This is a genomic window from Luteibacter jiangsuensis, from assembly GCF_011742555.1.
Classification (GTDB): domain Bacteria; phylum Pseudomonadota; class Gammaproteobacteria; order Xanthomonadales; family Rhodanobacteraceae; genus Luteibacter; species Luteibacter jiangsuensis.
This window is the reverse complement of sequence record NZ_JAAQQR010000006.1, coordinates 168016-281509: the sequence shown is the minus strand read 5'-3', so window position 1 is coordinate 281509 and position 113494 is coordinate 168016. Positions and strand designations below refer to the sequence as shown.

The 113494-nt window shown below is 66.1% G+C and carries 105 protein-coding genes, 5 tRNA genes, 1 other RNA gene and 1 pseudogene (1 of these 112 cut by a window edge); 80 read left to right on the top strand and 32 right to left on the bottom strand.

The genetic code is table 11. The annotated features are described in order from the left end of the window. Positions 1-118 precede the first annotated feature (118 nt). The 3 genes from HBF26_RS14735 to HBF26_RS14725 form a co-directional block, all read right to left on the bottom strand. The gene (locus tag HBF26_RS14735) at positions 119-400 is read right to left on the bottom strand and encodes a transglycosylase SLT domain-containing protein (protein WP_167128024.1); all 282 of its coding nucleotides are present in this window, start codon (positions 398-400) and stop codon (positions 119-121) included. A gap of 319 nt (positions 401-719) precedes the next feature. After that, a complete protein-coding gene (locus HBF26_RS14730) occupies positions 720-878 on the bottom strand; it encodes a hypothetical protein (RefSeq protein WP_167128021.1) in 159 nt (52 codons plus the stop codon). A gap of 22 nt (positions 879-900) precedes the next feature. After that, positions 901-2283, bottom strand: a complete 1383-nt coding sequence (locus HBF26_RS14725; protein WP_167128018.1) for an MFS transporter — start codon at positions 2281-2283, stop codon at positions 901-903. Positions 2284-2375: 92 nt separating this feature from the next. On the opposite strand from HBF26_RS14725, the gene soxR reads away from it, so the two are divergent. The 10 genes from soxR (at position 2376) to fabV (ending at position 13245) form a co-directional block, all read left to right on the top strand. Further along, a complete protein-coding gene (soxR, locus tag HBF26_RS14720) occupies positions 2376-2810 on the top strand; it encodes a redox-sensitive transcriptional activator SoxR (protein ID WP_167128015.1) in 435 nt (144 codons plus the stop codon). Between the two features lie 176 nt (positions 2811-2986). Further along, positions 2987-4279: a trigger factor gene (gene tig / locus HBF26_RS14715; protein ID WP_167128012.1), complete on the top strand. Its 1293-nt coding sequence runs from the start codon at positions 2987-2989 to the stop codon at positions 4277-4279. A 54-nt stretch (positions 4280-4333) separates the two neighbouring features. After that, on the top strand, positions 4334-4960 hold the full coding sequence (gene clpP / locus HBF26_RS14710; RefSeq protein WP_414675145.1) for an ATP-dependent Clp endopeptidase proteolytic subunit ClpP: 627 nt from the start codon (positions 4334-4336) through the stop codon (positions 4958-4960). A 103-nt stretch (positions 4961-5063) separates the two neighbouring features. Next, a complete protein-coding gene (clpX, locus tag HBF26_RS14705) occupies positions 5064-6359 on the top strand; it encodes an ATP-dependent Clp protease ATP-binding subunit ClpX (RefSeq protein WP_167023281.1) in 1296 nt (431 codons plus the stop codon). Between the two features lie 169 nt (positions 6360-6528). Beyond that, positions 6529-9036, top strand: a complete 2508-nt coding sequence (lon, locus tag HBF26_RS14700; protein WP_167128009.1) for an endopeptidase La — start codon at positions 6529-6531, stop codon at positions 9034-9036. Positions 9037-9371: 335 nt separating this feature from the next. Next, entirely contained in the window at positions 9372-9644 is a 273-nt protein-coding gene (gene hbs, locus HBF26_RS14695) for a non-specific DNA-binding protein Hbs (RefSeq protein WP_072321387.1), read from the top strand. Positions 9645-9660: 16 nt separating this feature from the next. Beyond that, positions 9661-9735 (top strand) — tRNA-Val (locus tag HBF26_RS14690). Between the two features lie 9 nt (positions 9736-9744). Then, a tRNA-Asp gene (locus HBF26_RS14685) sits at positions 9745-9821 on the top strand. Between the two features lie 85 nt (positions 9822-9906). After that, a complete protein-coding gene (locus tag HBF26_RS14680) occupies positions 9907-11817 on the top strand; it encodes a SurA N-terminal domain-containing protein (RefSeq protein ID WP_167128006.1) in 1911 nt (636 codons plus the stop codon). Positions 11818-12039: 222 nt separating this feature from the next. Next, a complete protein-coding gene (fabV, locus tag HBF26_RS14675) occupies positions 12040-13245 on the top strand; it encodes an enoyl-ACP reductase FabV (RefSeq protein WP_167128003.1) in 1206 nt (401 codons plus the stop codon). A 54-nt stretch (positions 13246-13299) separates the two neighbouring features. Here fabV and HBF26_RS14670 read toward each other — a convergent pair whose 3' ends face one another. After that, a complete protein-coding gene (locus tag HBF26_RS14670; RefSeq protein ID WP_167127999.1) occupies positions 13300-14568 on the bottom strand; it encodes a transglycosylase SLT domain-containing protein in 1269 nt (422 codons plus the stop codon). Next, on the bottom strand, positions 14565-15332 hold the full coding sequence (gene gloB / locus HBF26_RS14665; protein ID WP_167127996.1) for a hydroxyacylglutathione hydrolase: 768 nt from the start codon (positions 15330-15332) through the stop codon (positions 14565-14567). The genes HBF26_RS14670 and gloB overlap by 4 nt, the downstream gene beginning before the upstream one ends. A gap of 163 nt (positions 15333-15495) precedes the next feature. Here gloB and HBF26_RS14660 point away from each other — a divergent pair, with 163 nt between their 5' ends. From HBF26_RS14660 to dnaQ, 3 genes are read left to right on the top strand one after another with little or no spacing between them, the layout of a single operon-like run. Next, positions 15496-16188 (top strand): methyltransferase domain-containing protein, encoded by a 693-nt coding sequence (locus tag HBF26_RS14660; RefSeq protein WP_167127993.1) that lies wholly within the window; start codon positions 15496-15498, stop codon positions 16186-16188. A gap of 8 nt (positions 16189-16196) precedes the next feature. Further along, positions 16197-16652 carry a ribonuclease HI gene (gene rnhA, locus HBF26_RS14655; protein WP_167127990.1) on the top strand — a complete coding sequence of 152 codons (456 nt, stop codon included), beginning with the start codon at positions 16197-16199 and terminating at the stop codon, positions 16650-16652. Next, positions 16649-17371 (top strand): DNA polymerase III subunit epsilon, encoded by a 723-nt coding sequence (gene dnaQ, locus HBF26_RS14650; RefSeq protein ID WP_167127987.1) that lies wholly within the window; start codon positions 16649-16651, stop codon positions 17369-17371. Before rnhA ends, dnaQ begins: the two co-directional genes overlap by 4 nt. Positions 17372-17390: 19 nt before the next feature. On the opposite strand, the gene HBF26_RS14645 is transcribed toward dnaQ, so the two are convergent. After that, positions 17391-18095 carry a PP2C family protein-serine/threonine phosphatase gene (locus HBF26_RS14645; protein WP_167127984.1) on the bottom strand — a complete coding sequence of 235 codons (705 nt, stop codon included), beginning with the start codon at positions 18093-18095 and terminating at the stop codon, positions 17391-17393. A 146-nt stretch (positions 18096-18241) separates the two neighbouring features. On the opposite strand from HBF26_RS14645, the gene HBF26_RS14640 reads away from it, so the two are divergent. Continuing rightward, positions 18242-18331 (top strand) — tRNA-Ser (locus HBF26_RS14640). A 65-nt stretch (positions 18332-18396) separates the two neighbouring features. On the opposite strand, the gene HBF26_RS14635 is transcribed toward HBF26_RS14640, so the two are convergent. Together HBF26_RS14635 and HBF26_RS14630 are read right to left on the bottom strand one after the other, a co-directional pair. Further along, the gene (locus HBF26_RS14635; RefSeq protein ID WP_167127981.1) at positions 18397-18873 is read right to left on the bottom strand and encodes a GNAT family N-acetyltransferase; all 477 of its coding nucleotides are present in this window, start codon (positions 18871-18873) and stop codon (positions 18397-18399) included. A gap of 25 nt (positions 18874-18898) precedes the next feature. Continuing rightward, positions 18899-19378, bottom strand: a complete 480-nt coding sequence (locus tag HBF26_RS14630; protein WP_167127978.1) for a cupin domain-containing protein — start codon at positions 19376-19378, stop codon at positions 18899-18901. An 800-nt stretch (positions 19379-20178) separates the two neighbouring features. On the opposite strand from HBF26_RS14630, the gene HBF26_RS14625 reads away from it, so the two are divergent. Beyond that, positions 20179-20472 carry a hypothetical protein gene (locus HBF26_RS14625; RefSeq protein ID WP_167127975.1) on the top strand — a complete coding sequence of 98 codons (294 nt, stop codon included), beginning with the start codon at positions 20179-20181 and terminating at the stop codon, positions 20470-20472. 3 nt (positions 20473-20475) lie between these two features. Here HBF26_RS14625 and HBF26_RS14620 read toward each other — a convergent pair whose 3' ends face one another. Together HBF26_RS14620 and HBF26_RS14615 are read right to left on the bottom strand one after the other, a co-directional pair. Continuing rightward, entirely contained in the window at positions 20476-20757 is a 282-nt protein-coding gene (locus HBF26_RS14620; protein WP_167127972.1) for a hypothetical protein, read from the bottom strand. Between the two features lie 165 nt (positions 20758-20922). After that, on the bottom strand, positions 20923-21165 hold the full coding sequence (locus HBF26_RS14615; protein WP_167127969.1) for a hypothetical protein: 243 nt from the start codon (positions 21163-21165) through the stop codon (positions 20923-20925). A 184-nt stretch (positions 21166-21349) separates the two neighbouring features. On the opposite strand from HBF26_RS14615, the gene HBF26_RS14610 reads away from it, so the two are divergent. The 4 genes from HBF26_RS14610 to HBF26_RS14595 are packed head-to-tail and all read left to right on the top strand — an operon-like array spanning position 21350 to position 24249. After that, positions 21350-21511, top strand: coding sequence for a hypothetical protein (locus HBF26_RS14610; protein ID WP_167127966.1), 162 nt, complete (start codon positions 21350-21352; stop codon positions 21509-21511). A gap of 43 nt (positions 21512-21554) precedes the next feature. Beyond that, positions 21555-22463, top strand: a complete 909-nt coding sequence (locus tag HBF26_RS14605; protein WP_167127963.1) for a YihY/virulence factor BrkB family protein — start codon at positions 21555-21557, stop codon at positions 22461-22463. Positions 22464-22511: 48 nt separating this feature from the next. Further along, entirely contained in the window at positions 22512-23798 is a 1287-nt protein-coding gene (locus HBF26_RS14600; protein WP_167127960.1) for an Nramp family divalent metal transporter, read from the top strand. Between the two features lie 46 nt (positions 23799-23844). Beyond that, the gene (locus HBF26_RS14595; protein WP_167023331.1) at positions 23845-24249 is read left to right on the top strand and encodes a DUF6165 family protein; all 405 of its coding nucleotides are present in this window, start codon (positions 23845-23847) and stop codon (positions 24247-24249) included. Positions 24250-24368: 119 nt separating this feature from the next. Here HBF26_RS14595 and HBF26_RS14590 read toward each other — a convergent pair whose 3' ends face one another. Beyond that, on the bottom strand, positions 24369-25370 hold the full coding sequence (locus tag HBF26_RS14590; RefSeq protein WP_338039683.1) for a glycosyltransferase family 9 protein: 1002 nt from the start codon (positions 25368-25370) through the stop codon (positions 24369-24371). A gap of 121 nt (positions 25371-25491) precedes the next feature. On the opposite strand from HBF26_RS14590, the gene HBF26_RS14585 reads away from it, so the two are divergent. From HBF26_RS14585 to HBF26_RS14550, 8 genes are all read left to right on the top strand, one after another. Continuing rightward, positions 25492-26220, top strand: a complete 729-nt coding sequence (locus tag HBF26_RS14585; protein WP_167127955.1) for a 3-deoxy-D-manno-octulosonic acid kinase — start codon at positions 25492-25494, stop codon at positions 26218-26220. After that, positions 26217-26975, top strand: coding sequence for an MBL fold metallo-hydrolase (locus tag HBF26_RS14580; protein WP_167127952.1), 759 nt, complete (start codon positions 26217-26219; stop codon positions 26973-26975). The genes HBF26_RS14585 and HBF26_RS14580 overlap by 4 nt, the downstream gene beginning before the upstream one ends. Before the next feature lie 181 nt (positions 26976-27156). Further along, a tRNA-Ser gene (locus tag HBF26_RS14575) sits at positions 27157-27247 on the top strand. A 212-nt stretch (positions 27248-27459) separates the two neighbouring features. Continuing rightward, an RNA gene (ffs, locus tag HBF26_RS14570) (signal recognition particle sRNA small type) lies at positions 27460-27556 on the top strand. A 76-nt stretch (positions 27557-27632) separates the two neighbouring features. Beyond that, on the top strand, positions 27633-29336 hold the full coding sequence (gene dnaX, locus HBF26_RS14565) for a DNA polymerase III subunit gamma/tau (protein ID WP_167127949.1): 1704 nt from the start codon (positions 27633-27635) through the stop codon (positions 29334-29336). After that, a complete protein-coding gene (locus HBF26_RS14560) occupies positions 29333-29656 on the top strand; it encodes a YbaB/EbfC family nucleoid-associated protein (RefSeq protein ID WP_167127946.1) in 324 nt (107 codons plus the stop codon). Before dnaX ends, HBF26_RS14560 begins: the two co-directional genes overlap by 4 nt. 19 nt (positions 29657-29675) lie before the next feature. Continuing rightward, positions 29676-30278 (top strand): recombination mediator RecR, encoded by a 603-nt coding sequence (gene recR, locus HBF26_RS14555; RefSeq protein WP_167127942.1) that lies wholly within the window; start codon positions 29676-29678, stop codon positions 30276-30278. A 16-nt stretch (positions 30279-30294) separates the two neighbouring features. Next, a complete protein-coding gene (locus tag HBF26_RS14550; RefSeq protein WP_167127940.1) occupies positions 30295-30639 on the top strand; it encodes a histidine triad nucleotide-binding protein in 345 nt (114 codons plus the stop codon). A gap of 66 nt (positions 30640-30705) precedes the next feature. Here the strand turns inward: HBF26_RS14550 and HBF26_RS14545 are convergent, their stop codons facing one another. Genes HBF26_RS14545 through HBF26_RS14530 form a run of 4 tightly spaced genes read right to left on the bottom strand, consistent with a single transcriptional unit; the run spans position 30706 to position 35232 of the window. After that, positions 30706-31308 (bottom strand): Slp family lipoprotein, encoded by a 603-nt coding sequence (locus HBF26_RS14545; protein ID WP_167127937.1) that lies wholly within the window; start codon positions 31306-31308, stop codon positions 30706-30708. A gap of 41 nt (positions 31309-31349) precedes the next feature. Next, positions 31350-33341 (bottom strand): transglutaminase TgpA family protein, encoded by a 1992-nt coding sequence (locus HBF26_RS14540; RefSeq protein WP_338039682.1) that lies wholly within the window; start codon positions 33339-33341, stop codon positions 31350-31352. Next, entirely contained in the window at positions 33338-34294 is a 957-nt protein-coding gene (locus HBF26_RS14535; RefSeq protein ID WP_167127934.1) for a DUF58 domain-containing protein, read from the bottom strand. The genes HBF26_RS14540 and HBF26_RS14535 overlap by 4 nt, the downstream gene beginning before the upstream one ends. Beyond that, positions 34294-35232 carry an AAA family ATPase gene (locus tag HBF26_RS14530; protein ID WP_167127931.1) on the bottom strand — a complete coding sequence of 313 codons (939 nt, stop codon included), beginning with the start codon at positions 35230-35232 and terminating at the stop codon, positions 34294-34296. The genes HBF26_RS14535 and HBF26_RS14530 overlap by 1 nt, the downstream gene beginning before the upstream one ends. A gap of 5 nt (positions 35233-35237) precedes the next feature. Here HBF26_RS14530 and HBF26_RS14525 point away from each other — a divergent pair, with 5 nt between their 5' ends. Next, positions 35238-36863: an ArnT family glycosyltransferase gene (locus HBF26_RS14525; RefSeq protein ID WP_167127928.1), complete on the top strand. Its 1626-nt coding sequence runs from the start codon at positions 35238-35240 to the stop codon at positions 36861-36863. Here HBF26_RS14525 and HBF26_RS14520 read toward each other — a convergent pair. Together HBF26_RS14520 and HBF26_RS14515 are read right to left on the bottom strand one after the other, a co-directional pair. Further along, positions 36860-37444 (bottom strand): Maf family nucleotide pyrophosphatase, encoded by a 585-nt coding sequence (locus HBF26_RS14520; protein ID WP_167127925.1) that lies wholly within the window; start codon positions 37442-37444, stop codon positions 36860-36862. The genes HBF26_RS14525 and HBF26_RS14520 overlap by 4 nt on opposite strands. 10 nt (positions 37445-37454) lie before the next feature. Next, the gene (locus HBF26_RS14515; protein ID WP_338039681.1) at positions 37455-37901 is read right to left on the bottom strand and encodes a hypothetical protein; all 447 of its coding nucleotides are present in this window, start codon (positions 37899-37901) and stop codon (positions 37455-37457) included. A gap of 157 nt (positions 37902-38058) precedes the next feature. Between HBF26_RS14515 and HBF26_RS14510 the strand changes: the two genes are divergently transcribed. The 29 genes from HBF26_RS14510 (at position 38059) to HBF26_RS14370 (ending at position 65755) form a co-directional block, all read left to right on the top strand. Then, positions 38059-38574, top strand: a complete 516-nt coding sequence (locus tag HBF26_RS14510) for a YceD family protein (RefSeq protein WP_167023373.1) — start codon at positions 38059-38061, stop codon at positions 38572-38574. Positions 38575-38592: 18 nt separating this feature from the next. Continuing rightward, the gene (rpmF, locus tag HBF26_RS14505) at positions 38593-38787 is read left to right on the top strand and encodes a 50S ribosomal protein L32 (RefSeq protein ID WP_090054210.1); all 195 of its coding nucleotides are present in this window, start codon (positions 38593-38595) and stop codon (positions 38785-38787) included. A 133-nt stretch (positions 38788-38920) separates the two neighbouring features. Continuing rightward, positions 38921-39889, top strand: coding sequence for a beta-ketoacyl-ACP synthase III (locus HBF26_RS14500; protein ID WP_167128065.1), 969 nt, complete (start codon positions 38921-38923; stop codon positions 39887-39889). A gap of 255 nt (positions 39890-40144) precedes the next feature. Continuing rightward, positions 40145-41089 carry an ACP S-malonyltransferase gene (fabD, locus tag HBF26_RS14495; RefSeq protein WP_167127922.1) on the top strand — a complete coding sequence of 315 codons (945 nt, stop codon included), beginning with the start codon at positions 40145-40147 and terminating at the stop codon, positions 41087-41089. A gap of 21 nt (positions 41090-41110) precedes the next feature. Beyond that, a complete protein-coding gene (fabG, locus tag HBF26_RS14490) occupies positions 41111-41854 on the top strand; it encodes a 3-oxoacyl-ACP reductase FabG (RefSeq protein ID WP_167127919.1) in 744 nt (247 codons plus the stop codon). Between the two features lie 176 nt (positions 41855-42030). Further along, complete coding sequence (gene acpP, locus HBF26_RS14485) at positions 42031-42270, top strand: acyl carrier protein (protein WP_167023382.1); 240 nt, start codon at positions 42031-42033, stop codon at positions 42268-42270. 149 nt (positions 42271-42419) lie between these two features. After that, the gene (gene fabF / locus HBF26_RS14480) at positions 42420-43709 is read left to right on the top strand and encodes a beta-ketoacyl-ACP synthase II (RefSeq protein ID WP_167127916.1); all 1290 of its coding nucleotides are present in this window, start codon (positions 42420-42422) and stop codon (positions 43707-43709) included. Between the two features lie 23 nt (positions 43710-43732). Continuing rightward, a complete protein-coding gene (locus HBF26_RS14475; protein ID WP_425483001.1) occupies positions 43733-45079 on the top strand; it encodes an aminodeoxychorismate synthase component I in 1347 nt (448 codons plus the stop codon). Then, positions 45076-45912, top strand: a complete 837-nt coding sequence (pabC, locus tag HBF26_RS14470; RefSeq protein ID WP_167127913.1) for an aminodeoxychorismate lyase — start codon at positions 45076-45078, stop codon at positions 45910-45912. The genes HBF26_RS14475 and pabC overlap by 4 nt, the downstream gene beginning before the upstream one ends. Next, positions 45909-46937 carry an endolytic transglycosylase MltG gene (gene mltG / locus HBF26_RS14465; RefSeq protein WP_167127910.1) on the top strand — a complete coding sequence of 343 codons (1029 nt, stop codon included), beginning with the start codon at positions 45909-45911 and terminating at the stop codon, positions 46935-46937. The genes pabC and mltG overlap by 4 nt, the downstream gene beginning before the upstream one ends. Further along, positions 46928-47578 carry a dTMP kinase gene (tmk, locus tag HBF26_RS14460; protein ID WP_167127907.1) on the top strand — a complete coding sequence of 217 codons (651 nt, stop codon included), beginning with the start codon at positions 46928-46930 and terminating at the stop codon, positions 47576-47578. Before mltG ends, tmk begins: the two co-directional genes overlap by 10 nt. Continuing rightward, positions 47575-48510 carry a DNA polymerase III subunit delta' gene (holB, locus tag HBF26_RS14455; RefSeq protein WP_167127904.1) on the top strand — a complete coding sequence of 312 codons (936 nt, stop codon included), beginning with the start codon at positions 47575-47577 and terminating at the stop codon, positions 48508-48510. The genes tmk and holB overlap by 4 nt, the downstream gene beginning before the upstream one ends. A 94-nt stretch (positions 48511-48604) precedes the next feature. Beyond that, a complete protein-coding gene (locus HBF26_RS14450) occupies positions 48605-49567 on the top strand; it encodes a PIG-L deacetylase family protein (RefSeq protein WP_240151360.1) in 963 nt (320 codons plus the stop codon). A 36-nt stretch (positions 49568-49603) separates the two neighbouring features. Then, entirely contained in the window at positions 49604-49963 is a 360-nt protein-coding gene (locus HBF26_RS14445; RefSeq protein ID WP_167127901.1) for a PilZ domain-containing protein, read from the top strand. A 277-nt stretch (positions 49964-50240) separates the two neighbouring features. Next, positions 50241-50597, top strand: a complete 357-nt coding sequence (locus tag HBF26_RS14440) for an NADH-quinone oxidoreductase subunit A (RefSeq protein WP_167127898.1) — start codon at positions 50241-50243, stop codon at positions 50595-50597. Next, positions 50588-51142: a NuoB/complex I 20 kDa subunit family protein gene (locus HBF26_RS14435; protein WP_167127895.1), complete on the top strand. Its 555-nt coding sequence runs from the start codon at positions 50588-50590 to the stop codon at positions 51140-51142. Before HBF26_RS14440 ends, HBF26_RS14435 begins: the two co-directional genes overlap by 10 nt. Positions 51143-51157: 15 nt before the next feature. Continuing rightward, positions 51158-51886: an NADH-quinone oxidoreductase subunit C gene (locus tag HBF26_RS14430; protein ID WP_167127891.1), complete on the top strand. Its 729-nt coding sequence runs from the start codon at positions 51158-51160 to the stop codon at positions 51884-51886. Between the two features lie 27 nt (positions 51887-51913). Continuing rightward, on the top strand, positions 51914-53143 hold the full coding sequence (locus HBF26_RS14425; RefSeq protein ID WP_193569916.1) for an NADH-quinone oxidoreductase subunit D: 1230 nt from the start codon (positions 51914-51916) through the stop codon (positions 53141-53143). A gap of 21 nt (positions 53144-53164) precedes the next feature. Continuing rightward, positions 53165-53692, top strand: coding sequence for an NADH-quinone oxidoreductase subunit NuoE (nuoE, locus tag HBF26_RS14420; RefSeq protein WP_167127888.1), 528 nt, complete (start codon positions 53165-53167; stop codon positions 53690-53692). A gap of 10 nt (positions 53693-53702) precedes the next feature. Further along, entirely contained in the window at positions 53703-55046 is a 1344-nt protein-coding gene (gene nuoF / locus HBF26_RS14415) for an NADH-quinone oxidoreductase subunit NuoF (RefSeq protein ID WP_167127885.1), read from the top strand. After that, positions 55043-57358, top strand: a complete 2316-nt coding sequence (nuoG, locus tag HBF26_RS14410; protein WP_167127882.1) for an NADH-quinone oxidoreductase subunit NuoG — start codon at positions 55043-55045, stop codon at positions 57356-57358. The genes nuoF and nuoG overlap by 4 nt, the downstream gene beginning before the upstream one ends. A 2-nt stretch (positions 57359-57360) precedes the next feature. Beyond that, on the top strand, positions 57361-58383 hold the full coding sequence (gene nuoH, locus HBF26_RS14405; protein WP_167127879.1) for an NADH-quinone oxidoreductase subunit NuoH: 1023 nt from the start codon (positions 57361-57363) through the stop codon (positions 58381-58383). Positions 58384-58389: 6 nt separating this feature from the next. Continuing rightward, on the top strand, positions 58390-58881 hold the full coding sequence (nuoI, locus tag HBF26_RS14400; RefSeq protein WP_167023426.1) for an NADH-quinone oxidoreductase subunit NuoI: 492 nt from the start codon (positions 58390-58392) through the stop codon (positions 58879-58881). A gap of 19 nt (positions 58882-58900) precedes the next feature. Then, positions 58901-59554 (top strand): NADH-quinone oxidoreductase subunit J, encoded by a 654-nt coding sequence (locus HBF26_RS14395; RefSeq protein ID WP_167127876.1) that lies wholly within the window; start codon positions 58901-58903, stop codon positions 59552-59554. Next, positions 59551-59856 carry an NADH-quinone oxidoreductase subunit NuoK gene (nuoK, locus tag HBF26_RS14390; RefSeq protein ID WP_036112219.1) on the top strand — a complete coding sequence of 102 codons (306 nt, stop codon included), beginning with the start codon at positions 59551-59553 and terminating at the stop codon, positions 59854-59856. The genes HBF26_RS14395 and nuoK overlap by 4 nt, the downstream gene beginning before the upstream one ends. A gap of 4 nt (positions 59857-59860) precedes the next feature. Further along, positions 59861-61933 carry an NADH-quinone oxidoreductase subunit L gene (gene nuoL / locus HBF26_RS14385; RefSeq protein WP_167127873.1) on the top strand — a complete coding sequence of 691 codons (2073 nt, stop codon included), beginning with the start codon at positions 59861-59863 and terminating at the stop codon, positions 61931-61933. 14 nt (positions 61934-61947) lie between these two features. Next, positions 61948-63459 carry an NADH-quinone oxidoreductase subunit M gene (locus HBF26_RS14380; protein WP_167127870.1) on the top strand — a complete coding sequence of 504 codons (1512 nt, stop codon included), beginning with the start codon at positions 61948-61950 and terminating at the stop codon, positions 63457-63459. A 13-nt stretch (positions 63460-63472) separates the two neighbouring features. After that, entirely contained in the window at positions 63473-64933 is a 1461-nt protein-coding gene (nuoN, locus tag HBF26_RS14375; protein ID WP_167127867.1) for an NADH-quinone oxidoreductase subunit NuoN, read from the top strand. 745 nt (positions 64934-65678) lie between these two features. Next, positions 65679-65755, top strand: a tRNA-Met gene (locus HBF26_RS14370). A gap of 724 nt (positions 65756-66479) precedes the next feature. Here the strand turns inward: HBF26_RS14370 and HBF26_RS14365 are convergent. Continuing rightward, complete coding sequence (locus HBF26_RS14365; RefSeq protein ID WP_167127864.1) at positions 66480-66701, bottom strand: hypothetical protein; 222 nt, start codon at positions 66699-66701, stop codon at positions 66480-66482. Between HBF26_RS14365 and HBF26_RS14360 the strand changes: the two genes are divergently transcribed. Continuing rightward, complete coding sequence (locus tag HBF26_RS14360; protein WP_167127861.1) at positions 66700-67344, top strand: hypothetical protein; 645 nt, start codon at positions 66700-66702, stop codon at positions 67342-67344. The genes HBF26_RS14365 and HBF26_RS14360 overlap by 2 nt on opposite strands. A 6-nt stretch (positions 67345-67350) precedes the next feature. Next, positions 67351-67701, top strand: coding sequence for a hypothetical protein (locus HBF26_RS14355; protein WP_167127858.1), 351 nt, complete (start codon positions 67351-67353; stop codon positions 67699-67701). Positions 67702-68172: 471 nt separating this feature from the next. On the opposite strand, the gene HBF26_RS14350 is transcribed toward HBF26_RS14355, so the two are convergent. Further along, entirely contained in the window at positions 68173-68610 is a 438-nt protein-coding gene (locus HBF26_RS14350; protein WP_167127855.1) for a hypothetical protein, read from the bottom strand. 1145 nt (positions 68611-69755) lie between these two features. Between HBF26_RS14350 and HBF26_RS14345 the strand changes: the two genes are divergently transcribed. Both HBF26_RS14345 and HBF26_RS14340 read left to right on the top strand, forming a co-directional pair. Then, complete coding sequence (locus HBF26_RS14345) at positions 69756-70016, top strand: hypothetical protein (protein ID WP_167127852.1); 261 nt, start codon at positions 69756-69758, stop codon at positions 70014-70016. A gap of 111 nt (positions 70017-70127) precedes the next feature. Beyond that, entirely contained in the window at positions 70128-70589 is a 462-nt protein-coding gene (locus tag HBF26_RS14340; RefSeq protein ID WP_167127849.1) for a YccF domain-containing protein, read from the top strand. 82 nt (positions 70590-70671) lie between these two features. On the opposite strand, the gene HBF26_RS14335 is transcribed toward HBF26_RS14340, so the two are convergent. Next, positions 70672-72594 carry a glycoside hydrolase family 76 protein gene (locus HBF26_RS14335; RefSeq protein WP_338039680.1) on the bottom strand — a complete coding sequence of 641 codons (1923 nt, stop codon included), beginning with the start codon at positions 72592-72594 and terminating at the stop codon, positions 70672-70674. Between the two features lie 264 nt (positions 72595-72858). On the opposite strand from HBF26_RS14335, the gene HBF26_RS14330 reads away from it, so the two are divergent. The 3 genes from HBF26_RS14330 (at position 72859) to HBF26_RS14320 (ending at position 77267) form a co-directional block, all read left to right on the top strand. Next, positions 72859-73734, top strand: coding sequence for an AraC family transcriptional regulator (locus HBF26_RS14330; RefSeq protein ID WP_167127846.1), 876 nt, complete (start codon positions 72859-72861; stop codon positions 73732-73734). Between the two features lie 364 nt (positions 73735-74098). Beyond that, on the top strand, positions 74099-76591 hold the full coding sequence (locus HBF26_RS14325) for a protease pro-enzyme activation domain-containing protein (RefSeq protein WP_167127843.1): 2493 nt from the start codon (positions 74099-74101) through the stop codon (positions 76589-76591). Between the two features lie 100 nt (positions 76592-76691). Continuing rightward, positions 76692-77267 (top strand): 2'-5' RNA ligase family protein, encoded by a 576-nt coding sequence (locus tag HBF26_RS14320; RefSeq protein ID WP_167127841.1) that lies wholly within the window; start codon positions 76692-76694, stop codon positions 77265-77267. Here the strand turns inward: HBF26_RS14320 and HBF26_RS14315 are convergent. Next, positions 77212-77850, bottom strand: a complete 639-nt coding sequence (locus HBF26_RS14315) for a GIY-YIG nuclease family protein (RefSeq protein WP_167127838.1) — start codon at positions 77848-77850, stop codon at positions 77212-77214. The two genes, HBF26_RS14320 and HBF26_RS14315, sit on opposite strands and share 56 nt — an antisense overlap. 362 nt (positions 77851-78212) lie before the next feature. Here HBF26_RS14315 and HBF26_RS14310 point away from each other — a divergent pair, with 362 nt between their 5' ends. The 13 genes and pseudogenes from HBF26_RS14310 to gyrA all read left to right on the top strand — a co-directional run bounded on the left by HBF26_RS14310 (position 78213) and on the right by gyrA (position 96337). Further along, positions 78213-78728, top strand: coding sequence for a ribosome maturation factor RimP (locus HBF26_RS14310; RefSeq protein ID WP_167023636.1), 516 nt, complete (start codon positions 78213-78215; stop codon positions 78726-78728). A 42-nt stretch (positions 78729-78770) separates the two neighbouring features. Next, positions 78771-80285 carry a transcription termination factor NusA gene (gene nusA, locus HBF26_RS14305; RefSeq protein ID WP_167127835.1) on the top strand — a complete coding sequence of 505 codons (1515 nt, stop codon included), beginning with the start codon at positions 78771-78773 and terminating at the stop codon, positions 80283-80285. A 133-nt stretch (positions 80286-80418) separates the two neighbouring features. Further along, entirely contained in the window at positions 80419-83283 is a 2865-nt protein-coding gene (infB, locus tag HBF26_RS14300; RefSeq protein WP_167127832.1) for a translation initiation factor IF-2, read from the top strand. A gap of 132 nt (positions 83284-83415) precedes the next feature. Then, complete coding sequence (gene rbfA, locus HBF26_RS14295; protein WP_167127828.1) at positions 83416-83781, top strand: 30S ribosome-binding factor RbfA; 366 nt, start codon at positions 83416-83418, stop codon at positions 83779-83781. 153 nt (positions 83782-83934) lie between these two features. Then, a pseudogene (gene truB, locus HBF26_RS14290) lies at positions 83935-84714 on the top strand (tRNA pseudouridine(55) synthase TruB); the annotation flags it as partial. 482 nt (positions 84715-85196) lie between these two features. Further along, a complete protein-coding gene (rpsO, locus tag HBF26_RS14285) occupies positions 85197-85466 on the top strand; it encodes a 30S ribosomal protein S15 (RefSeq protein WP_167127825.1) in 270 nt (89 codons plus the stop codon). A gap of 30 nt (positions 85467-85496) precedes the next feature. Continuing rightward, the gene (gene pnp, locus HBF26_RS14280; protein ID WP_167127822.1) at positions 85497-87602 is read left to right on the top strand and encodes a polyribonucleotide nucleotidyltransferase; all 2106 of its coding nucleotides are present in this window, start codon (positions 85497-85499) and stop codon (positions 87600-87602) included. Between the two features lie 240 nt (positions 87603-87842). Then, positions 87843-90203 (top strand): glycoside hydrolase family 3 N-terminal domain-containing protein, encoded by a 2361-nt coding sequence (locus HBF26_RS14275; RefSeq protein WP_193569906.1) that lies wholly within the window; start codon positions 87843-87845, stop codon positions 90201-90203. Between the two features lie 19 nt (positions 90204-90222). Further along, positions 90223-91020: a poly(R)-hydroxyalkanoic acid synthase subunit PhaE gene (locus tag HBF26_RS14270; protein WP_167127819.1), complete on the top strand. Its 798-nt coding sequence runs from the start codon at positions 90223-90225 to the stop codon at positions 91018-91020. Continuing rightward, positions 91017-92084, top strand: a complete 1068-nt coding sequence (locus HBF26_RS14265; protein WP_167127816.1) for a class III poly(R)-hydroxyalkanoic acid synthase subunit PhaC — start codon at positions 91017-91019, stop codon at positions 92082-92084. The genes HBF26_RS14270 and HBF26_RS14265 overlap by 4 nt, the downstream gene beginning before the upstream one ends. A gap of 60 nt (positions 92085-92144) precedes the next feature. After that, a complete protein-coding gene (gene mtnA / locus HBF26_RS14260) occupies positions 92145-93158 on the top strand; it encodes an S-methyl-5-thioribose-1-phosphate isomerase (protein ID WP_167127813.1) in 1014 nt (337 codons plus the stop codon). Beyond that, positions 93155-93568 (top strand): GtrA family protein, encoded by a 414-nt coding sequence (locus tag HBF26_RS14255; protein WP_338039678.1) that lies wholly within the window; start codon positions 93155-93157, stop codon positions 93566-93568. Before mtnA ends, HBF26_RS14255 begins: the two co-directional genes overlap by 4 nt. A gap of 138 nt (positions 93569-93706) precedes the next feature. Further along, entirely contained in the window at positions 93707-96337 is a 2631-nt protein-coding gene (gyrA, locus tag HBF26_RS14250) for a DNA gyrase subunit A (RefSeq protein WP_167127809.1), read from the top strand. A gap of 147 nt (positions 96338-96484) precedes the next feature. On the opposite strand, the gene HBF26_RS14245 is transcribed toward gyrA, so the two are convergent. Further along, positions 96485-96967 (bottom strand): peroxiredoxin, encoded by a 483-nt coding sequence (locus tag HBF26_RS14245; RefSeq protein ID WP_167127806.1) that lies wholly within the window; start codon positions 96965-96967, stop codon positions 96485-96487. 207 nt (positions 96968-97174) lie between these two features. Here HBF26_RS14245 and HBF26_RS14240 point away from each other — a divergent pair, with 207 nt between their 5' ends. Next, complete coding sequence (locus tag HBF26_RS14240; RefSeq protein ID WP_167127803.1) at positions 97175-97624, top strand: Hsp20/alpha crystallin family protein; 450 nt, start codon at positions 97175-97177, stop codon at positions 97622-97624. A gap of 88 nt (positions 97625-97712) precedes the next feature. Further along, positions 97713-98618, top strand: a complete 906-nt coding sequence (locus HBF26_RS14235; protein WP_167127800.1) for a DnaJ C-terminal domain-containing protein — start codon at positions 97713-97715, stop codon at positions 98616-98618. 252 nt (positions 98619-98870) lie between these two features. Here HBF26_RS14235 and pilH read toward each other — a convergent pair whose 3' ends face one another. The 10 genes from pilH to purB all read right to left on the bottom strand — a co-directional run bounded on the left by pilH (position 98871) and on the right by purB (position 111059). Continuing rightward, positions 98871-99236 carry a twitching motility response regulator PilH gene (pilH, locus tag HBF26_RS14230; RefSeq protein WP_167127797.1) on the bottom strand — a complete coding sequence of 122 codons (366 nt, stop codon included), beginning with the start codon at positions 99234-99236 and terminating at the stop codon, positions 98871-98873. A 163-nt stretch (positions 99237-99399) separates the two neighbouring features. Then, positions 99400-100392, bottom strand: coding sequence for a YhdH/YhfP family quinone oxidoreductase (locus HBF26_RS14225; protein WP_167127794.1), 993 nt, complete (start codon positions 100390-100392; stop codon positions 99400-99402). 22 nt (positions 100393-100414) lie between these two features. Then, a complete protein-coding gene (locus HBF26_RS14220) occupies positions 100415-101017 on the bottom strand; it encodes an LOG family protein (protein WP_167127791.1) in 603 nt (200 codons plus the stop codon). A 196-nt stretch (positions 101018-101213) separates the two neighbouring features. Further along, positions 101214-102641 carry a dihydrolipoyl dehydrogenase gene (lpdA, locus tag HBF26_RS14215; RefSeq protein ID WP_167127788.1) on the bottom strand — a complete coding sequence of 476 codons (1428 nt, stop codon included), beginning with the start codon at positions 102639-102641 and terminating at the stop codon, positions 101214-101216. A gap of 108 nt (positions 102642-102749) precedes the next feature. Further along, on the bottom strand, positions 102750-103958 hold the full coding sequence (gene odhB, locus HBF26_RS14210; protein WP_167127785.1) for a 2-oxoglutarate dehydrogenase complex dihydrolipoyllysine-residue succinyltransferase: 1209 nt from the start codon (positions 103956-103958) through the stop codon (positions 102750-102752). Between the two features lie 7 nt (positions 103959-103965). Next, the gene (locus HBF26_RS14205; protein ID WP_167127782.1) at positions 103966-106815 is read right to left on the bottom strand and encodes a 2-oxoglutarate dehydrogenase E1 component; all 2850 of its coding nucleotides are present in this window, start codon (positions 106813-106815) and stop codon (positions 103966-103968) included. Between the two features lie 132 nt (positions 106816-106947). After that, positions 106948-107424 (bottom strand): DUF7931 domain-containing protein, encoded by a 477-nt coding sequence (locus tag HBF26_RS14200; RefSeq protein ID WP_167127779.1) that lies wholly within the window; start codon positions 107422-107424, stop codon positions 106948-106950. Between the two features lie 14 nt (positions 107425-107438). Next, positions 107439-108641: a cupin domain-containing protein gene (locus HBF26_RS14195; RefSeq protein WP_167127777.1), complete on the bottom strand. Its 1203-nt coding sequence runs from the start codon at positions 108639-108641 to the stop codon at positions 107439-107441. Between the two features lie 9 nt (positions 108642-108650). Beyond that, on the bottom strand, positions 108651-109643 hold the full coding sequence (locus tag HBF26_RS14190) for a hypothetical protein (protein WP_167127774.1): 993 nt from the start codon (positions 109641-109643) through the stop codon (positions 108651-108653). A 48-nt stretch (positions 109644-109691) separates the two neighbouring features. After that, positions 109692-111059: an adenylosuccinate lyase gene (gene purB, locus HBF26_RS14185; protein WP_167127771.1), complete on the bottom strand. Its 1368-nt coding sequence runs from the start codon at positions 111057-111059 to the stop codon at positions 109692-109694. A gap of 234 nt (positions 111060-111293) precedes the next feature. On the opposite strand from purB, the gene HBF26_RS14180 reads away from it, so the two are divergent. Beyond that, positions 111294-113494, top strand: the 5' portion of a protein-coding gene (locus tag HBF26_RS14180; RefSeq protein WP_167127768.1) for a dermonecrotic toxin domain-containing protein. It continues 412 nt past the right edge of the window; the window shows 2201 of its 2613 coding nt (coding positions 1-2201); its start codon is at positions 111294-111296; the stop codon falls past the right edge of the window.

Below are 113494 nucleotides of genomic sequence, written 5' to 3'. Positions count from 1 at the left end.
GTGGCCGCATCCCGCCGTCGCAATTCGCTGCTCACCACCGCGCACAACAGGACAACAACGCAGTAATCTTCAACCCCGGACTTTCACAGTGATCATTGGTACGGCTGGTGGGGGCAGGTCAATTCAACTTTTCGTGGCGCTCCTTCCACGACGCGGGCATGTACTGGAATAGTCCGCGAGCGTTTGATGCGGGATTCTGGAGTTTGTCCCCAAACGAACTTTCCTTGTATGCGATTGTGGCGATGAGCGCTATCGTTTCTTCCGGTGCACCCCGCGAGAAGCCATAGTCCACGATTTGACTGATGATGCTTTCCTGCGCGGCGCTGACACGCATCTGCAGGCTGTAGCGATGCCCGCCAGGGGATACGTATTTGTAAGCTCCCCGCTCGTATGCGCTCATCCGGACGGTTAAATTTGACCCCATGCCTGGAACGGGACCTGGGAGCCGGCTTCCCTGATGAGGAATATTGACGCCTTGAAACGGGTCGCGTGGTCTATTCGCGGTGACGACAACGGGTGGGAGTGTTACGGGTGGATTGGGTGCTCCACCGCCGCTGTTGTTTCCTAACTTTGGTCTGACCATACCTGTGCAGCTCCTAAGGTCCGGATGCGTCCGGAGCGGATCGCGCGATGCGTCGATCTCGTTTGACCTTAGTTACGCTGAAAGCTCGGTACTGCCGGTGCCGGCCAACAATCTGTGTGGCGATTCAGCTCTCTCGTTACAAAACGCTGAGCAGCTTGCAGAACCCAAGTGCTGCGAGGAATACGCCGCCCGTGGCCACAAATGGATACCAGCGTCCTTCCGCGCTGATCTTCATCGTCTCCGCCATCAGCGCATTGATGTTGCTACGGATTTTCTCTCGCTCATCGTTGGTCACGATTCCATTCCTTTGCAGCATTTCAAGGCGCCGCCCGGGCCTCGGTCCGACGAGCGACCACAGTACCCAAAACAGCAAGCGTCACGGTAATCGCAAAGTTAGCCGCAAACGCCGCGGTGTGCGAAAGATCCAGCAACGCAGCGAACAGTGAACCGCCGATGGCTAGCGTGGTGGCCACCATCAGCGCTTCGCAGAGTTGCAGCGCCGAACTGTTCGCGCCCTGTTCGTGCTCGGCGGACATCGACAGCGCCAACACGGCCAGCGTGCCGTAGAGCATGCCCATGCCGAGGCCCGTCAGCAGCCATCCCGCGACGGAAGCGGATACGGGCATCCATGCGAAGGTGCTCAACGATGCCACTACAACGCCGACCACCATCATGGCCGTGCCGCGACGGATCAGGGTCTGCCGCGACACTTTCGCGTAGTGACCCTGGTACCACGAGCCGGAAAACCAGCCGATGGCGCCGACGCTGATCCCGATGCCGGACCACATCGGCGAAAGGCCGTGTTCCCGCGCGAAGGCCAGAGGAAGGAAGGCTTCGGTGCCGAAGAATGCGGATGCGGCTACCCCGCGCAGCGCGATCACCGCGGGCAGGCCTCGGGCAGCGCGAAGTGTACCGGCGGGAAGAAGGCGCCGGCCGCACGTGAGCAGCAGCACCAGCGCGGGGGCGAGCATGGCGGCGGCAAGCCAGCCGTGTTCCTGGCCGGCGACGAAAAGAAGACAAACGCCCAGCGCCGCCCCGACGGCACGCGCCATCCTGCGTCGGGTGTCGATGCCTGCCTTCCCGGTCGGCTTGCCGAGCGAGCGCAAGGCGCCGCGCAGCGCCGCCGCGGCCGGGATCGCCAGCACCGGCATGCCAAGGAACACCCAGCGCCAGCCGACGTGCTCGACGATCGCGCCGCTCAGGGCTGGCCCGATCAGGGCCGGAACGACCCAGCCCGCCGAGAAGGCGGCGAATACCTTGGGCCTCAGGACATCCGGATAGAGCCGTCCGACGATCACATAGAGGGCCGGCGACAGGCAGCCTGCGCCGAGGCCCTGGACGAGACGGCCGACCAGCAGGGTGGGCATGTCGTGCGCGAAGCCGGCGATCAGCAGCCCGGCGACGAACCCGGTAAGGCCCGTCCACATGGCCGGTGCCGGGCCGTTCCGGTCGCTCCAGTGTCCGGAAAGGGTCATGCCGATCACGCTGGTGGCAAGCACGCCGCCGAAGGCCAGCGCGTAAGCCTTCAGGCCGTCGAGATCCCGGGCGACCGTCGGCATGGCCGTGGTGACGGCCAGCGCCTCGAAGGCGATCAGCGAAATGAGCGCCACCATGCCCACGGTGGCGGCGCGATAGGGTGGGGCGAGGATGCCCCGGGGCTCGGAGGCAAGGAGGGCTGCGTCGGACGTTCCCACGTTCATCGGGTTTCCTTGGGGGAGGGGGAGTCTCGCACGGTTGCATGGGGGAACTGCGCCGTGCAGGATGCAACCTCAACCATTGTTGAGGTCAAGCGATGCGGGAACTGAGCGTCGGCGAGGCGGCAAGACGATCGGGTGTCTCGGTGTCCGCCCTCCATTTCTATGAGCGCAAGGGCCTGATCAGGAGCCTGCGGACGGCGGGGAACCAGCGTCGCTATGCCGCCGACGTGCTGCGCCGGATCGCCGTGATCCGGGTTGCCCAGCGTGTGGGCGTGCCGCTGGAGGCGGTCCGGCAGGCCTTCGGGACACTTCCCGACGAAAGGACGCCCACCCGGGACGAATGGGCCGCGATGTCGGCCCGCTGGCACGACGAGTTGGACCGCCGCATCGCCCAACTGGTCAAGCTGAGGGATAGCCTCACCGACTGCATCGGCTGCGGCTGCCTTTCGCTGACGGCCTGCGCCCTGGCCAATCCCGGCGATCGGCTGGCCGGGGAAGGGGAGGGTCCGAGGCGTTGGGAGACCCCGTGAGGCAGGTTGCGGCGGCGTCGGGGCAAAACGTAGAATGGGCAGTCATTTGCGGGGTTTTTCGCCGTCGGGGGAAGGTCGTGGCGCCGGCCCGGCGTTCGCGGTGAATCCCATTGTTTCGGTTACGGCGGACGGATGTCCGCCATCGCGCCACGTCCGTGGTGGTTTCAGGAGAGGTCATGCAGGTTTCGGTTGAGAATGTCGGCAAGCTCGGGCGCAAGCTCACGGTGAAGTTCCCGGCAGAGCGTCTCGAGACGCAGGTCAGCGAGCGCATCGCGGAAATGGGCCGTACGGTTCGCCTGAAGGGCTTCCGTCCCGGCAAGGTGCCGACCAACGTGATCAAGCAGCGCTTCGGCGCCCAGGTCCGTGGCGAAGCCCTCTCCGACCTCATCGGCAGCACGCTGCGCGAGGCGTTCCAGCAAGAGAAGCTCCAGCCCATCGCCAACCCGTCGGTCGACACCACGGGCAATGCCGAGAACGGCGAAATCGCCTACACCGCCACCTTCGAGGTGATGCCGGAATTCCCGGCCATCGACGTCTCGACCATCGAGATCGCCCGTCCGAAGGCCGAGGTGAAGGACGCCGACATCGACAAGATGATCGAGACCCTGCGCACGCAGCGCCGCAGCTTCGACGAAGTCACCCGCGCCTCGAAGGAAGGCGACTTCGTGATGTTCGAATACGCCGCCGAAGCGGGCGACTACCGCTTCCCGGCCGAGGGCCTGGAGCGCGCCGGCAGCGTGCTGGGCTCGGGCACCCTGTTCAAGGCCCTCGACGAGGCCCTGACCGGCCGCAGCGCGGGCGAAGACCTGGTTCAGGACGTCGCCTTCCCGGAAGACTTCCGCAACCCCGACCTGGCCGGCAAGACCGCCAAGGTCACCTTCAAGATCGTGAAGGTGCAGGAGCCCAACCTGCCCGCGGTGGATGCCGACTTCGTGAAGATGTTCGGCGTGGCCGACGGCGATATCGACACCTTCCGCAAGGAAGTGCGCGCCAACCTCGAGCGCGAGCTGAAGGCCACCCTCATGGCCCGCCTGAAGTCGGAAGTGGCCGAGAAGCTGGCCGGCGCCCACCCGGACCTCGACGTGCCCGACCTGATGGCCAACGCCGAAGCCCGCAGCCTCGCCGCCGGCAACCTGCCGCGCGGCCAGGAGCCGAGCCCGGAAATGATCGCCGAGGCCCTGCCGTTCGCCCGCAAGCGCGTCATCGCCGCTCTCCTCATGGGCGAGATTGCCCGGAAGAACGAACTGCGCCTCGATCGCAAGCGCCTGAGCGACATGCTGGCCGCCATCGCCTCCACCTACGAGGAGCCGGAGAAGGTCATTGAACTGTACAACGGCGACCCCCAACTGATGTCGGGACTGCAGAACCGCGTCATGGAAGACCAGGTGGCCGAGTGGGTGGCGGACAACGCCAAGACCACCGACCAGGACCTGAGCTTCGACGAGGTGATGCGGCCGATCGGCGCCTGAGGGCGCTGATCGAAGCACTTACCGGGCCCCACACGAAGGAGAGACCGCATGTCCATGGCTCCGATCCAGAACCTCAACCTGGTGCCCATCGTCGTCGAGCAGACCTCGCGCGGCGAGCGTTCGTACGACATCTATTCGCGCCTCCTCAAGGAGCGCGTGATCTTCGCCGTCGGCCCCGTCGACGACTACATGGCCAACGTCATCGTGGCCCAGCTGCTGTTCCTTGAGTCGGAAAACCCGGACAAGGACATCAGCCTGTACATCAACAGCCCCGGTGGCTCCGTCACCGCGGGTATGGCGATCTACGACACGATGCAGTTCGTGAAGCCGGATGTCAGCACCATGTGCATCGGCCAGGCCGCCTCCATGGGCGCCCTGCTGCTGGCCGCCGGTGCGGCAGGCAAGCGTTACTCCCTGCCGCATTCCCGCATCATGATCCACCAGCCGTGGGCCGGCGGCATTTCCGGCCAGGCGACCGACATCGAGATCCACGCCCGTGAGATTCTCACGATGCGCGAGCGCCTGAACGCGATCCTCGCCCGCCACAGCGGCAAGACGGTGGAAGAGATCGCCCGCGATACCGAGCGCGACCGCTTCATGAGCGGGGCGGAAGCCCAGGCTTACGGGCTGATCGACTCGGTGCTCGACAAGCGTACGGTCGATACCGTCCGTTCAGCTTGATTGTACTTTTCGCTTGTGAAAACCGGCACTTCGCCCCTCCTTCCGGGGGCGGAGCGCTGTGCTATTCTCAAAGCGCACCTGGATTCTCAGTAGGGCCCAAAGCATGAGCGACGAGCGGCAGAGCCGTTCCAATGACGGCGGCAAGATTCTTTACTGCTCTTTCTGCGGCAAGAGCCAGCACGAGGTTCGCAAGCTGATCGCTGGCCCCAGCGTGTTCATCTGCGACGAATGCGTCGAGCTGTGCAACGACATCATCCGCGAGGAACTGGAAGAGAAGGCGGCCTCCGGCCGTACCCATCTCCCGAAGCCGCGCGAGATCATGGAAGCGCTCGACCAGTACGTGGTCGGCCAGACGCGCGCCAAGAAGGCGCTCTCGGTTGCCGTGTACAACCATTACAAGCGCATGGAATCGCGCCAGAAGAACGACGACGTCGAACTCGGCAAGTCGAACATCCTCCTGATCGGTCCGACCGGTTCGGGCAAGACGCTGCTGGCCGAAACGCTGGCGCGCCTGCTGAACGTGCCGTTTACGATCGCCGACGCCACCACGCTCACCGAAGCGGGCTACGTGGGCGAGGATGTCGAGAACATCATCCAGAAGCTCCTGCAGAAGTGCGACTACGACGTCGAAAAGGCGCAGAGCGGCATCGTCTACATCGATGAAATCGACAAGATCTCGCGCAAGAGCGAGAACCCGTCGATCACCCGCGACGTCTCCGGCGAAGGCGTGCAGCAGGCCCTGCTGAAGCTCATCGAAGGCACGCTTGCCTCGGTGCCGCCGCAGGGCGGCCGCAAGCATCCGCAGCAGGAGTTCCTGCAGGTCGACACGCGGAACATCCTCTTCATCTGCGGCGGCGCGTTCGCCGGGCTGGAGAAGGTGATCCAGCAGCGTTCGGAGACCACCGGCATCGGCTTCGGCGCCGAGGTCCGTTCGAAGGAGCGCACCGAGAACGTCGGCAAGATGCTCTCCGAAGTGGAACCGGCGGATCTCGTCCGTTTCGGTCTCATTCCGGAGTTCGTCGGCCGCCTGCCGGTCGTGGCCACGCTCGACGAGCTCGACGAAGCTGCCCTGGTGCAGATTCTCACCGAGCCGAAGAACGCCGTCACGAAGCAGTTCCGCAAGCTGTTCGACATGGAAGGCGCCGAGCTGGAGTTCCGGCCCGAGGCCCTGTCCGCCATCGCCCGTCGCGCGCTCAAGCGCAAGACCGGCGCACGCGGCCTGCGCACCATCCTCGAGCAGGTTCTGCTGGACACCATGTTCGAGCTGCCGTCGCTGGAGCACGTCAGCAAGGTGGTGGTGGACGACGCCGTCATCGACGGCCAAGCCGAGCCCTACCTCATCTATCGCGGCAACCTGCAGCAGCAGCGGATCGCGGGCGAGGGCGGCGACGCGGCCTGATCGTAAGTTCGCGGCAATACCGGCGGCCCCGGCGTCCCACGACGCCGGGGCCGTTTTTCTTTGCGTGACGCGGTCTTGATGGATCGTTCGCGCACCACCACTTGACGTGTATGGCGGCTCCGGCGCAGTGTCGAGCTGCGCCCACACATCTGAGGGAAACCCCAATCACATGGCGAAGATTCGCAGACAAACCACGAGTGGAGCCGAGCTGGACCTTCTGCCGGTCCTGCCCTTGCGCGACGTCGTCGTTTACCCGCACATGGTCATCCCGCTCTTCGTCGGGCGCGACAAATCCATGCGCGCGCTGGAACGGGCGATGGAAGGCGAACGGCAGATCCTGCTCGTGGCGCAGAAGAGCCCCGATATCGACGATCCGGCCATCGGCGACCTGCATTCCGTAGGCACCCTGGCGGGCGTGCTGCAGCTGCTGAAGCTTCCTGACGGCACCGTGAAGGTGCTGGTCGAGGGGCAGTCGCGCGTGCAGATCGACGCCTTCGAAGACGATGCCGGCATGATGAGCGGGCGCGCCCGCATCATCGAGCCCGTCTACAGCAACAACGAACGCGAGCTCGACGTCGTGTCGCGCTCGCTGGTGTCGCTGTTCGAGCAACTGGTAAAGCAGAGCCGCAAGCTGCCGCCGGAAATCCTTGCCACCCTCTCGGGCATCGACGACCCGTCGCGCCTGGCGGATTCCATCGCCGCGCACCTGTCCGTGCGCATGGCCGACAAGCAGCGCGTGCTCGAAACGGCCGATGTCGGCCAGCGCCTGGAGCTGCTCATCGGCCTCGTCGACGGCGAGATGGACCTCCAGCAGGTCGAGAAGCGCATCCGCGGCCGCGTGAAGTCGCAGATGGAAAAGAGCCAGCGCGAGTACTACCTCAACGAGCAGATGAAGGCCATCCAGAAGGAACTGGGTGAGGGCGAGGAGGGCGCGAACGAGATCGAGGAACTCCAGAAGAAGATCGATGGCGCCGGCATGCCGCCCGCCGTGCTCGCGAAGGCGCGCCAGGAATTCAACAAGCTGAAGCAGATGTCGCCGATGTCCGCGGAAGCCACCGTCGTGCGCAACTACCTGGACTGGGTGGTGGGCGTGCCGTGGAAGAAGCGCAGCAAGGTGCGCAAGGACCTCGCGCTGGCGCAGGAAACCCTCGACGCCGACCACTTCGGCCTCGAGAAGGTGAAGGAGCGCATCCTCGAATACCTCGCCGTGCAGCAGCGCGTGAATACGATGAAGGGCCCCATTCTGTGCCTCGTCGGTCCGCCCGGCGTGGGCAAGACCTCGCTCGGCCAGTCGATCGCGAAGGCGACGAACCGCAAGTTCGTGCGCATGAGCCTCGGCGGGGTGCGCGACGAAGCCGAGATTCGCGGCCACCGTCGCACGTACATCGGCTCGATGCCGGGCCGCATCGTGCAGAACCTCAACAAGGTCGGCACGAAGAATCCGCTGTTCGTCCTCGACGAGATCGACAAGATGTCGATGGACTTCCGTGGCGACCCGTCGTCGGCGCTGCTCGAAGTGCTCGATCCGGAGCAGAACAACGCATTCAACGACCACTACCTCGAGGTCGATCTCGATCTGTCGGAAGTGATGTGGATCGCCACCGCGAACTCGCTCAACATTCCGGGCCCGCTGCTCGACCGCATGGAAGTGATCCGCATCCCGGGTTACACCGAAGACGAGAAGCTCAACATCGCGCAGAAGTACCTCCTGCCCAAGCAGCTGAAGGCGAATGGCCTGAAGGCGGATGAACTGGAGGTGGGCGAGGACGCCTTGCGCGACATCGTGCGCTACTACACGCGCGAGTCCGGTGTGCGCAACCTCGAACGCGAGATCTCGAAGATCTGCCGCAAGGTGGTGAAGGAGCTGGCGCTCGGCACGGTGCCCGAAAAGGCCAAGGCCAAATCCGCCAAGGCCACGAAGGCCCCCAAGGGCAAGGTCGCGGCTCCGGGGCGCGTGCGCGTGGACGGCGAGAACCTCGACCATTACCTGGGCGTGCGCCGCTTCGACTTCGGTCGGGCGGAACAGCAGAACGAGGTGGGTCTGGTTACGGGCCTTGCCTGGACGCAGGTGGGCGGCGACCTCCTCAGCATCGAGGCCTCTGTGGTCCCCGGCAAGGGCCGCCTGGTCCACACGGGCCAGTTGGGCGACGTCATGAAGGAATCGATCCAGGCGGCGCTCAGCGTCGTCCGGGCGAGGGCGGCGGCGCTGGGTATCGAGCCGGACTTCCACGAGAAGCTCGACATCCACATCCACGTGCCCGAGGGTGCCACGCCGAAGGACGGTCCCAGCGCGGGTATCGCGATGTGCACGGCGCTCGTCTCGGCGCTTACCAAGGTGCCGGTGCGCTCCGAGGTCGCGATGACGGGCGAGATCACGCTGCGTGGCCGCGTGCTGCCGATCGGCGGACTCAAGGAGAAGCTGCTCGCGGCGCACCGCGGTGGCATCACCACGGTGATCATCCCCGATGAAAACAAGAAGGACCTGGTGGACATCCCGGATAACATCACCGACTCGCTCGATATCCATCCGGTGAAGTGGATCGACGAGGTGCTCGACCTCGCCCTCGAACGGCCCCTGGGCCTCAAGAAGACGGACGAGAGCGGCAACGCGGTGGAAGTGCCGCGTGCGCAGGGCAAGCGGGGCAAGGGAAAATCGTCGCCGTCGCTCACGCATTGATCCCTTCCATCGTTCCATGACGCGAACAAGGGCGCACTCCGGTGCGCCCTTTTCGTTTTCGTCGTCCTGTCATCGACACTTCGCGATAATCGTTTTTTGCCTTGCGCGCAACCCTCCCTGGACGATGCACATGTGCTGAAAGCCTTGGTATTGCTTGTATTGCGATGGTGGGGGGGCGCTGGTATAAAGGCCACACCGCCATCGCCGCGCCGCAACGGCGCCCTGGATCGCGGGGTTGCCGTATTCGTTGCCGAAAGGCAGCAATCGCAGCCTGACGTCTTCTCGTGAAGGATCGCCGTCCGGCGATTCGAATTACCTTTGAAGGGAGTTACGTAATGAATAAATCCGAGCTTATCGACGCCATCGCCGAAAAGGCCGAACTGTCGAAGGCCGATGCCGGCCGCGCGCTGCAGGGCCTCATCGAAGCCGTCAAGGACGCCCTGAAGAAGGGTGACGATGTCGCCGTCGTGGGCTTCGGCACCTTCAAGGTGCGCAGCCGCGCTGCCCGTACCGGCCGCAACCCGCGCACGAACGAAGAGATCAAGATCCCGGCCTCGAAGGTCCCGGCCTTCACGGCTGGCAAGGCGCTCAAGGATCACGTAAACTAAACGGTCTTACCGTCGAGGGTGCTTAGCTCAGCGGTAGAGCGTCGCCTTTACACGGCGCTGGTCGGGGGTTCGATCCCCTCAGCACCCACCAGACGGAAGTGGAGTGGTAGTTCAGTCGGTTAGAATGCTGGCCTGTCACGCCGGAGGTCGCGGGTTCGAGTCCCGTCCACTCCGCCATTGGTCCGCAAAGGCGCCCGCGTGGCGCCTTTGTTTTATCTACCGCCGGCAAGGGTTTGCCGGCGCAACCTTCGCGAGTCGCATCATGCTGCAAGCCCTGCGTAACAAGATCCATGGCTGGCCCGCCGCCATCGTCCTCGGCGTCTCGGTTTTCGCCGTCGCGTTCTTCGGCATCGAGTCGTACTTCGTCTCGCACGTGGACACGTACGTCGCGAAAGTCGGCGAGCACGAGATCTCGCAGCAGGATTGGCAGCAGCGCCTCAACGAACTGCGTCAGCAGGCCGCGCAGGACCCGAACTCGCCGTTCACGGCGGCCGACCTCGAGAAACCGGAGCTCAAGCAGCGCGTGCTTGACGGCATGATCAGCCAGGCCCTGTTGCAGCAGGCCAACACCGACCTCGGCCTCACCGTGTCCGACGCCAGCGTTCGTGCGGCGATCGGCAGCGATCCGGGCTTCCAGGTCAACGGCCAGTTCAGTCCCGAAACGTATCGCGCCGTGCTCGCCATGCAGGGCATGAGCCCGGGCATGTACGAAGCGCGCGTCCGCAGCTCGTTGGCCACGCAGCTCATTCCGCAGGCCATTTCGAGCACCACCCTCGTCAGCGACGCCGACGTCGACGGCTTCTTCCGCCTGCGCATGCAGCAGCGCGACCTGCGTTTCGTCGAGCTGCCGCGCCCTTCGCTCACCGACGCCAACGTGCCGGATGCCGAGATCGAGGCGTTCTACAAGTCGCACATCGCCGACTACACCACGCCGGAACAGGTGTCGGTGCAGTACCTCGAAGTGAAGCAGGCCGACCTCAAGGTGGGCGAACCCACCGACGAGCAGCTCCACGCGTACTACGACAAGTTCAAGCAGCGTTACGCCCAGCCGGAGCAGCGCGAGGCGTCGCACATCCTCGTGAACGTGCCCAAGAACGCCACGCCCGAGCAGCAGAAGGCCGCGCTGGAGAAAGCGAAGAAGATCGCCGCGGAAGCCACGCCGGAGAACTTCGCCAAGCTTGCTGCAGAGAACTCCGATGACCTGGGTTCCAAGCGGACGGGTGGCGATCTCGGCTGGCTGGAGAAGGGCGTTGCCAACGCTGCTTTCGACACCGCGCTCTTCGGCATGAAGAAGGGCGAGATCACCAAGGAACCCGTGCTGTCGCCGGAAGAGGGCTACCACATCATCTGGCTGCGCGACGCGCGCGACGGCGATGCCAAGCCGTTCGCCGAGGTGCGCGGTCAGCTTGCCGAGGATTGGGCGAAGAATGAAGGCGAGCGCCTGTACAACGAGCGTGCGGGCCAGCTCGCCGATCTGGCGGAGCGCAACCCGGGTTCGCTTGAGCCCGCCGCCAAGGAACTGGGCCTGGACATCAAGACGTCGCCGCTGTTCGGCCGCGACGGGGGGCAGGGTATCCCGGCCGATCCGAAGTTCGTGCAGGCGGCGTTCGCGGACGACGTGCTGAATCAGGGCAACAACTCCTCCCTGGTGCAGGTCGGCAAGGGCGACGCGTTGGTCATGCACCTCGCCAAGCACAATCCGGCGGCACCGAAGGCACTTGCCGAGGTCACTGACGCGATTCGTCAGCGCATCCTCGACGAGCGCGTCGACACGCTCGCGAAGCAGAACGCCGACAAGATCGCCGGCGAACTCGCCAAGGGCGGCGACGTGGCGGCCCTCGCGAAGGCGCCAGTGCGCACGCTCTCCGGCGTCGATCGCAGCAAGCTCGGCAGCCTCACCGATGTGCCCCGGGCCATCCTGCAGCAGGCGTTCACGCTTCCGCACCCGGTCGACGGCAAGCCGAGCTGGACCACCGTGAAGACGGACAACGGCGCCTACGCTCTCGTGGCCGTGGACAAGGTGATCGACGGCGATCCCTCGAAGGTGGAGAAGGCGCAGCGCGACGCCCTGCGCGGCCAGATGATGGACGCCATGGCTCAGGCGGCCACGATGGAATACATCGAGGCCCTGAAGGCCAAGGGCGAGATCAAGATCGCTCAGGACCGCATGTAAGCTCTTCCGGCGGTTTTCGGTAACAACAAGAACCCCTCTCCGGAGGGGTTTTTTGCGTTTGTGGGAGCCGGCTCCGCCGGCGATCCCGCGGCAGCGGGCACGGTCGCCGCAAGCACCCATCGCCGCTGAAGCGGCTTCCACAGGGGCTCGTGGTCCGTGCGGAAGCGCATGGACGGCCGGGCCGATTACAATGCGCGTCTCACTGCGTCAAAGGGACACCCCGTGATCATCCAGCCCAAGGTCCGTGGCTTCATCTGCACCACCGCTCATCCGGTGGGCTGCGCGAAGAACGTCGAAGAACAGATCGCCATCACGAAGGCCAGCGGTGCCTTCGCCGACGGCCCGAAGAACGTGCTGGTCATCGGCGCATCCACCGGCTACGGCCTCGCTTCGCGCATCACGGCCGCCTTCGGCCATGGCGCGGCCACCCTCGGCGTGTTCTTCGAGAAGCCGTCGAGCGAGGCGAAGACAGGCACGGCCGGCTGGTACAACTCGGCCGCGTTCGACCGCCTGGCGCGGGAGACCGGCCTCTTCAGCCGCTCGATCAACGGCGACGCCTTCGCCGACGAAACCCGCGCCCGCGCGATCGACATCATCCGTAACGAGATGGGCGGCAAGGTGGACCTGGTGGTCTATTCGCTGGCCTCGCCCGTGCGCAAGCTGCCGAAGACCGGCGAAGTCGTTCGGTCCGCGCTGAAGACCATCGGCGAAACGTTCACCGCCTCGTCCGTCGACACGAACAAGGACGCCGTGGTGCAGGCCTCGGTGGAGCCGGCCACGGAGCAGGAAATCAAGGACACCGTCACCGTCATGGGTGGCGAAGACTGGGCACTGTGGATGGATGCGCTCAGCGAAGCGGGCGTGCTGGCGGACAACGCCACCACCATCGCGTATAGCTATGTCGGTACCGAGATCACCTGGCCCATCTACTGGCACGGCACGCTGGGGCAGGCCAAGCAGCACCTGGACCGCACCGCGAAGGAACTTCGCGAGCGCTATGCCGCCAAGGGGCTGCGTTCCTACGTGGGCGTGATGAAGTCCGTGGTGACCCAGGCCAGCTCCGCCATTCCGGTGATTCCGCTTTACGTCTCCATGGTGTTCAAGATCATGAAGGCGAAGGGCATCCACGAAGGCACCATCGAGCAGATCAACCGGCTTTTCCACGACCGCCTGTACCGTGCGGACGGCAAGGCACCGGACACCGATGCGGAAGGACGCGTGCGCCTCGACGACTGGGAACTGCGCGACGACGTGCAGGGCGAGTGCAAGGAGCTCTGGCCCACCGTCACCACGGAAAACCTCTGGCAGGTCACCGACTACGCCGGCTACAAGCACGACTTCATCAAGCTGTTCGGGTTCGAGGCGAAGGGTGTCGATTACGACGCCGACGTGAATCCGGACGTGCAGTGGGACGTAGTGCAGCTTTAAGCGACGGACTCACCATGCCGTGCCGCACGCACTTGCGGCACGGCCGTCAGACGATCAGCGCGAGGCCGAGAGTTTCAACACCTGGCCCGGCTTCACTGCCTGGGTCTGCAGGTCGTTCCACTTCATCAACTGTTCCACGCTCACCTGGTGACGGCGCGCGATCGACCAGAGCGATTCGCCGCTGTTGACCTTGTGGAACACGATCTGCGGTTCGTCGCGGCCCGCGGCTTTCTTCGTGGGCTTCTTCGCCGTTCTGGCGACGGTGTCCCTGGCTTTGGTCTTGCCGTGCGCCGCCGTAGCGGCCGGCAGCGATGCGACCGCTTCGTCCGCCACTTCGGCAACGGCGTCGGGCGTGTCCGCCAATGCGACCGGGCCGAGCTTGTACTGGTCCGCCGCCGACTTCGGCAACAGCAGGCTGGAACTGACGGTGCCCTTGTTCGAGCGATAGGCCGGATTGAAGTCGCGAAGGTCGTCCATGGACAGGCCGGACTGCTTCGCCGCCTGCGCGAGCGACTGCGGGCTCGATACCTGCACCACCTGCAAGGCGTTCTCCGAATCGCGCTTGGGCAGCGACACGTTGAAGCGCGCCGGGTCGCGCACGATACACGCGATGGCCATGAGCTTCACCAGGTGTTCCTTCGTGCCGGCCTTCATCGGCACGTCCGGAAGGCCGTCGTCGTTCGTGGGGCCGCCGTGCTTGTCGAGCTTCTTCTTCAGCCCGAACTCGCCCGCGTTGTACGCGACGTCGACCAGGCGCCAGTCGCCCAGGTCGTCGTAGTAGCGGCGCATCATGTTCATGACCGATTCGGTGGACTTGGTGATGTCCAGCCGTTCGTCATAGTTCTTCTCCACGCGCAGCCCGAGCGTGCGCGCCGTCTGCGGCATGATCTGCCACATGCCCGCCGGCCGGTTCTTCTTGCCCGGCACGTGGCGATACTGGCTTTCCACCCAGGGCAGCAGCGCGAATTCGCCGGCCACGCCATGTTTCACCGCCGACTTGTGCGCGTACGCGATCAGCGGAAGCACTTCGTTCACGTTCTGCTCGAAGCGATTCGGCTGCTTCGTGTACGTGCGCGCCCAGGCGAGCACCTGGGGATCGGCTTCGCAGCCGGGAAGCGCGAACGTCTCGCGCATGTCCGACCAGAAGTCGGCCGGCTGTGCCGGACGCAATAGTTGCGGCGCCACGGCCACGTCTTCCACCGGTGCCACCGGCGCAACCGTCGGGGCAGGCTGCTTTGGCACCGGCTTGGGTACGCCACCCGCGCAGGCGGTCAGGAACAGGGGAATCAGGGCAGGCAGGAGGCGGCGGTGAAGTGCGTTCATGCGGTAAACGTGTCCTTGGCTTGCCGCAGGGCGGCGAAGCGCTCCACTCGTGAGGCGTGGTGGTTGCCCTGGGCCCCGACCCAGCGCGCAACGGCATCGCTGTCCACGCGCAGGAAGGGGTTGCTTGCGTATTCGTCGGCAAGGCGGGAGGGCACGCTGGGCTGGCCCTCCGCGCGAAGACGCGCTACCTCGTCCGAGCGGCGGCGCAGGTCCGGGTTGTCCGGATCGACGCTCAGCGCGAAACGGATGTTCGCCGCGGTGTATTCGTGCGCGCAGCAGACCAGGGTGTCGGCCGGTAGGTCGGCGAAGCGGTCGAGCGAGGCCAGCATCTGCTCGGGCGTGCCTTCGAAGAGGCGGCCGCAACCGACACTGAAAAGCGTGTCGCCGCAGAACAGGAAGCCTTCGCCCGCGTAGGCAATGTGCGTGCGGGTGTGGCCCGGCACGCCGATGACCTTGAACGAGGCCCTCGGCGCATCCAGCGTGACCGTGTCGCCGTCGTCGACGATCTGGGTCTTGTAGGGAATGCGCGTGTCGAGCGGTGCGATCACTTCGACGTCGTGCTCGCGCACGAGGTCGAACACGCCGCCGATGTGGTCGTTGTGGTGGTGCGTCAGGAGGATGGCCGTCAGTCGCCAGCCGCGCTTGGCCAGCGCGGCTTCGACGGGGGCGGCTTCACCGGGATCCACGACGAAGGCATTGCCTTCGTCGTCGGCGACCAGCCAGATGTAGTTGTCGCTCAAGGCCGCGACGGGGACCCAATGCATCGGGCTGACTCCGTGACGTCGATAGGGCGCGAACACCCAAGGAATGGCCGCCGGGAAGATGCAAACCGGGCGGGGCGGCCGGACTATATCAGCCGGGTATATCTCACTCGTTAGGATCTCATTAACCGCTTCCGGGCCCTCGGACCCGTTAGACTGCGAGCCCATGGCCCCGTTCTCCCCGGACATTTACGCCACGCCCCAGGTCGGCAAGCTGCTGGCCGACGAGGCGCGCGCACTGGCACCCCTGCTGGCGCGGTGCACGGGCGAGCATGGCCTGCATCTCACCGCCGCCGCGCAGGGCGAGCCGCCCGCTATCCCGCTGCTGGGCCACTGGGCCACGCTCCGGGTGTCCGGGGCGGCCCTGGGTGGCGATGTCCGCGCGAGCGGCCTGGAGGCCCTCCCGTTCGCCGACGAGGCCTTCGGCGTGGTGCTGCTGCGCCATGCCCTCGAAACCACGGCGCGCCAGGACAACCTTCTGGACGAAGCCATCCGGGTGCTGGCTCCCGGCGGCATGCTGGCCATCACCGGTATCCATCCGCTCGGCCTGTGGTCGCCCTGGGTGGCAAAACAGAGCCGGGGCGTGCGGCCGCGCCTCACCTGGCCCTGGTGGTGGAGCCAGCGCCTCGTGCGCGACGAATTCGAGCTGTCGATGCCGCGCCGGGTGGGCAGCGCCTGGCCGCGCGCGGGCGGTGCCGCCGTCGGCGAATCGCTGGTGGGGGGCGGATACATGCTGGTGGCGCGCAAAAAACGTCCCGCGGCGGTACCCTTGCGGCCCCGTGTCGCCGCCGTGCCCGCGCCCATTCCCGGGACGCTGGCTTCGAGCGCACGCCGCAATGCCCGCGAATCGATCACCTGAAGTAGTCCATGACAGATACCGTTGAAGCGTTCACCGATGGCGCATGCCTCGGCAACCCCGGGCCGGGTGGCTGGGCCGCACTGCTTCGCGCCAAGGGCATCGAGAAGATGCTCTCCGGCGGCGAGGCCGAAACCACGAACAACCGCATGGAAATGATGGCGGCCATCTCCGCGCTTGAAGCGCTGACCCGCCGTTGCAACGTGCATCTCATGACCGATTCGAAATACGTGATGCAGGGCGTGCAGGAATGGGTGCCCAAGTGGCGCCGCAACGGCTGGAAGACGGCCGACAAGAAGCCGGTGAAAAATCAGGATCTCTGGATCCGCCTCGACGAGGCCGCCGCCGCGCACACCGTCACGTGGGAATGGGTGAAGGGCCACAATGGCCACATGGAGAACGAACGCGTCGACGTCGCCGCGCGCGACCAGGCACTCATCTACAAGGCGAAAGGGAAGGTGGCATGAGGCAGATCGTGCTCGATACGGAAACCACGGGTCTTGAAGCGCATCTTGGTCATCGCCTCATCGAAATCGGCGCGGTCGAGATGATTGGCCGCCGCCCCACAGGGCGCACGTTCCACACTTATCTCAACCCCGAGCGCGCCATCGACGAAGGCGCGCGGGAAGTCACCGGCATCCAGGACGAGTTCCTGCTCGACAAGCCGTTCTTCCGCGACAAGGTGGACGAGTTCCTCGACTTCATTCGCGGCGCGGAACTGATCATCCACAACGCCGCGTTCGACGTGGGATTCATCAACGCCGAACTGAAGCTGGCCGGCGCGCACTACGGCCAGGTGACCGACCACGCCACCGTGCTCGACACCCTGCTGATGGCACGCGCGATGTATCCAGGCCAGCGCAACAGCCTCGACGCGCTGTGCAAACGCCTGGGCGTGGACAACACGCACCGTGACCTGCACGGCGGCCTGCTCGACGCCCAGCTGCTGGCGGACGTCTATATCGCGATGACGTCGGGCCAGGTTGCGCTGGACTTCGCTTTCGACGCCTCAGCCGACGATCGCGGCGCGAACATCCTCGGCGACATCGTCATCACCCGGCGTCCGATCGTGCTGCGCGCCACCGACGAAGAGCTGACGTTGCATGCGCAACGCCTCGACGCCATCGACAAGGCGGCGGGCGGGCAGAGCATCTGGCGTCGCTTGGAATCGGAAACGGTGCACTGATCCGGCCGTGCCGGATTGATCACCCGGCAACGCGAAGCAGGATGGCCGTGATGTTGTCCCGGCCCTGTCCGGCCAGCGCTTCCAGCAGCAGGTGATCCACGCACTCCTGCGCGGCGATGTCGGTGCGCGCGACGATCTCGCCGATGCGCCGGTCGTCCACTTCGTCGGTAAGCCCATCGGTGCATAGCAGCAGCCGCGCGCCGGCGGTGAGTTCCCCGCGCGCCAACCCGATATGCAACTGGTCCGGCGAGGTGATGCCCAGCGCCTGCGTGAGCACGCTGCGTTGCGGGTGGATGCGCGCCTGTTGCTCGGTGAGTTCGCCGGCCTCGACCAGCGCCTCGACGATCGAATGGTCATGGGACAGCCGCTGCAAGCCGCCGTCCCAGCGATAGATGCGGCTGTCGCCGACCCAGGCCGCCTCGTACTGGCGCCCGGAAACACGCACGGCAGCGATGGTGGTGCCCATCGGCCGCGATTCCGAAAGGCCGCTGGAGCGCGCGATCAGCGCCTCGTTCACCCGCTGGATGGCGTCCACCAGCGACTGCCCGGCCGCCACCTGGGCGACCACGCCGTCGCGCGCCGTGGCCGAGGCCACTTCGCCGTGCCGATGCCCACCCATGCCGTCCACCACCAGGAACAAGCCCAGCCCGGCATCGGCGTAGTAGGTGTCTTCGTTACGCGTGCGGCGAAGCCCTGTATGCGTGCCGTGTCCGAACTCGATCATGTGCGCCTTGGAAATGCATGGGGAAGGGCGCCACCGGCGCCGGATGCCCCGGCAGGATGCCGCATCGAAACCCTGTTGTCACGGCAGGGAAGACCCACTATGATTGCGGGCCCGGCCGGGCTAAAACCCTGCCGTCGACCGTTCCCGGAGAGGTGGCAGAGTGGTCGAATGTACCTGACTCGAAATCAGGCGTACGTGTAAGCGTACCGTGGGTTCGAATCCCACCCTCTCCGCCAGAAATAGCAAGTCACGAGGCCCCGCAGCGATGCGGGGCCTTCGTTTTTTACGCCCTTTCCGAGAATCAGAGCCTCTTGCCCATCGCGCTGTTGGCATTGTCGTGCGCGCGGCCGCCGAGGGACAGCACGATATATTCCCCTTCGTCGCCCATACCTCGGGCCGTCTCGATGAAACCGTGCGCGTGGTAGAACGCAATTGCCGTCTGGTTGCGGCTCAAGCATTTCAGCCGGTACGCCCGGTCTGGCCATCCGGGCAAGGCTTGTAACAAGGCACGGCCAAAACCCCGGCGCATCTGGCCAACATCGACGAACAGATGATGGATGAAGTCGTCCGGCTCCCATACCGAGATGAATCCGGCGATCCGATCGCCTGCCTCCGCCACGAAGACGCGTTCGCCTTCGGTCTGGGGGTCGAAGTCTTCGAGATGGAACGCGTCCGGCGGTTGCCAGTCGAAGGTCTGTCGACGAACGGAATGAAAGAGTTCGCGAAGTGCCGGCAGGTCGGCCGGGGTGGCGGGGCGGATTTGGCGGGTTCCGGTCATATTTCACTGTATTCCGGAACAACCCTCAATAAGGCGTTCCGTCCTTATGAACGAACCGCCAGCCATCGGCAGTGCGCTGCGCTTCGAGATCGTCTCGCGGATAGCTCACCGCATCGCCGTCTTGCCGATCGCCCACTTCCAGATACGTCGCGTCCGCATCCGAGCGATTCACCAGGTGGTGCGCGGTTCCGTTGCGTGCGAAGCCGGCGCACATGCCCTGTGTGAGTATGGTCTCTCCGGCGTCGTGGATCAGGACCAATTCGCCCGAAAGTACGATGACGAATTCGTCTTGAACCGTGTGGCGATGATGAAGTGCGGAGATGGCCCCTGGTGGCAAGGTCACGTGGTTGACGCCGAAACTTCGCAATCCGAAGAGGTCGCCGAGCGGGCGCTTGGTCCTGCCGGCCATCATGGAAGCGAAGGGTTCGGGATAATTGGATGGCTTGGTTCGTGGCGGAGCGTGCTCGGCCTGAATGGCGGCGGGGGAAGGTAACGGGTCGGACATCAGTCATCTCCTGCGTACCCTCGGATTTTAGGCGCATCGCGGACGCAGGCAGGATTCGCCCCTGGATTTTCCTTTCTGTGCGTGGCCGCCGCAGGTTCTTGGAATGAACAGCGCACGATCGTTCAGCGGCCAGCTGGAGTGCGGAAACCGCGCCGAAAGGCTCACGCGATCAGATGGGCTTCGTCCTCTGGAGAAGCCGATGTCTGCCTATTTTCGCTCGTCGTTAGTCTGCCTGACGCTCCTTGCCACCGGCTGTGCACCCGTCCCGCCGCGCCCCGAACGTGTGGTCGTGGTTGAGCGGCCTCCGCGCTCCTACGTGGTTCATGTCACGCAAGAGCCGCCCAGAGAGGTCGTCGAGGTGGAGCCGCCGCCGCGGGAAGGCTGGGTTTGGGCGCACGGGTACTGGCGATGGGACGGGCGAGGCTATGTGCGCGTTCCGGGGCATTGGGAGCACGTGGTCGCCGGTCGTCACTACGTCCACGCCTATTGGGAGCATCGCGACGGGCAGTGGTGGTTGCATGAGGGTTATTGGGCGCCCAATTGATAGCGAACGCGCGGGACGGATCACGTGCCGAGGGTTCTCGTTGCAGGGAAGCATGGTGACGCAAAGTGACCCTCTTCGGAGGCTATCTGCCACGCAGCGTCATCGTGTCCGTGGAGGCGGGGATTTGGATCGAAGCGATGACGACGTTCGCATTGGCATAGCGGTTGCAGTTTCCCAGGGAAACAGGACAGCGAGCCCGTCCAGGGGGAAGGCGCATGCGTTACCAAAGGTTTTCTGGCGTGAAGAAGGCATTCTGATGCGGTTCGCGCACGTCGTGCCGTCACCTGGTCCTGGTGCCTCCATCTTCTCGTCGGTGATCGCCGAGGAGGCCCTGGCCCTGAGTGCGGCGTTCCTTGCTCAGGATGTGGAGGAAATGAGGTTCAGAACCACCTTGTTGCTCACCTATGCCCTCGATACGGGCCAGACGTCATTGACGGCGGCGGCCTCCACGCTGTTGAAGCAGGTATCCGAGGGCACGACGGTCGGCCAGCACCTGGCCGACGCGTTCGAGCAGGTGATCGCTGCCGCCGCGGACAGCCTGGCGGCGTGAAGATCACCGCTGGTTCTTCGTAATGGCATCCACCAGCCGCAAAATGCCCTGCGCCGATTGCAGGCAAGCCAGTTCGGGCGACGGGTCCTTGGCGTCCACTCTCTTCATGAGTTCGATAGCCTTGTGCGAAAGCTCGTCAAAGCCATAGCGCCTCGCGCGCACGGCAATCGAGCAAGCGCGGAAGCGCACCTCGTCGAAGTCGTGTTTGCGCGCGGCCTCGTCGAGCGCGGACGCATCCAGGATCAGATCCGTCCAGGCAATGATCCATTCCGTCGACGCATCCATGGCAGGTCCCTTTCGCTCTGCTGAAGGGACTAATGATCGCGGCGGTCGGTGAAATTGCCGAAAATGTGCCTTTCAGGGCGTCGGAAGCGTTCAGCCAAGGGAAGGGCGCGGGCATCGACGATGTGCAGCCTGTGTGCAGCCGTCGTATGCCGGCCGACGACGGCTTCAGGCTTCGAGCGGATCGTCGCCGTGCAATTCGTCCATCCATCCGCGTCTGCGATGGAGGGCCCATTCCACCTGCGCGGCGAAGGACGCCTCGATGGGGGCGCCCTGGTCCATGGCGGCCAGCTGCGGCCCCGAAATGGTGCCCAGGTGCTGGGCTTGTTCTTCGTATCCGGCCAGACCCTCGCGCTGGAGTTGCGTGAGAACGGCGCGGAGATTGACGTGGCGAGCGTGCTGGATGGGCATGGCCGGGTCCCTGCCTTGGGTGATCCTGAGAGTCGGCAGGCGCCGCCGGAACTTGAGCATCGTCCATGGCCGCTTTGTGAGTGCCGCCATGACGCGGGCGCGACGGTACACCGAGTCGGCGGCAACGACGCTGACGGGGCCTCGGCGGTTGCCGATGCACGTTTCTTGCACATGGGAGCCACTAATGAACGAGAAGTCCCGCGAGCATCGCCCGCAGTCGGGCGACCGCAACAACAACTATGTCGCCGAGGGCGACCAGCCCGTGCACAAGGACAGGGACAGGAAGATCAAGGAGGGCGAGGAGAAGATGGAGAAGCTGCGCAAACGCGACGAGGGCATCCGCTGAGCGGAATGACGTCACTTGAAGAACGGCCGGACGGAAAGGAACGATGGGAGTACTAAGTGGCATCAAACGGACGATCGTGTCGGCCGTGGAAGGCTTCAGCGACGACGAGTTGATGACACGCGCGGCGGCGTTGTCGTTTTATGCCGCACTGTCGTTCGCCCCCTTGCTGCTGCTTCTGGTGTGGCTCGTGTCCATGCTGCATCCGGCATGGCAGGGCGAGCTTTCCGAGGCGCTGGCAGGAGTGGTGGGCGAACGTGCGGCCGAGGCGCTGAATGTCGTGATCGAAAGCGCGAAGTCGCACCCGAAACTGGGTGACCTGGCAGGAATCATCGGCATCGGTGTGACCCTGTTCGGTGCGTCGGCCGTGTTCGCGCAGTTGCAGGCCACGCTGGATCGCGTGTGGCGCGTGAAGGCCAAGCCGGGCGAGGCGGTCGGGGCGTGGTTGCGCGCGCGTGCGCGGGCGTTCGCCTTGCTGGGCGGCATCGCTTTCATGATGATCATTTCCTTCCTCGTCAGTGCACTGATCCAGGCGCTGGTGCGGGGCGAAGGCATGGTGTGGAAGATGGCCGAGTACGCGATCTCGGTGCTGGTCTTCGTCACCGCGTTTGGCGCGATGTACAAAGTATTGCCCGACGCGCTCATCTCCTGGAGCGAGGCGCTCATCGGCGCGGTGCTCACGACGGTGCTCTTCCTCGCCGGGAAGTACGCCATCGGCCTCTATATCCAATACGCAAACGTTGGCGGCGCCTACGGCCCGGCCGGGGCCTTCATCGTGCTGCTCACCTGGACGTACTACTCGTCGATCATCGTGCTCATGGGCGCGGAGTTGACCCGTGGCGTGGCCGACGCAAGAGGCAAGCCCATCCAGCCCAGCGAGCATGCCGTGCGCATTGAGGCCGCGCCTGCGGAGCTTCCCGACGACGAGCCGGGCCAGCCGGCAGGGCGGCTGTAGTATGTTGGTGGCGGGCGGCGCCCCCCACGTCGCCGCGGGACATTAAGCATGCTCCAGAAGGTGTCACCGGAGCCGCGCGAAGAACCGGCCATGCGCGAGGTGCTCGACGGGCGCCGGCAGGGCCTTGCCGGTTTGATGCCTTTTGCCGGCCCGGCCGTCGTGGTGTCCGTGGCCTATATCGATCCGGGCAACTTCGCCACGAACATCCAGGCGGGTGCGCGCTACGGGTACGGGCTGCTCTGGGTTGTCGTGCTCGCCAACCTCGTCGCCATGCTGTTCCAGAGCCTCTCGGCGCGGCTGGGCATCGCCACCGGCCGGAACCTCGCGGAACTGTGCCGCGAGCATTTGCCAAGGCCGCTCGTTTACCTCATGTGGGTGGTCAGCGAACTGGCGGCCATGGCCACCGACCTCGCCGAATTCCTGGGCGGCGCCATTGGCCTGGCGCTGCTGTTCGATCTGCCGTTGCTGGTGGGCATGGGTATCACGGCGGTGGTCACGTACGCGCTCCTGCTGCTGGAAGGCAAGGGTTACCGGCGACTGGAACTGGCCATCGGTGCGCTGGTGGGCGTCGTCGGGCTGTCCTACCTCGCGGAACTCTTCATCGCGCCCATCGGCTGGAAGTCGCTCGGGCAGCAGATCTTCGTTCCCAACCTGCCGGACAGTGCGGCCCTCGCCATCGCGGTGGGCATCATCGGCGCCACGGTGATGCCGCATGCGCTGTTCCTCCACTCGGGGCTGACCGAGCGGCGCGCGCGGCCGAAGACGACGGACGAGCGCCGCCGGATCATCCGGCTGTCCAACCTGGAAGTGGTGCTGGCGCTTTCCGTGGCGGGGCTGATCAACCTCGCGATGGTGATCATGGCCGCCGGCGCCTTCCACGGCAGCCATCCGGACGTGGCGAAGATCGAAACCGCCTACCAGACCCTGGTGCCGCTGCTGGGTGGCGCGGCCGCCACGATCTTCCTGGTGTCGCTGATCGCCTCGGGCTTTTCCAGCTCCGTCGTGGGCACCATGGCCGGCCAGATGATCATGCAGGGCTTCGTGGCCTTTCGCATTCCCCTCTGGCTCCGCCGCTCGATCACGATGCTGCCCAGCTTCGCGGTGGTCGTCGCGGGCGTGGACGCCACGCATGCGCTGGTGATGAGCCAGGTGGCCCTGAGCATCGCGCTGCCGTTTCCCATGGTCGCGCTGGTGTGGTTCACCAGCCGCAGCGATCTCATGGGCCCCTTCCGGAACCGGGTGCCGGTTACCGTCGCGGCCGTGGTGGCGGCCCTGGTGGTGCTGGCGCTCAATGTCGTGCTGCTGCTCGACGCCTTCGGCATGGTCTCGCTCTGACGGCCAAAGCTGCTAACCTCCCGCGCCTGACCGACCGGAGATTGCCATGAGCCTCATCCAGACCCCCGTTTCCTACGGCGAACTGATCGACAAGATCACGATCCTGCGGATCAAGCTGCAGGAGATCAAGGACGAGGCCAAGCTGGCCAACGTGCGCAACGAGCTGGAACTGCTCGAGGCAACGTGGAGCAACGACAAGGCGTCCGAGGTGGACATCGCCGACGAAACGCGCCGTCTGCTGGAAGTGAACCAGCGTCTGTGGAAGATCGAAGACGACATCCGCATGAAGGAGCGCGCGCAGGCGTTCGACCAGGAGTTCATCAAGCTGGCCCGCTCCGTCTACATCGAGAACGATGAGCGCGCGGCGATCAAGCGCGAGATCAACGTGAAGCTGGGCTCCACGCTGGTCGAGGAAAAGTCGTACCAGGATTACCGCGCTCCCGGCGTCTGATCTCCGGACAGATGGTGCTTTGTGTGGGAGCCGCTTCAGCGGCGATGGGTGCTCGCGGCAAGATGGCCCGCTGCCGCGGGATCGCCGGCACAGCCGGCTCCCACAGGTGCCGTCGTCATTTAGCCATGCAAGCGCAGTTGCAAGTGCGCCGCGCAGGCCTCGAAGCGGTCGATCATCTCGTCCACCTGCACCAGGTCCATGACCCCGGGTTTCTCGATCTTCGTGCCCCAGGGAATCTCCGAGGCCGGCTTGCCCAGGAACTTGCGCGAGGCCTCGTCGTACTTGTCCACGCACCAGCGGCGGTCGGAGTAGGGCCCTGAGCGGTTCGGGTTGCTGGCGGCGTGCAGGCCTAGCACCTTCACGCCCGCCGCGTTGGCCATGTGCATCGGCCCCGAATCCGGCGTGAGGATCATCGCGCTGCGTGCAAGCAGCGCCATGAAGCGCTTCAGCGTGTCCTTGCCGGTGAGGTCGAGCGGCGCCTGCTGCACGGCCGCCAGGATGGCGTCGGCCAGCCCGCGTTCCGCCGCGGAGGGTCCGCCCACGAGGGCCACGCGCATGCCACGCGCCATCGCATGGTCGATCAGCGCCGCATAGCGTTCCACGCGCCAGTTGCGCACCGTGTGGCTGGACATCGGGCTGACCAGCAACGTGGGCGTGTCGCCGGGCAGCTGTTCCGCCGCCCAGGCATGCGCCTCGTCCGGCACGGGAATGTCCCAGCGCACCTCGGTCTGTTTCAGGCCCAGCGGTTCGATGAAGCTCGCCATGGCGTCCAGCACGTGCTCTCCGCTGCGCGCCGGAATCCGTTCGTTCACGAACAACCCATGCAAGTCCTTCGACCGGGCCCGGTCGTAGCCTATGCGTCGATCCGCCTTCACGGCGAGGCTGAGGAGGTTCGAACGCAAGGCCACCTGCATGTGCAGGAGGGCGTCGAAGCGCCGGCCAGCCAGCGCGTCGCGCACGGCCTTCACGCCGGCGCGGCCCGCACCCTTGTCGAACGTGACGAACTCCACGCCCGGAAGGTCGCCGACGAGCTTTCGCTCGAGCTTGCCGACGATCCAGGTGATCCGCGATTCCGGCACCTGCGACTGCAAGGTGCGCACCAGCGGGACAACGTGGGTCACGTCGCCGATGGCCGACGTGCGGAGGATGCAGAGGCTGGAGGCTCCCGGCGGGAGTGGGCGGCTTGGTAGACTGGGCACGAAAGGGTTACCGGATGGGTAGGCCGCGGAAGGCGGCCGGCAAATGACAGAGCAACGAGTGGATCAGGGCGCGGGCGGTACGATTCTGTTCGACGCGGCCCGTGCACCTCAAGTCGACGCCGACTGGTTCTCGCCCCATCGCTGGCGCGAGCGCGGTGCGCTGCGGTCGCAGCCCGGCGGCCGGGGTGGGGTGGCCATCATCGAAACCCCCGCGGGCGAAGCGGTGCTCAGGCATTATCGCCGCGGCGGCATGGTCGCGCGCCTCTTCGGCGACCGCTACCTCTTCACGGGCGGCGACCGCACCCGCAGCGCGCGCGAGTTCCGCTTGCTGGCGGAGCTGTCGCGGCAAGGCCTTCCCGTGCCGGCGCCGATCGCATCGCGCTACGTGCGCGAGGGCCTTCGTTATTCGGCCGATCTCATCACGGCCTTCATCCCGGATGCCGCCACCCTGGCCGAGCGCCTTGCCGACGGCGCCATGAACGCGGCGCTGGCCGGCCGCGTCGGCGCCACCATCGCGCGGTTCCATCGTGCCGGCGCATGGCATGCCGACTTGAACGCCCACAACATCCTGGTGCACGGTGGCGACACCTATCTCATCGATTTCGACCGCGGGCGCCTGCGCCGGCCTTCGGCGGGCTGGCGCCATGCCAATCTCGCCCGGCTGAAGCGCTCGCTCGTGAAGCTCGGTGCACGCGACGCCGCGGGGGACACGTTCGATGCCGAATGGTGGCCGGCGTTGATGGAACACTACGAACGGACCCTGCGCGAATGAGCTGGCATCTGCACTTCCTGGGCGCCGGCGCTGCGCACGCGCTTGAACTCGGCTCGTCGGCGGCGGTGCTCGAGCGCAACGGCAAACCGGTGCTCCTGATCGATTGCGGTCCGGACACGCTGCACCGCTACATGGCGGCTTACGGCAGCCTGCCGCCGGCGCTGTACGTGACCCATGCGCACATGGATCACGTGGCCGGCATGGAAGGGCTGTTTTTCCGCTCATGGTTCGACGAGGCGCACCGTGGCCGCATGAAGGTATTCATGCATGCGGCGCTGCTGCCCTGGTTGCAGGCCAGGGTCGCCGACTACCCGGGCGCGCTCGCCGAGGGCGGTGTGAACTACTGGGAGGCCTTCCACCTCATTCCGTGCACGCGCGGTTTCTGGCATGCGGACCAGTGGTTCGACCTGTTCCCGACGCGCCACCACGTGCACGGCACGTCGTACGGGCTGGCGTTACGCGGCAGCTTCGTCTACACCGGCGACACGCGGCCGATTCCCGAGGTGCTGGCCGTCCACGGCGCGAATGGGGAACTCATCGCGCACGATTGCGGCGTGATCGGCAACCCGTCGCACACGGGCGTGGACGATCTGGAGCGCGAGTACGACGAGGCATTCCGGCTGCGCATGGCGCTCTACCACTACGGCGGCGTGGCCGATGGCGAGACGCTGGAGTCGCGCGGCTATCGCATCGTCCGCCCAGGCGAGCGGCTGGCGTTGCCCGAGCCGCATCCGCCGGGCCCCACGGCGGGTTAAACCGCTTTGTGCGAGAGCCGCCTCAGCGGCGATGGGTGCTCGCGGCAGGGTTGCCCGCTGCCGCGGGATCGCCGGCGCAGCCGGCTCCCACAGAGTCATGGCGCTTGTCTCGCCCATCCCTCCCGGTTATCCTTCCGCTTCTTTGCCGGACAGGAAGCCGGGGAAGAGGTTGTACCAGTGCGGAGAGGTGTCCGAGTGGTTTAAGGAGCACGCCTGGAAAGTGTGTATACGTTAATAGCGTATCGCGGGTTCGAATCCCGCCCTCTCCGCCAGTTGTAAGATTCAGGTCATCCCGACGCTGCGGCTCCGCGAAACGAAGCCTCGACGTGGGGGCGGGATTTGAACCCGCGCGGGTTCGACAAATTTGTCTGGAACAAATTTGGTCGGCCGCAGGCCGACCCCGGAGCGAAGCGGAGGGGCGAGGGCAGGATAGCCCGAGCAATCCCGCCCAGCGCGAGCAGTACAACAAGTTTTATGGTGGCCCTGTCGGTCCCCCCGCGACGATAGCCCGCAAACCCCGCCAGGTCCGGAAGGAAGCAACGGTAGCGGACGATTCGGGTGCCGGGGTGTGGCTGGCAGGGTCATCGCCTTTCGGGGGCGAGCTTTCCCACCCCTCCGGTCCTTGGCACAATCCACTGTCGTCCCAAGGTACTACGCATGTCCTATCAGGTCCTCGCACGCAAGTGGCGCCCCCGCAAGTTCGCCGAACTGGTGGGCCAGGAGCACGTGGTCCGCGCGCTCACTAACGCGCTCGACTCCGGGCGCATGCACCATGCCTACCTCTTCACCGGCACGCGCGGCGTCGGCAAGACGACCATCGCGCGCATCTTCGCCAAGTCGCTCAACTGCGAGCGCGGTGAATCGGCCGATCCCTGCGGCGAGTGCGCCGTCTGCACGGCGGTAGACGCCGGCCGCTTTGTCGATCTTCTGGAAATCGACGCGGCCAGCAACACCGGCGTGGACGACGTGCGGGAAGTGATCGAGAACGCGCAGTACGCGCCGTCGCGGGGCCGTTTCAAGGTGTACCTCGTCGACGAGGTGCACATGCTGTCGAAGCCCGCCTTCAACGCGCTGCTGAAGACGCTGGAAGAGCCGCCGCCGCACGTGAAGTTCCTGCTCGCCACCACCGATCCGCAGAAGCTGCCGGTCACGGTGCTCTCGCGCTGCCTGAAGTTCAACCTGAAGCGCCTGCTGCCCGACCAGATCTCCGGACAGATGCGCCATATCCTCGGCGCCGAAGCCATCGAGTACGAGGACGAGGCGATCGCCGCGCTCGCGCATGGCGCCGACGGCTCGCTGCGCGACGGTCTTTCGCTCCTGGATCAGGCCATCGCCTATGGCGGTGGCGCGCTGCGCGCGGCCGACGTGCGCGCCATGCTCGGCAGCGTGGAGCGCGGCCAGGTGCTGGGCGTGCTGGAAGCCCTGGCCGCCGGCGACGGTGCCGCGCTCATGGCGGAATCCGATCGCATCGCCTCGTTCTCGCCCGATTTCGGCGGCGTGCTCGACGACCTCGCCACGGTGCTGCATCGCGTGCAGTTGATCCAGCTGGTGCCGGGGTACCGCGGCGAGGAGGCCGACGCCGGTCTTGCCGATCTTGCCGCGCGCCTCTCGCCGGAAGACGTGCAGCTCTATTACCAGATAGCCACCAGCGGCCGCCGCGAACTGCCGTTGGCGCCGGATGCGCGCATCGGTTTCGAGATGGTGTTGCTGCGCATGCATGCGTTCCGTCCGGCGGAAGCCGGGCAGGGCACGGCGGCACCCCGTGCCGCCGGCGTAGCGCCGCAGCCGCGCCCGGCACCGCCCGCGGGGGCGCAAGGTTCGGATCGATCCGCCCCCGGTGCCGCTGGCGGCCCGCCATCGTCGCGTACCGCGCCGGCTGCGCCACCTGCTTCGCCGAGGCCTGCCGCCGGGCCTGCGCCCGCACCCGCTGCACCCGCCGCTCCGCCGCGTCCCATTGCCACGGGCGCCAACGGTCTTCCGGACTGGCACGACATCGTGGAGCGCGCGAACCTGCGTGGTCCCATCGGGCAGCTGGCGCAGAACTGCTCGCTGCGCGAGATCGAGGGGGAGACCATGGTGCTGGCGCTCACGCCTTCGCACATGCACCTCGCCGTCGAGCCGCTCACCAGCCAGATGGAAGAGAAAGTCTCGCAGGCCCTCGGTCACCGCGTTCGTTTCCGTTTCGTCGCCGACCGGGGCAACCTGGGCACGCCGGCGGAGCGCAGGGCGCAGGCGGCCAGCGACGCGCAGGCCAATGCGGAAGCCTCGATGGAAGCCGACCCGCTCGTACAGACGCTGAAGCGCGAATTCGACGCGCGCGTCATTCCCCAATCGATCAAACCCGTGGAGCCAGGAACGTGAAAGGTCAAATCGGTCAGCTGATGCAGCAGGCCCAGCGCATGCAGGACGAGATGAAGCGTGCGCAGGACGAACTCGCCAAGACGGAAATCACCGGCAGCGCCGGCGGTGGCCTCGTCACCGTCACCATGACGGGCGGCCACGAAGTGCGTTCGGTGCACATCGACCGCCAGGCTTTCGCGGACGATCCGGAGATGGCCGAAGACCTCGTCGCCGCCGCCGTGAACGACGCCGTGAACAAGATCGCCGAACTCAGCCGCACGCGCCTTGGCGGCGTCACGGCCGGGCTCAACCTTCCCCCCGGTTTCAAGATGCCGTTCTGACGAACGGTCGCCGTCCACAATGAGCAACGGCTCCCGCCTACTCGGCGAACTGATCGACGCACTGCGCTGCCTGCCCGGCGTGGGCGCGAAGAGCGCGCAGCGCATGGCTTTCCACCTGCTGGAACGCGAGAGGCAGGGTGGCTTGCGCCTCGCTTCGGCGCTCGAATCGGCCATGCGCGACGTCGGCAATTGCACGCGCTGCCGCAATTTCAGCGAAACGGCGGTGTGCTCGCTTTGCGCCAGTGCCAGTCGCGATCGCCAGGTGCTGTGCGTAGTGGAGTCGCCGTCCGATCTCGCCGCGATCGAGCAGGCCACCGGCTACCGGGGGCACTATTTCGTGCTGCTGGGCCGGTTGTCGCCGCTCGACGGCCTGGGCCCCGACGAACTCGGTCTGCCCCTCCTGGCCGAGCGCCTCGCGGAGGGCGACGTCGAGGAAATGATCATCGCCACGAATCCCACCGTCGAAGGCGAAGCCACTGCCCATTACATCGGCCAGCTCGCGAAGGCCGCGGGTATCCGCGCCACGCGCCTGGCCCACGGCGTGCCGTTGGGTGGCGAACTGGAATTCGTCGACCGCGGCACGCTTGCCCATGCATTCGGAAGCCGGCAGTCGCTCGGCTGACCATCGAGGAATCAGGATGACAGACACGATTTTCGCCAAGATCGTTCGCCGCGAAATCCCCGCCGACATCGTCTATGAAGACGACGACGTGCTGGCCTTCCGCGACCTCAACCCGCAGGCCCCGGTGCACGTGCTGTTCATTCCGAAGCGGCCCATCGCCACGCTGGACGACGCGTCGCCCGGTGATGCCGAACTGCTCGGCAAGCTGTTGCTCGCGGCCGCGGCATATGCGCGTGCGCAGGGACTCGCAAAAGACGGTTACCGCACGGTGGTCAACACCAATACCCACGGTGGGCAGACGGTGTTCCACATCCACGTGCACCTCCTGGCCGGACGCCAGATGCACTGGCCGCCGGGCTGAGAGGCGCATAGCCGCCTTTCCGTATACGCCAAAAAAAAGCCGGCATCGAAGCCGGCTTTTTTTGCATCACTTGCGAGGCGGGGGAGGTACGTGCACCGGCCTCGGCACGATGATCGTGCGCGGACGGTACCAGAACGGGTCGCCCCACGGACCGTAACCATACGGGCCCCAACCCGGGCCCCAGCCCGGACCCCAGAACGGATCGTAGAAACCTGGCGGGTAGCGGTTCACGGGAACGCGCTTCGGCCAGAGATAGACGACGTCGGCCTCGACGCGCGGATAGGCGTAGTCGAAGTCGCCGACCTTCTGCGTGACCGCGCCACGCAGCGTGCCGGTGACGGTGATCTCGCGGCCGCGGACGAACACTTCCGGATCGTAGAAGCCGTCGCGGCAGGCGACGAAGCGGCCCTGGCTCTCGTTCTTGCTTGCGGTGGGCCGCGCCTGGTCGTCGAGGGGTTCGGACAGCACGAAGAAGCAGGTCTGCTGCGGGCCCGGCTCGGTCTTGATGATCTCGCCACCCCAACGCACCTTGGCACCCGGCGCGCCGCCCTGTTGGGCACCGGCCGTGGATACGTCGTTGAACTGGCCCTGCAGCGGCTGGGGCACCGTGGCGCAGGCGCCGAGTGCGAGAGTCGCCGCAGCGATGGCCAGCGGTTTGTACATGGACATGTCACGTCTCCTGAATACCGGGCACGGCCGATACCATGCCCTTATTTGACCACGCGGCGCGCCTTGAATTCCTTCACCTCCCGTCGAAACCGGATGACCGATTCAGGCGGCGGTTCGTCATGCCCGTAGCGCGATCTTAAGTAAAGCTCGCCCAACCTTTCCAATGCATTTCTCTGTCCCGGCAGTGCCCGCGCCGCGCGTGCAAGGAAATGCTTCGGTCCTTCACCTGTCCTTCGCACCACGCCGACCCGGGCAAGCTTGCGCTGAAGCCGGCGCATCGACGCGTCGAGGCCATCGCCCTCGCGGGGCTGGAACAGGGCCCAACCCAATGCCACGGCGACCAGCAAGGCACAGCCGACGGCAAAGATCGCGACCAGCTCCGACGCCTCCGCGCGTGCGATGCCGAACGGCTGCAGCAGTCCCTGCTGACGCAACGCGTCGAAACCGATAACGCCTCGGTTCCACCATTGGTTGACGACGTCCCAGCGGTCGCGCAGGTTGCGCACCCAGGCCATGTCGAACAGGCCGTCGTCGCCTCCGTGCCCGGCGTTCGCGGCGGCGGCGCCGAGTTGCACGCGCTCCGGGCGCACTGCCGCCGTCGGATCGAAGCGAACCCACCCGCGCCCCTCGAGCCACACCTCCGACCACGCATGCGCGTCGGAGCGCCGCACCAGCAGGTAGCGCGCGTTCGCGTTCCAGTAGCCGCCCTGGTACCCGGTGACCACGCGGGCGGGCAGGCCGGCGGCGCGCATGAGGAAGGTAAACGTGGACGCGAAGTGTTCGCAGTAGCCCTCGCGCGTTCCGAACAGGAAATCGTCGATGCGGTCCCGGCCCAGCGGCGGGGCCGCGAGCGTGTACGAGAAATCGGCGTGGAACATGGCGAGTGCGGCGCCGGCGATGGCTGCGGAATCGTTCCCGAAACGCTGCGCCCAGGACGAGGCCAGCGCGCGTGCGCGGGGGCCGACTCCCGCGGGCAACAACAGGTTCTCCCTGCGCACGTCGTCGTCGAGCGTTGCCTCCAGCCGGTAGCGCGTGGCGGCAAGCCCCTGAAACGAGGTGACTTCGTCGATCCGCTTTTGCGCGAGCACCGTGTGGTCGGCGCGCATCGTGGTGTCGGGTGGGGCCGCCATCGGCAGGTCGAGCATGGGCACGACGCGGTCGTGCGTGGGCTCGACCGACACCTCGTAGACCGTCTGTGTACCGTATTCGGCCGGGGCAGGCGGACGGCGTGCACTGCGGAATCCGGGTGCCCAGGCCTTTCCGTCGAACCATTGCATGGTGAACGCACGGAAGTAGCGGTCGGCGTTCGCCGGTGGCGGGCCCGCGAAGGTCACGCGAAGCGCCGGCGTATCGTCGGTCATCAACTCCATCATGTCGCCGGGAGCCAGACGGTTGGAAAGCCCCGTGGTGCTCGCGGCATTTTGCGGTGCTCCCCATAGCGGCGTACTGAGCCGCGGCACGAAGAGGAAGGCGAACAGCGAGAGCGGCACGGCGGCGAGCAGGGCGAGCAGCACGGGTTTGAATTCGCTCGCCAGGCTCGTGCCCGGCTCGATTTCTTCCAGCGAGCGCAGTGTCGCCAGCGCAGGAACGATGCCGAGGCACACGAAAAAGCTTGCGACCAGCCCCTGGTCGAACAGCAGCGCGCTCATCAGCGCGAAGCATGCGAACGCGATGCCGACACGGGCGTCGCGGCGGTGCTCGCTTTCGAGCAGCTTGAGCACGAGGAGGCCTACCGCGAAGGCGCTGCCGGGTTCGCGCCCGAACAGCGTGCCGTTCTGCATCACGACGGCGCCGAGCAGCAGGCCGATGAGGGGCAGCTTGATCCAGGCAGGCGCGTTTCTTCCTCCGCGGCGGCGCTGCCGCCAGCGCGCGGCAAGCACGACGGCGAGCGCTCCGGTGAGCCACGGCGGCAGGTGCGCCGCATGCACGAGCAGCACGAACGCCATGGTGATGCAGAGCAGGTCGAATGCTCGCTTGCCCAGCGCGGGGTCGGTCGTCGGCGTCCGCCGGAGGGAAGGGCGAAAGCCGGTCACGGCCGCAACGCCAGGGCGGTCATGCAACGGTGGTAGTGCTCGTCTCCCTGTGCCACGTCGAAATAGGCGTCGGGAAGGCGCAGGCTCCAGCGCCGGCCGGCCTCGCGTGCCTCGTCGATCCAGCGGGTGAGCCGCGCGATACGCGACTCGTCATCGAGGCCATGCATGCCGTCCCAATCCAGCCTCCAGTCTTCCTGCGGCGCGGGCTGCTCCAGATCCTTCACTAGCAACCCGTGGTGGCGGGCACTGAGTTTCCAGGCAATCTGCCTTCTCGGATCGCCCGCACGGTATTCCCGCAAGGCCGCCGGTTCGTCACCGGGACGCGGGCGGCCGCGGTCGGTGTCGCCGCTCGGCTCGAAGGGCTTCGGGCCGAGTGCCTCGGGGCGCGGATACACCAGCACGTTGCGATCGGGATGCAGCCAGCTCCAGGCCCTGAACAGACCGAACGGCCAGCGACTGTGCAAGCGCATGCGCGGAAGGGCGAGCCATCCGCGGAATTCCGTCGGCAGTTCGAATTCCACGGTGGTCGTGCCCCCGTCGGGAACGACGAAGGCGAATTCGCGGCCCGCGACGTCCAGCCTCACCGCCATGCGTTCGCGTTGGCTGGCGGCCACGTCGATCGAGACGCGAACCGATTCGCCCGCGCGTGCGGTGCCGGCGCGCACGCCGCCGATGGTCAGGCCGTTGAGCACGCGGAAGGCGACCAGCATGCTGCCCGATGCCGCCGCGCCCAGCAGGCAGGTCAGCATCAACGCGGCGTTGTTCGCGTAGTTCAGTGCGCCGACCAGCATCACTGCGAGCAGGACGGAGAAGCCCATGCCGAAACCGGTCGGCACGATGTAGATGCGCCGCCGGTGCAGCAGGATGGGCAGCGGCTCCGCCTGGCGAAGCCGGGTCAGCGATGGCAGGCGGCGTTCCGCCCAGGCCACCAGCCGCTGTACATGCGGCGGCATCAGGGCACCGCGGTCTCGGCGAGGATGGCTCGCGCGATGGCCTCGCGATGGCTGCCTCGCGCCGGCACGAGGCGATGGGCCGCGGCGGGGACGAACACCGTCTGCAGGTCTTCGGGAATGACGTAGTCGCGACCGCTCACCAGCGCCCATGCGCGCGCCGCCGCCAGCAACGCAAGGCCTGCACGCGGGGACAGGCCCACGCGCACGTCGTTGTGCTTGCGGCTGGCGCTCAGCAGAGCCTGCAGGTAGTCGAGGAGGGTACTGCTGGCCTTCACCGCCTGGGCCGCCGCGTGCAGCTGGGCGATTGCAGCCACATCCAGCCGGGGTGCGAGCGTGGCCATCATGTCGCGGCGGTCTTCGCCCGTGAGCAGGGCGCGTTCGGCGGCGGGGTCCGGATAATCCAGGCTCAGCCGGAGCATGAAACGGTCCAGCTGCGAATCCGGCAGCGGGAACGTGCCCGCCAGATCGAGCGGATTCTGTGTGGCGACCACGAAGAAGGGCTTGGGCAGTTCGTGGGTCACGCCATCGACGGTCGTCTGTCCCTCCGCCATCGCTTCGAGCAGTGCGCTCTGCGATTTGGGCGTGGCGCGGTTGATCTCGTCGGCGAGCAGCAGGCTGGTGAAGATCGGGCCGGGATGGAAGCGGAACTCTCCCGTCTCGCGCTCGTAGACGCTGACCCCGATAATGTCGGACGGCAGGAGGTCGCTGGTGAACTGGATACGCTGGAACTCGAGGTCGAAGGTGGCAGCCAACGCATGCGCCAGCGTGGTCTTGCCGACGCCCGGCACGTCTTCCAGCAGAAGGTGCCCGCCGGCAATGAGGCAGGTGAAAGCCAGCTTCACCTGGCGTGGCTTGCCCAGCAGCACGCCGTTGACCTGGGCCAGGGCGGCATCGAGCCGATGGCGCAGCATTTCATCGTGGAGTGGAGTTGCGGACATGATCGATGCGTATGCCCCCCGGCCTGGCCATATCGATGGGTGATCGCTCGAGTGTAGCCGCGCCTGCGCGATTGTGGCGAGGCATCTTCCTCACCGTGTTCGTCGCATCGTGCGTGGCGAAACTTTTGATAGCGTGCACGTTGTCGCCTTTCGGTGACGAAGCATTCTATTGGCAGGAAAGCCTGTCCCCCGCGTGGGGGTACAGCGATCTGCCGCCGCTTACGGCGTGGCTCATCGCGGCATCGGAAGCCATGTTCGGGCACGGCCTGTTGCCCATGCGCCTGCCGTTCCTGCTTCTGGGCGCCGCGCTTCCCTGGCAAGTAGGGGCGATGGCAGCGCGCTACGGTGGCGAACCGGCACGTTGGCAGGCCGCCACCTTCGCGTCGCTGCTGCCGCTTGCGGGCAGCCTCGGGGTGATGGCGCTGCCGGACGTACCGCTCACGTTCGCCACGCTGCTCGCGCTGCAGGGGCTGCTGATGGCGCTCGACACCGATCGCTTGCGTGGCTGGCTGCTGCTGGGCCTTGGTCTTGCCATCGCGTGGATGACGCACTACCGCGCGGCGATGCCGATGCTTGCCGGCCTCGCGTTCCTCGCGCTGACACCGCGCGGGCGGCTGCAGTGGCGACGTCCAGGCTTGTGGATCGCCATGGGCATCGCCTCGCTAGGGCTCGTTCCGATCATTCTGTACAACCTGGGCGCCCATGGCGCCGGTCTCGCCTTCCAGTTGGTGGATCGCAATCCCTGGCGGTTCCACGCCGATGCCCTCGTGCAGCCGCTGGAACAGGCCGTGGCATGCACGCCGATCGCCTGGGTGGCGATGCTCTGGGCGATCGCAAGGGCATGGCGTCGCCGAACGGAGACACCGCTCGATGCGCTCGCGGTCGTCGCCGGCACCTTCGTCGTCGCGTACTTCGTCCTCGGCCTGTTCGCAGACGACCTGCGCTTTCGCGCGCATTGGCCACTGCCCGGTTACCTCGTGGCGTGTGTGGCGCTACCGCTCGTACTGCGCGAGGCGCGAAGCGCCTGGAGACGCACGGTCCATGCCGGATTCGTGCTGGCGGGGTTGGGTCTCGCCGCGGGGTTCGGGTATCTCGGTCTTGCCGCGTCGGCGCATGGTGCCGCCGTTCTCGCCGGCGTGAAGGCGTTCCCCACCAATTTCACCGGCTGGCGCGAGAGCGCGGCGGCCAGTCGCGACGCATTGGCTACGCGGCCGGGAGCCATTCTTGTCGCCGACAATTTCATGCTTGCGGCGGAGCTGCGTTTCGCGCTGGGAGCGTCACGCACCGTGTATTCGCTGGACAGCCCGTTGAACGTGAAGCACGGACGGGCGCCGCAACTCGCCGCCTGGGGCCTGGACGAAGACGGCCTCGCGAAACATGCGGGCGACGCGATCCTGCTGGTGGTCGACGAGTCGAAGCTGCACGACATCGAGGCGCGCGACTGGCTCGGCTCCACCTGCGCACGGGTGGAAATCGTCGCCCCCGTGGCGCGGGTGCAGGCCTTCGACGGGCGACGCCGTTTCGCGTTGTACGAGGGCAGGGCACGGGCCACTCGCGGCGTGCCCGGCAACCCCGACGATTGCGTGGTGTGGATGGCGGCCTATCGAGCCTCGCTCGCGAATGGCCCCTAGGGAAGCACCACTCCCGCCGCGCGCAGCAGTCTCGATGTGGCGATCAGCGGCAAGCCGACGAGTGCCGTCGGGTCTTCGTTCTCGATCCTCTCGAACAGGGCGATGCCAAGCCCCTCGCACTTGAAGCTTCCGGCGCAATCCAGGGGCCGTTCGCGTTCGATGTAACGCTGGATGTCTTCGTCGGACAACTCGCGAAAGCGCACCCTGGTTTCGTCCACATGGGTGGTCGCATCGCCGTGCAGGTCGATCACGCATACCGCCGTGTGGAACACGACATCGCGGCCCGAACTGGCCGCCAGCTGTTCGTGAGCCGCCCGCACCGTGCCCGGCTTGTCCAGGATCCGCCCGTCCAGGTCGGCCACCTGGTCCGAGCCGATGACGACGGCGCCCGGGAACTGGGCCGCCACGTCCCGCGCTTTCGCTTCGGCCAGCCGCGCGGCGCGAGCGGCGGGCTGTTCGCCTTGCCAGGGAGCCTCGTCGGTGCCGGGCGCGGCCTGTTCGAAATGGTCGAGCAGGCGACGGAGCAGGGCGGCGCGGTAGTGCGAGGTGGAGGCGAGAACGACGGTGGGTTGCGGCGACACGCTAGGATCCCTAGAAGTCTTTGTGGATGTGTTCGCGGACGGCGGTATCCAGTGCGGTCTGGGCGTCGTCGAGCGCCCGCAGCCTCGGTTCGAGCTGGTGCCGGGCGCGCACGAGGGCGTCCACCGCGTCGTCCAGCTCCCTCTGGCTCGCCGCCGGGGCGCGGTCGCGGATCCAGAGGCGCTGCTGGAGCAGGGCGCGGAGCCCCGAATCGACGGCCTGCTGCGCCTCCAGTTCGCCCGAGGCGGGCACGTCCGGGCTGACCGACATGACGGCGTGCGCGCGCTGGAGGCGGTCGCGGCAGTCCTTGAGATCGGACTCAAGCCGGTCGGCGTTGTCCATCAGGTCTTGCAGGGCCCCATGCCTCCGGCGCGAACGTTGATGGCGCAGCGTCCACGCGCACAGGACCAGCGCTATCGCTACCGTGCCCGCAAGTGCATAATAGGCAAAGGAAAACACGCGTGATCTTCCCCTTCATGGGCACCGGGCCGCAAACCGGGCGCAGGAAGGGCAGTCTGCCCGAAAGTCATCGTGCCGCGCAAAAGCGTCGGACATGCCTGTCGGCGCCCTCTAACCGGTTGACTTCAGGCATGTTGATGCCTACCATCTCACGATTATGTCCGTGACATTGCCATCGTCCGTGGACGCTTGGCGCGAGGTTCGTGCGCGGCGTTCGTTCCAGGGTCAGCTTCCCGTTTCGGCGTTTTCGCGCCTGGGTGAAGTGGTTGCGTCTCCCGAGGGGGTCGTCACCTATGAGCTGGATTTCGGCCGCGACGAATTCGGTGTGGCCTACGTGGCTGTACGCGCGAAGGCCGGGTTGACCCTCATCTGTCAGCGCTCGCTGGAACCATTCCAGTTGCCGGTGGAAGTCGATGCCCGTCTCGGACTGATCGTCGAGGAAAGCGAGGAGGCGTCGTTGCCTCCGGGTTACGAGGCACTGCTGGTCGAACAGGACGGCAAGCTCGATCCGATCGCGACCATCGAGGACGAACTTCTGTTGGCGCTGCCGCTGGTTCCGGTGAATCCGGACCACGAACTGCCCGACGATGTCACTGGTTCCGGCGGGGACGACACGCTCCCGCAGGAAAAATCTGAAAACCCGTTCGCGGCACTCCGCGGACTCATTAAGTAATTTCGCTGGAGATTTGTCATGGCCGTTGCCAAGAGCCGCAAGACCCCGTCCACCCGCGGCATGCGTCGTTCGCACGATGCGCTGAAGTCCGTGCAGCTGTCGACCGATCCGACCAGCGGTGAAGTGCACCTGCGTCACCACGTGACCAAGGACGGCTTCTATCGCGGCAAGAAGGTCATCGACACCCGCGGCGCGGTCGAAGTCGAGGACTGATCTTCCCCCTGGGGACGATCACAACGCAGGCGGCGCGGCAACGCGCCGTTTTGCATTTGTGGCATACCGTTTTTCCGGCCCCGGGCCGCTCATGCCGTCCGGGTGAATCCTCCGTCTCATTGGGGATACGGTTCTGAAATACGCCCGCATCATCGGTACCGGCAGCGCGCTTCCCGAGAAAGTGCTGACCAACGCCGACCTCGAAAAAATCGTCGATACGAGCGACGAGTGGATCCGCACGCGCACCGGCATCACCGAGCGGCACATCGCGGCGGAAGGTGAAACCACCGGCGACCTCGCCTTCCTCGCTGCCCAGCGCGCGCTGGAGGCGGCCGGGGTGAAGGCCTCCGAGATCGACCTCATCATCGTCGGCACCACCACGCCCGATCTCATCTTTCCCTCCACCGCCTGCCTCGTCCAGCATCGCCTGGGGGCGAATGGCTGCGCCGCCTTCGACGTGAACGCCGCCTGCTCCGGCTTCGTCTACGCGCTTGGCGTCGCCAATGCGTTCATGCGCAGCGGTCAGTCGAAAAAGGCCCTGGTCATCGGTGCCGAGACGCTTACCCGCATGGTCGACTGGACGGAGCGCGAGTCCTGCGTGCTGTTCGGCGACGGCGCGGGTGCCGTGGTGCTCGAGGCCTCCGCCGAGCCCGGCATCTTCACCACCCGCATGCGCGCGGACGGCGGTTTCAAGCATCTGCTGTTCAATCCCGTGGGCGTGTCGGTCGGCTTCAAGGACGAGCCGAATCATGGCGTACGCATCAGCATGCTCGGCCGCGAAGTCTTCAAGGTAGCGGTCAAGACGCTCGACGCGCTGGTGGGCGAGACCCTGGAAGACGCCGGCATGAAGGAAGACGAGATCGACTGGCTGATCCCGCACCAGGCGAACCTGCGCATCATCGAAGCGACGGCGAAGCGCCTGAACATGTCGATGGACCGCGTCATCGTTACGGTCGACAAGCACGCGAACACCTCGTCCGGCTCCGTGCCGCTGGCGCTCGACTACGCCGTGCGCTCGGGCAAGGTGCAGCGCGGGCAGAACCTGCTGCTGGAAGCGTTCGGCGGCGGATTCACCTGGGCCTCGGCACTGCTGCGTTATTGATTCGCTTCATGTGGGAGCAACTGTCTTTTTCAGAAGCCTTGCCCAGGCACAGAGGTTTCCCACGGGCATGTGCTTTGTGTGGGAGCCGCTTCAGCGGCGATGGGTGCTAGCCCCACGCTGGCCCGCTGCCGCGGCATCGCCGCTGAAGCGGCTCCCACAGGTATTCGGCGCGTGGCTACCAAACGCCCGCGAATGGTGCATTCGCCCCCGGCTTGCTGGCACCATGCGCGGTTTGAAGTCCCGGAATCGTCTCGCATGACCTCATCCAGTGCCTCGCTCGCCTTCGTTTTCCCTGGCCAGGGCTCGCAGTCCGTCGGCATGCTCGCCGAACTCGCGGCGGCGCATCCCGAAGTGCGCGCTGCCTTCGACGAAGCCTCCGAAGGCGCCGGCGTCGACCTCTGGTCGATCAGCCAGGACGGCCCGAAGGACGTCCTCGACAGCACCGAAAACACGCAACCCGCGCTCCTGGCCGCCAGCATTGCCGTCTGGCGCGTCTGGGCGAAGCGGGGTGGCCGCATGCCGGCACTGCTTTCCGGCCACAGCCTCGGCGAATACAGCGCCCTGGTTGCCGCATCGGCCCTTTCCCTGAAGGACGCCGCCGGCCTGGTGGCCGAGCGCGGCCGTCTCATGCAGGCCGCCGTGCCGCCGGGTGTCGGCACCATGGCCGCCATCCTCGGAGGCGACGATGCCCAGATCGCGCAGGTATGCGAGGAAGTGGCGCAGGGCCAGGTGGTGTCGCCCGCGAATTACAACTCCCCGGGGCAGCTCGTAATCGCCGGCCACGTCGAAGCCGTGGATCGCGCCCTGGCGCGCCTGGCGGAACTCGGGGTCAAGAAGGCCGTGAAACTCGCGGTGTCGGTGCCGTCGCACTGCATGCTGATGCGCGACGCCGCCGACCGCCTCGGCGAGCGCATGGCCGCCCTCGACTGGTCGCTTCCGTCGATTCCCGTCGTGCAGAACGCCGATGCGAAGGTGCACACGTCCATCGAGGACATTCGCGGCGCGCTGATGCGTCAGCTCTACCTTCCGGTGCGGTGGACGGAGTGCGTGCAGGCGCTCGCCGCAGCAGGAATCGTCCAGACTCTGGAATGCGGCCCCGGCAAGGTGCTGAGCGGGCTCGTCAAGCGCATCGACAAGTCGATCGACGGCAAGGCCATCGGCACGCCGGAAGAACTCGAAGCTGCCCTTGCCGCCGTCTGACCCTCACCGAAGGATATCCCCATGACCTCATCCCTGAAGGGCGAAATCGCCCTCGTCACCGGCGCCAGCCGCGGCATCGGCGCTGCCATTGCCGACCTGCTGGCCGAACGCGGCGCCACCGTGTACGGCACCGCCACCAGCGAAAGCGGTGCCAAGGCCATCGGCGAGCGCCTTGCTCCCCATGGCGGCCACGGCCGCGTGCTCGATGTCACCGATGCCTCGGCCATCGACGGGCTCGTCGATGCCATCGCCAAGGAAGCCGGTGCGGTTTCCATCCTCGTGAACAATGCGGGCATCACGCGCGACCAGCTCCTCATGCGCATGAAGGAGGAAGACTGGAGCGCCATCATGGAAACGAACCTCACGTCGGTATTCCGCACGTCGAAGGCCGTGATGCGCGGCATGATGAAGGCGCGCAAGGGCCGCATCGTCAGCATCGCGTCCGTGGTCGGCGTCACCGGCAATCCGGGGCAGGCCAATTACGCAGCCGCGAAGGCGGGCATCATCGCGTTCTCGAAATCGCTGGCCCGTGAGATCGGTTCGCGTGGGATCACCGTGAACGTGGTCGCCCCGGGCTTCATCGATACCGACATGACCCGTGCGCTGCCGGAAGAGCAGCGCACCGCGCTCCTGGCGGGCATTGCCCTGGGCCACCTGGGCGAGGCCAGCGACATCGCCGAGGCCGTGGCCTTCCTGGCGTCGCCGGCCGCCCGGTACATCACGGGTGAGACCCTGCACGTCAACGGCGGCATGTACATGCCCTGACCGGGGCACCCTCCGGAACCGCGGTAGTCGCCAGCGGCCCGGATTTGAGAGACAATCGCCATTTCGCGCCTCGACTTCATCGGCGGGGCGTCATCAACGTGATGGCGGCATGCTGGCGGGTACGGTCCTTAGCCACTACAATGCCGCCGGATTTTCCCTCGGGAGGTAAAGGCAACATGAGCAGCATCGAAGAGCGCGTCAAGAAGATCGTCGTTGAGCAGCTGGGCGTCAAGGAAGATGAAGTGACCGCGAACGCGTCGTTCGTTGACGATCTGGGCGCCGATTCGCTGGATACGGTCGAGCTCGTGATGGCCCTCGAAGAAGAGTTCGAGTGCGAGATTCCTGACGAGGAAGCCGAAAAGATCACGACGGTCCAGCAGGCGGTCGATTACGTCAAGGCTCACGTCAAGGCCTGATCGAGCGTGCTGGTTGTCGATCGGAGGCGCCGCCTCCCGTCGATCTCCGAGCGACACGGAAGCTGCGCCGTCATGGCGCAGTTTTCGTTTGCGTGTAACGCAACCTGCGCCCGCGTATGGTTGCGCGGACAAGTGAAGGATGAGAACGCATGAGTAAGCGACGTGTGGTAGTGACCGGTATGGGCATCGTCTCGCCGGTCGGCAACGATCTCGCCACCGCGTGGAAGAATGTCGTCGAGGGCAACAGCGGCATCGGCCCCGTCAGCGAATTCGACGCCAGCGCCTACGCGACGAAAATCGCGGGCGAAGTGCGCGGCTTCGATCCGGTGGAAGCTTATTTCGCCGGCTCCGACGCGGACGACGACGAGAAGCGCGCCATCGGCAAGGACTTTAAGCGGATGGATCCGTTCATCCACTACGGCATCGTCGCGGGTACGCATGCGTTCCGTCAGTCGGGTCTGAAAATCACCGACGAGAACGCCGGCCGCGTCGGCATCGCCGCGGGCGCAGGCATCGGCGGTCTGCACACCATCGAGGCCACGGCGCTCGAACTGCGCGACAAGGGTCCGCGCAAGGTCTCGCCGTTCTACGTGCCCAGCTCCATCATCAACATGGTGGCCGGCAACCTGTCGATCTACCACGGCATGAAGGGCCCGAACATCGCCCTGGTGTCGGCGTGCACCACGGCCGCGCACAACATCGGCATGGCCATGCGCCTCATCCAGTACGGCGACGCCGATGCGATGCTGGCCGGTGGCGCCGAGTTCGCCACCACGCCGACGGCGATGGCGGGTTTCTGCTCGGCCAAGGCCATGTCCACGCGCAACGACGATCCCACGCACGCCAGCCGTCCGTGGGACACCGGCCGCGACGGCTTCCTGCTGTCGAACGGCGCCGGCATGCTCATGCTCGAGGAATACGAGTTTGCGAAGGCGCGTGGCGCCAACATCCTGGCCGAGCTGATCGGCTTCGGCATGAGCGGCGACGCTTACCACATCACCGCGCCCAGCGGCGACGGTGCCGAACTGGCCATGCGCAATGCACTGCACGACGCCGGCCTGAAGGCGGAAGACGTGCAGTACGTGAACGCGCACGGCACGTCCACGCCGGTCGGCGACCTCGGCGAAGCCAAGGCCATCCGCAATGTGTTCGGCGAGCATGCCACGCAGAAGGGCAAGTTCGCGGTGAGCTCCACGAAGTCCGTCACCGGCCATCTGCTCGGTGCGGCGGGCGGGGTCGAGGCGATCTTCTCGATCCTCGCCATCCGCGACGGCATCATGCCGCCGACGATGAACCTCGAGAACGTCGATCCGGAAGTCGAGGCCCTCGGCATGGACCTGGTACCGAACAAGGCGGAGAAGGCCGATATCCAGGTCGTCATGTCGAATTCGTTCGGCTTCGGCGGCACCAACGGCACGCTCGTCTTCCGTCGCGCCTGATGGCGCGAACGGGCTCTTAGGCGTTGGCTTTCGTCACGCGAACCCTGGCCGGCCGGCGCGATCTCCTCGCGCCGGCCGCGTCGTATCCGGAGCGTTATGCCGCACTGCTGGCCAGCGCCGTCTCGGGAACCCCGCAGGCACGCTTCGACATCCTGCTTGTGGCGGGTGACGCGTCGCTGACCCTGTCGGCGGATGGCGTTACCCGAAACGAACACGGCGACGCGTTGCAGGGCACGTTCCTCGACGTGCTCGATGCTGCATGGGCTGCGCACCGGCGCCCACGTGTCGACGACGGCCTTCCGTTCCATGGCGGATGGGTCGTCTACCTCGCCTACGAACTGGTCGGCCAGATCGAGCCGAGCCTGGCTCTTCCGGCGTCCGGCGGTGCCATGCCCGTGGCATTCGCACTGCGCACACCGGCCGCGGCGATCGTCGACCACCTCGAACAACGCACGATCCTGGTCGCGGAAGAGGGCGCGGAGGCGTGGCTGGACACGCTGGCCGCCGATCTCGGGGCCGTCATGCCCGAAGAGACCCTCGCGCTGCCGCTCGCGGTCGACGAAGACGATCCGTCTCGCTTCCTCGACGGTGTGCGTCGCGTGCAAGAACACCTGCATGCGGGCGACGTCTTCCAGGTGAACCTGTCGCGCCGCTGGACGGCGCGCTTCGCCGAGGCCCCTGCGCCCGCCATCCTCATGCGCGAATTGCGCGCCGCGAACCCGGCACCTTTCGCCGGCTTGCTGCAACGCCCGGGCTGGGCGGTGGTGAGCTCGTCGCCCGAACGGCTGGTGGCATCCCGCGACGGCGTTCTGCAGACGCGGCCGATCGCGGGCACGCGACCGCGCATCACGGGCGACGACGATGCTGCGCGCGTCCGCGAGCTCGTCGGTCATCCGAAGGAGCGCGCGGAGCATGTGATGCTGATCGACCTCGAGCGCAACGACCTCGGCCGCGTCTGTGTTCCGGGCAGCGTGGCCGTCGACGAATTCATGGTGGTCGAGAGCTATGCGCACGTGCATCACATCGTGTCCAACGTGCGCGGCCGTGCACGCGAAGGCACGACGCCGGGCCAGGTGATCGCCGCCACGTTCCCGGGGGGAACCATCACCGGGTGTCCGAAGGTGCGCTGCATGGAGATCATCGGCGCGCTGGAGCGCGAGGCTCGCGGTGCGTACACGGGGGCGCTTGGCTATCTCGACGACAACGGCGACATGGATCTCAATATCCTCATTCGCACCTTGTCCGTCGAAGGCACGCAGGTCTCGTTGCGCGCGGGGGCGGGCATCGTCACCGATTCGGTTCCCGAGCGCGAGCTGGAGGAAACGCGGGCCAAGGCGCGCGGCCTGCTTCGCGTGTTCGGGCTGGCATGACGCCGCGCACCTCCGTCGATTTCCTCGACGCGGACCGCGTGTCCGTGTCCGATCGCGGCTTCACCTATGGCGACGGCCTGTTCGAAACCGTGCGCGTCGTGCATGGGCGGGCGCCGCTGTGGCCGCGTCATGCCGCAAGGCTGGCCAGCGGTTGCGGGCGCCTGCGTATTCCGCCGCCGGACATGGCGGCCGTGCTCGGCGAAGTGCTGCGCCTGTCCGCCGGCCTCGACGATGCCGTGGCTCGCATTACGCTCACTCGTGGCGCCGGCGCGCGAGGCTATGCGCCGCCGCCCGCACCGCGGCCGACGCTCGTCGTCACAGTGTCTCCGCTGACGCTCGATCCGTCGGCAGGCAGGGAGGGCGTCGCCGTGCGCCTTTGCGCCACCCGGCTGGCCGTCCAGCCGTTGCTCGCGGGCATGAAGCACCTCAACCGTCTCGAACAGGTCATGGCGCGTGGCGAATGGGACGACCCGGCGATCGCCGAGGGTCTGATGCTCGACGCCGACGGCCACCTTGTCAGCGCCACCGCCGCCAATCTCTTCGTCGTGTTCGACGGCCGGTTGGCGACGCCGCACGTCGATCGCTGCGGCGTGGCCGGTGTGGCGAGGGCGGAAGTGATGGCCGTGCGCGACGTGGAGCAGGTCCGACTGAACCTGGGTCGACTCATGGCGGCCGACGAGGTCTTCCTCACGTCGGCCGTTCGCGGCATCCTCCCCGTTCGGGTTTTCGCGACCCGTTCGTGGCAGCCCGGCCCCGTCATCCGTGCCCTGCAGGCGCATTGGCGTGACATCGGCTTGCCTTCGCCCGCAAGTTCCAAGGACTCCGATCGATGAAAATACGCGGCATCGCCCTGTGGCGGGCCATTCTGCTGACGGTGCTGGTGGCGGCGATCGCCGCGGGCACCTGGCTGTGGTTCGACTGGGCGCGGTTCGCGGGCACGCCGCTCGCCATCCCAGCGGCGGGGCAGAGCATCGACGTGGCGCGCGGTGCCTCGTTCAAGGACATCGTGCACGATCTGCGCGCGCGGAAGGTCACGCACGCATCGCCGCTCTACTGGCGCGTTCTTGCGATGGAGATGCGTGCCTCGGGCCGGCTGCACGCGGGCGAATACGCCCTGCGTCCGGGCATGACGCCCCGCAATCTCATCGCCGACATGGCGGCGGGCAAGGTCATGCAGCGTCATTTCACCATCGTCGACGGCTGGACGGTCGCCGACCTGCGCAAGGCGCTGGCCGCCGTGGATACGCTGACGCACGACACCGCGGGCGAGGACGATGCCGAACTGATGAAAAGCCTCGGTGCGGAGGGCGACCATCCGGAAGGCCGATTCCTGCCGGAGACCTATGCGTACGTGAAGGGCGACAAGGATTCGAGCATCCTGAAGCGTGCCTATGCCGCCATGAAAAAAACCCTCGACGCAGCCTGGAACTCCCGGGCGCCTGATCTGCCGCTCGCCACGCCCTACGAGGCGCTTATCCTCGCTTCCATCGTGGAGAAGGAAACGGGCAGGGCGGACGAGCGTCCGCGCATCGCGGGCGTGTTCGTTCGCCGCCTTCGCCTGCGCATGCTGCTGCAGACCGATCCCACCGTGATCTACGGCATGGGCGCGACGTATGCCGGCAATATCCGCCGCAGCGACCTCACCGCCGACAATCCTTACAATACGTACACTCGGGTTGGCCTCCCTCCGACGCCCATCGCCCTGCCGGGGCGTGCGGCCATCGAGGCGGCGCTGCATCCGGCGGATGGCAAGGAGCTGTATTTCGTCGCCCGGGGCGACGGCAGCCACGTCTTCTCGTCGACCCTGGAAGAACACAACCGGGCCGTGGCCTGTTACCAGTTGAAGCGATGTCAGTGACGAGTATCCAGCGCGGCCGGTTCATCACCCTCGAAGGCGGCGAAGGCGCCGGCAAGACCACCTTGCTGCGGGGTCTCGAAGCGCACCTGCGCAGCCACGGCATCGACCTCGTGGTCACGCGGGAACCCGGCGGCACCGAGGTCGGCGAGGCCGTGCGCGCCCTCGTGCTCGACGCCGCGAACAACGCGCTCTGCGCGGAGGCCGAGCTCCTGCTCATGTTCGCGTCGCGGGCACAGCACGTTCGCCAGGTGATCGAGCCCGCGCTGGCCGCGGGCCGCTGGGTGCTCTGCGACCGCTTCACCGACGCCAGCTATGCCTACCAGGGTGGCGGCCGTGGCCAGCCGGTCGAGCGCATTGCCGAACTGGAACGATGGGCGGCGGAAGGCTTGCGGCCTGACGTCACGCTGTTGCTCGATCTTCCGGTCAGCGATGGCCGCGCGCGCGCGGCCGGGCGGGGCGAGGCCGACCGTATCGAGGCGGAGGCCGATGCCTTCTTCGAACGTGTGCGCGACACCTATCGCTCGCGTGCGGCCCACGAGCCGTCGCGCTTCCGCCTGCTCGACGCCACGGCGTCGAAGGGCGAGGTGCTGGCGCAGGCCGTCGCCGGCGTTTCCGGTCTCATTGCCGGGAGCGCGCGATGAGCCGTTGGCCCTGGCACGAGGACGCCTGGGCGCGCCTGCAGGCCCGGCGCGAGCGGGACGCGCTTCCGCATGCGCTGTTGCTTGCCGGGCCCGCGGGCCTCGGCAAGCGCGATTTCCTGGCGGCCTTCGTCAAGGGTCTGCTCTGCCAGCAGCCTGTGGCCGGCGAGGCCTGTGGCACCTGCCGCGCCTGCCAGCTGGTGGAGGCCGGCACGCACCCCGACCTCATCACCCTGTCGTTTGGGTTGCGCAAAGACGGCGTCACCCGCAGCGAGATCGTGGTCGACCAGGTTCGCGACCTCTCGCAAAGACTGTCGATGGCCAGTCAGTTCGGCGGCTGGCAGGTCGTGACGATCGATCCCGCCGATGCGATGAACGCCGCCGCCGCGAATGCGCTGCTGAAAACGCTCGAAGAACCGACCCCCTCGACGCTGCTCGTGCTCGTCGCCGACCAGCCGGCGCGGCTACCTGCGACCATTCGCAGCCGCTGCCAGCGCATCGACTTCCTGGTGCCGCCGCGCGACGTGGCACTCGACTGGCTGCGCGCGCAAGGCGTGGCCGACGCGCCGGCTGCGCTGGACGCCGCCGGAGGCAACCCCGGCATGGCCAGGGCATGGGCGGCCGACGGGGCACTGAAACAGCGCGGCGAGGTCCGCCACGACCTGAAGGCACTGGCCGCGGGCCGGGGCGACGCCATGGAAGTCGTCAAGCGCTGGCAGGCTGCGGATCCGGCAAGATACCTGTGGTTCGCCGCTCAGGCGGCCACCGACGAGCTGCGCGCGCGCGCAGCCGGCACGCCGCAGCCGCTGGAGAGCCAGCTCGACGACGAAGCCCTGGACAGCTGGTACGGCAAGGCCAACCGGGCGCGGGACGCCTTGCGCGGCCCGCTGCGTGCCGATCTCGTCCTGCTCGAAGTCCTGGCGGCCTGGCGATAGTGGGACTTCCCACCCCAGTCGACGTCCTTGACGCGCTCTTATCGTGGCTTCGGTCTTAATCGAGCCGACGTTTCGATCCTCCCTGGAGCAGTCCTTGTCACGCCACCCGGTTATCGACGGCAGCACCCGTCTTCTCGTCGTCGCGCCCCATCCCGACGACGAGTCGCTTGCTGCGGGCATGCTCATCCAGCGTACGCTGGCCGCGGGGGGCAGGGCAGACGTCCTCCTGCTGACCGACGGCGACGACAATCCCTGGCCGCAGCGCTGGCTCGAGCGGCGGCTGGTCATCGGTGCCGAGGCGCGCGCCCGCTGGGGCCGCCGGCGTCGCGGCGAAGTGACCGCCGCCCTGGCGCGTCTCGGCGTCGGAGCCGACCACCTCCACGCGCTGGGCTGGCACGACATGGAGGTCACCACGCAGCTGCGCCAGCACCATGCGGAAGCCGTGGCCTCGGTACGCCGGGTGCTGGACCGGGTGCGCCCGACCCTCGTGGTCATTCCCGACCTGGGGGACGCCCATCCCGATCATGGCTCGGCCCACGTGCTGGCCCGGCTGGCCCTGGCGGCCGCAGGGTCGATGGCCGACGTGCTCACCTACATGGTGCACGGCACGGAGCGCTCGGCGCCGGAAGACCTCCTCGTGCCGGACCTCGATCCGGAGCGCCAGGCGACGAAGGTGTGCGCCGTGCTGGAGCACGCGACCCAGATGGCCCTCAGCCGGAAACGGCTGCTCCGCGTGGCTTCGCGGCCGGAGCGCTTCGATCGCCCCGCGCCCGCACCGGTCACCGGCGCCCTGCGCCTGCCATGGCGCCCGGGGCCGCTGGTCCGCGCCCGCCTGCGCGTGGTTCTGGCCGACGGCAACGGCGTGCTGGTCTGGCCGTGGCGGAAGGCGCCCCTGGAGCGTGTGGGCGGGGAATGGATCCTGCCGCTCCGGGACGTTCCCGGTCCGGCCTTCGCGAAGCTGACCGCCGACCTGTCCACGCCCTGGATCTACGACCACTACGGCTGGGCCGGGCAGGATCCCGAGCCGGTCGGACTTGTGGCACGGCCGGTGGGGTAGCTAGCATGGCTGTCAATACAGGGAATCCTTAAGTCCATGACCGCCACCGTCTCCTCGCCGCGCCAGGGCATTCTTTCGCTGAAGATCAAGGACGTGAATTCCCTGTACATCTCGTACATGCCCTACCTGAAGACCGGCGGGCTGTTCGCGCCCACGGCGCAGCGCTACAGCCTGGGCGACGAAGTGGCCCTCCTGGTCACCCTCATCGACGAGAACGAACGGCTCTCCGTCGCCGGCAAGGTGGTGTGGATCACGCCCGTGGGGGCGCAGGGCAACCGCACGGCCGGCGTGGGCGTCCAGTTCAACGAATCGCCGGAAAGCGAGGCTGCGCGCCAACGCATCGAGGGCCTGCTGGCGGGCACTCTCTCGTCCGAGCGTCCGACCCAGACGATGTAACCTGCGGGCGCGGCATCGCGCCGCCTGTGGCGAATGCGCCATCGCAAGGCAGTTTCCGCTCATTAAGACTTGTCGGCATACCTGCACGCACTGGTACAATAGATCGGTTCCCCAACGTGAGATTGTGGATATCCGGAGTCGTTGGCGCGTCCGTCGCGCCGGCTCGGAGCGGTCCATTTGGATCGATTCGAAAAAGCTCCGGCCGACACTAGCCGGACCGCTCGTCCCCGCCGACGGTCACTGATGCGCCCAGCGAGGCGCGGAGGTACGCAGCATCGTGCTTGCCCAATACTGGCCCGTCCTGTTGTTCATCGCCGTCGCAGTCGGCCTTGGCATCGCCCTCCTGGTGATCGGCATGCTCGCCGGTCCGAAGCGCCCCGACGCCGAGAAACTCGCGCCGTACGAGTGCGGCTTCGAAGCGTTCGAGGACGCGCGCATGAAGTTCGACGTGCGCTACTACCTCATCGCCATCCTCTTCATCATCTTCGACCTCGAAATCGCCTTCCTTTTCCCGTGGGCGGTGGTGTTCGACAAGATCGGCGCGATCGCCCTCGTCGAAATGGCGCTGTTCCTCGCGCTGCTGGTGGTCGGTTTCGCTTACGTCTGGAAGAAGGGAGCGCTCGAATGGGAGTGATGACCAGCCTCGACCGGGTGATGCACAACCCGGAGCCGCTCAACCTCGTCGACGACATCATTCGTCCGAACGGCGATCCGCCGGCGGTGAATCGCGGTTTCGGCGTCACCAGCATCGACGCGCTCATGAACTGGGCACGCACCGGTTCCATGTGGCCGATGACCTTCGGCCTCGCCTGCTGCGCCGTCGAGATGATGCACGCGGGTGCCGCGCGCCTCGACCTCGACCGCTACGGCGTCATCTTCCGTCCCAGCCCGCGCCAGTCCGACGTGATGATCGTGGCCGGCACGCTGGTGAACAAGATGGCCCCGGCGCTGCGCAAGGTCTACGACCAGATGCCGGACCCGAAGTGGGTCATCTCCATGGGGTCCTGCGCCAACGGCGGCGGGTACTACCACTATTCCTATTCGGTCGTGCGTGGTTGCGATCGCATCGTTCCGGTCGACATCTACGTGCCGGGTTGCCCGCCGACGGCCGAAGCGCTGATCCACGGCATCCTGCAGTTGCAGAAGAAGATCCGCCGCACCCACACGATCGCGCGTTAACAGGGCCAGGGCATCATGAGCGTTATCAACGAGACCTCGCTGGTCGAACGGCTCGCCGCGCGCTTCGGCGACATGCTGAGCGTGAAAGTCCAGCGCAACGAAGTCACCGCGGAGGTGGCTCCGCGCGACCTCATCGCCGTCGCCACCGCGCTGCGCGATGAGGCCGGTTTCCGCTTCGGCACCATCATCGACGTCTGCGGCATCGACTACCTGGGTTACGGCAAGGCCGAATGGGACACCGACACCGCGCAGGGCGAAAGCTTCTCGCGCGGCGTCGAAGGCCAGGCCATGGGCCGCTTCACCTGGGAGGAGCGCCCGCGCCAGGTCGAGCAGCAGCGCCGCTTCGCCGCCGTGATCCATCTGCTGTCGATCGAACTCAACCAGCGCATCCGCCTGCGCGTGCCCTGCGAGGACGACGCGTTCCCGGTCGTGCCGTCGATCACGCCGATCTGGCCGGGCGCCGACTGGTTCGAGCGCGAGGCATTCGACCTCTTCGGCATCATTTTCGAGGGTCACCCCGACCTGCGCCGCATCCTCACCGATTACGGCTTCGTGGGTCATCCGTTCCGCAAGGACTTCCCGCTCATCGGCAACGTCGAGGTTCGCTACGACCCCGAGCAGAAGCGCGTGGTGTACGAACCGGTATCGATCGAGCCGCGCGTGCTGGTGCCGCGCACGATCCGCAACGACGCCGACCTCGATCAGGCCAGGGCGGAGTCCGCCGACCACTGGCGGGAGAACTAAGCCGTGGAAGAAATTCGCAATTACACGATGAACTTCGGTCCGCAGCATCCCGCTGCGCACGGCGTGCTGCGCCTCGTGCTGGAAATGGACGGCGAGACCATCGTCCGCGCCGATCCGCACGTGGGCCTGCTGCACCGTGGTACCGAGAAGCTGGCCGAGTCGAAGCCGTTCAACCAGTCCATCGGTTACATGGACCGCCTCGACTACGTGTCGATGATGTGCAACGAGCACGCCTATGTGCGCGCCATCGAGAACCTCATGGGGATCGAGGCGCCCATCCGCGCGCAGTACATCCGCACGATGTTCGACGAGATCACGCGCATCCTGAACCACCTCATGTGGATCGGCTCCAACGCGCTCGACCTCGGCGCCATGGCCGTCTTCCTTTACGCGTTCCGTGAGCGCGAGGAACTGATGGACGTGTACGAGGCGGTGTCGGGTGCGCGCATGCACGCCACGTACTACCGCCCGGGTGGCGTCTACCGCGACCTGCCCGAGCAGATGTCGAAGTACCGCGAGTCGCCGTGGCACAAGGGTGGCGACCTGAAGCGCCTGAATGCCTGGCGCGAAGGTTCGATGCTGGACTACCTCACGGAGTTCACCAACGACTTCCCGGCGCGCGTCGACGAATACGAAGCGCTGCTTACCAATAACCGCATCTGGAAGCAGCGCACCGTCGGCATCGGCATCGTCTCGCCGGAGCAGGCGCAGGCGTGGGGCATGACCGGCGCGATGCTGCGCGGCTCGGGCATCGCCTGGGACCTGCGCAAGAAGCAGCCGTACGCGGCTTATGCCGACATGGATTTCGACATCCCCGTGGGCGTAAACGGTGACTGCTACGACCGTTACCTCGTGCGCGTGGAAGAAATGCGCCAGTCCAACCGCATCATCCAGCAGTGCGTGGCGTGGCTGAAGGCCAACCCGGGCCCCGTGATGCTGCGCAACTACAAGGTCGCGCCGCCCAGTCGTGAAGAAATGAAAAACGACATGGAAGCCCTGATCCACCACTTCAAGCTGTTCACCGAAGGCTACGGCGTGCCCGCGGGCGAAACCTATGCCGCGGTGGAAGCGCCCAAGGGTGAATTCGGCTGCTACCTCGTATCCGACGGTGCCAACAAGCCGTTCCGCGTGCACCTGCGCGCGCCGGGCTTCGCGCATCTGTCCTCGATCGACGCCATCGTGAAGGGCCACATGCTCGCCGACGTCGTCGCGATGATCGGCACCTACGATCTCGTCTTCGGCGAAGTCGACCGCTAAGTCGACGGAGTGAACTGAACCATGAAAGCCACCGGTCATTTCGAGCAGGTCAAGGACGTCGATCCCCTCGTCGTGCTCAACGATCACACCCGCGCCCACATCGACCACTGGGTGTCCAAGTTCCCGCCGGATCGCAAGCGTTCCGCGCTGATCCAGTCGCTCATGGGCGCGCAGGAGCAGAACCAGGGTTACCTCACCGACGAGCTGATCACGGCGGTGGCCAAGTACCTGGACCTGCCGGCGATCTGGGCCTATGAGGTCGCCAGCTTCTACTCGATGTTCGAGACCACGCCCGTCGGTCGCAACAACGTCGCCATCTGCACGAACATTTCCTGCTGGCTCAATGGTGCCGAGGGCATCGTGCGCCATTGCGAGAAGAAACTCGGCATCAAGACCGGCGAGAGCACGGCCGACGGCCGCGTTTACCTCAAGCAGGAAGAGGAATGCCTGGCCGCATGCGCCGGCGCGCCGATGATGGTCGTCAACGGTCACTACCACGAGAAGCTGACGCCCGAAGCGGTCGACGCGATCCTCGACGGTCTGAAGTGAGGTAAGGGCAATGGCTAGCACCACCGGTCCGGTCGGACCCGCACCGCAGGAACACCAGGTCGTCTACACGACCCTGCACTTCGAAAAGCCCTGGGCCCTCGAAAGCTACGAGAAGGTCGACGGCTACAAGGCCTGGCGCAAGATCCTCGCCGAGAAGCCCGATCCGGCCGCGCTGATCGAAGAGATCAAGAAGAGCGCGCTGCGCGGTCGCGGCGGCGCCGGCTTCCCCACGGGTCTCAAGTGGTCCTTCATGCCGCGCACCGCGCCGGGGCAGAAGTACATCCTGTGCAATTCGGACGAGTCCGAGCCGGGTACCTGCAAGGACCGCGACATCCTGCGCTTCAACCCGCATGCCGTCATCGAAGGCCTGGCGATCGCCTGCTACTGCACCGGCTCCACGGTGGCCTACAACTACCTGCGCGGCGAGTTCCACCACGAGCCGTTCGAGCACATCGAGGAAGCCCTGAAGGAAGCCTATGCGGCCGGCCTGCTGGGTAAGGACATCGGCGGCTCGGGCATCGACGTCGACATCTACAACGCCCTGGGCGCCGGCGCGTACATCTGCGGCGAAGAAACGGCGCTGATGGAGTCGCTGGAAGGCAAGAAGGGCCAGCCGCGCTTCAAGCCGCCGTTCCCGGCCGGCTTCGGTCTGTACGGCCGTCCCACCACGATCAACAACACCGAAACCTATGCGTCGGTGCCGGCGATCCTGCGCAATGGCGCGGAGTGGTTCCTCAACATCGGCAAGCCGAACAACGGCGGGCCGAAGATCTTCTCCGTGTCCGGCCATGTGAACAACCCGGGCAACTTCGAGATCAAGCTGGGCACCTCGTTCGCCGACCTGCTGCAGATGGCCGGCGGCGTGCGCAACGGCAACAAGCTGAAAGCGGTGATCCCAGGCGGTTCCTCGATGAAGGTGCTGCCGGCCGAGAAGATCATGGAATGCACCATGGACTACGACTCGCTGCAGAAGGCGGGTTCGGGCCTCGGTTCCGGTGCCGTGATCGTAATGGACGAGACCACCTGCATGGTCCGCGCCTGCCATCGCATCTCGCGCTTCTACATGGCGGAGTCGTGCGGCCAGTGCACCCCGTGCCGCGAAGGCACCGGCTGGATGTACCGCGTGCTGTCGCGCATCGTCGAGGGGAAGGGCACGGAAGACGACCTGCATCGCCTTAAGGCCGTCGCCGGCCAGATCGAAGGCCACACCATCTGCGCCTTCGGCGAAGCCGCCGCGTGGCCGGTGCAGGGCTTCCTGTTCCACTTCTGGCACGAATTCGAATACTACGTGAAGCACGGCCGCTCGATCGTTGACGGCCCGGCTGACACGGTCACCACTGGAGTCGCTGCATGAGTGCGCAGCCCGTAGCCAATGCCGCGCCGGACCTCGTCAATATCGAGATCGACGGCGTACCGGTGCAGGTAGCCAAGGGGTCGATGATCATCCAGGCGGCCGATGCCGTCGGTATTCCCATCCCGCGCTTCTGCTACCACCGCAAGCTCCCGATCGCCGCCAACTGCCGCATGTGCCTGGTGGAAATCGAGAAGATGCCGAAGCCGGCGCCGGCCTGCGCCACGCCGGTGGGCGAGGGCATGAAGGTCTTCACGCGTTCCGACAAGGCGCTCAAGTCGCAGCGCAACGTGATGGAGTTCCTGCTCATCAACCATCCGCTCGACTGCCCCATCTGCGACCAGGGCGGCGAGTGCGAACTGCAGGACGTCTCGCTCGGCTACGGCCGGTCGGTGTCGCGCTTCACCGAGCGCAAGCGCACGGTGGCCGACGAGAACCTCGGCCCGCTGATCGCCACGGAGATGACCCGCTGCATCCAGTGCACGCGCTGCGTCCGCTTCACCAGCGAGATCGCCGGCACGTATGAACTGGGCGGCATGAGCCGCGGCGAAAACCTCGAGATCGGCACCTACATCGGCAAGACGATCGAAAGCGAACTGTCGGGCAACATCATCGACGTGTGCCCGGTCGGTGCGCTCACGAACAAGCCGTTCCAGTTCCAGGCCCGTGCCTGGGAACTGATCGCGCGCCCGTCCATCGCCTACCACGATGCGCTGGGCTCCAACCTGTGGATGCACACCCGTCGCGGCGAAGTGCTGCGCAACGTGCCGCGCGACAACGAAACCATCAACGAGTGCTGGCTCTCCGATCGCGACCGCTACAGCCACCAGGGCCTGTATGCCGCCGATCGCGTGAAGGCGCCGATGGTGAAGCGCAACGGCCAGTGGTCCGCCACCACGTGGGACGACGCGCTTTCCGTCGCCCGCGAGGCGCTGAAGAGCGTGGCCGGCTCCGACCTCGGCGTGCTCGTCCATGGCGCCACGTCGAACGAGGAGGGCGAACTGCTCGTCCGTCTCGCGCGCGGCCTGGGCAGTGCGCACATCGATCACCGCCTGCGTCAGCTCGATTTCGCCGACAACGCGTTCGCCAAGCCGTTCGCCTCGACCATCGCGTCGTTCCAGACGGTGAATGCCGCGCTGCTGGTCGGTTCCGACCTGCGCCACGAGGTGCCGCTGCTCAACCATCGCCTGCGTCAGGCGGTGAAGAAGGGCGCGAAGGTGTACGCCGTCAATCCGGCGCACTTCAACTTCAACTACCCGCTGGCCGGCGAATCGGTTGCCGCGCCGCACGCGCTGGTCAACGAGCTCCTCGTGCTGGCCAAGGCCGCCGGCGAGAACGGCGCCGCGGTGCCCGAGGCCCTGGCCTCGGCGCTGCAGGGTGTCGAAACCACCGACGCGCATCGCGAAGCCTTCAAGGCGCTGTCCGGCGAAGGTGCGGTGGTCGTGTTCGGTCACGCCGCCGCCACGCATCCGGAAGCGTCCTGGCTGCGTGCGCTGGCCCGCTTCATCGCACAGGCCTCCGGTGCCGCGTTCAACGAGATCCCCGTGGGCGCGAACGCCCTGGGCCTGTCGTCTGTGGGCGTGCTGCCCAGCGCCGGCGGTCTCGATGCGCGCGCCATGCTGGCGCAGCCGCGCAAGGGTTACGTGCTCTACAACGTGGAGCCGCCGCACGACTTCGCCGACGGTGCCCTCGCGCTCCAGGCGATGCACTCGGCGCAGACCGTGGTGGCCTTCGCGGCCTTCGCCAGCGATGCCCTGAGGGATTCGGCGGATGTGATCCTGCCGATCGGCCTCACGCCGGAGATCGACGCCACGCTGGTGAACGTCGAGGGCAACGCCCAGACGGTGCTCGCCGGTGCCAAGGCGCCGGGCGAAGCGCGTCAGGGCTGGAAGGTGCTGCGTGCCCTCGGCGGCGCGCTGGACCTGCCGGGCTTCGAGTTCGACGATCTCGCCGGTCTGCGTGACGGCCTCACCGAGCGCGCCTCGGAGACCCGCCAGCAGCTCGCGCAGCGCGGGGCGGCGGTGTCCTTCTCGCGCCTCGCCACCACGCCGATCTACCGCGGCGACGCGGTGCTTCGCCGCGCCGGGGCGCTGAACGCGCATCCGCTTAACCGTCCGGCCGCGGTGCGTGTCAACGCCGACGATGCCGGCACGCTCGGCCTCGCCAACGGCGGCAACGCCCGCATCGGTGACGCCGTGTTGCCGGTGGCGATCGACCCGTCGGTGCCGAAGGGCGCCGTCTGGATCGAGGCCGCGCATTCCGAAACCGCCATGCTGCCCCCGTACGGCGCGGCCATCACCCTGAGCAAGGCATGACCATGGCCGATCAACTCATCCATCACTTGTTGATCCCCGTACTGTTCATCTTGGCGATCCTGCTGCCGCTGATCATCTCGGTAGCGATGTTCGTGTACTGGGAGCGCAAGGTCATCGGCTGGATGCACGTGCGCATGGGGCCGAACAAGATCGGTCCCCTCGGCATGCTGCAGGCCTTCGCCGACGTGGTGAAGCTGCTGCTGAAGGAAGTGATCCTTCCGACCAACGCGAACAAGTTCCTGTACTACCTCGCGCCGATGCTGGCCCTGGTGCCCGCCATGGCGGCCTGGGCGGTGGTGCCGTTCGGTCCGGAGACTGTGCTCGCGAACGTGAACGCGGGCGTGCTCTACCTGCTCGCGATGACCTCGATGGGCGTGTACGGCATCATCCTCGCCGGCTGGTCGTCGAACTCGCGCTACGCGATGCTCGGCGCCATGCGCGCGGCGGCGCAGGTCATCTCGTACGAACTGGCGATGGGCATGTCCATCGTGTGCGTGCTGGTGCTCACGGGAAGCCTGAACCTCACCGCGATCGTCAACGCGCAGAGCGGCAACTTCTTCGACTGGTTCTGGCTGCCGCTGCTGCCGGTATTCGTCATCTACTTCGTCTCGGGCGTGGCGGAAACCAACCGTGCGCCGTTCGACGTGGCCGAAGGCGAATCCGAAATCGTGGCCGGCTTCCACGTGGAGTACTCCGGTTCCGCGTTCGCCATCTTCTTCCTGGCCGAATACGCCAACATGATCCTGGTGAGCTTCCTTGCCTCGATCCTGTTCATGGGCGGCTGGCTGTCGCCGTTCCCCGAGTCCTGGGGCTTCATCGGCCACGGCGGCTTCCACTGGCTGTTCATCAAGGCCTTCTTCTTCGCCTTCCTGTTCCTGTGGTTCCGCGCCAGCTTCCCGCGCTACCGCTATGACCAGATCATGCGCCTCGGCTGGAAGGTCTTCATTCCCATCACCATCGTCTGGGTCCTCGTCGCCGGCTGCATGAAGTACTTCGGCTGGGTCCACCTCGGCACGGGAGCCTAACAAGCCATGACCCGCGTAACCCAATACTTCAAGAGCCTGTTGCTCATCGAGCTGTTCCAGGGCATGGCGCTGACCATGCGCTACATGTTCAAGCCCAAGTACACGATGCGCTACCCGATGGAGCACATCCCCAAGTCCAACCGCTTCCGCGGCCTGCACGCCCTGCGCCGTTATGCCAACGGCGAAGAGCGCTGCATCGCGTGCAAGCTGTGCGAGGCGGTGTGCCCGGCGCTGGCGATCACGATCGACTCGGCTCCGCGCGCCGAAGACGGTCAGCGCCGCACCACGCGCTATGACATCGACCTGTTCAAGTGCATCTTCTGCGGCTTCTGCGAAGAGAGCTGCCCGGTGGATTCCATCGTGGAGACGCACGTGCACGAGTACCACATGGAACATCGTGGCGAGAACGTGGTGACGAAGGCCCAGCTGCTGGCCATCGGCGACCGCTTCGAGCAGGACATCGCCGCCGCCCGCGCTCAGGACGCGGCGTACCGCTGAGCGCCCAAGAGACCATGCGATGAATACCGACCTGCTTCAACTCATCTGTTTCTACTTCTTCGGTGCCGTGGCCGTCATCGGCGGGCTGATGGTCATCAGCGTGAAGAACTCGGTGCATGCCGTGCTTTCGCTGGTGCTGACCTTCTTCAGCATGGCCTGCGTATGGCTGCTGGCCGAGGCGGAGTTCCTCGCCATCGCCCTCGTGGTCGTCTACGTGGGCGCGGTGATGGTGCTGTTCCTCTTCGTGGTGATGATGCTCGACATCAAGCAGGAGGTGGTCCGCGAGGGCTTCATCCGCTACCTGCCGGTGGGCATCGTCGTGGCCGTGGTCATGCTGGCGGAAATGCTGGCGATGATCGGCGTAAAGGCCATGCACGCGCACACGCTCGGACCGAACCCGGCCGGCGATTCCAACGTGGCGTGGCTGGGTCAGGCGCTCTATACGGAATTCCTGCTGCCGTTCGAGATCGCCGCGCTGATCCTCACCGTGGGTATCGTGGCCGCCGTGGCGCTCACCCTGCGCCAGCGCGCCGGCGTCCGCCACCAGTCCGCGGCGCAGCAGGTGGCCGTGCACGCCGCCGATCGCGTCCGCGTCGTGAAGGTCGCCGTGGAACGCCCGGCATCGGTGAACCCGGCTCCGGTCGTCGTGCCCCCGCAGGAGAACGCCCCGTGATCACGCTTTCCCATTACATCGTGCTCGGCGCGATCCTGTTCTGCATCGCCGTCGCCGGCCTGTTCATCAACCGCAAGAACGTGATCGTGCTGCTCATGGCGATCGAGCTGATGCTCCTCGCGGTGAACACCAACTTCGTGGCCTTCTCGCGCTTCTTCGGCGACGTGGGCGGCCAGGTGTTCGTGTTCTTCATCCTCACCGTGGCCGCGGCGGAATCCGCCATCGGCCTGGCGATCCTGGTCCTGCTGTTCCGTAACCGCAGCACGATCAACGTCGCCGAAATCGACAGCATGAAGGGTTGATCCGATGAGTCTCTCGCTTTCAATCCTGCTGACGATCGCTCTGGCGCCGCTGGTGGGCTCGATCCTGGCCGGCCTGTTCGGCAAGGTGATCGGCCGGGCAGGGGCGCACACCGCGACCATCCTCGGCGTGGCGATCGCCTGTGGCCTGTCGTTCTATGTGCTCTACCAGCTCGTCTGGGGCGGTGCGCAGAACTTCAACCAGGACGTCTACACCTGGTTCGAGATCGGCCGCTTCCACGCCTCCGTGGGCTTCATGGTCGACCGCCTCACCGCCATGATGATGGTGGTGGTCACCTTCGTGTCGCTGCTGGTGCACCTGTACACCATCGGCTACATGGCGGACGACCCGGGTTACCAGCGGTTCTTCAGCTACATCTCGCTGTTCACCTTCTCGATGTTGATGCTCGTCATGAGCAACAACTTCATGCAGCTGTTCTTCGGCTGGGAAGCGGTGGGCCTCGTGTCGTACCTGCTGATCGGTTTCTGGTACAAGCGCCCGACGGCCATCTTCGCCAACCTCAAGGCCTTCCTGGTCAACCGCGTGGGCGACTTCGGCTTCCTGCTCGGCATTTCGGCGATCCTGTACTTCCTGGGCACGCTGGACTACCAGACCGCGTTCAACCATGCGCCGGAACTGGTCGGCAAGACTTTGCAGATCACGCAGAACCACGCGTGGGATGCGGCCACGGTGATCGGCGTGCTGCTGTTCATCGGCGCCATGGGCAAGTCGGCGCAGGTGCCGTTGCACGTGTGGCTGCCGGATTCGATGGAAGGCCCGACGCCCATCTCGGCGCTGATCCACGCGGCCACCATGGTGACCGCGGGCATCTTCATGGTCGCCCGCATGTCGCCGCTGTTCGAGCTGACCGACGCCGCGCTCTCGTTCATCCTCGTGATCGGTTCCACCACGGCGCTGTTCACGGGCCTGATCGGCATCGTGCAGAACGACATCAAGCGAGTGATCGCGTATTCCACGCTGTCGCAGCTCGGCTACATGACCGTGGCGCTGGGCGTCTCCGCCTATAACGGCGCCGTGTTCCACCTGATGACCCACGCCTTCTTCAAGGCGCTGCTCTTCCTCGGTGCGGGCTCGGTCATCATCGGCATGCACCACGAACAGGACATGCGTTACATGGGTGGCCTGCGCAAGTACATGCCGGTGACCTGGATCACGATGTGGATCGGTTCGCTGGCACTCGCCGGCACGCCGTTCTTCGCAGGCTTCTATTCGAAGGACGCCATCATCGAGGCCGTGGGCGAGTCGCATCGCTGGGGCGCCGGCTATGCGTACTTCTGCGTGCTCGCGGGCGTGTTCGTCACCTCGCTGTACAGCTTCCGCCTGCTCTACATGACCTTCCACGGCAAGGAACGCTTCACCGTGGCGCACGGTCACGGTCACGCGCACGCGGCCCATGCCAAGCACGACCAGCCGCACGACGAAGACCACGCCGACACGCACAAGGAAGACGCACACCACACGCCGGGCGTGCTCGAGCACGCGCCGCACGAGTCGCCGTGGGTGGTGACGGTACCGCTGGTGCTGCTCGCCATCCCGTCGATCGCCATCGGTTTCCTCACCGTCGGCCCGATGCTCTTCGGCGACTGGTTCGGCAAGGCGATCCATGTGAACGAGGCCAACAACGTCCTGGGCGAGCTGGCGCACGAGTTCCACGGCGCCCTGGCCATGGGCCTGCACGGCTTCACCGCCGCGCCGTTCTGGCTGGCCTTCGCGGGCTTCGCCGTGGCGACCTACGTGTACCTGTTCAATCCGTCCGTGGCCGACAAGGCGAAGAGCGCGCTCAAGCCCGTCTACGAAGTGCTCAACCACAAGTACTGGATCGACGAACTCTACTTTGCGGTGTTCGCCAAGGGTGGCGTGAAGCTGGGTGAAGGCCTGTCGAAGGTGGGCGACGCCGCCATCATCGACGGCGCCATCGTCAACGGCTCGGCCAGCCTCGTGCAGCGCATCGCCGGCGGCGCCCGCCGCCTGCAATCCGGATTCCTCTTCCACTACGCGTTCGCCATGATCCTCGGTCTGATCCTGCTCCTCGGCGGGTACTGGCTGATCGGGCAATAAGGGAAACGAGCTCTATGTCGAATCACTTGCTCAGCCTGCTGATCTGGCTCCCGGTCGTCGGCGCCATTCCGGTGCTGCTCGCCGGCGCCGGCCGGCCCGGCCTCGCCCGATGGATCTCGCTGCTGGTGGCGGTTGCCACCTTCGCGGCCAGCCTTGCCCTCCTGCCTGCCTACGATGCCGCCACCGGCACGCTCCAGCTCGGCGAATCGCTCAGCTGGATCCCGTCGCTCGGCATCAACTACTCGCTGGCCGTCGACGGTATCTCGGTGGCCCTGATCATCCTCACGACCTTCGTCCAGATCCTTGTGATCGTGGGCGCGTGGGAAATCATCCAGAACAAGCCGCACCAGTACATGGCCGCGATGCTCGTGCTGGAAGGCCTGATGATCGGCGTGTTCTGCGCCACGGACGCGTTGCTGTTCTACGTGTTCTTCGAGGCCATGCTGATCCCGATGTTCATCCTCATCGGTATCTGGGGCGGTCCGCGCCGTGTGTACGCCACGCTGAAGTTCTTCATCTACACGTTCTTCGGCTCGATCTTCATGCTGGTCGGCCTGATCTACCTGTATCACAAGACCGGCGGCAGCTTCGCCATCGCCGACATGGCCAACGTGCACCTGACGCTGACCGAGCAGGCCTGGCTGTTCTTCGCCTTCCTGCTGGGTTTCGCCATCAAGGTGCCGATGGTGCCGGTGCACACCTGGCTGCCCGACGCCCACGTGGAAGCGCCCACCGGCGGTTCGGTGGTGCTGGCGGCGGTGATGCTGAAGATCGGTGGCTACGGCTTCCTGCGCTTCAGCCTGCCGATCACGCCGGACGCCTCGCATGAGTTCGCCTGGCTGGTCATCGTGCTCAGCCTCATCGCGGTCTGCTACATCGGCTACATCGCGCTGGTGCAGCAGGACATGAAGAAGCTGGTGGCCTATTCGTCGATCGCCCACATGGGCTTCGTGACGCTGGGCATCTTCATCGCCTTCCTGCTCGTTCGCGACAGCAATAACCCGGATGCCGCCCGCCTGGGTATGCAGGGCGCCATGGTGCAGATGATCTCGCACGGCTTCATCTCCGGCGCGATGTTTACCTGCATCGGCGTGCTCTACGACCGCATGCACACACGCCAGATCAAGGACTACGGCGGCGTCATCAACGTCATGCCGATCTTCGCGCCGTTCTATGTGCTGTTCGCCATGGCCAACAGCGGTCTGCCGGGTACCAGCGGTTTCGTGGGCGAGTTCATGGTCATCCTGGCCTCGTTCAGCGCCAACCCCTGGATCGCCCTGTTCGGCGCCTTCACGCTGATCATCGGTGCCGCCTACACGCTGTGGATGGTGAAGCGCGTGCTCTGGGGCGACATCAAGAACAAGCACGTGGCGGAACTGAAGGACGTCAACGGTCGCGAGATCTTCGTGCTTAGCGCCTTCGCGGCCGGCGTGCTGGTTCTCGGCATCTGGCCCGAGCCGCTGGTCCACCTGATGGATGCGTCGGTCGCTCGTATCGTCGAGCAGCTGGCCATCACCAAAGTCTGAGCGGGAACTATCCATGCCGAGTATCAACGACATCCTGATCCTGCTCCCCGAGGCATACCTCGTGGTGGCGGCTTGCGTGCTGCTCCTTCTGGATGCGTACCTGAAGCCGGCCCAGAAGGGCATCGTCCATTGGCTTTCCATCGTGGTGCTGCTGGTCGGTGCCTACCTCGTCGTCGACGGGCAGCCCGCCACGCCGGTCACGGCCTTCAGCGGCATGTTCGTGCGTGACGGCGTGTCCGAAGTGCTGAAGCTGTTCTCGCTGCTGATCATGGCGGTGATCTTCGTCTACGCGCGTCCTTACCTGAAGGAGAGGGCGATCCCGTTCGGCGAGTTCTACACGCTGTCGATCTTCGCCACCGTGGGCATCATGTTCCTGGTAGCCGCCGGCAGCCTGGTCACGGTGTACCTGGGCCTCGAACTGCTCACGCTGTCGTCGTATGCGCTGGTCGCGCTGAACCGCGATTCGCAGCTGTCGTCGGAAGCCGCGATCAAGTACTTCGTGCTGGGCGCGCTGGCCTCGGGCATGCTGCTGTATGGCATGTCGATGGTCTACGGCGCCACGCACAGCCTCGACCTGCACACGATCCATGCCGCCATCGTCGGCACGGAGTGGAAGACGCTGCTGCTGTTCGGCCTCGTCTTCATGATCGTGGGCATTGGCTTCAAGCTGGGTGCCGCGCCGTTCCACATGTGGATTCCGGACGTCTACCAGGGCTCGCCGACCGCCGTCACCGTGTTCATCGGTTCGGCGCAGAAGCTGGCGGCCTTCGGCATGGCCTATCGCCTGCTGTCCACCGGCATGGGCGACATCGCCGGCGGTGCGACGGGCCTGGCCCCGCAGTGGCAGATGATGCTGGCCGTGCTGGCGGTACTCTCGCTCGCCATCGGTAACCTCGTCGCCATCGTGCAGTCGAACCTCAAGCGTCTGCTGGCCTATTCGACCATCTCGCACATGGGCTATCTGCTGGTGGGCCTCGTGAATGCCGGGCCGGAAGGCTATTCGGCCTCGATGTTCTACGCGGTGAGCTACGCGCTCACCAGTGCCGCGGCCTTCGGCATGATCCTGGTGCTGTCCCGCTCGGGCTTCGAGTGCGAGGAGATCGACGACCTGCGCGGCCTGAACCAGCGGTCGCCGTGGTTCGCCTTCCTGATGCTGCTGGTGATGTTCTCGCTGGCCGGCGTACCGCCGCTGTTCGGCTTCTTCGGCAAGCTGCTGGTGCTGAAGGCCGCCATCGACGCGGGCATGCTGTGGCTGGCCATCGTCGGCGCGGTGTTCGCCATCATCGGCCTCTACTACTACCTGCGCGTGGTGAAGGTGATGTACTTCGACACGCCGGTGGAAGGCAAGGACGTTCAGGCGCGTTCCGATGCGCCGGCCCGTTGGGTGCTGTCGATCAACGCGCTCGCGCTGCTGGTGCTCGGCTTCACCTGGGCCCCGTTGCTGGCCTGGTGCCAGAGGGCATTCGCGGGCTGATCCCGCGGAAAACACGAAGCGAAGAGGGCGCCGGTCATTCCGGCGCCCTTTTTTGTGCCCGTCGCCCCGTCGCACGCCGGGGCCCAGCGCCCCAGTCGTCCTGCGCTTCATAGCGCCGCCTACGGTATCGGATAACTCGCTGACGCGAGTTCATGTCTTATGCGGCTTCGCCGCCGCAGTTGTGTCGCGTGTTCGCTTCGCAGGGTGGGCTCGCCTGTTCGGCCTCGCATCGGCGCTCGTACGTGGTCGGGAAGCCGGCAGCCGTCGCCCTCGCCGCGAAGACTTACGTCGTTCCTTGCGAAAGGAGAGCCGCTGCGCGGCTCAGTGTCTTATGGCTGGCGCCGCGGCGGACCCGGGCGTCCGGGCGGGGGTTTCCGACTCGGCATCCTGCCTCGGCGGAAACGGCGGGCCGTCCTGGCCCGCCCCCTGCGGGCCTTTTCCGCCCGCACGCCCTCGACTCCAGACATCGCGGCGAGGGCGACGGCTACCGGCAACGGACGCCGGGGCGGCGGCGTGGTGTTTCTGTGGGAGCCGGCTATGCCGGCGATCCCGCGCCAGCGGGCACGCTTGCGACCCATCGCCGCTGAAGGCTCCACAGACGGCCGTTGTCATGGGCAACGGCAGGCCGGCATTATCGCGAGGCTTCACCTGCCGCTATGGCGGCGAGTGAAACGCTTTTTTTCACACGCACGTAAGAAAACTACTTGCAAGAATCCGGCCACCTCCATATACTTGCTGACTCTGATGCGGGGTGGAGCAGTCTGGCAGCTCGTCGGGCTCATAACCCGAAGGTCGTAGGTTCGAATCCTACCCCCGCTACCAGTTTCAAATTGAACGGCGCGATCTCACGTAGATCGCGCCGTTTTCTTTTGTGACGTGAACAGCCTTGCCGGTCAGCTCGCGCAGGGCCTTTCGCGCCCTTACCGTGTCGGCCACGGTCGATAGCTCGGCCACCAGCTTCCGCCACGTCTCCTTCACTCGGGGAGTATCTGCAAAGGCTGGAACCCTTCACAGCGGTCAGCGCGTCGCGCGCGGCCTCGGCGTGCGGTTGTTCCTCGTTGATATCCTGCAACCGCTCGACGCGCACGGTGGTCACTTCGAGCCATATGCGGGCGGCCCACCTCGGCATGTGGATGCTGGGGTGCCATTCGGTGACGGGTTCGCGCATGGGCAACCCCGGTGTTCCGCCGAACGGCCTACAGGTCTCGGTCGACCGGTAGAACACCGTCCTGTCGTCTCCCTCGGCCCGCCTCTCTCGCACCCAAAGCCGATCGCCGACTTCGCCGTGCGGGCACCTCGCCAGCAGTCCGCGTCCCGCAGGGTAGTTCCATAGCGCGCGGCGGTCGCGGCAGTGCCAGTCGTAGCCTGAAGTGTCCGAATGTCCGAACTCGGTCACCGGGCGAGGCTAGCGATACGGCTCATCACCCGCCGCGTCGCAGTCTTGCGGCCTTCGAGGATGGCGCGCACCATCGGCGCCGAGAATCGAATCGGTAGCTCACGCATGGCGATGGCACTTCTGCTCCGACCATTCAACTACGCCAGCTACCTATTGGGCCAGAAGTTGAACCTGGTCTTCGGTATCGTGATGGTCGCCCTGCTTCTCCTGGCCGGGGCTGGTTGGCTGGTTGACCGTTGGCGGACTCGTCATCAGCGGGGGAGACATGCCGCGCTGTATCGTGTGCGCACCCGGCAGAACCGAGAGCCGTAGACCGGACGTGTAATGCTGGGGCACCATCGGCGCATTGAAAAGGATGGGGAATTCACGCATGGGGATGCGGTCCGTATGGTCGTGGCTTGGTGGCTGCGTTTCGGGCGTGATTCTTTTCGCGTTCATCCTTTACCCGCCGCAGCCGAGCTGGGGATCGAGTGAGAAGTGGGGTGACATACCCACGTGGCTCAGTGCCCTCGCGACCCTTTTGGCCGTCGGGGTGGCCCTCTTTCTGCCGGAAGTGCAGGAGGCACGCCGCCGATCGACGAGGAGGGCGGTGGCGGCCCGCCTCTTCTACGATGACGCGGAGAGGCTCATCACCGTCACAGTGGGAATGGCAGGAAAGATCGCTCAGGCCGTCGAGAGAAGCGAAGACTCCGCGATTGAACTGGTCGCGTCCCAGGCTACCCAGCAGTCGCTCCTGGCGCTTGACGGGCTCGCAGCGGCCGCTGATGCATTCTCCGAGGACGATGCGTCGAAGATCGCGCATGCGATATCTGCGATGCGCGCGATTGATCGGCGTTTCGCGATCATCCGCCGATGGCGTGGTATGCGAGCTGACGATGACAGCATCCAGAACGACGTCGTGTCTCTTGGACGCACCAGTGTCCGCGAACTTGAAATCGCTGGAAAAGCTGTGGCGGAAGCAGCCTCCGTTCTGAGGGCGCATGGCGGTATTTCGATCGTCGATCGCGGCATGTGACAAGGGTTGTGGCGTATCGAGATCAAGGAAGCGGGGAAGGAGCGAATCAATCCCCAGAACGCAGCACTCTTCGGCGTTGCCTACCCGAAGCTCACGGAAGCCACCAGTTACACCGAAGAAGAGCTGCGCCACGAATTCTGCGGTGGCTTCTTCGGCTGGGAAGTCGTTGACATCCTCGGGGCTACGCGTAGCCGGCCGCGGCGCATGACCACCACGAACGAGCAGGGCGAACGTGCCGTGCTCTACACGAGCGACTTCGCTGCGCTCTGCGAGATGATGCAGCAGATCGGCGCTGAGGTTGGTATCGACGTCCCGAGCCCGGATCCCTTCCACGGCGAACAGAGGTGGACAGCATGAAGACGACAAAAGGGCTCCAGCGTCGGACGCCGCTTCGCCGTCAAGCGATCGGCCGTGTGGCGGCCATGGCACACGCCGATGGTGTGGCCGAGGCGGTGAACGTCCGTGCCCTCCCGAAGCGGAAGAATGCACTTAGCAAGTCAAAGCCCAAGATGACGTCATTGTAAGCCGGTGCAGGACGAGGGGGCACCATCCGTAAGCCCGGTGCATGCCTGTGCGACCTGAAGACGTGCACTCGCGCATATGCGCTGGCTCCTTGAATGCGCCGGCTTCAAGCCAATTGACCTGTAAGCTGTTTACGCCTGGACTGGCTGCAATCGGTGGACCGACTCTCCGGCCCCGGCCGAAACGGGGACCGTGCTGCTTACGAGGCTGAGAGGAACTTCCTTTGCCTGCGGGCACTGGTGCGCACGTTGGTACGCATGCTGGCCAAGGGGCTCATATCTGTAAAGGGCTTGGCGGCATGATCTTTCAAGCGTCGCACTTCAGCTTACCAGGCGTTGTGGCGGAAATGGCGTTGAACAAGTTGTCAATCGCTTCGATGTGGGTATCCATAGTGCCGGCGGGCGTAAGCGCCGCAATTACTAGCACCGATGCTGCTGTCGAAAGGAGAACGAATACCACTAGGACAGAGATGCCTTTTGCAGTTGATTTCAGGGAACTGCCAGGAGGCGCGAATCTGCGAGTCAGTGTCGTGCCGGCGATGTATGTGGCAATGCCAACCCAAAGGAGCGGACCCGCGGTCAGCGCGAGATTTGTTACGTCCTGCTTGAGGTATCCAAGTGTTCGGCCGCAACCGAAGAACTCGCGAGCAAATGAAAGGATACCAATAGCTACTACGACTTCCTTGAGCCAGTCAAAGGCAACTTTCGAGATGCGATCGCCTGAAGGCGCTGCGGTATCAGCCATGATCGTTCGTTCCGTGACATGTTTTAGACCTATCGGTCCATTCCAACGGAACTTTAGTTGTCGCCGGTGGATTGCACTGCCGAGGGCGGCCAAATGAATCACCCAGACCCAAGCCCGGCCTCACGCTGGGCTTTTGCGTTAGTGGATGGAAACGATAAGTCGCCATCGAATGTCTGCGCCGCTATGGTGCTGAGCGTGATTTTGCGGCGGAAGCGGGTTGCCTGCATTGCAGGCAACGTTCGCTCCGCAGGCTTCGCAGCGAAATATTCCACTGTAATTAGGTTGCTCGCCAGGCTTCCAGAGCTTGTCGAAAGCTTGATGTTGGCTTTGTTCCAGATAGCGATTGTACTTATATACCGCCATGATTCCCCCCTGTTGGCCCACATTGGCGGTCATAGGGTAGGGATTGCCGGCGTTCATCTTCCACTCGCCGAAAGACGTAGGATTTCACCTACACGTTCTCGGTGATGGCCGCCGGGGATAGATCACGTCGTCTTCGACTTCGCGGTGAGGTAGGGCGTTCGCACGGCGTCACCGAAGCTGCGGGAGAATCGTAGGCGCCGTGGCCGACAAGGCTACTGGTTCCGAGGCGCTCGCCGTCGTGCACGCCTTCGTTGCTACCGGGGCCGTCACCTTATATCCCCGAGAATGTCTGGCATCGAACCGTGCCGCGATCTGCCCATTGCTCTCCGCCGCTATCACTGCCGACGCCGTCGGCAGACACCCCGCTCATTAGGATCGGGCGCTGGCCGCGTCGCTTATGCGCGCCGAGTGCTGCACGCGACGCGCAACGAAGGGACGCCGCGGAGAAGGAGCATGCGCACGCGCTTTCGCCGCCCTGGAACGGGCGGTACGCGGGCGACGAGGCCGAGGGGCGCGAGGGCGCGAACGCGAAAGGGGCAAGCTACGCGATCAAGAGCGAACGCGGCGTTTGGCACGAACGAACGTGGCTCGTCCGAGGTACACGGTGCTTCGGGTGCGGGAAATATCGGATCGGCCCCCGCTACCAGCTTCAAATTGAGCGGCGCGATCTCACGTAGATCGCGCCGTTTTCTTTTGTGACGAACGTTCCGTGCGCCGGTCTTGCGGCCCTCGCCGTTGGCGAGCACCATCGCCTCGGGAAAAACATGGGGAGCGCTCACGCAATGGCGGAAATCGTCAAGGTCGGGGAACACTGGGCCGCGATTCAGACCGAACAAGCCACAGGTCAGCTTGATCGGTGGACGGCGGCATGGGCGGTCTATGCGACCCAGAAGGAGGCCGAGTCGGCGGCTCCGGGCGAACCGGTTCGTTGCCTTGTGTCGGGTGGTACGGCCACTTTCGACACGGAGGCCGGCGCCCGGGCGAGGGCCGAGCTGGACGCCACTCGCACCGCTGCCGTCCTCAGCGGAACCTATCGGGACTGACCGGGCCGCCATGGCATCTCGCCGGCGATCCATCGGACGGGGGGCCGACCGGCACATGTGGCGTGGACGCCGCAGCGTTAGGTTTCATCCAAGCCCAAAAAGGAACAAGGTATGCGCGCGATAGGAAACATCGTCTGGTTCGTCTTCGGTGGCCTGGTCATGGGCCTTGGCTGGTGGCTGGCGGGATTGCTCGCCATGATCACCATCGTCGGCATCCCCTGGGCGCGCTCCTGCTTCGTGATCGGCACGTTCGCCTTTTTCCCGTTCGGCAAGGAGGCCGTGGACCGCGAGGAGCTCTCGGGCCGCGGCGACATCGGCACCAGCATCTTCGGCACGGTCGGCAATATCATCTGGTTCGTCTTCGCCGGGATCTGGCTTGCCATCGGCCATGTCTGTTCCGCCGTTGCCTGCTGCCTGACGATCATCGGCATTCCCTTCGGCATCCAGCACCTGAAGCTGGCTGGCATCGCCCTCGCGCCCATCGGCAAGACCGTCGTCAGCTGCGACGTGGCCGAGGCGTCGCGCCGCTTCAACGCCGACGCGACGGTGCGGAGGATGCGCGGCGTCGCCTGACGCAGCATCCCGACGCGCGCGGAACCCGCCAGAGCGAAGCGCCTCCGTTCCCTTAAGAGGGAAGCGGAGGCGCCGCAGTGAGCTACTGCACGATGTTCGCCGTGACGTGATACACGCGGCCTCCCCAACCGTCGTTGGGGAAGCTGTCGGAGACCTTCAGGTATACCGGTTTCGCACCGTCGGCGCCGCTGCCCAGGTAGGGCGTGAGGTCGATGCTGCGGTCGGCCTTGTTCGAGCCGTCAGTGATCGGCCGGTCTTCCTTCAGTACGGTCGTCCAGTTCTCATTGTCTGAGCTGACCTGCACCACGAACTCGGCGTCGATGGTCAGGGTGACCTGTGCCGAGGTGGTATCGGCCGGGAAGGGAAAGCGATAGGTGAAGTGCGCGTTGCCGTCGGCGAAGCGATTCTGCACGCGATTGCTCTGCGAGTGGTCGGGGTCGAACAGCCACGGCAATTCGCCGGCCGTACCCGTGTCGAAGTCGACCGAGTGCGCCACCAGCACGTCTGCCTGCGCGGTGAAGCGCAAGCCTGCCGCGAAGGCGTTCGCGGTTACCGTGTGGTGTCCATCGGCGGCGGCAGTGGGTACGGTGATCCGCATCGGCACGCTGCGATAGACAGGCGCCGCGTTGCCGTGCGGCCGAAGGGTAACGAGGGCAGCGCGCGGTGAGGCGCTCCAACCCGCCGGTGCATCGGTGGAGACGAGCGTCACGAGCGGCAGGTATCCGGAGGCGGACAGGCCGAGTTCGCCGGGAATGGTCGCGTTGCCGGAGGCGGACGGCATGATCACCGGCTGCGCCGGGGACAGCGTGGCGGCCAGCGATGCGAACGGCGTGGGTAGCGGCACGTCGCCGATGAGCGCGCTCAACGCACTGGCCTGCGTGCGCCAGTCGAAGACGTTGGGATGGTCGTCGTTCGTGGCGCCGGCCCAGCGTGTGCCGAGGCGATTCGCGGCATCCCTGTCCCGGTTCCAGACAGTGTCGGCTTGCCGCTCGAGGAAGTCCGCATAGCGGCTGTCATGCGTGGTATCGACGAGGTCGGTCCAATAGCGCATGAAGATGCCCTTGAACTGCTTCCCGTTGTCGTCGCAGGTCTGGTCGTCGGCGTCGCAGGTTTCGGTCAGGGTGCCGTCGGTCACCAGGCCGCCGGGGCCGATCGAAGCGTCAGCGAGGCGCTTGACCGTGGCGAGAATCGCCGGATCCTTCGTGGCGCGCCACAACTCGAGGCCGCCGCCGATGGCGAGCCCCTGGTTGTAGGTCCACACGTTCTGGCCGTTGTTGGTGCAGGCGTTGGTCAGGCCGTCGTTGACGAGGTCGTTGGCATTGATCATGCCGCTGCCCTGGAACCACTGCCACGCCGTGCGGGAACGGCCCAACCAGAGCGTGTCGCCGGGGATCCTGTTATGCAGCTCCGCCGTGAGTCGGATCCACAAACCGTTGGTGATCGCGTTCTTGTAGGTGCGCTCGGCATCCCACCACACGCCACCGCCGCAGGTGCTGGTATCCCAATAGCCGTACACGTAGTTGGCGATGGTCACCGCCATGTCGAGGTACTTAGGGTCGTGGGTCAGGTCGTACGCCTGCAGCCAGGTGAGGCCCCACCACTCGGAATCGTCGATGGCCCGGCTGGTGAAATTGCCGAGCAGCGGATCGCCCGAAAGCACGCCCGCGGGGAAGGCACCCTTGTCTTTCTCGAAGGTGTTGTCCAACTGGCCGAGGTAGCGACGATCCCCCGTGCGTTGCATGTAATCGCCGATGGTCTGCAGCGCCACGGCGGAGTTCCACCAGCTGGAGGGGAACCAGGCCTTCTCCGGATCGTAGGAGCCCATGAGGACGTCGGCGGCCACGCGGGCCCGGGCCAGGGCGGTAGGGCCGTCGTTGTGCGGGTTGGCGACGGAGGGCGCCTCCGCCGCTCCCGTCAGCGGTGCGGCCAGGAGGACGAAGCCGGTCACTGCCAGCAGTGTCTTGAGTCGTGCGCGTAGTCCGGAAAACTCGATCTTCGGTTTCACGATGCGAGGTGCTCCTCAGGGCCCACGAAGGGAGAGCCTCGGCTCTCTGGCAGTGCGGCCGGACCGTGGGCGGTGATCCGGCACGATAACTGCTTGCGTGGGAAATTTAGACGTCTAAATACCTGAGCTTCCCCTGCAACCCATGGAGTGTTGCAGAGGAACGGCACGAATAGTGAGAACCCGGTCAACCCCGTGGCCCCGGAGGGGCCGATGTCCGCAAGATCGGTCATGCGCGGCACGCCACCCGCCCGGTACGCTCTACCCATGAACGATCCAGCCAACGAACGGTTCCGCCGTGTACTCGATCATGTGGACAGCCATCTGGACGGCGACCTGTCGCTGGATGTGCTTGCGCGCATAGCCGCCTACTCACCACACCATTTCCACCGGCGTTTCTCGGCGCTCGCCGGCATGCCGGTGCATCGCTACGTGCAGCTGTCGCGCTTCAAGCGTGCCGCCTGGCAAGCCGCCTTTCGTCCGTCGGTGTCGCTGACCGACGTCGCCCTGGACGCAGGTTACGAGAGCCCGGAAGCGTTCTCGCGCGCCTTCCGGCAGCGGCTTGGCCAATCGCCCGCGGCCTTCCGTGACGCGCCGGACTGGCGGGTCTGGGCCACCGCGTGGCGCGAACTCGATGAAGTAAGGAGATTCCATATGACCACGCGCTTTCGCCTCGACGATGTGCGCATCGTCGATTTTCCCGAAACACCGGTTGCCTGCCTCTCGCATGTGGGCCCGCCGGAGCGTATCGGGGAAAGCATTCGCCGTTTCATCGCCTGGCGCCGCGCCAGCGACCTTCCTCCCGCCAGGTATGCCACCTGGAACGTTCTCCACGACGACCCGGAAACGACGCCGCCCGAGCGCTATCGCCTCGACCTGTGCGTGACTTGCGAGTCGGTGGTTCCGAACGACGCGGGCGTCACGGCCGCGCGCCTCCCCGGCGGTCGCTGTGCCGTGCTGCGCCATGAGGGCCCCGACTCCCTGCTGGGCGACGCCATCCGCTTCCTCTACGGAGAGTGGCTGACGGAAAGTGGCGAGGAGCCGGGTGACGCACCACTGTTCCTCCGCCGTGTGGCGTTCTTTCCCGATGTGCCGGAACACGAGGCGGTGGTCGATATCTACCTGCCGCTAAGGCCTCACTGAAGCCGGGCGGCACCTGAGGTGCAGTAACTTGCGAACGCGTCGGCGCCGACGAAAGGCTCGTTACGCCGCGGAACCCTCGGCTGCCGATTTCGCGCTGTCATAATTTGCGTGTCGTGTCACGGACTTCGCGTTTTTCGCCGCGCGTTTCGTCTTTCCGAAAGCCTTGCGAAAGCTTGCCTTGCCATTGCTCGAAGCACAGGGGGAGCAAGTGGCGGAAAGGGTGGGGTGACGCAATTTCCTGCGATAGACGGAGCGGCCGGCAGCCATGCCGGTCGGGGAAGGGTGCCGCTCGATCCAGAACGCCTGCAGTGTCAGGGCTTCCGCCTTGGCGGAAGCAATTTACGGGCTAATGGAAGGATCACTCATGAAGATCGATGCTTTTGCTTCTGGGATCTCGCGCAAGACGGTGTTGACGGTGGCCATCGCGCTGGCGATGTCCTCCCTTTCCGCGCATGCGGAAGACAGTTGGGTGTCCACGCGCACCCAGGCCGCGATGCTACCCGTCGCGGGAACGCAGACGCTGGCCGCGTCGTCCACCACCGGTACGCCGGTGGCGTCGGGTTACGCGTTGAACATGACGGGCTCGCCGCGGATCGACGGTGCCGCGGTCACCGCGATGCCGGCGGACAAGCCGCTGCACGTGGCCGTCAGTCTGAAACTGCGCAATGCCGACGAACTGCAATCCTTCCTCTCGGCGGTCACGACCCCGGGCAACAAGCTCTATGGCAAGTTCCTCACGCCGGAGCAGTTCAAGGCCCGCTTCGCGCCCACGCAGGCGCAGGTGGACGCGGTGGTGGCGCACCTGAAGCAGGCGGGCTTCGGCAACATCGAGGTGGCGCCGAACAACCTGCTGATTTCGGCGGACGGCAATGTCGGCGCTGCCGCGAACGGCTTCCATACGTCGATCAAGCGGTTCACCGCGAAGGGCCGCGAATTCTTCGCGAACGATACGCCGGCCCTCGTGCCCGCCGCGTTGGGCGACTCCGTGCAGTCCGTGCTCGGCCTGCAGAACGTGTCGGTGAAACATCCGCTCAATCACGTGTACAAACCCGCGGACGTGACCGTGCCCGGGCCGAGCATGACCACGCAGGCGGCGGCAGCCGTCACCGCCCATCATCCGCAGGACTTCGCCGCCATCTACGGCGGCAGCAGCGTGCCGACGGCGAGCGGAACCACGGTCGGCATCATCACCTGGGGCTCGATCACGCAGACGGTGACCGACCTCAACAGCTTTACCGCGAGTGCCGGCCTGCCGACGGTCAGTTCGACGATCACGAAAGTGGGCAGCGGCACCTTCGCCAACGATCCCGATTCCAACGGCGAATGGTCGCTCGACAGCCAGGACATCGTGGGTATCGCCGGTGCGGTGCAGCGCCTGATCTTCTATACCTCGGCCAACGGCGATTCCAGTTCCAGCGGCATCACGAACGCCGGCATCACCGCCACGTTCAACCGCGCGGTCACCGACAATCAGGCGAAGCTGATCAATGTCTCGCTCGGCGAAGACGAGACGGCTGCCGAGCAGTCGGGCACGCAGGCGGCGGACGATGCGATCTTCCAGCAGGCGGTTGCGCAAGGGCAGACCTTCTCGGTGGCCGCCGGCGACGCGGGCGTGTACCAGTGGTCCTCCGACCCGGTGTCGGGTTCGCCGGGCTATGTGGCAAATTCCGCCGGTACGGTGAAGATCGACCTCACGCATTACTCGGTCAGTGAACCAGCGAGTTCGCCCTACGTGGTCCAGGTGGGCGGCACCACACTGTCCACCAGCGGCACCTCGTGGACTGGCGAAACCGTGTGGAACGAAGGCCTCTCGGCCATCGCGCCGAGCCAGGGCGACAACAACCAGCGTCTGTGGGCCACAGGAGGCGGCACGAGCTTGTACGAAACCGCGCCTTCGTGGCAGTCGTCGGTGACCAGTTCGACGAAGCGCGTGGGTCCGGACGTGTCGTTCGACGCCGCGTCGTCGTCGGGTGCGCTCATCGTCGTCAACGGGCAGACGGAGCAGGTGGGCGGAACCAGCCTGGCGTCGCCGCTGTTCGTCGGCGCCTTCGCGCGCATCGAGTCGGCGGCCAACAACGCCATCGGCTTCCCTGCGTCGAAGTTCTACCAGACGTTCCCCAGCCAGACGTCGCTGCTGCACGACGTGACCTCCGGCAACAACGGTTATCAGGGGCATGGCTATACCGCGTCCACCGGCTTCGATGAAGCCACCGGCTTCGGCAGCTTCAACATCGACGCGCTCAATACCTACGCGCAGGCGAACTGGGTGAGCGGCGGTAGTGGTGGAAACACGCCGCCCGTGGCCAACTTCAGCTTTACCACCAGCGGGCTCACTGCGACCTTCACCGACAGTTCCTCGGACAGCGACGGCAGCATCGCGTCACACTCCTGGAACTTCGGCGACGGCGCCACGTCCACCGCCACGAACCCGAGCCACACCTACGCGTCCGCCGGTACCTATTCGGTGAGCGAGACGGTGACGGACAACGGCGGCTCCAGCACCACGAAGACCTCGTCCGTCACGGTGGGCTCGTCCGGCGGCGGCAACGTGCTGCAGAACGGCGTGGCGGTCACCGGTCTCTCGGCGGCCAAGAACGGGAAGCTGAACTACACCGTGGTGGTTCCGTCTGGTGCGACGAACCTGAAGATTGCCATTTCCGGGGGCACCGGCGATGCCGACCTGTACGTCAAGTTCGGGTCGGCTCCCACGACCTCGTCGTACGACTGCCGTCCGTACGTCACGGGTAACTCGGAAAGCTGCACGGCTGCGTCGCCCTCGGCTGGCACCTACTACGTGATGCTCAACGCGTACGCGGCGTTCTCGGGCGTGACGTTGAAGGCGAGCTGGACGAACTGAGCCTGAAGGGAACGACGGGCACCGGCCACGGAGGCCGGTGCCCGTATCCGCAAGAGCCGATCTTTAGCCGGATGCGGCGCCGAGGTATAAGCTGTTCGGCATGAGCCGCACTTTGCTGGCACTCATGGTTCCGGAGGCCGAGCCCCTCATCGGCGACCTTCGCGCGCGCCTCGATCCCGCCGCGAAGCTCGGTCTCGCCGCGCACATCACCCTGGTTTATCCGTTCCTCGACAGCGAGCGCATCACGCCGGCCGTCGAGGAGAGGCTGCGCACGGTCGCCGCGGCCCGCCAGCCGCTGGCCTTCCATCTGGATGCGGTGCGCATGTTTCCCTCGACGGTATGGCTGGCGCCGTCGCCGTCCGCCGCCATCGGGGCACTGGCCGCCGCGTTGCAGCTGGCATTCCCGGAACGCCCCCGCCGGGATCGCGAGTTTCCAGAATACATTCCCCATGTTTCCGTGGCGCGCGACGTGCGCCGCGATCGCGAGGCCATCGCCGCGGCCCTCGAAGAGCGCCTGCATGCGAATGGCCCCGTCCCCTGCTTGGCTGGGCAGGTCCATGTGATGGAGCGCGCGCCGGACGGCTGGAAAACGCGACTGGTCGTGACGCTGGGCGGCGCCCCTACCGATGCTGGGGAAACAGGCGGCGGTGCTCGCCGTGGTCGAACCATTCGTTGACCGACGAGGGCACGAAGGCTCGCACGTCGATGCCGGCGGCTTCGAACATGTCCCAGGTGTCGAGCAGGGCGCGGCGGAGCGTGTCCGCGCCCGGGTCGTCGGGGGCGTTGGCGCGGGCCCAGTCGAGCGTGTCCACGATGCGGGCGGACCAGTCGTGCAGGAGGTCGGCCCGGGCCATGAGGTGGCCGCGCAGCCAGGGCCGCAGCCCTTCCTGAAGGGGTAGGGCTTCCTCTTCCGCCGTGCGTCTCATCAGGGCCGCGACTTGCGTATGGGCGCCGCGATACCACTCGGTATGGCCGCCCGCCACGGCCCGCACCGCGAGCGGCGCCGTGGCGCGATGGTCGCGGAACGCCTCGATCAGCCGTCGCTCGATCCGTCGCGCGGCGGCAACGCGCTCCGCGTCCAGCAGCAGGCCGCGGTCCAGGTCGAAAAAGTCGTGGAAACGGCGGTGCAGGGTGCTGAACCGGGTGAACGGGTCGCGCGAGAAGCCGAGTTTCAGCAGGTCCTCGTCCCGGCAGGGCAACACATAGACGAAGGCGCGGCCCTGGGACGCGAATCGGGGATAGGGCGCCTCGTCGGTCATACCGGCAGTATTCGGCACTCGTGCGTGTGGTGAGGCTCTGGATTCCCGTGTGCGCGGGAATGACGGGCCTCCGTGAACTTGCATGAAGCCACACAATTACGATAGAATCCGTGAATCTTAAGCGGTGTTCGCGACGGTCAAGGCCTTTCGCCCCTATCGCTTCAGGAACTTTCTTTTTACAAGAAAGCCTCCTCGTGAGGCTTTTTTGTTGGGCGCATGGAGGCGCCTTGCGACACTCTGTGAGCGCCGTCAAGGCATCGCGTAAGGGCGCTGGAGGAAAGTGTCGGATACATCGGCGACGTAAAGGAATGGGCCGTTCGCGCCCTTTTTTTGTTTCTGGCGACCGGAAAACCGCAGGCAACGTGGATACCAACGCACTTTCACAACGATTCTCCGACATCGTGGCCGACCTCGGCCTCGAAGTGCTGGGCATCGAGTTCCTTCCGTCCGGCGGGCAGAGCACCCTTCGCGTCTATCTCGACGTGTCCGGTGGCGAGCGCGAGGTCACGGTCGACGACTGCGAGGCCGCGAGCCGCGAGTTTTCGGCCTACCTCGACGTTGAAGATCCGATCCCCGGCAACTATGTACTGGAAGTCTCCTCTCCCGGTATCGACCGCCCCCTGTTCACGGCGGCGCAATTCGCGCGCGTGAGCGGTCAGGAGGTCAAGGTGCTGCTGAAGGCCCCCATCGAGGGTCGCCGGCGCCTCAAGGGCAACGTCGTTGAAGTAAACGGCGAGCACATTGTGGTCGAGGGCGAGGCCGGCAGATTCGAATTCGAGCATGCGGACGTCGAAAGCGCCCGCGTGGTTCCCGACTGGGTGGCCCTCGGCTATGCGCCGCAGCCGAAGCCCACGCCGGGCGGCAAGAAATCCAAATAACGCAACGACGGGATGCGGGGCATCCTTACGGGAGTAGCGGCAATGAGCAAAGAACTTTTGCTGGTAGTCGACGCGGTCGCCAACGAGAAGGGCGTGCCGCGCGAAGTCATTTTTGAAGCCATGGAAGCGGCGTTGGCCTCGGCCGCCAAGAAGCGCTACCCCGACGAGGATCCGGACATCCGGGTCGAGATCGACCGCAATTCCGGCGATTACGAAACCTTCCGTCGCTGGGAAATCATCGCGGACGACGGCGAGATGGAGGACCCGTCCTTCCAGATCCGCCTGATGGACGCGCAGGACGAAGCGGGCGAGGGCGAAGTGGCCGAGGTCGGTGGCTGGATCGAGCACCAGATCGAGAACGCCGAATTCGGTCGCATCGCCGCCCAGGCCGCGAAGCAGGTCATCGTCCAGCGCGTGCGCGAAGCCGAGCGGCAGCAGGTGGTCGACGCCTTCCGCGACCGCGTGGGCGAACTGGTCACCGGTATCGTGAAGCGCGTGGAGCGCGGCAACGTGTATCTCGACCTGGGCAGCAACGCCGAGGCCTTCATTCCGCGCGACAAGACCATTCCCCGCGAATCGGCCCGCGTGGGCGATCGCGTGCGCGGCTACCTTTACGAGGTCAAGTCGGAAATCCGCGGTCCGCAGCTGTTCGTTTCGCGCAGCGCGCCGGAATTCATGATCGAACTGTTCAAGCTCGAAGTGCCGGAAGTCGGCCAGGGCCTGGTGGAAATCAAGGGCTGCGCCCGCGATCCGGGCGACCGCGCCAAGATCGCCGTGGTGGCCCACGACAGCCGCACCGATCCCATCGGTGCGTGCATCGGCATGCGCGGTTCGCGCGTGCAGGCGGTGTCGAACGAACTCAATGGCGAGCGCGTCGACATCATCCTGTGGCACGAGAACCAGGCCCAGTACGTCATCAACGCGATGGCGCCGGCCGAAGTGCAGTCGATCATCATGGATGAGGAAAAGCACTCGATGGACATCGCGGTGGCCGAGGACAAGCTGTCCCAGGCCATCGGCCGCGGCGGCCAGAACGTGCGCCTGGCCAGCAAGCTCACCGGCTGGCAGCTCAACGTGATGACGCAGGACCAGGTCACCGCGAAGTCGGAAGCGGAGCAGCAGGCTGCGCTCACCCTGTTCATGGAGCGACTGGAAGTCGACCAGGAAATCGCCGGCATCCTGGTCCAGGAGGGTTTCTCCTCCGTCGAGGAAATCGCGTACGTGCCCAGCGCCGAGCTGCTGGCGATCGAAGGCTTCGACGAGGACATCGTCGAGGAACTTCGCGCTCGCGCCCGCGACGCACTGCTTACCGAGGCCCTGGCGGTCGAGGAAGGTATCGATGAAAACGGCCCTTCCGCCGAGTTGCTCGAGCTGGAAGGCATGGACGAACCCACCGCCTTCGCGCTCGCCGAGCGCAACGTGAAGACGCTCGACGACCTGGGCGACCTGGCCGTCGACGAGCTGATCGATATCGAAGGCATGACCGAGGAACGCGCATCGCGGCTGATCATGGCCGCGCGCGCTCCGATGATCGCCCGACTGGAGAAGGGCGGCTAAGCGCGAGTCCGGAAGCGCCCTGGAGGGGCGCCCCGAGGGAGGCCGCGAGGCTTCCCCCCAGGGATGGAGGCAGCCGTACGGGTCATCGACGGCACGTAAGGTTACGCGCGGGAACGGCGGAGAATAAAGAACGATGTCGGACGTCACTATCAAACAACTGGCCCAGGTCCTGGAGATGCCAGTCGAGAAGCTCCTCGGGCAGCTCGACCAGGCCGGGATGAAATTCAACAACGCGGATCAGGTCATCAGCAGCACCGAAAAGGTGAAGCTGCTCGGTTTCCTGCGTCGCACGCACGGCAAGAACGAGCCCGCGCCCGAAGCGGACGACTCGGCTCCGCGCCAGATCACCCTGAAGCGCCGCACGGTCGGCGAGCTGAAGGTGAACACGGGTAGCGGCCGTGGCGCCGGTCCGGCCAAGACGGTGAACGTCGAGGTCCGGGCGAAGCGCACGTACGTGAAGCGCAGTGCGATCGCCGAAGAGGCCTCGCACGACACCGAGCGTGAGGAAGCCGCGCGCAAGCTCGCCGAATCGCAGGCGCAGCGCGAGCACGAGGAAGCCCAGCGCCGCGAGGAGGCCGAGCGCCGCCGCGAGGCCGAGGAAGCCCGTCAACTCGCCGAAGCCGAAGCCCGTCGCCAGGAAGAGGCCGCTGCCGAAGCGCGCCGCCAGGCGGAAGAGGCCGCGGCTGAGCGCGCTCGCGCCGAGGAAAGCCGTGCCGAAGCCGCCACGGCCGCCGCCGAAGCCCAGCCGGAAGCTCCTCCGGCCACGGCGGGCGACGACGGTGTCGGCCACCAGACGGCGAAGCTCGATACCCGCTCGCTCGGCATGATCCTTCCGCGCATCCACGAGCCGCGGAAGCGCGAGCGCGTAGTGTCCAAGCCTGCTCCGGCACCCGCCCCGGCTCCGGCCCCGGCACCCGCGGCGTCCACGCCGGCGGCGCGTCCGGCCGCTGCGTCGGGTGGTGCCCGTCCGGCCCCGGCGTCCGCTCCCTCCACGAACGACGCCCGCGGCGCGGCGCGTCCGAAGCATGGCGGTGGCGCCGGCGGCGGTCGTAATGGCGACCGCGAGCCGGGCGGCAAGCGCTTTGCCGCCGGCGAACTGCACTTGTCGGATGCCGACCGTGCGCGTCGCTCCAGCGGCAACCGTCGCGGAGGCGGCAAGGTCAAGGGCCGTTCCGAGGCCCCGCGCGGCGCCACGCCGTCGGGTCCGCACGGCTTCACGCGTCCCACCGCCGCGGTGGTGCGCGACGTGGTGATCGGCGACAACAACCTCGTTACCGAACTGGCCCAGAAGATGGCCGTGAAGGGCGCCGAGGTAGTGAAGGCGCTGTTCAAGATGGGCGTCATGGCCACGATCAACCAGACGATCGACCATGACACCGCCGCGCTGGTGGTCGAGGAACTGGGCCACAACCCGGTTCGCGCCACCGACAACGACGCGGAGGCCGCGCTGGCCACGCACACCCAGAACGTGGAACTGGAGGGCGAGAAGATCCAGCGTCCGCCGGTCGTCACGATCATGGGCCATGTCGACCACGGCAAGACCTCGCTGCTCGACTACATCCGTCGCACCAAGGTCGCCTCGGGCGAAGCGGGCGGCATCACGCAGCACATCGGCGCCTACCACGTCGAAACCAGCCGCGGTGTCATCACCTTCCTCGACACCCCGGGCCATGCCGCGTTCACGTCGATGCGCGCCCGCGGCGCCCAGTCCACCGATATCGTGGTGCTGGTGGTCGCGGCCGACGACGGCGTCATGCCTCAGACCATCGAGGCGGTGAAGCACGCGCGTGCCGCGAAGGTGCCGCTCATCGTCGCCGTCAACAAGATGGACAAGTCCGACGCCAATCCGGACAACGTGAAGCAGGGCCTCGCCAACCTCGAGGTCATTCCCGAAGACTGGGGTGGCGACACGCAGTTCGTGCCCGTGTCCGCGAAGACGGGCGACGGCGTGGACGCGCTGCTCGACGCCATCTCGATCCAGGCGGAAGTGATGGAACTCAAGGCGGTGGCCGACGGCCGCGCCTCGGGTGTCGTCATCGAATCCAGCCTCGATCGCGGCCGCGGTCCGGTGGCCACGGTGCTGGTGCAGCAGGGCACGCTGAAGAAGGGCGACTTCGTCGTCTGCGGTGTGGAATACGGCCGCATGCGCGCGCTCGTTGACGAAACCGGCAAGCAGGTGAACGAGGCGGGTCCGTCCATTCCGGTGCAGGTGCTGGGTCTGTCCGGTGTGCCGGAATCGGGTGACGACTTCGTGGCCGTCGAGGACGAGCGTCTCGCTCGCCAGGTGGCGGCGGAACGTCAGCAGAAGCGTCGCGAGAACCGCCTGGTCAGCAAGTCCAACCGCCTGGAAGACATCATGGCCCAGATGGGCCAGGGCGAAGGTCAGCAGACCCTGAACATCCTGGTGAAGGCCGATGTGCAGGGTTCGGTGGAGGCGCTGCGCGAATCGCTTACCCAGATCGGCAACGACCTGGTGAAGGTGAACGTGATCTCGTCCGGCGTGGGCGGCATCACCGAGTCGGAAGCGACGCTGGCGGCGGCCTCGAAGGCGCTGATCATCGGCTTCAACGTCCGTGCCGATGCCTCGGCGCGCAAGGTCATCGACACGAACGGTCTCGACGTCCGTTACTTCTCGATCATCTACGACGTCATCGATCAGGTGAAGCAGGCGGCATCCGGCCTCCTCGGCATGGAGATCCGCGAGGAGATCATCGGTATCGCGCAGGTGCGCGATGTCTTCCGCTCGTCGAAGTTCGGCGCGGTGGCGGGCTGCATGGTCACCGAGGGTGTGGTCAAGCGCTCCAAGCCGATCCGCGTGCTCCGCGACAACGTGGTGGTGTTCCAGGGCGAACTGGAATCGCTGCGCCGCTTCAAGGAACTCGTGGACGAAGTGCGCAACGGCATGGAATGCGGTATCGCCGTGAAGCAGTACAACGACGTGAAGGTCGGCGACCAGATCGAGTGCTTCGAGCGCATCGAAGTGGCAAGAACTCTGTGAACCGTGAACCGTGAACAGTGAACAGTGAACAGTGAACAGTGAACAGTGAACCGTAAGTAGGAGCCTCGGTCGTCAAGGCGACGACGGCAGCTCACGGTTCACTGTTTCACTGTTTCACGCATTGGAGCCCCCATGCCTTCCCGCGATTTCAAACGCACCGACCGTGTCTCCGCCGAGCTCCGCCGCGAGATCGGCCTGCTCGTGCACGCGGCCGTGCGTGACCATGCGCTGCCGTCGGTCAGTGTCTCCGATGTGGAGACCACCAAGGATCTGGACTGGGCCACCGTGTGGGTCACCACGCTGATGCCGGAGCAGTCCGCCACGGCGATCAAGGCCCTGAAGGAACTGGCCCCGGAATTCCGTCGCAGCCTGTCGCGTTCGATGCGCCTGCGCCGCGTGCCGGAACTGCGCTTCAAGTACGACGAATCGGTGGACCAGGGCGAGCGCATCGAGCGCCTGCTGCGCGACAACCCGGTGCCGCCGGCGGACGAGTCCTGATCTGCCGTTCCGTCGGGTCGACGACGCATCCGGACCTGTAGGAGCGCGCCCTGCGCGCGACAGCTTTTCGTCCCTGTCGTCAGGTTAGCGCGCCAGATCCGGGTCACGGCCTCAAAACATGTCGCGCGCAGGGCGCGCTCCTACATTGCTCTCATGAACCGCCGAACCTTCCGCGACATCCACGGCATCCTCCTTCTCGACAAGCCGCTGGGCCTGAGTTCGAACCAGGCCTTGCAGACGGCGCGACGGCTGGTGGGCGCGGCGAAGGGCGGCCATACGGGCAGTCTCGATCCCCTGGCCACGGGCCTTCTGCCGCTCTGCTTCGGCGAGGCGACCAAGATCGCCGGCTGGTTGCTGGGATCGCGCAAGGCCTACGAGGCCGAGGTGAAGCTGGGTGCGACCACCACCACGGCCGACCTCGAAGGCGAGGTGGTCGAGACCCGCGCCGTGCCTCCGCTGGACGACGCCACGCTCGAAGCCGCCCTCGCTCCCCTGCGCGGGCGCATCGTTCAGATTCCCCCGGCGTACTCGGCCATCAAGCAGGACGGCGTGCCGCTCTATGTGAAGGCCCGCCGGGGCGAGGCGGTGGAAGTGCGTGCCCGAGAGGTGGACGTCTATCGTCTCGACGTGATCGAACGCAGCGGCGACACGCTTCGCCTTCACGTCGAATGCGGGTCCGGCACATACGTACGCAGCCTGGCCGTCGACCTCGGCGAAAACCTGGGGTGCGGTGCGCACCTGACGGGACTGCGCCGGCTCTGGGTGGAGCCCTTCATGGCCCCCGCCATGGTTACCCTGGACCAGTTGCGGGAAGCGGCCGAAACGGGCCCCGACCCCCTGGATGCCTGCCTGCTGCCCGTGGAGGCTGGCCTGGCGCACATGCCCCGGGTGGACCTCGACCCCGAGCAGACCCGCGTGCTGGGCTTCGGCCAGCCGGTGCCCTTGCGGCCGGGTGTGGCTTCAGGCCAGGAGAGCGTCCCAGTGTCGGCAGCCCCGGTGGCAGCAGCCCCGGTGGCTGCAGCCCCAGAGGCAGCAGCCCCGGAGGCAGCGGGCCAGGGGGCAGCGGCTCACGAGGCAGCAGCCCCTGTGGGAGCCGGCTACGCCGGCGATCCCGCGGCAGCGGGCCAGTCTGCCGCGACCGCCGGTTTCCAGGGCCGCTGCGCCGCCTACGGGGCCGACGGCCGCCTGATGGCCCTGGCCGAGGTGGACGGGGAGGGCGTGCTCCGGGTCCTTCGCGGGTTTAACCTTCCCCCGCCGGAGGCCCGTATCTGACCGGGCTTGTTGCCACTACGTGCAGGACGTTACAATTACGTGCTCGTTTAACGGCTTTCATCAAAAGCGAGGCTTGCGCAACTTCATCGGGGGCCGTTGAGGTTGCGCAAGTCTCGCATCCGCTTTTTAAGGAATCGATACACATGTCGCTCACCGTCGAACAGACCAGCCAGATCATCAAAGACTACGGCCGCGCGCCCAACGACACGGGCTCGACCGAAGTCCAGGTCGCCCTGCTGTCCGCCAACATCGCCGCGTTGCAGGACCACTTCCAGGCGCACAAGCAGGATCACCACTCGCGTCGCGGCCTGCTGAAGATGGTCAACAAGCGCAAGACGCTGCTGGCCTACCTCAAGAAGAGCGACCTCGCTCGCTATCAGACCCTGATCGAACGCCTCGGCCTGCGCCGCTAAACCACCGGAACAGGACGAGGAGAGATCGAAGTGGCGAAAGTAACCAAGTCATTCCAGTACGGTAGTCACGAAGTCACACTGGAGACGGGCGAAATCGCCCGGCAGGCCTCCGGTGCGGTCATGGTCAGCATGGGCGGCACCGTCGTCCTGGTCACGGTCGTCGCAGCCCCGAAGGCGCGCGAAGGCCAGGACTTCTTCCCGCTCACGGTCGACTACATGGAGAAGTTCTACTCCGCGGGTCGCATCCCCGGTGGCTTCTTCAAGCGCGAAGGCCGCCCGACCGAGAAGGAGACGCTCACCTCGCGTCTCATCGATCGTCCGCTCCGTCCGCTGTTCCCGGAAGAGTTCCGTAACGAGATCCAGGTCATCGCGCAGGTCGTGTCGCTGAACCCGGAAGTCGACGGCGACATCCCGGCGCTCATCGGCGCCTCCGCCGCCATGACCCTGGCCGGCGTGCCCTTCAAGGGCCCGATCGGCGCGGCACGCGTTGGCTACGCCAACGGCCAGTACATCCTGAACCCGACGGCCGCCCAGCTGAAGACCTCCGACCTCGACCTCGTGGTCGCCGGTACGGCCAAGGCCGTGCTGATGGTCGAATCGGAAGCGAAGCTGCTCAGCGAAGACGTCATGCTCGGCGCGGTGGTCTTCGGCCACCAGCAGATGCAGGCCGCCATCGACACCATCAACGCCTTCGTTGCCGAAGCCGGCGCCAAGTCGTTCAAGTGGGAAGCCCCGGCCGCCAAGACGGCGCTTTACGACGCGGTGAAGGCCGCTGTCGGTACGCGTTTCGCCGAAGCCTTCCAGATCCGCGACAAGCTGGCCCGTCGTGACGTCATCGCCAACCTGAAGGCCGAGGTCAAGACGGCCATCGCCGCCCAGGCCGAGGCCAACGGCTGGACCGACGGCGACATCGGCGCCGCCTTCGGTGAAGTGGAATACCGCACCCTGCGTGACGGCGTGCTGTCCACCAAGGTTCGCATCGACGGCCGTCAGCTCGACGACATCCGCCCGATCTCGGTGCGCGTCGGCGTCCTGCCGCGCACGCACGGCTCGGCGCTGTTCACCCGCGGCGAAACGCAGGCGCTGGTCGTCGCCACGCTCGGCACCACCCGCGATTCGCAGGTCATCGATGCGCCGGAAGGCGAGTGGAAGGACACGTTCCTGTTCCACTACAACTTCCCTCCGTTCTCGGTGGGCGAAACCGGCCGCGTCGGCAGCCCGAAGCGTCGCGAAATCGGCCACGGCCGCCTCGCCAAGCGCGGCGTGCAGGCCGTCAAGCCCACGATCGAGGAATTCCCGTACGTGGTGCGCGTCGTCTCGGAAATCACCGAGTCGAACGGTTCGTCCTCGATGGCGTCGGTCTGCGGTTCCTCGCTGGCCATGATGGATGCCGGCGTGCCGCTCAAGGCGCCGGTGGCCGGTATCGCCATGGGCCTGGTGAAGGAAGGTGACGACTTCGTCGTGCTCTCCGACATCCTGGGTGACGAAGACCACCTCGGCGACATGGACTTCAAGGTAGCCGGTACCGCCGATGGCGTGTCCGCGCTGCAGATGGACATCAAGATCGAGGGCATCACCGAGGAAATCATGCGCACGGCGCTGGCCCAGGCCAAGCGCGGCCGCGTGCACATCCTCGGCGAGATGGGCAAGGTCATGAGCACGGCCCGCTCGGAAATGAGCGAGTTCGCGCCGCGCCTGCTCACGATCAAGATCCACCCGGACAAGATCCGCGAAGTGATCGGCAAGGGTGGCGCCACCATCCGTTCCATCACGGAAGAAACCGGCACCACCATCGACATCACCGACGACGGCAATGTGGTCATCGCCTCGGTGAACCGCGAAGCCGCCGAAGCCGCGCGCAAGCGCATTGAGCAGATCGTCTCGGACGTCGAGCCGGGCCGCATCTACGAAGGCAAGGTGGCCAAGCTGATGGACTTCGGCGCGTTCGTCACCATCATGCCGGGCAAGGACGGCCTCGTGCACGTCTCGCAGATCTCCAGCGAGCGCGTCGAGAAGGTGTCCGACAAGCTGAAGGAAGGCGACATCGTCAAGGTCAAGGTGCTGGAAGTCGACAAGCAGGGCCGCATCCGCCTGTCGATGAAGGCCGTGACCGAAGAAGAAGGCGCGGCGGGCTGATCTGAAGCTCCCGGCGTTTCAAAAAAGCCCGGCATCGCGAGATGCCGGGCTTTTTTATGTTGCGCACTTGGGGGCTTGATGCTCGCGGGTTCCGCTTCGTAGGGTGGGCTCGCCGCGAGCGAGGCCGAAGGCGAGTCCACCCTACGGAGCGAACCGGCAAACAAGCAATGCCGCAGCGCAGGTTTACTCGAAGCGCTGTAAACGTTTACATTCGGCGTTTGTTCACGTTCCGGATTACCCATGCGCGCCTTGTCCCGTCTCCTTCCGCGTCCCAGGGCGCTCTTTCTCTCCGTTTCCCTGGCCACGGCCGTCGGCAGTGCGATGGCCGCCGAGGTGCCGGTCGTTCCGGCCAACGCGCAGCTGGCGTCGCCTGAGATCGAGAAGAAGGTGGACGCGCTGCTGGCCCGGATGACCCTCGCGGAGAAGATGGGGCAACTCGTGCAGTACGGCTCGGATGGCGGCGCGGCGCTCGCGGGTGCGGATGCCATCGCCGCCAACCCAGAGGCGCGCGCGCATGTCGACGTGATGGCCCTGGCACGGAAGGGAGAACTGGGCTCGATGCTCAACGTGGTGGGCGCCGAGACGACGCGCAGGTACCAGGAGGCGGCGCTGCATAGCCGTCTGGGTATCCCGCTCCTGTTCGGTGCCGACATCATTCATGGCTACCGCACCATCTACCCGGTGCCGCTCGGCTTGTCCGCGAGTTGGGATCCGTCGCTGGTGGAGGATGTTTCGCGCATGTCCGCGGCGGAGGCGGTGACCGGTGGCGTGAAATGGTTCTACTCGCCCATGGTCGACATCTCGCGCGACGCGCGCTGGGGCCGCTCGACGGAAGGCGCGGGCGAGGACGCCTACCTTGGCGCCGCCATGGCGCGCGCGTATATCCGTGGCTACCAGGGCAAGGACCTCGCCGATCCGGAAAGCGTCGCGGCCTCGGTGAAGCACTTTGCGGCTTACGGCGCGGCCGAGGCGGGGCGCGAATACAACACCACCGACATGTCGGACGTTCGTCTGCGACAGGTGTACCTGCCGCCGTACCGCGCGGCGGTGGAAGCAGGCGCCGCGACGATGATGAGCGCCTTCAACAGCCTCAACGGCGTGCCTGCCACGGCCGACCGTTATCTCATGACGGACATCCTGCGGAAGGAATGGGGCTTCAACGGCTTCGTCGTCAGCGACTACACCGCCGTGATGGAACTCAACAATCACGGTATCGCTCTGGATGCCGCCACGGCGACGCTGAAGGCCCTGACGGCAGGTGTCGAGGTGGACATGATGAGCCACTACTACGACACCGAGATTCCCGGCTTGCTGAAGGACGGGAGGCTCTCGATGGCCACCGTGGACGAGGCCGTGCGGCGCGTGCTGCGGGTGAAGTTCGCGCTCGGTCTGTTCGAGCGTCCATACGCGCAGGGCACCGAGGTGACGAAGGCGGTGGATGCGAATCGCCCGCTCGCGCGCCGCGCCGCGGAGGAGTCCTTCGTGCTGTTGAAGAATGGCGGTGGCGGCACCCCGGCGGTCCTGCCGCTCGACGGCCGCGTGAAGAAGCTGGCACTGATCGGGCCGCTTGCCGACGCCGCCGGCGAAATGCAGGGCGCCTGGGGCGGCGCCAAGCATTTCCCGGACGTGGTGACGCTGCGCGCGGGCCTGTCGCAGCGTATGAAGGCGCAGGGCGGCGAAGTGATCTACGCGGAAGGAACCGGGATCGAGACGGATTCGGAAGCCGGTTTCGCCGAGGCGAAGAAGGCGGCCGCGCAGGCCGACGTGGTCGTCATGGCGCTCGGCGAATCCTCGCGCATGAGCGGCGAAGCGGGTTCGCGCGCGCACCTGGATCTGCCGGGCAATCAGCAGAAGCTGCTCGAGCAGATCGTCGCCACCGGCAAGCCCGTGGTGCTGCTGGTGTTCTCCGGACGGCCGCTGGTGCTCGACTGGGCCGACCGCCACGTGCCCGCCATCATGGCCGTGTGGTTCCCGGGAACCGAAGCCGGCAACGCGGTGGCGAACGTGTTGTTTGGCGACGTGGCTCCCAGCGGCAAGCTGACCATGAGCTTCCCGTACGCCGAGGGCCAGGAGCCGCTTTACTACAACCAGTTCCCGACCGGCCGCCCGCCGGGCGACGCGGATCTCAGCAAGCCGCCGGGTCGCGACAGCACCTTCGTGTCCCGCTACATCGACGTGCCGAATACCGCGCTGTATCCCTTCGGCCACGGCCTGTCGTACACCACGTTCGCCTATTCGGACGTCCAGGTGTCGCGCCGCCGTGTGCCCCTGCAGGAGGCGAACGACGCGGCGGCGAAGCAACTCGTCACCGTGACAGCCACGGTGAAGAACACGGGCAAGCGCGTCGGTACCGAGGTGGTGCAGCTGTATGTGCGCAACCTGGGCACCAGCCTCGAACAACCCATGCGCAGCCTGCAGGGCTTCCAGCGCGTGACGTTGCAGCCGGGTGAGTCGAAACGCGTGAGCTTCCCGCTCGGTTTCCACGAGCTCTCGTTCTGGAACGCGAAGAGCGATGAGGTGGTCGAACCGACCCGCTACACCGTATGGGTGGGCGGCAGCTCCACGGCGGACCAGACGGCGGGGTTCGAGATCGCGCCCTGACGTGCCGTAACATAGCGGCATGGCAGATAAACCCACCGATTTCATCGACCAATACCAGGCTTGGGTTCGCCAGGGCCTGGAGGCGTGGTCGCGCCAGTTCGATCCGAAGGCCGAACCCGCCCCGGGCGCGCCGTCTCCGGACATCGCGGCACGCCTGTTCGCGGGATTGGGCGGCTACGGCGACTGGATGCGGTCCATGCTGGGCGGTGAGGGGCCGGCCGCGCCGTTCGCAGCCGGCATGCCTCCCTTCGGTCACGGCCAGGGAGCGCCGCCGGATATCAACGACCTCCTGTCCATGCCGGCCTTCGGCCTGACCCGGGAGCAGCAGGAAGAACAGCAGGCGCTCATTCGGGCGTGGCTCGATTACCTGGATCATTACCAGCGCTACCAGTCCCTGCTGCAAGGTGTGCACGAGCGAGCGAACGCGGCCCTGCGCGAGCAGGGTGCGCCGACCGATGCCGAGTCGTTGCGTTCGGTCTACGACCGCTGGGTGAACCTCGCCGAGGAAAGCTACGGCGAAGCGGCGCTCTCGGACGAGTTTCGCGAGGTGTACGCCGCGCTGGTCAACGCGCAGATGCGCCTGAAGCTGCTCCAGCAGCGACAGGTGGAGCGCATGGCCGTGCAGGCGGGCATGCCCACGCGCAAGGAGGTGGACACGCTGGGCGAACGGCTGCAGGCCGCGCGCCGCGAACTTCGCCAGATGCGTGGTCTCGCGTCCGAAGTGGCGGCTTTGAAGGCCGAAGTGGCTGCCTTGCGCGGCGCGGGGAAACCTGCCACCAGGCGCGCCGCGACGAGCAAGAAGGCGCGGAAGTCATGAACGGCGATCCGTTCCGTATCGATCCGGCGCGCGCCCGCGCCGAGATCGAGGCCTTCCAGCGCAAGCTGGAGGCCGGCCTCGCCACCTTGAAGAACGTGGGCCCCATCGAAGTCGGCACCACGCCGCGCGAGGCCGTCCATCGCGAAGACAAGCTCACGCTCTGGCACTTCAAGGGAGAGAAGCCGCCGACGTCGCGCACGCCGCTGCTGATCTGCTACGCGCTGGTCAACACGCCGTGGATGATCGACCTGCAGGAAGACCGCTCCATGGTGCGGAATCTGCTCGAGCAGGGCGAAGACGTCTATCTCGTGGACTGGGGTTATCCCGATGGCTCCGACCGCTGGCTCACCCTCGAAGACTATATCGACGGCTATCTCGATCGTTGCGTCGACGTTCTGCGCGAGCGCCATGGCGTCGAGGCCGTGAACCTGCTCGGCATCTGCCAGGGGGGCGTGTTCTCCCTCTGCTACACGGCGTTGCATCCGGAGAAGGTGCGCAATCTCGTCACGATGGTGACGCCCGTGGACTTCCACACACCGGACAACATGCTGTCGCATTGGGCGCGCAACGTGGACATCGACCTGTTCGTGGACACGATGGGCAATGTGCCGGCGGACGTGATGAACTTCGCGTATCTCACGCTCAAGCCGCTGCGGCTGAACCAGCAGAAGTACATCGGTCTGGTCGACATCCTCGACAATCCGAAGGAACTGGAAAACTTCCTGCGCATGGAGAAATGGATCTTCGATTCGCCCGATCAGGCGGGCGAGACATTCCGCGAGTTCGCCCGGGATTTCTTCCAGAAGAATCTGCTGATGAAGGGCGAGGCACGCGTCGGTAGCCGTCGCGTCGACCTGCGCAAGATCACCCAGCCGGTGCTGAACATCTACGCCGAGCAGGACCACCTCGTTCCGCCGGCCGCTTCCTCGCCGCTGGGCGGGCTGGTGGGCAGCAAGGATTACACCGCGCTGGCATTCAAGGGCGGCCACATCGGCATCTATGTGTCGGGTCGTGCCCAGAGGCAGGTGCCGCCGGCCATCCATGCATGGCTGGCCGACCGATGACTTCCTGAACCGGCCTGGCCGCGAATCGTAGGAGGGCGTCCTGCGTGCGATAATCCGCCGATGAACGCCAATGCTTCCCATGACTCCATCCGCGCCGTGCAATGGCATGGCGACCGCCTGCACCTGCTCGACCAGCGGCGCCTGCCGGCGGAGGAAACCTGGATCGACTGCACCTCGTCCGACGACGTGACCCGCGCCATTCGCGACCTGGCGGTGCGCGGTGCCCCGGCCATCGGCATTGCGGCGGCCTGGGGCGTGGTGCTGGCCGCCATGCATGGCGAGAACCTCTCGTCCGCCATGGCCACCCTGCGCGCGGCCCGTCCCACGGCCGTGAACCTGATGTGGGCCCTCGACCGCATGAACGGCCGGGTGAGCGAGGGTGCCGGCGCCGCGGAACTGGAGCGCGAAGCACGGGCCATCCAGGACGAGGATCTGGCCGCCAACCGGCACATGGGGGAACTGGGCGCGGCCCTGATCGAACCCGGTTCGCACGTGCTGACCCACTGCAATACCGGTTCGCTCGCCACCGCGGGTTACGGCACCGCGCTCGGCGTGATCCGCGCGGGCGTGGCCAACGGGCAGATCGAGCAGGTGTACGCCGGCGAGACACGGCCCTGGCAGCAGGGCGCCCGGCTCACCATGTGGGAGCTGGTGCGCGACGGCATTCCGGCCCGTCTGATCGCGGACTCCGCCGCGTCGCACCTGATGAAAGACGGCAAGATCAAATGGGTCATCGTCGGCGCCGATCGCATCGCGGCCAACGGCGACACCGCCAACAAGATCGGCACCTACCAGCTCGCCATCGCCGCGCGCCACCACGGCGTGAAGTTCATGGTGGTGGCGCCGTCCACCACGGTGGACATGGCCACGGCGACGGGCGCGGACATCGAGATCGAACTGCGCGACGCCACCGAACTGCTTTCGGTGTCCGGCACCCGTACGGTCATCGAGGGTGCCGACGCGTGGAATCCGGTGTTCGACGTCACGCCGGCCGAACTCATCGATGCGATCGTTACCGAGCGCGGCGTCATCCTGAAGCCCGACGAAGAGCAGATGCGGATCCTGTTTCCGTGACACGGCTGCGCCGCGAGGTCGCGCTTTTCGCGGTGGGTGGCCTCATCGGTCTCGCCGTCGATGCCGGCATCGTGCAGGGCCTGGTGAGCCTGGCCGGCTGGAACGTCTACACGGCTCGCGTCGTTTCGTTCCTCAGCGCGGCCACGGTCACGTGGTGGTGGAATCGCACGCATACCTTCGCGCATCGCGATTCGGGCCGCGCGAGGCACGCGGAATGGTTGCACTGGATGGGTCTGATGGCGCTGGGCGCGGTCGTCAACAACGGCGTCTACGTGCTTGCGTTCAAGCTGTTTCCGGCGCTGCACGCATGGCCCGCGGTGGCCGTCGCCGCCGGTTCCGCGGCGGGTTCCGTCGCCAATTTTCTGCTCGCTCGGACGATGCTTTTCCGTCATCCCGAAAGCGCTGTGTAAGTCCTTGAATTTGCGCCTTTTTTAGCTGTCTTTTCCACGCCCCCTGTGCTATGATCGACAGGTTGGGTCGGCGGCGTGTCGCGAGCGCGAAACGCACTGCCGGCGGGGGTATTTCACGGACATCCAGGAAGCCGATTGATGGCAGAACTCGCCAAAGAAGTCATCCGCGTCAACATCGAAGACGAGATGCGCCAGAGCTATCTCGATTACGCCATGAGCGTGATCGTGGGGCGCGCACTGCCCGATGTGCGCGACGGCCTTAAGCCGGTGCATCGACGCGTCCTGTTCGCCATGAACGAACTGGGCAACGCCTGGAACAAGCCCTACAAGAAGTCGGCCCGCGTGGTCGGCGACGTCATCGGTAAATACCATCCGCACGGCGACGCTTCGGTGTACGACACCATCGTTCGCATGGCGCAGCCGTTCTCGCTGCGTTACATGCTTGTCGACGGACAGGGCAACTTCGGTTCGGTCGACGGCGACAACGCGGCGGCCATGCGATACACCGAGGTGCGCATGGCGCGCCTCACGCACGAACTGATGGCCGATATCGACAAGGAAACCGTCGACTTCGGGCCCAACTACGACGAAAGCGAGCACGAGCCGCTGGTGCTGCCCACGCGGGTGCCGAACCTGCTCGTGAACGGCTCGGCCGGTATCGCGGTGGGCATGGCGACCAACATTCCGCCGCACAACATGACGGAAGTGATCAACGCCACGCTGGCCCTGATCGAAGAGCCGTCGCTCGGCGTCGACGACCTCATGACCCACATACCGGGTCCGGATTTCCCCACGGCCGGCATCATCAACGGCTCGTCGGGCATCGTCGAGGCCTACCGCACGGGTCGCGGCCGCATCCTCGTGCGCGCCCGCACCGAGATCGAAACGGAAGCCAACGGCCGCGAGACGATCCTCGTCCACGAGCTGCCTTACCAGGTGAACAAGGCGCGTCTCATCGAGAAGATCGCCGAGCTGGTCAAGGAAAAGAAGATCGAGGGCATCAGCGAACTGCGCGACGAGTCCGACAAGGACGGCATGCGCGTGGTCATCGAGATCCGCCGCGATGCCATGGCCGACGTGGTGCTGAACAACCTGTTCCAGCAGACCCAACTGCAGGTCACCTTCGGCATCAACATGGTGGCGCTGCTCGACGGCCAGCCGAAGCTGCTGAACCTCAAGGACATCCTCGAGGCCTTCATCCGCCACCGTCGCGAAGTGGTCACCCGCCGCACCATCTTCGAACTGCGCAAGGCGCGCCAGCGCGCCCACATCCTCGAAGGTCTCACGGTGGCGCTCGCGAACATCGACGAGATGATCGAGCTGATCCGCACCTCCGCGTCCGCCGCCGAGGCGCGCGAGCGCATGGTCGCGCGCCGCTGGGAGCCCGGCCTCGTGAAGGCGCTGCTTGCCGCCAGCGGCGCGGCGGCCTCCCGTCCGGAAGACATGGACCCGCGCGACGGCCTGCGCGACGACGGCTACCAGCTGTCCGAAGCCCAGGCCACCGAGATCCTGCAGATGCGCCTGCATCGCCTCACCGGCCTCGAGCAGGAAAAACTCTCCGACGAATACCGCGAGATCCTCGAAACCATCCGCGGTCTCATCGAGATCCTGGAAAACCCGGCGCGTCTGCTCGAAGTCATCCGCGAGGAACTGGAACAGATCCGCACGGATTACGGCGACGCCCGCCGTACCGAAATCCAGCATTCGCAGGAAGACCTGAACGTTCTCGACCTGATCGCGCCGGAAGACGTCGTGGTCACGCTGTCGCACACCGGTTACATCAAGCGCCAGCCTGCCAGCCTCTATCGCGCGCAGCGTCGCGGCGGCAAGGGGCGCTCGGCATCCGCCTTGAAGGACGAGGACGTCGTGCAGCAGCTGTGGGTGGTGAACACCCACGACACCCTGCTCACGTTCACCAGCACCGGTCGTGTGTACTGGCTCAAGGTGTACCAGATGCCGGAAGCCGGCCCGGGTGCGCGCGGCAAGCCCATCGTGAACCTGCTGCCGCTGGCCGAGGGCGAGAAGGTGCAGGCACTGCTGCCGGTGCGCGACTACGATCCGAACTGCTTCGTGTTCTTCGCCACGCGCCAGGGCACGGTGAAGAAGACACCGCTGACGGAATTCGCGTTCCAGCTGCAGAAGGGCAAGGCCGCCATCAACCTGGAAGACGGCGATGCGCTGGTCGACGTGGCCATGACGGACGGCGAGAGCGACGTGCTGCTGTTCGCCTCGAACGGCAAGTCGGTTCGCTTCGACGAAGGCAGCGTCCGCTCGATGGGCCGCACCGCCACGGGTGTGCGCGGCATGCGCCTCACCGACGGGGCGGAAGTGGTGTCGCTGATCGTCGCTGCCGGCGAAGGCGACATCCTTACCGCCACGGCGCGCGGCTACGGCAAGCGCACGGCCCTCGAGGAATTCCCGAAGAAGGGCCGCGGCACGCAGGGCGTCATCGCCATCCAGTGCTCGGAGCGCAACGGCAATCTGGTCGCCGCCACGCAGGTGACGGAGGCGCAGCAGCTCATGCTGATCTCCGACCTGGGCACGCTGGTACGCACGCGCGTTTCGGAAGTCTCGCAGCTCAGCCGCAACACGCAGGGCGTCACGCTCATCAAGCTGCCGAAGGAAGAGACGCTCATCGGCGTCGTTCGCCTCGACGCGGAGGAAGAGCTGGAAGACGAGGTCGAAACGCCCGACGGCGAAGCTGCGGCGGACATGCCGCCGATCGAAAGCGGCCCGACGGGCGATGGCTCGGAGCCGAGCGAAGGCTGAAGACAAAGACCCCGCTGAAAAGCGGGGTCTTTGCTTTTATGTGGGAGCCGCTTCTATGTGGGAGCCGCTTCAGCGGCGATGGGTGCTTGCGGCAAGCGTGCCCGCTGCCGCGGGATCGCCGGCATAGCCGGCTCCCACAGGCTTCGATCACCCGTCGATCGCTTCCAGCATCGCCTCGGCCGTGGACACGCGGAACTCGCCGGGTTCCTCCACGTGCAGCACCTTCACCACGCCGTCTTCCGCATACAAGGCGAAGCGCTTCGCACGAATACCCATGCCGTTCTTCGTGCCATCGAGCTCGAGGCCGAGCGCACGGGTGAACGACGCATTGCCGTCGGCGAGCATCAGCAGGTCGCCCGGTACGCCCTGCGACTCGCCCCAGGCGCGCATGACGAAGGCATCGTTCACCGACATGCAGGCCACGGTGATCCCACGCTCGCGGAAGTCTTCCATGTGCTGGGTGAAGCCGGGCAGATGCTTGTTCGAGCAGGTGGGCGTGAAGGCCCCCGGTACGGCGAACAGCACCACCTTGCCCCGGCCGAGCACGTCGGTGCTCGTCACGGTCTTGATGCCCCCGTCGAAGACGGCGAGGGTCGCTTCCGGAAGGGTGTCGCCAACAGCGATGGTCATGGCAAAGCCTTGTAGGAAAGAAAGGACCCAGTCTACGTCAAGCACGCGGGCCCGCACTCTCGCCCGCCGGCAAACACGATGCCGGCGGGGCGGGCGCACCTGAAGGCGAGGCAACCGCAGGGGGCATCTACTTGAATAGCGGCGGCGCGCTCATATGTTGATCACCAGACGGCCACGGGGCCGGAAAACTTCTTGGGAGTCAAACAGATGAACCAGCTTCGTCAGGTGTCGTTCCGTCGTGCGCCGCTGTTCGGCGGTGACGTCAACCGTGTTTTCGATCACTTCTTCGGCAGCGATATCGCCGCCCCCACCACCGCCGAGAGCGCATGGGCGCCGCGCGTCGACATTCGCGAGGAAGCCGGCCGCTTCCTGATCCTGGCCGACGTGCCGGGGGTGGATCTGGCCGATATCGAGATCCAGATGGACAAGAACGTGCTCAGCATCAAGGGCGAGCGCAAGGCGTTCACCAGCGAGGCCGAGGGCAAGTTCAGCCGCGTGGAGCGCGTCGCCGGCCAGTTCAAGCGCAGCTTCACGCTGCCGGAGAGCGCCGACGCCGACGGCATCACCGCGTCGGGGCGCAACGGCGTGCTGGAAATCGCCATCCCGAAGAAGGCGGAAAGCGCACCGCGTCGCATCGCGATTAACGCTGCGGGCTAAAACGGCCTAAGCTTAGCGTCTGGCCCGTGGTGGACGTGTCCACCGCGGGCGTTCCATTTGGATTTTCGACACAAGCCCGGGAGAGCCTGTGGAGTTCAAGGATTACTACGAGACATTGGGGGTCAAGCCGGACGCGACCGACGCCGAGATCAAGGCGGCGTATCGCAAGCTTGCCCGCAAATACCACCCCGACAAGAACAAGGACGCTGGCGCGGAGGAGAAATTCAAGGCGATCAACGAGGCCAACGAGGCCTTGAAGGATCCCGAAAAGCGCCGCGCCTACGACCAGTTCCGCGCCGGCGGCTACCGCCAGGGCGAACAGTTCCGCCCGCCGCCGGGTTGGGGGCAGGGCGGTGGCTTCGATTTCGGCGACATGGGGGGCCGCGGTGGCGGCGACTTCAGCGACTTCTTCGAAAGCCTGTTCGGTGGCGGGCGTGCCCGCGGCCAGCAGCAGGCCCGGCGTGGCCGCGACATCCAGGCAAAGATCGAGACCGACCTGCAGACGGCGTACTACGGCGGCAAGACGCGCGTCGTGCTGAACGATGCCTCGGGTGGCGAGCGCGTGCTGGAAGTGAAGATTCCGGCAGGCATCACCTCCGGCCAGACGATCAGGCTGGGCGGGCAGGGGCATCCGGGTTCAGGCGGCGGCCCCTCGGGCGATCTGCTGCTCGAGATCGGTATCCGCGACGATGCGCGCTTCCGCCTCGACGGCCGCACGGTGACCCACGTGCTGCCTATCACGCCATGGGAAGCGGCGCTCGGGGCGACGGTGCCGGTGCCCACGCTGGGCGGGCACGTGGACCTGCGCATTCCGCCGGGTTCGCAGTCGGGACGCAAGCTGCGCCTGAAAGGGCGGGGCCTGCCGGGTTCGGAGCCGGGCGACCAGATCGTGGTGCTGGAGATTCGCGTGCCGGTGCCCGAAACGCACGAAGAGCAGGCGGCGTACGCCGAGTTCAAGGACGCGTTCGCGGGGTTCGATCCGCGGCGGGGTTAATCGTTCCATGTGGGAGCCGTTTCAGCGGCGAGGGGGCACGCAGCTAACTTGCCCGCTGCCGCGGGATCGCCGGCAAAGCCGGCTCCCACAGAATCCCGGCAGCTTTGTGTGGGAGCCGGCTCCCACAGAATTCCGGCAGCTTTGTGTGGGAGCCGGCCCCCACAGAATCCCGGCAGCTTCGTGTGGGAGCCGCTTCAGCGGCGATCCCGCGGCAGCGGGCCAGATCGCCGGCAATAGGCGATTTTCACAAGATCAGGCCGGAAGGTGTTCCTTCAACGCCGCGACCAGTTCCTCTTCCTTGATCGGCTTCACGACGTAAGCCTTCGCACCCTGCCGCAAGCCCCACACCTTGTCGGTGTCCTGGTCCTTCGTGGTGACCAGGATGATGGGGATGTGCTTGGTCGTTTCTTCCTTGTTGATGGTGCGCGTGGCCTGGAACCCATTGAGGTTCGGCATCACCACGTCCATCAGGATCAGGTCGGGGATTTCGCGCTTGGCTACCTCCACGCCCTGGGCGCCATCCTCGGCGGTGATGGCCTCGTGGCCCAGCTTCTCGACGATGCGCTTGATTCCAAGCAACTGCGACGGCGAATCGTCGACGATCAGGATGCGAGCCATTCACTTTCCCCCGGGTCGTGCCCGATGTGTTCTTTCATTGCGAACCGCGGTGACGAAAAAACGTCGCGCGTGGCGCCACTGGCGAGGGGCCATTCTACCGGCCATGGCGCTCGGTTCAATGGTGGCACGATAATTACCTGCCTGAGCAAGGATCTACGAACGGTTAGCCGTTTATGCGGACGAGCGTCCGGCCGAACGAGCCGCCTTCGAGCATGGTCCCGAACACGCTTGCCACGTCGTCCAGTGCCACTTCGCGTGTGCAGATCGTGTCGAGATGGCGTGGTTTCCAGTCGCCCGCGAGCCTGCACCAGACCTCGTCGCGAACGTCGCGGGCCGTACCCGCCGACGCGATGCCCAGCACGCTGACCCCCCGGATGATGAAGGGCATGACCGTGGTGGCGAGTTCGGGACTGCCGGCCAGACCGCAGATGGCGGCGTTGCCATAGGGCGCAATCAGCGGAAGGAAGCCGGCGAGCGTGTTGCCGCCCACGTTGTCGAGCAGGCCGCCATATCGGGCGGAATCCATGGGGCGGCCACTGAAGGCCAGTTCGTGACGATCCACACATTGGCTGGCGCCGATGCTGCGAAGGACATCGAAGCGCTCGGGCTTGCCGCTGATGGCATGCACCTCGTAACCGGCACGACTGAAGATGTCGATGCCGAGCATGCCTACGCCGCCCGTGGCGCCCGTGATGGCGATGGGACCGAGCGAGGGCGCCTGGCGGTTCTCGCTCATGCGCAGCAGGGCGAGGGCGGCCGTGAAGCCGGCCGTGCCGATGATCATCGCTTCGCGCGTGCTGAGCGTGGCGGGCAGGGCGACGGTCCACGCGGCCGGGAGGCGAACGTACTCGCCGTAACCGCCGTCGCGTGTCTCGGAGAGGCCGCTGCCGGTGGCGAGCACCTTGTCGCCCTCGCGGAAGGACGGATCGGTGGACGCGACCACGGTGCCGGCCACGTCGATGCCGCCGTTCAAGGGGAACGTTCGCAGGATCTTGCCCTTGCCGGTGCCGGCGAGCGCGTCCTTGTAATTGACCGACGACCACTCGGCCCGAACCAGTACCTCGCCCGGCGAAAGGGCCTCGGTGTCCATGGTTTCGATGCCGGCGCGGTAGCCGGCGTCGTCCTGATGGATGCGGAAGGCGCGGAAGGCGGTCATGCGAAAGTCCCCTTCAGGGCGATCAAACGTTGCTGTCCACGGACGCCGCGGTGATCCACTTTGGCGTGAACATGGATTCGTAGTGGCGCATCCAGTCGAAAAGCGCATCGATGTCTTCGCCGAACCACACCTGGTCGCGCTGCACCGGCTTCACGAAGGCCTCGGCCACCATGTGGTCCATGGCTGCCGAGAGGTTGCGATAGAAACCGCGAACGTCGAGGAAGGCGCAGGGGTAACTGTGCAGACCGAGCTGCGCCCAGGTGAGCATCTCGAACATCTCGTCCATGGTGCCGAAGCCGCCGGGCAATGCCACGAAGGCGTCCGACAGTTCGTACATGCGCGTCTTGCGCTCGTGCATGGTTTCGACGACCTGCAACTCGGTGAGGCCCGTGTGGCCCACTTCCTTTTCCATGAGCTGGCGCGGGATCACCCCGATCGCCTTGCCGCCGGCGGCCAGCACGGCATCGGCCACGATGCCCATGAGGCCTACCTTGCCCCCGCCGTAGACGAGGGCGATGCCTTCTTCGGCCATGCGCGTGCCGAAGGCGCGTGCCGCTTCGGCATAGGCAGGATGCGAACCGGTGCTGGAACCGCAGTAGACGCAGAGGGCTTTGATGTCACGCATCTCGGAATTCTCACTTTAAAGAGATCGACGGACTGACTTTGAGCCTGTCGTGACTTGTGGGAGCCGGCTTTGCCGGCGATCCCGCGGCAGCGGGCAACCCTGCCGCGTGCACCCATCGCCGCTGAAGCGGCTCCCACACAAAGCGACGAAGCCCACCCATGCTTCTGCAAAGGTGGGCTTCCAGGCAAAGAGGCGATCAGTTGCCCTTGTGAATCGCGCGCTTGTCGACCGAGAGCGCCGCCTCGTGCACCACTTCCGACAGGGCCGGGTGGGCGTGGACGATGCGGGCGAGGTCTTCCGAGGAGCCCTTGAACTCCATGGCCACGACGCACTCGTGGATCAGTTCGGAGACCACGGGGCCGACCATGTGCACACCGAGGATGCGGTCCGTTTCGGCGTGGGCGATCATCTTCACCTGGCCGATGCCTTCGTTCATCGCGACGGCGCGACCGTTCGCGGCGAAGGGGAAGGCGCCCGTCTTATAAGGGATGCCTTCTTCCTTGAGCTGCTCTTCGGTCTTGCCCACCCAGGCGATTTCCGGTTCGGTGTAGATGACCCACGGCACGGTGTCGAGGTTGACGTGCCCCGGCTTGCCGGCGATCAGCTCGGCCACCATCACGCCTTCCTCGGAGCCCTTGTGCGCGAGCATCGGGCCGCGCACGGCATCGCCCACGGCCCAAACGCCGTCGACACCGGTGTGGTTGTGCTCGTCGACCACGATACGGCCGCGCTCGTCCAGCTTCACGCCGGTGTCGTCGGCCAGCAGGCCGGTGGTGTAAGCACGGCGGCCTACGGCCACCAGCAGCTTGTCGACGACGAGGCTCTGCGAGGCGCCGTCCTTGTCGGTGTAGCCGACGTGGACTTCGTCACCCTTCACCTCGGCCGAGGTGACCTTGGCGTTCACCTTGATGTCGAGGCCCTGCTTGGCGAATTCGCGGGCGGCCATCTTCGCGATGTCCTGGTCGGCCACCTGGAGGAACTTCGGCAGGGCTTCCAGCACCGTGACCTCGGCGCCGAGGCGCTTCCACACGCTGCCCAGCTCCAGGCCGATGACGCCCGCACCGATCACGCCCAGACGCTTCGGCACCTCGGTGAGGTCCAGCGCGCCGGTGTTGTCGATGATGTGCTTGCCGTCGAACTTCGCGAACGGCAGTTCGATGGGCACCGAGCCCGACGCCAGGATGACGTTCGTGGCCGAGATGGTCTGCACGCTGCCGTCGTTGCCCGTGACTTCGACCTGGTTGCCCTTGAGCAGCTTGCCCTTGCCGAAGTAGGAGGTGATCTTGTTCGCCTTGAACAGCATCGTCACGCCGCCCGTGAACTGCTTGACGATCTTGTCCTTGCGGCCGATGAAGGTGCCGATGTCGATCTTCGGGTTCTCGGCCGTGATGCCGTGATCCTTGAAGTTGTGCGTGAGGTTGTGGAACTGCTTGGAGGAGTCCAGCAGCGCCTTGGACGGAATGCAGCCCACGTTGAGGCAGGTGCCGCCGAGGGCGGCCTTGCCGTCCTTGCCGACGAAGGCGTCGACCACGGCGGTCTTCAGGCCCAGCTGCGCGGCGCGGATCGCGCCCACATAGCCCGCGGGGCCGGCACCGATGACGATGACGTCGAACTTGTCGCTCATTTGCTTAGCTCCAATGGAACGGCGGTATGCGCTACCGCCTAAATGGGGGCGGAACATGAAAACGGGAGTCTCTCGACTCCCGCCTTCACATTTACGGTCAAGCGCCCATTACAGGCCGAGCAGCATCCGCTGCGGGTTTTCCAGCTGGTTCTTGATGTCGACCAGGAACAGCACGGCGTCGCGGCCGTCGATGATGCGGTGGTCGTACGACAGGGCGATGTACATCATCGGGGCCGCCACCACCTGGCCGTTCTCGACCACCGGGCGCTCCTTGATGGTGTGCATGCCCAGGATGGCGCTCTGCGGCGGGTTCACGATCGGGGTGGACAGCAGCGAGCCGAAGGTGCCGCCGTTGGTGATCGTGAAGGTGCCGCCCTGGAGGTCGTCCAGGCCGAGCTTGCCGTCACGCGCCTTCTTGGCGTAGCCGATGATGCCCTTCTCGACGTCGGCGAAGGACATGTCCTGCACGTCGCGAAGCACCGGCGTGACCAGGCCCTTGTCGGTCGACACGGCGATCGAGATGTCCTGGTACCCGTGGTAGATGATGTCGTTGCCGTCGACGGAGGCGTTGATCACCGGGTAGCGCTTCAGTGCCTCGGTGGCGGCCTTCACGAAGAAGCTCATGAAGCCCAGCTTCACGCCGTTGGCCTTTTCGAACTGTTCGCCCAGCGCCTTGCGCAGCTTCACCACCTCGGCGAGGTTCACTTCGTTGAACGAGGTGAGCATGGCGATGGAGTTCTTCGACTGCATCAGGCGCTCGGCGATGCGGGTGCGGATGCGGGTCATCGGCACGCGCTCTTCCGGACGGCTGCCCGGGGTGGGCTTCGCGGCCGGTGCCGAAGCGGCGGCCGGGGCGGCGCCGCCCTTGCTGGCGTTGACCAGGTCTTCCTTCGTGACACGGCCGTCGCGGCCGGTGCCGGCAACCTTGGACGGGTCGATGTTTTCTTCCACGGCCACGCGGCGGCCGGCCGGGGACAGTTCGTCGACGCCCTTCGGGGCTTCCTTGGTTTCGGCCTTTTCGGCCTTCGGTGCTTCAGCGGCAGCCGGGGCAGCGGCCGGGGCCGGCGCGGCAGCGGCGGCGCCTTCCTCGATCACGGCGATCACCTGATTGCTGGTGACGGTGGCGCCTTCCTCGAACTTGATTTCCTTCAGCACGCCGTCGACGGGTGCCGGCACTTCGAGGACGACCTTGTCGGTCTCGAGGTCGAGGAGGTTTTCGTCGCGCTTGACCGCGTCGCCGGCCTTCTTGTGCCAGGTGGCGATGAGCGCGTCGGAGACCGACTCGGGCAGGACCGGGACTTTGACTTCGATGGACATGCTTGTCTTACTCCGCTGCGTGATCGGTGCCGACCGGCGCGACCAGCGCCTGTTCGACGAGCGCCGTCTGTTCGGCGATATGGGTGTTGAGGTGACCGGCGGCCGGTGCCGGCGAGCGGGCACGGCCTGCATACGACAGGCTGTGCTTCGGACCCAGGCAGGCCTGCAGGTGGTGACGGATCTGGAACCAGGCGCCCTGGTTCATCGGTTCTTCCTGGCACCACACCACTTCCTTGGCGGAAGGGTATTTTTCCAGTTCGGCCGAGACTTCCGGGCGCGGGAACGGGTAAAGCTGCTCGATGCGGACGATGGCCACGTCGGTGAGGCCGCGCTTTTCGGATTCCTCGAGCAGGTCGTAGTAGACCTTGCCCGAGCACAGCACCACGCGCTTCACCTTCTTCGCCGGCAGGTCGCGATGTTCGCCGATCACGAGCTGGAAGCGGCCGGTGGCCAGTTCGTCCAGCGACGAAACGGCCAGCTTGTGGCGGAGCAGCGACTTCGGCGTCATGACGATCAGCGGCTTGCGCACCGGGCGCACCTGCTGGCGGCGAATCATGTGGAAGGCCTGGGCGGGCGTGGTGGGCACGCACACCTGCATGTTGTCCAGCGCGCACAGTTGCAGGAAGCGCTCGAGGCGGGCCGAGGAGTGCTCCGGGCCCTGGCCTTCGTAGCCGTGCGGCAGGAACAGCGCGAGGCCGCAGAGGCGGTCCCACTTGGCTTCGCCGGAGCTGATGAACTGGTCGATCACCACCTGGGCGCCGTTGGCAAAGTCGCCGAACTGGCCTTCCCAGATCGTGAGCTGGTCGGGCGAGGTGGTGGCTTCGCCGTACTCGAAGGCCATGACGGCTTCTTCGGAGAGCAGCGAGTCGATGACCTCGACGCGGGCGTCGGCGCGCACTTTGGACAGCGGGAGCAGGGTGTCGCCGGTCTTCTGGTCGTGCAGCACCGCGTGGCGGTGGAAGAACGTGCCGCGGCCTGCGTCCTGGCCCACGACGCGGAGGTCGTTGCCTTCGGCGATCAGCGTGCCGTACGCGAGGTTCTCGGCGAAGCCCCAGTCACCGGGGAGTTCGCCCGCGGCCATCTTGCGGCGGTCTTCGTAGATCTTGGCCACGCGCGAGTGCAGCGTGATGTCGGCGGGCACGTCGAGGATGGCGTCGAGCACCTTGGCCATCTGCTCGCGCGACACGCCGGTGTCGACGTCCATCGACAGGCTGTTGCCCTGGAAGCGGGTCCAGTCGACCGGGATGTCGCGCACCGGGTTCGGATCGATGGCGATCAGCGGCTCGCCCTTCTCGAGGCGGGCGCGGTAGTCGTCGAGCATCTTCTGGCCGTCGTCGGCGCCGATGGCCGATTCCTTCACCAGCTGCTGCGCGTAGAGATCGCGCGTGGTGGGGCGCTTGCGGATGACCTGGTACATCAGCGGCTGCGTGGCCGCCGGCTCGTCGGCCTCGTTATGGCCGTGACGGCGGTAGCAGACGAGGTCGATCACCACGTCCTTCTTGAAGCGCTTGCGGAACTCGTAGGCCAGGCGCGTGACCTGGATCACGGCTTCCGGGTCGTCGCCGTTCACGTGGAACACCGGCGCATTGACCATCTTGGCGAGGTCGGTGCAGTAGAGGGTGGAACGTGCGTCTTCGCGCTTGGAGGTGGTGAAGCCCACCTGGTTGTTCACCACGAGATGGAGCGTGCCGCCGATCGCGAAGCCGCGGGCCTGCGACATCTGCATCAGCTCCATGTTGACGCCCTGGCCCGCGAAGGCGGCGTCGCCGTGGATGAGCACGGCCAGCGACTTGTCGCGCGCGGTGTCGCGGCGGCGCGCCTGGCGCGCATGCACGGAGCCGGCGACCACCGGATTCACGATCTCGAGGTGCGACGGATTGAAGGCCAGCGCCACATGCACGCCGCCGTTCGGCGTCTTGACGTCGGCCGAGAAGCCCATGTGGTACTTCACGTCGCCGGAGTGGATGGGGCTGTCGTCGTGCTCGAACTTGCCTTCGAACTCGTTGAAGAGCTGCGAGGGCGCCTTTCCGAGGATGTTCACCAGCACGTTGAGGCGGCCGCGGTGGGCCATGCCGATGACCACTTCCTTCACGCCGTTGTCGCCCGCCGCGCGGACGACGTCGTCGACCATGGGGATGAGGCTGTCACCGCCTTCCAGCGAGAAGCGCTTCTGGCCGACGTATTTCGTGTGCAGGTAACGCTCGAGGCCTTCCGCGGCCGTGAGCGCCTCGAGCACGCGCAGCTTTTCCGCCTTTTGCAGGCCGGGCGAACCGCCGGCCTGTTCCAGGCGCGAGTGGATCCACGCGCGCTGGTCGTGGTCGGAGATATACATGAACTCGGCGCCGACCGTGCCGGTGTAGATCTGCTTGAGCTTCGCGAGAAGCTCGCGCAGCTTCATCCGGTGGCCGCCACCGGCGAAGCTGCCGGCGTCGAACTCGGTGTCCAGATCCGCGTCGGAGAGCCCGTGGAAGGGCAGGCCGAGGTCGGGCGTTTCGATATCCGGAACGGTGAGGCCCAGCGGGTCGAGCTTGGCGGCGATGTGGCCGCGCGAGCGATAGGCCGTGAGCAGGCGCAACACGCCGGCCTGCTTCTGCGCGTACGCATTGTCGACCGGACCGGCGGGGCCGGCGGCGGCGACGCGCCGCTGTTTCTGCGCCGCCTCGATGCGGGCAATGGCGCCGGAGTGGGCGACGTCGCCTGCCTCCCGGCCCTTGAAACCCTTGAAATAGGCGTCCCATTCGGCCGGGACGGAGCCGGGATCGGCCAGCCAGGCTTCGTAGACTTGTTCTACGTAATCGGCGTTGCCGCCGGCGAGTTGGGAGGATTCGGAAAACTCGCGGATCAGGTTTGCGCTCACGTCACCACCGGCACACACGAAAAGGACGGGCCGCCGCGAGGCACGTGGGGAGAGCCTGCGGCATAAGAATCCGTTAATTATAGCCCCGTGCTGCTGCGCCGCGCCAACCTGAAACGCAGTTTTCGATTTGCGTCAGATACCGAGTGGTCTTATCTGCCACGCCGGTTCCGCCCGCTCCCAGACTTCCTCGAAATAAGCGGTCAGACGAGAGGTCTCACCGGGGTCGTCCAGGGACCCGCGGGCCTCGTAGCGGGTGGCGACGGGCCTGAACAGAAAGCCACCGGCGCAGTCGGTGGTGAAGGCCGATCCGTAGCGCAGCTGGGCGTCCTCGGTCGGCACGCGGACACCGATCGCGGTGGGCAGGCGCTGGGCGAGGGCCAGCAGGCGGTGGCCCTCGCGATGAGCGCGTTCGGCGTCATGGGTAAGGATGCGGATCTGGGCCTGCCGGCCGCTCGTGGCGACCCGGCGCAGTTCGGCCAGCGCCGCTTCGCCGTCCAGCAGGCCCGCTTCCAGCTGGGGCAGGTAGATGCACACGCGGTGCCGGGCGGCGGCGAGCAGGCGGACATGGGCGGCTTCCAGACCGGCCCGGTCATCGGCGGCCAGCAGCATGTCCGCCCGCGCGGTCACCGCCGGCGGCCCTTGCGCACGCCCAGGTGGCCGTCGTTCACGAGAGTGAGCAGCACCGCCTTCTCCCTGGCGTCCGGACCCCGCTCGAAGGCGAGTTCGCGCTCGCCCGCGAGCCGCTCGGCGAGCGCGGCGGGGCAGTCGTAGGCCTGGCCGCTGACGTAAAGAGTGGCGTCCTTCTTGCCCTTGATCCACGCAAGGCGCGCGTAGGGATGACGGACCAGCGTGGCGCCCGCGGCCAGCGCCTTGTCGAGCGCTGCCTCGGTCGTGGCCTTTGGCGGCGCCGCGGCCATCTGGGCGTTCCGGTAGCGCGTGATGAAGCGGCCGAACCAGTCGGCCAGCAGGTCGCGGTCGAGCGCCGCGGCGAAGGGCAGCGCCTGGCGCAGACGGTTCAGGGCCGCGTTGTCGATCTCGCCGGCACGCTTCGCGGGTGCCAGGTCGGGATCGGTATAGCGCAGTTCCTCGGGCATCCGCTCGGCGAGGAAGTCGGACAGATCGACGGTGAGCTCCGCCTGCGAGGGGGCGCGCATGCCGATGGAGATCGTCATGCAGTCGCCGATGGCGACGCCGTCGTGCGGCACGCCCGGCGGGAGGTAGAGCATGTCGCCCGGCTCGAGCAGCCACTCGTGGGTGGGTTCGAACACCTTCAGCTGCTTCAGCTCCACGTCGTCGCGGAAGTCGAGCGGCGCGTCCGGGTCGTCGCTGATCGCCCAATGCCGTTCGCCGACCCCTTGCAGCAGGAACACGTCGTACTGGTCGACATGGGCACCCACACCGCCGCCGTCCTCCGCGTACGAGATCATGATGTCGTCGACGCGCCAGCTCGGCAAGAAGGCGAAGTGGTCGAGAAGGGCGGCCACGTCGGCGTCCCACTTGTCCACGTCCTGCACCAGCAGGGTCCAGTCGCGCTTCGGTGTCTTGCCGAATTCCGCTTCCGCGAACGGCCCGTTCTTCACCGTCCAGCGGTCGCGTTTCTCGTCGTGCACGATGAGGCGAGCGAGCACGCTTTCCTCGCAGGCCAGCCCGGCCAGGTCGTTCGGCTCGATTGGCGGCTGGAAGTCGGGGAAGGCGTTGCGGATGAGCAGCGGCCGTTTCTGCCAGTAGTCGCGCAGGAACTGGCTGGGGCTCATGCCGAGCGGCTGGCTGGCGCTGCCGCGCACTTCGATGGGGAGGGGCTTGCGGGTGGGGGTCTGGATGGCCATGCCTGAATTCTAATCGCGCTGGGGCCGCATGGTGGCGAGCTGACGCCGGACACGCTCGAGCGTGGGCTGGCATTGAGCTTTCACGAAGCCGACGAACCAGGGTGTGTCCGAGGTACGCAGCGGCTCGAGATCCTTGTCGCTCAGGAACCCGACGCAGATCTGGTCGTCAATGCGGTGTGCATCGGCCAGCGCCTGCAGATCGTTCTTCGCGGCGGGCATGTCGTCGAGCAGGACATGATCGACGGCGATGTTGTACGCGGCGAGCGGGTCGGTGGCGCTGACCGTGGAGAACGCCGCGATGCTTTCCTCGATAGCCTTGCGCCACTCCGGGCTGCCCTTGGTAGCTCGTTTCGCCATTTCCCCGAGCGCGATGCCGTAAGGCTCCACCAGCTCGGACTTATCGGTGGCATGGGCCATGCCGTCCCTGGCCGTCTGGAGCGCCTTTGCGAGCATGGCGTCGACGTCCTCTGGCCGCTCGGCCACCTTGGCGGCGTCGAGGTAGCCATGCGCCACGAAGTAGTAGGCCATGCCGCGGGCCACATCCTTCGGGTCCTTCGCGTGCGCTTCGCCGGCGATGTAGGTGGCAATCAAGGCTTCGGCCTGGGCCAGTCGTGCGTCCCGCTCGCCTGCGGGGCCCGACACCGCCTGGCGCAGCAGCGCGCGGGATTCCTGCCCCCGGGCCATATTTATCCAGTTCGACGAAGGATCTTCGTTTGCAATCACGAAGGCCATGCCTTCCCTGGTGTTCTCCACCATGGCCGCCTTGCATGCGGGCTCATGCGCGAGGTCCGCCCAGGAGAGTTGGTCGAATGCCAGGTAGGCACGCCAGTCTTCCGGCTTCTCCCGCGCTTTCAGCTCTGCGAGTGGGTCGAGGACGTTGTCGGCGCGTGTACACACCGCCTTCAGCCGATCGATCTGCCTTCCGGCGAGATCCTGGATGGCGGTGGCCTGTGCCAGCGCCGGGACAAGCAGCAAACCGAATACGCACGAGCGAACGAACATGAACCATCCCCTGTAATGGTTGCGCGCCGATGACGGCGCGCCATGACGTCAGACCGACTTCGCGAGCTTTTCCGCGAGGCCGATATAGGTAGCAGGCGTCAGTTCGGCGAGCGCCTGCTTCGCCTCGGCCGGCAGGTCGAGGCCGGCGATGAAGGCACGCATGGAGTCTTTCGTAATGCCCTGGCCACGGGTCAGGGCCTTCAGCTGTTCGTACGGCTCCGGCAGCCCATAGCGGCGCATCACCGTCTGCACGGCTTCGGCGAGCACTTCCCAGCTGGCGTCGAGGTCGGCGGCGATGCGCTCGGCGTTGACGTTGAGCTTGCCCAGCCCCTTCATCAGGGACTCCAGCGCCACCAGCGAATGACCGAAGGCCGTGCCCAGGGCGCGCAGGACGGTGGAGTCGGTGAGGTCGCGCTGCCAGCGGCTGATCGGGAGCTTCTCGGCGAAGTGGCCGAGCAGGGCGTTGGCCAGACCGAAGTTGCCCTCGGCATTCTCGAAGTCGATGGGATTGACCTTGTGCGGCATCGTGGAAGAGCCGACTTCGCCGGCCTTCAACGCCTGGCGGAAATAGCCCAGCGAGATGTAACCCCAGACATCGCGGGCGAGGTCGATCAGGATGACGTTGATGCGGCGGAGCACGTCGGCGAACTCGGCGATGCCGTCGTGCGGCTCGATCTGCGTGGTGTACGGATTGAAGGTGAGCCCCAGGCCGTCGACGAAACCGGCGGCGAGCGCCGGCCAGTCCACACCCGGATAGGAAACGACGTGCGCGTTGTAGTTGCCCACGGCGCCGTTGATCTTGCCGGGAATCTCGATGGCGACGAGCTGGCGGCGCTGGCGCTCCAGGCGCGCGACCACGTTGGCGATTTCCTTGCCCATCGTGCTCGGCGAAGCGGTTTGCCCGTGCGTGCGCGAAAGCAGCGAGAGGCCGGCGTGCTCATGGGCGAGGCCGCGCAGCTTTGCGATCACCTGGTCAAGTGCCGGCAGCAGCACGTCCTGGCGGGCGTCGCGCAGCATCAACGAATAGGCGAGGTTGTTGATGTCCTCGCTGGTGCAGGCGAAGTGCACGAATTCCTTGGCCTGGGCCAGGGAGGGATCGCTGCCGATCTTCTCCTTGATGAAGTATTCCACCGCCTTGACGTCGTGGTTGGTGGTGGCCTCGATGGCCTTGATGCGTTCGCCGTCGTCCACCGAGAAGTCGTTCGCGATGGCCAGCAGGCGCGTTACCGCCTCAGCGGAGAAGGCGGGCAGTTCCACGATGCCCGGCTGGGCGCCCAACGCCAGCAGCCAGTGGATCTCCACGTGCACGCGCCGGTGCATGAGGCCGAACTCGCTGAAAATGGGGCGCAGCGGCTCGGCCTTGGAGGCATAGCGGCCGTCCAGCGGCGAGAGGGCGGTCAGCGAGGCGTGGGACATGAGGGCGTTCCTGGAGATGGGGCGGGTGCAGCCACCCATTATAGGGCAGCGCCCGGCCGCAGCCCTCGAGTCGGCGAAAACTGGCATGGCATTGAGCAGTGGGCCGGCAGCCCGGCCCGACTCAGGCCCTATAAAGTGCCGCGGGCCCGGCCTTGCGTCCCCGACCGCGATATCCCTTCGAGGCCGGAAGCAGACGCACGGCCGAATTACACCAGGGAAAGGAGCATCGAAGACATGGACCCGTCCTACACCGCCCGCTTGGCACTTCTGGGCGCACTGATCGCAACCACGGCATGGCCGGCACTTTCCGCGTCCGCGCAGGTTGCCGTTCCCGACCTTAAGAAGAAGGACGCCCCCGCGGCTCCATCCGGCGAGAAGGCAGCGGAGCGACACCCTTGGCAGCCGGGCACCGCGCTGGCGGTGTCGCCGTTCACACTGACTTTCACCACGCCGGACGACGCGCGTGCCTATGGGGATATGGCAAACCGCGCATACGCTCTGCCGGCCCCCGATGCCCACTCGGTGGCGAAGACCTTCCTGCGCGAGCGGCTGGGCGTGGATGGCGATGCCTACGTCGTCGCGCACTTCGCTTCGCCGCGAACTCGTGTGCTGGGCCAGCCCGATCATTGGATGCTGCTTACCGACGCTTTGATGGAGGCCTTCCCCGAACATTCCCGGCACACGTTCTTTGCGGGGGCATCCGACGCCGTCGGTGGCGTGACATCGGGGGGCAGGGCAAGCCCGGGCGTGATCTCGCTCGCAGGCAACCTGATCCACGGCAAGGATGTACGGCAGTGCTTCAGGAACATCGGCCGGTTCCTGTGGAGCCGGACGGGGCCCGGTTACGTCTACAACACGTTCTTCGCCGACGGAAACGTCGTCGACACAGTGAGCGAGGATGCGCGAACGCTGGACGAGGCCTTCGGCGTATTCGCCGCCGGAGCGAACTTCAAGGGAAGCACGGGACTGCTGCTTTCGCACATCGTCGACGCGTTCAAGGAAGAGGGCGCCTTCTCCGAGCTTCCCTATGTCAAGCGGCTCAACCGAGAGCTCGACACGTACTGGGATACCGTACGCACCGACTGGCCCGTCCTCGCCCGTTACCGGTTCGTGCAGCAGGCCCGCCGCGCGCGCATAACCGGAGCGTTGACGCAGGATGCCTATGAACTGGTCATGCGTGGCGGCGCCCCGCACGTTCCCCTGGACGGCCCCATCACTCTTGCGCAACTCCGCGACGCGCGCCCGTCGGCAGCGCCAGTGGTCATGCGGCGCTTCGACATCAATGGATACTTCGCCAGCAATCTCGTTCGCTTCCTCGACAGGGATGGCGGTGAGGTGCTGTACCTCCCGGGCGCCGACTCGCCGTTCGTGGCCTTTGCCTCCGAGGGCGATCTTCGCCGCTGGGCGCTGGCGCAAGCGAAAGACCCGGGCAAGCTCGAGGCGCTGCTTGCGCGCTTCTCGATCTACGACGGCCAGGATGGCACGTTCTGGACCGGGGTGAAGCGCGCCCTGGACAACCTCGCCTCGGGCAAATGGGAAGCGGACGCCGGCGCGATCGATCACGCGGGCGCCATCATTGCCGGCGACGTGTTCGCAGACATGCTAGTGCAGACGGAAAGGCGGTGGCGCGACGACGCCAGGATGAAAGCCGGTACCGCGTGGGAAGCCTGGCGCACCGCGATCAATCGCAGCGTGGTGTTGCTGGGCCCGCTGGGCTATGCACCGCCGCTGGCCATTCCCATGCAGATCGGCACAGGCCTCGTCAGTCTGGGCACCGGCATCGATCAGGGCGTGCGTGGGCGAACGGAGCAAGCGAGGCGCAGTGGCGTGGAGCAGACCGTGATGACCGTGGTCGGCAACGTGCCTCTTGGCATCGGCCTTGGCGGACTGCGCAAGCTCAAGGCCACCGGGGCGGGCACGGTGTCTTCGTTCGTGCCGCCGCGCAGGGTGAACGGCCGGATCGGCTACCTGATGGGGCAGACAAGGCCGCTTCGCATCTTGCCGACGTTGCACGAGGACGCCACCTATCCTCGCCTCGACCCGGTGGCTGAATCGGGCCCGCCCACCACGGCGCGGGCCAAGGAAAAGGCGCTGACCGACGCCGGTTACATCGTGCTCGCGGTGCCGGAAAACCACGCGAGCAGGGTGCAGGCCGTCATCGAACTGAAGAAGGAGGAGATCGCCGCGCGGCAGGCCGAACTGGCCGAGGTGGGCGACAGCGAGTCGAAGCGGAACGCGCTCGGCTACCTCACCTCCACGGATCGTCCCTTCCTCTACCGGGTGGATTCCCGAACGCCGCAGCAGCTTCTGGCGCGAGGAGGGTTCGGCCCGTCCAGGGATTTCATCGACGTGGAACCGCTATTGCCGGGCCAGACGACGATCGCCAGCGATTCCATGAGTGCAAGCACGGACATCCTGCACTGGTGGGCGAGCGA

What these genes read in the sequence shown, in the direction of transcription:
- HBF26_RS14735 (WP_167128024.1), bottom strand. Translation starts at nt 400, where the DNA reads ATGAGCGCATACGAGCGGGGAGCTTACAAATACGTATCCCCTGGCGGG.
- HBF26_RS14725 (WP_167128018.1), bottom strand. Translation starts at nt 2,283, where the DNA reads ATGAACGTGGGAACGTCCGACGCAGCCCTCCTTGCCTCCGAGCCCCGG.
- soxR (WP_167128015.1), top strand. Translation starts at nt 2,376, where the DNA reads ATGCGGGAACTGAGCGTCGGCGAGGCGGCAAGACGATCGGGTGTCTCG.
- tig (WP_167128012.1), top strand. Translation starts at nt 2,987, where the DNA reads ATGCAGGTTTCGGTTGAGAATGTCGGCAAGCTCGGGCGCAAGCTCACG.
- clpP (WP_414675145.1), top strand. Translation starts at nt 4,334, where the DNA reads ATGGCTCCGATCCAGAACCTCAACCTGGTGCCCATCGTCGTCGAGCAG.
- clpX (WP_167023281.1), top strand. Translation starts at nt 5,064, where the DNA reads ATGAGCGACGAGCGGCAGAGCCGTTCCAATGACGGCGGCAAGATTCTT.
- lon (WP_167128009.1), top strand. Translation starts at nt 6,529, where the DNA reads ATGGCGAAGATTCGCAGACAAACCACGAGTGGAGCCGAGCTGGACCTT.
- hbs (WP_072321387.1), top strand. Translation starts at nt 9,372, where the DNA reads ATGAATAAATCCGAGCTTATCGACGCCATCGCCGAAAAGGCCGAACTG.
- HBF26_RS14680 (WP_167128006.1), top strand. Translation starts at nt 9,907, where the DNA reads ATGCTGCAAGCCCTGCGTAACAAGATCCATGGCTGGCCCGCCGCCATC.
- HBF26_RS14670 (WP_167127999.1), bottom strand. Translation starts at nt 14,568, where the DNA reads ATGAACGCACTTCACCGCCGCCTCCTGCCTGCCCTGATTCCCCTGTTC.
- gloB (WP_167127996.1), bottom strand. Translation starts at nt 15,332, where the DNA reads ATGCATTGGGTCCCCGTCGCGGCCTTGAGCGACAACTACATCTGGCTG.
- HBF26_RS14660 (WP_167127993.1), top strand. Translation starts at nt 15,496, where the DNA reads ATGGCCCCGTTCTCCCCGGACATTTACGCCACGCCCCAGGTCGGCAAG.
- rnhA (WP_167127990.1), top strand. Translation starts at nt 16,197, where the DNA reads ATGACAGATACCGTTGAAGCGTTCACCGATGGCGCATGCCTCGGCAAC.
- dnaQ (WP_167127987.1), top strand. Translation starts at nt 16,649, where the DNA reads ATGAGGCAGATCGTGCTCGATACGGAAACCACGGGTCTTGAAGCGCAT.
- HBF26_RS14645 (WP_167127984.1), bottom strand. Translation starts at nt 18,095, where the DNA reads ATGATCGAGTTCGGACACGGCACGCATACAGGGCTTCGCCGCACGCGT.
- HBF26_RS14635 (WP_167127981.1), bottom strand. Translation starts at nt 18,873, where the DNA reads ATGACCGGAACCCGCCAAATCCGCCCCGCCACCCCGGCCGACCTGCCG.
- HBF26_RS14630 (WP_167127978.1), bottom strand. Translation starts at nt 19,378, where the DNA reads ATGTCCGACCCGTTACCTTCCCCCGCCGCCATTCAGGCCGAGCACGCT.
- HBF26_RS14625 (WP_167127975.1), top strand. Translation starts at nt 20,179, where the DNA reads ATGCGGTTCGCGCACGTCGTGCCGTCACCTGGTCCTGGTGCCTCCATC.
- HBF26_RS14620 (WP_167127972.1), bottom strand. Translation starts at nt 20,757, where the DNA reads ATGGATGCGTCGACGGAATGGATCATTGCCTGGACGGATCTGATCCTG.
- HBF26_RS14615 (WP_167127969.1), bottom strand. Translation starts at nt 21,165, where the DNA reads ATGCCCATCCAGCACGCTCGCCACGTCAATCTCCGCGCCGTTCTCACG.
- HBF26_RS14610 (WP_167127966.1), top strand. Translation starts at nt 21,350, where the DNA reads ATGAACGAGAAGTCCCGCGAGCATCGCCCGCAGTCGGGCGACCGCAAC.
- HBF26_RS14605 (WP_167127963.1), top strand. Translation starts at nt 21,555, where the DNA reads ATGGGAGTACTAAGTGGCATCAAACGGACGATCGTGTCGGCCGTGGAA.
- HBF26_RS14600 (WP_167127960.1), top strand. Translation starts at nt 22,512, where the DNA reads ATGCTCCAGAAGGTGTCACCGGAGCCGCGCGAAGAACCGGCCATGCGC.
- HBF26_RS14595 (WP_167023331.1), top strand. Translation starts at nt 23,845, where the DNA reads ATGAGCCTCATCCAGACCCCCGTTTCCTACGGCGAACTGATCGACAAG.
- HBF26_RS14585 (WP_167127955.1), top strand. Translation starts at nt 25,492, where the DNA reads ATGACAGAGCAACGAGTGGATCAGGGCGCGGGCGGTACGATTCTGTTC.
- HBF26_RS14580 (WP_167127952.1), top strand. Translation starts at nt 26,217, where the DNA reads ATGAGCTGGCATCTGCACTTCCTGGGCGCCGGCGCTGCGCACGCGCTT.
- dnaX (WP_167127949.1), top strand. Translation starts at nt 27,633, where the DNA reads ATGTCCTATCAGGTCCTCGCACGCAAGTGGCGCCCCCGCAAGTTCGCC.
- recR (WP_167127942.1), top strand. Translation starts at nt 29,676, where the DNA reads ATGAGCAACGGCTCCCGCCTACTCGGCGAACTGATCGACGCACTGCGC.
- HBF26_RS14550 (WP_167127940.1), top strand. Translation starts at nt 30,295, where the DNA reads ATGACAGACACGATTTTCGCCAAGATCGTTCGCCGCGAAATCCCCGCC.
- HBF26_RS14545 (WP_167127937.1), bottom strand. Translation starts at nt 31,308, where the DNA reads ATGTCCATGTACAAACCGCTGGCCATCGCTGCGGCGACTCTCGCACTC.
- HBF26_RS14535 (WP_167127934.1), bottom strand. Translation starts at nt 34,294, where the DNA reads ATGCCGCCGCATGTACAGCGGCTGGTGGCCTGGGCGGAACGCCGCCTG.
- HBF26_RS14530 (WP_167127931.1), bottom strand. Translation starts at nt 35,232, where the DNA reads ATGTCCGCAACTCCACTCCACGATGAAATGCTGCGCCATCGGCTCGAT.
- HBF26_RS14525 (WP_167127928.1), top strand. Translation starts at nt 35,238, where the DNA reads ATGCGTATGCCCCCCGGCCTGGCCATATCGATGGGTGATCGCTCGAGT.
- HBF26_RS14510 (WP_167023373.1), top strand. Translation starts at nt 38,059, where the DNA reads ATGTCCGTGACATTGCCATCGTCCGTGGACGCTTGGCGCGAGGTTCGT.
- rpmF (WP_090054210.1), top strand. Translation starts at nt 38,593, where the DNA reads ATGGCCGTTGCCAAGAGCCGCAAGACCCCGTCCACCCGCGGCATGCGT.
- fabD (WP_167127922.1), top strand. Translation starts at nt 40,145, where the DNA reads ATGACCTCATCCAGTGCCTCGCTCGCCTTCGTTTTCCCTGGCCAGGGC.
- fabG (WP_167127919.1), top strand. Translation starts at nt 41,111, where the DNA reads ATGACCTCATCCCTGAAGGGCGAAATCGCCCTCGTCACCGGCGCCAGC.
- acpP (WP_167023382.1), top strand. Translation starts at nt 42,031, where the DNA reads ATGAGCAGCATCGAAGAGCGCGTCAAGAAGATCGTCGTTGAGCAGCTG.
- fabF (WP_167127916.1), top strand. Translation starts at nt 42,420, where the DNA reads ATGAGTAAGCGACGTGTGGTAGTGACCGGTATGGGCATCGTCTCGCCG.
- pabC (WP_167127913.1), top strand. Translation starts at nt 45,076, where the DNA reads ATGACGCCGCGCACCTCCGTCGATTTCCTCGACGCGGACCGCGTGTCC.
- mltG (WP_167127910.1), top strand. Translation starts at nt 45,909, where the DNA reads ATGAAAATACGCGGCATCGCCCTGTGGCGGGCCATTCTGCTGACGGTG.
- tmk (WP_167127907.1), top strand. Translation starts at nt 46,928, where the DNA reads ATGTCAGTGACGAGTATCCAGCGCGGCCGGTTCATCACCCTCGAAGGC.
- holB (WP_167127904.1), top strand. Translation starts at nt 47,575, where the DNA reads ATGAGCCGTTGGCCCTGGCACGAGGACGCCTGGGCGCGCCTGCAGGCC.
- HBF26_RS14445 (WP_167127901.1), top strand. Translation starts at nt 49,604, where the DNA reads ATGACCGCCACCGTCTCCTCGCCGCGCCAGGGCATTCTTTCGCTGAAG.
- HBF26_RS14435 (WP_167127895.1), top strand. Translation starts at nt 50,588, where the DNA reads ATGGGAGTGATGACCAGCCTCGACCGGGTGATGCACAACCCGGAGCCG.
- HBF26_RS14430 (WP_167127891.1), top strand. Translation starts at nt 51,158, where the DNA reads ATGAGCGTTATCAACGAGACCTCGCTGGTCGAACGGCTCGCCGCGCGC.
- HBF26_RS14425 (WP_193569916.1), top strand. Translation starts at nt 51,914, where the DNA reads ATGAACTTCGGTCCGCAGCATCCCGCTGCGCACGGCGTGCTGCGCCTC.
- nuoE (WP_167127888.1), top strand. Translation starts at nt 53,165, where the DNA reads ATGAAAGCCACCGGTCATTTCGAGCAGGTCAAGGACGTCGATCCCCTC.
- nuoF (WP_167127885.1), top strand. Translation starts at nt 53,703, where the DNA reads ATGGCTAGCACCACCGGTCCGGTCGGACCCGCACCGCAGGAACACCAG.
- nuoG (WP_167127882.1), top strand. Translation starts at nt 55,043, where the DNA reads ATGAGTGCGCAGCCCGTAGCCAATGCCGCGCCGGACCTCGTCAATATC.
- nuoH (WP_167127879.1), top strand. Translation starts at nt 57,361, where the DNA reads ATGGCCGATCAACTCATCCATCACTTGTTGATCCCCGTACTGTTCATC.
- nuoI (WP_167023426.1), top strand. Translation starts at nt 58,390, where the DNA reads ATGACCCGCGTAACCCAATACTTCAAGAGCCTGTTGCTCATCGAGCTG.
- HBF26_RS14395 (WP_167127876.1), top strand. Translation starts at nt 58,901, where the DNA reads ATGAATACCGACCTGCTTCAACTCATCTGTTTCTACTTCTTCGGTGCC.
- nuoL (WP_167127873.1), top strand. Translation starts at nt 59,861, where the DNA reads ATGAGTCTCTCGCTTTCAATCCTGCTGACGATCGCTCTGGCGCCGCTG.
- HBF26_RS14380 (WP_167127870.1), top strand. Translation starts at nt 61,948, where the DNA reads ATGTCGAATCACTTGCTCAGCCTGCTGATCTGGCTCCCGGTCGTCGGC.
- nuoN (WP_167127867.1), top strand. Translation starts at nt 63,473, where the DNA reads ATGCCGAGTATCAACGACATCCTGATCCTGCTCCCCGAGGCATACCTC.
- HBF26_RS14360 (WP_167127861.1), top strand. Translation starts at nt 66,700, where the DNA reads ATGGGGATGCGGTCCGTATGGTCGTGGCTTGGTGGCTGCGTTTCGGGC.
- HBF26_RS14365 (WP_167127864.1), bottom strand. Translation starts at nt 66,701, where the DNA reads ATGCGTGAATTCCCCATCCTTTTCAATGCGCCGATGGTGCCCCAGCAT.
- HBF26_RS14350 (WP_167127855.1), bottom strand. Translation starts at nt 68,610, where the DNA reads ATGGCTGATACCGCAGCGCCTTCAGGCGATCGCATCTCGAAAGTTGCC.
- HBF26_RS14345 (WP_167127852.1), top strand. Translation starts at nt 69,756, where the DNA reads ATGGCGGAAATCGTCAAGGTCGGGGAACACTGGGCCGCGATTCAGACC.
- HBF26_RS14340 (WP_167127849.1), top strand. Translation starts at nt 70,128, where the DNA reads ATGCGCGCGATAGGAAACATCGTCTGGTTCGTCTTCGGTGGCCTGGTC.
- HBF26_RS14330 (WP_167127846.1), top strand. Translation starts at nt 72,859, where the DNA reads ATGAACGATCCAGCCAACGAACGGTTCCGCCGTGTACTCGATCATGTG.
- HBF26_RS14325 (WP_167127843.1), top strand. Translation starts at nt 74,099, where the DNA reads ATGAAGATCGATGCTTTTGCTTCTGGGATCTCGCGCAAGACGGTGTTG.
- HBF26_RS14320 (WP_167127841.1), top strand. Translation starts at nt 76,692, where the DNA reads ATGAGCCGCACTTTGCTGGCACTCATGGTTCCGGAGGCCGAGCCCCTC.
- HBF26_RS14315 (WP_167127838.1), bottom strand. Translation starts at nt 77,850, where the DNA reads ATGACCGACGAGGCGCCCTATCCCCGATTCGCGTCCCAGGGCCGCGCC.
- nusA (WP_167127835.1), top strand. Translation starts at nt 78,771, where the DNA reads ATGAGCAAAGAACTTTTGCTGGTAGTCGACGCGGTCGCCAACGAGAAG.
- infB (WP_167127832.1), top strand. Translation starts at nt 80,419, where the DNA reads ATGTCGGACGTCACTATCAAACAACTGGCCCAGGTCCTGGAGATGCCA.
- rbfA (WP_167127828.1), top strand. Translation starts at nt 83,416, where the DNA reads ATGCCTTCCCGCGATTTCAAACGCACCGACCGTGTCTCCGCCGAGCTC.
- rpsO (WP_167127825.1), top strand. Translation starts at nt 85,197, where the DNA reads ATGTCGCTCACCGTCGAACAGACCAGCCAGATCATCAAAGACTACGGC.
- HBF26_RS14275 (WP_193569906.1), top strand. Translation starts at nt 87,843, where the DNA reads ATGCGCGCCTTGTCCCGTCTCCTTCCGCGTCCCAGGGCGCTCTTTCTC.
- HBF26_RS14270 (WP_167127819.1), top strand. Translation starts at nt 90,223, where the DNA reads ATGGCAGATAAACCCACCGATTTCATCGACCAATACCAGGCTTGGGTT.
- HBF26_RS14265 (WP_167127816.1), top strand. Translation starts at nt 91,017, where the DNA reads ATGAACGGCGATCCGTTCCGTATCGATCCGGCGCGCGCCCGCGCCGAG.
- mtnA (WP_167127813.1), top strand. Translation starts at nt 92,145, where the DNA reads ATGAACGCCAATGCTTCCCATGACTCCATCCGCGCCGTGCAATGGCAT.
- gyrA (WP_167127809.1), top strand. Translation starts at nt 93,707, where the DNA reads ATGGCAGAACTCGCCAAAGAAGTCATCCGCGTCAACATCGAAGACGAG.
- HBF26_RS14245 (WP_167127806.1), bottom strand. Translation starts at nt 96,967, where the DNA reads ATGACCATCGCTGTTGGCGACACCCTTCCGGAAGCGACCCTCGCCGTC.
- HBF26_RS14240 (WP_167127803.1), top strand. Translation starts at nt 97,175, where the DNA reads ATGAACCAGCTTCGTCAGGTGTCGTTCCGTCGTGCGCCGCTGTTCGGC.
- pilH (WP_167127797.1), bottom strand. Translation starts at nt 99,236, where the DNA reads ATGGCTCGCATCCTGATCGTCGACGATTCGCCGTCGCAGTTGCTTGGA.
- HBF26_RS14225 (WP_167127794.1), bottom strand. Translation starts at nt 100,392, where the DNA reads ATGACCGCCTTCCGCGCCTTCCGCATCCATCAGGACGACGCCGGCTAC.
- HBF26_RS14220 (WP_167127791.1), bottom strand. Translation starts at nt 101,017, where the DNA reads ATGCGTGACATCAAAGCCCTCTGCGTCTACTGCGGTTCCAGCACCGGT.
- lpdA (WP_167127788.1), bottom strand. Translation starts at nt 102,641, where the DNA reads ATGAGCGACAAGTTCGACGTCATCGTCATCGGTGCCGGCCCCGCGGGC.
- odhB (WP_167127785.1), bottom strand. Translation starts at nt 103,958, where the DNA reads ATGTCCATCGAAGTCAAAGTCCCGGTCCTGCCCGAGTCGGTCTCCGAC.
- HBF26_RS14200 (WP_167127779.1), bottom strand. Translation starts at nt 107,424, where the DNA reads ATGCTGCTGGCCGCCGATGACCGGGCCGGTCTGGAAGCCGCCCATGTC.
- HBF26_RS14195 (WP_167127777.1), bottom strand. Translation starts at nt 108,641, where the DNA reads ATGGCCATCCAGACCCCCACCCGCAAGCCCCTCCCCATCGAAGTGCGC.
- HBF26_RS14190 (WP_167127774.1), bottom strand. Translation starts at nt 109,643, where the DNA reads ATGTTCGTTCGCTCGTGCGTATTCGGTTTGCTGCTTGTCCCGGCGCTG.
- purB (WP_167127771.1), bottom strand. Translation starts at nt 111,059, where the DNA reads ATGTCCCACGCCTCGCTGACCGCCCTCTCGCCGCTGGACGGCCGCTAT.